Below are 105,903 nucleotides of genomic sequence, written 5' to 3' on the forward strand. Positions count from 1 at the left end.
GGGCGGCCCCCCCGAGCGTGGGGGTCGCCGGCGGGGGGGGGGGGGGGGGGTGGGGGGGGGGGGGGGGGCCCCGGCCCCCCCCCCCACCACTTTCCCGTTCCGTGCGCCGAGCCCTCAGCGCTTCGACAGCGAGTGCCCGTCGGGTTCCGGTGCCGGGGACGGGTCGGGCAGTGAGACGCCCGGGGGCAGGCCCTGCGCCGGTGGCCCGGCGGGCGGGGCGGGGGCCTCGGCCGCCTGCCGGGGCCGACGGGTCACGGCGAGCGCCCGGTCGTAGACGGCCATCAGCTCCTGGGCGCTGCGGTCGATGTCGTACCGCCGCACCACCGGCGGCACCGGCAGCCGGTCCACGCCGTCGCGCCGCAACTCCCGTAGGGCGGTGGCCAGTTCGTGCACGCCGGGGCTGACCCGGCGGGCGCCGGGGGCCTGGTCGGCGGGCAGGTCGTCGACGGCCGGACAGCTGCCGTAGAGGACGGGCAGCCCGGACGCCAGGGCCTCCAGCGCCGCCAGCCCGAACGCCTCGTCCGGGGACGGGGAGACGAAGACGTCGATGGCCGACAGCAGGCCGGGGATGTCCGGCCCGTCGCCGGCCGCCGGCCCGTCCGCGCCGCCGCGCGCGCCGAGCAGGTGGATCCGGTCGCCGGACCCGAACTGCCCGGCCATCCGCCCCAACATCTCCCGCTCCGGCCCGTCGCCGGCCACCATCAGGTGCACGCCGGGGAGCTGGGTGACCGCCCGGACCAGCACGTCGAACCGCTTGCCGGGCACCAGGCGGCCGGCGCCGCCGACCACGAACGCGTCGGGCGGCAGGCCGAGTCGGGCCCGGATCGCGGCCCGGGCGGCGGGGTCGTGGGCGAAGCGGTGCGCCTCGATGCCGTTGGGCACCACGTGGATCCGCGGCTCCGGGACGCCCCAGCGGCGCAGCCGGGCGGCGACGGTGTCGGAGACCGCGACGGTGGCCGAGCCCAGGCGCTCGGTGGCCCGGTACAGGGCGCGGACGCCGCGGGTCAGCCGCCGGCCCTCGATGACCGCGTCGCCCAACGAGTGCTCGGTGGCGACCACGGCGCGGACGCCGGCCAGCCGGGCGGCGATCCGGCCGTAGACGCAGGCCCGGTAGAGGTGGGTGTGGACGAGGTCGGGGCCGCTGGCGCGGATCAGGCCGACCAGACGGGGGAGCGCGGACAGGTCGCGGTGGCCGGTCATGCCGAGGTGGGTGACGGGGGTGCCGTCCGCCTCGATGGCCTCGGCGAGCGGGCCGGGGTTGGTCAGGGTGACGACCTCGCAGTGGGCGGGCAGCCGGCGCAGCAGCAGCCGCAACTGCTGCGCCGCGCCGCCCACTTCGAGGCCGGTGATGACGTGCAGGACTTTCACCGGATCCCTCCAGGGGTAGCGGCCGGGGTGGCCTGGTCGGCGGCCGGGTCGGCCGCGTCGGGGAGCAGCGGACGGCGGTGCGGCGGACAGGGGCGGCGGTCGATCGCCGCCCCCGTGGTCATCGGCCCTCCCTACGGAGCAGCCGCCGGGCCGCCGCCCGCAGCAGGATCCGCAGGTCCGCGCCCGGCGACCAGCCGTCGGCGTAGCGGGCGTCGAACCGCGCCCGGTCCTCGGCGCTGGCGCCCTCGCGCAGCCCGTGCACCTGCGCCAGGCCGGTGAGGCCGGGCGGCATCGCGGCGCCGCGGTCGGGGTGCCGGCGGGTCAACTCGGCGGCGCGCGAGGGCCGTTCGGGGAGCGGCCCGACCAGGCTCAACTCGCCGCGCACCACGTTGAACAGCTGTGGCAGCCCGTCCAACGAGGTGGCGCGCAACCACCGGCCGAGGCGGCCTGGCCGGGCCCCGGGGCGCGCGGTGCGCAGCCGCAGCAGCGCGAAGCGGCGCCCGTTCCGGCCGACGCGGTCCTGCCGGCACAGCACCCCGGGCCCGTCCACCAGCCGGACCGCCAGCGCGCAGCCGGCCAGCAGCGGCGCCGTCAACAGCAGTGCCGCGGAAGCCAGGACGAGGTCCAGCGCCCGTTTGGCCGGACCGCCGGGCCGGCGCCGGCCGGTGCGCAGCGGCCGGCAGGCGAACCCCCACAGGTGCTCGGTATCGGGTGCCGGCGGCTGCCCGTCGTGGCCCGCGGCGGCCCCGGCCAGCCAGACGGCCGCGCCCTGCCGCAGGAACCGGCGCAGCAGCGCCGCGGCGTACGGGTCGCTCTCCGGCGGCAGGAGGAACACCGCGTCGCGGACGGTGTGTCGGATGACCGCGCGGGTCAGCGCCTCGGACGAGCGGAGCAGCGGCACCACGGCGCCCGCCCCGGCCCCGTCGGGCGCGGCTGGCCCGGTGGGCACCACGCCCACCGGGCGCAGCCCGTATTCCGGGTGCGCCACCAGGGCCGCGGCCAGTTGCCGGGCGGTCGGCTCCGGGCCGACCAGCAGCGCCGACCGCGGCCGGCGCCGGGCGGCGGCGCGGCGCGCCCGGTACACCACGGCCCGTCCGGCCGCCGCCAGCACCGCGTGGAGGACCACCCCGGCGGGCAGCGCCACCGGGCCCAGGGCCCGCCCCGGTTGCAGCGCGGCCAGCGCCGCGGCCACCGCACACCAGCCGCCCGCGGCCCGCCCCAGCAGCGGCGCCAACTCCTCCAACGCGGCCGGGGCCGGGCCCGGGCGGAGGAGCCCGGCCCGCGCGGTGAGCAGCAGCAGGACCGGCACCAGCCCGGCGAGCAGCGCCGGATCCGCGCCCACGAGGAGGACCGCGCCACCGGCGGCCAGCGCATCGGCCGCGGCTAGCAGGACGGGGACGGCGCGCCGCGGCACGGCCCGCCCGCCCCGCGCCGCCGACACCGGGGCGGGCGCCGCACCTCGGCCCGTACGGACCGGGGCGGCGGGCCGCGGCAGCACCCCGGCCGGCGGCCTGGGGCCCCGCCCGGCGCGGGCCGGGGGAGTGTGCGCGCGCCCGGCCGTCATCGCCCGGCCCGCGCCGGGGTCAGGACGGGCGGCACGGCGAGCAGTTCCCGGTAGACGTTCAGCACCGCGCCCGCCGTCCGCTGCGCGTCATGGGCCATCCGTACGTGGTCCCGCAGCCGCTCGCCGAGCGTGCTCCGCCGTTCGGGATCGGCCAGCAGGGTGGTCAGGGCACCGGCCAGCGCCGCCGGGTCGTCGGGCGGCACCAGGCAGGCGTCGGCGGCGTCCGGCGGCAGGCACTCCCGGGCCCCGCCGACGTCGCTCAGCACCACGGGCCGGCCGCACGCCATCGCCTCCAACGGGGCCAGCGCCATCCCCTCCCAACGGGACGGCAACACCACCAGGTCCGCGGCCCGGTACCAGCAGACGGTGTTCTCGGCGGCGCCCGCGAACACCACCCCGGGCGGTGCGGTCCGCTCCAACGCCGCCCGGTCCGGCCCGTCGCCGACCAGCACCAGACGGGCGTCCGGTACCGCGGCGGTCACCTCGGGCCAGGCCCGCAACAGCGTCGACTGGCCCTTCTGCGGGCACAGCCGCGCCACGCACACCACCAGCGGCGCCTCGGCCGGCACGGCGTCGCTCAGCGCGGGCAGGGAGTCGCGCAGTTCCTGCCGGGCGTCGTCGTCCCCAGGGGAGAACCGCCGCAGGTCCACGCCGTTGGTGATCACCACCCACCGGCCCGCCAACCGGGCGGCCGCCCCGCGCGCCCGTTGGGCCTCGCTCGCGCACAGCACCCGATGGGTGAAGCGCACCACCCGCCGCTCCCGGGCCTCCCCGGCCCGCACGGTCAGCGCGCCGGCCGCCTCGAACGGCCAGCAGTGCGGCTGGTACACGGTCGGGAGCCGCCCGCGCACCGCCAACCGGACGGCGGCCCCGGCCCGCGCACCGTGGGCGTGGACGAGATGCGGGCGGGTGCGTCGGATCAGCCGGACCAGCCGCCGGGCCCCGGACAGTGCCGACCCGAAGCCGCCGGCCGGCCACAGCACCACCTCGGCGCCCGCGGTGGCGGCCGCCGCGTGCAGGGTGCCACCGGGCGGCGCGGCCACCACCACCCGTAGCCCGGCGGCCACCTGCGACCGCACCAGGCCGGCGACGACTTGGGCGAGCCCGCCGTCGACCGACCGGGACACATGCAGGACCGTGAGCCGCTCCTGGGGCGGCAGGTCTGGTGGCAACACGCGCACTGCTCCCCTGATTACCGAGCCGTCAGAACTTTCGCGGAAATTGCCGGCGCCTTCTCGCTCAGTGCCGCAGATCGGCCTGGACGAAGAGCGCGCCGAGCAAATAACCCGCCTTTCGGGTGGTGAAGCGGAATGCCAACCGGTCGCCCCCGGACCGGAGCGCCGGCGTCAGGTCGAAGACCCCGGAATCGAAACCTTCGGCGTTGCGGTAGGCGGGTGTACCGGGCCGCTTCCGGTCGAAATCCGAATGAGTCGAGTGCGCCGCCGCATTCGCCGGTTCGGCGGAATGTCGGAGCACGACTGGAGTAATGTGGCCGGCCCGGGCAGAGATTTCGCTCCCGCTTCCGGGCGTTCCGTGATACGCGACGACGCCGGCCCGTCCCCGGGCGTGCGCGGGAATGTGCAATCCGGCGAGTCGCACCGCGAACGCCCGGCGGTGCCCACCCAGCGCCTCGAATCCGTCCCACACCGCCAGCCGCCGCAACGGCTCCCGGCGGTTCTCGTACGCGACGATCAGCGCCCAGCCACCGCAGGCCCCGGCCCGTTCCCCCGCGCCCGGCCGGGCCGCCGTGTACGTGCCCGCGCCGCCCCGCCGCACCAGCGCGGTGACGTCCGCGGACGCCTGGTAGTCGTCGGCCCGAGGGGTGCTGCGCCGCCCGATCGGGTTGTCCGCGGGCACCTCCTGGTACCGGCCGCGGGGGCCGGCGAGCAGCACCCGGTGCCCGCTGGAGCGCAGGTCACCGCCCCAGTACAGCCGGGCGAAGCGCACCCGGGAGCCGGCCGGCAGCCGCAGCGCGGCGCGGCTGGAGCCGGCCGCACCCGGGGCGTCGTCGACGTGCGCGGCCCGGGGCCCAAAGCGGCCGGCCGCCGCGCACTCCCGCCGCCCGGCGCGGCCCGCGGGTCGGCGGCAGGTCACCCAGGAATTGGCGGCCCGAGCGATACCGCCGTGCCCGGTCGCATGGAAGCGCTCGGCGAAAGGAATTCGGGAGGATTCCCGCGGGGGCGGGGCGGCCACTGCCGAAGTCAGCGCGGCCGACAAAGCCAGGGCGGCGACCGCGCATACGGCGCCGCGCCCGGTGCGGTCCATCGACTTCCGCATGTCTTCTCTCCGACTTCAATCAGTCAAACAGGAGAGCACTCTGACAGAAATCATGCTGGAAATCGCGGCAGGCACGCCGCGCTGCCGTCCGGGTTTCCGATCAGCGGAATACCAGCCAGACAGCCTAATGAATCCGCTCAAGTGGTAACGGACGCATCCATAACCCATATTGTTCGTTGTGTCCGATGCCCCATTCGCGAACTGAAAGGAGAATGGGATGAAGCGGTTCGTCAAGACCGCCGCGATGGCCGCGGCCTCCTCAGCCCTGGTGCTGGGCGGCGCGGGTGTCGCAACCGCCAGCGGGGACGGTGGCCACCACGGGCGTGAGGGCCGGCACCACCACGGCCACCACGGCCGTGACTTCGGCCGCTACGACGAGGGTCGTCACCACGGCCGGCACGGCGCGTACGCGGCGGGCTTCGCCGCACACTCGCCGGGTCTCATCAGCGGCAACGTGATCCAGGTTCCGATCAACCTCCCGATCAACTTGTGCGGCAACAGCATCGACGTGATCGGGCTGCTGAACCCGGCCTTCGGGAACAAGTGCCTCAACAAGTGATCCGGCGCCGGTCCGGAGGGACATCGGACCGGCTTGGGTTCCTGGCATAACAGGGGTGGACCGCCCACGGCCCAGGCCGCTGGGTGGTCCACCACCCGGCCCCCCGCACAGCGCCTGACCAGCTAATTTGTCACTGTGGCGGCACGCCATACTGGTGGCATGGGAAGAACCAGGCGCGGGCGCGGCGGCCCGGAGTCCGTCACCGGCACGGTCGGCGGCGGCATCGCGGAACTGCGGCCCGACCGGGACCGGCCGCGCGGATGGACGCTGTTGATCGACGGCGCCCCGCAGTCCCATGTGGACCTCGACGACCCGGCGCATCTGGAATTCTCCTACCAGCGGCGGCTCGGCCACATCGCCGATCTGGCCGCCCCGACCGGTGCGCCGCTGCGCGTCGTCCATCTCGGCGGTGGCGCGCTGACACTGGCGCGGTACATCGCCGCGACCCGGCCCCGCTCCACCCAGCAGGTCGTGGAGATCGACACCCCGCTCGTCCAACTGGTCCGCGAGCGGCTCCCGTTGGAGAGCGGCTGGCGGATACGGGTGCGCGGCGCGGACGCCCGCGCCGGACTGGCCAAGATCCCGGACGGCTGGGCGGACCTGGTCATCGCGGACGTCTTCGCCGGGGCCCGCACGCCCGCGCATCTGACCAGCGGCGAATTCGTGGCGGAGGTGCGGCGGGCGCTTCGGCCCGGCGGGCTCTACGCGGCCAACCTCGCCGACGGGCCGCCGCTTTCGTTCCTGCGCGGGCAGATCGCCACCGTGCACACCGTCTTCCCCGAGTTGGCGCTGACCGCCGAGCCGGCCGTGCTGCGCGGCAGGCGGTTCGGCAACGCCGTGCTGCTCGCCGGGGACCTGCCGCTGCCGGTCGGGGAGTTGACCCGGCGGGCGGCCGGCGATCCGCACGCCGGGCGAGTCGAACACGGCCGGGCGCTGCTGGACTTCACCGGTGGCGCGGCGCCGGTCACCGATGCCACCGCGGTCGTCTCTCCGGCTCCGCCCGACGGCGCTTTTGCGTGAGGTGACCTGATGGGGCGTCAATGCTCCTGTTAGGTGGTGTGGTTGAGGGTTTCGACTACCGGTGGGTGGCCGTTCCAGGTGCAGATCACCGAGGTGTGGGAGCCGTTGCCGGTGAAGTCGACGCGGAGCCACTGGTCCTGCTTCCAGACCTGCATCTCCCAGCCCGGGTTGGGGGTCGCCGAGACCAACTCGGCGGAGTCGGTGCCCAGGGAGAGGACCACCCGGCCGCCGGGGGTGGCGTAGTTGTGGACCCGGCCGCCGGTGGCCGGGGGCGCGTTGGTGCCCGGGGTGTTCGCGGGGGTGGCGGTCGGGCTGCTGGCGGTGTGGGACGGGGCGACGGGCCGCGCCGGGCGGTCGTCGGAGGACGGGGTGGGGCTCGCGGAGGGCGAGGCGGACGGTCTGGGGCGGTGGGTGGAGGAGACCTGCGGCAGGGCCGAGGAGTCCACCTGGTCGGACAGGGGCAGCGCGCGCGGGGCGTCGTACGCCGTGCCGGACAGCACGGTGTGCACGCCGAACCACGACAGGGTGACCGCGGCGCCGGTCGCCAGCGTCCAGGCCGCCGCGTGAACCAGACCTCGTTGCATCTGCGTCATCTTGCCCCACCCGTAGGGCCGCTCGCAGCCCGTCCGGTACCGGGGGCAGCGGTGTCCGGTCGTCAACCTCGGGGCGGGAAACCCGCTCGTATGGCGTACGGTGCGGCCCATGGCACGAGTGCTCGTCGTCGAGGACGACCAGTTCGTACGCTCCGCGCTGATCCGGCACCTGACCGAGGCCGGGCACGCGGTGCGCAGCGTCGCAACCGCCCTGGAGGCGCTGCGCGAGGTCGCGCACGTCGGCTTCGACCTGGTCGTCCTCGACCTCGGGCTGCCCGATCTGGACGGTGGCGAGGCGCTGAAGATGCTGCGCGGCATCACCGACGTCCCGGTGATCATCGCCACCGCGCGGGACGACGAGGCCGAGATCGTCCGGCTGTTGAACGACGGCGCCGACGACTACCTCACCAAGCCGTTCTCGGTCGAGCACCTCTCGGCCCGGATGGCCGCCGTGTTGCGCAGGTCCCGAGGCGGCGGCCCCGGGGCGGAACCGCCCTCACGAGTGATCCGGGTCGGCGGGCTGGCCATCGATCCGCTGCGCCGCCAGGCCGAGTTGGACGGCACCGCGCTCGACCTGACCCGCCGCGAGTTCGACCTGCTGGCCTTCCTCGCCGAGCGCCCCGGCGTCGTCGTCCCCCGTAAGGAGCTGCTGGCCGAGGTGTGGCGGCAGTCCTACGGGGACGACCAGACCATCGACGTCCATCTGTCCTGGCTGCGCCGGAAGTTGGGGGAGACCGCCGCCCGGCCGCGGTACCTGCACACCCTGCGCGGCGTCGGCGTGAAGCTGGAGCCCCCGCGGTGAGGGGCGGCGCGCGGTGAGGTGGGCGCTGGTGAAGGTGGCCCTGGCGGTCACCACGATGGTCGTGGTCGCGTTCGCCGTCCCGTTGGGGCTGGTGGTCAAGGAGATGGCGTCCGACCGCGCCTACGGGGGCGCCGAGCGGCAGGCCGCCGCCCTCGGGCCGGTGCTCGCCATCACCACCGACCGCACCCAGCTCGAACGGGCCCTGGCCAGCGCCGAGACCGGTCCCGGCGAGCGGATCGGCATCCACGTACCGGCGGGCGCCCAGGGCGGCGGGCCGGCCGAGATCGGCGCCCGCCGGGCCGCCCCCGTCGACGTCGCCGCCGCGGTCCGGCTCGGCCGGGCCTCCATCGCCCAGGTGTCCGGCGGCACCGCGCTGCTCCAACCCACCGCGGTGGCCTCCGGCATCGCCGTCATCGAGGTCTACGTCCCCGACGCGGCGCTCACCAACGGGGTGGCCACCTCCTGGGCGATCCTGGCCGGCGTCGGCCTGGCGCTGGTGATCGGCTCGGTCGCGGTCGCCGACCGGCTCGGCACCAAGATGGTGCGCCCCGCCGAGCGACTGGCCGTCGCCGCCCACGACTTGGGGCGGGGCGACCTCGGCGTCCGGGTTCGGGAGGACGGACCGAAGGAGTTGCGCTCGGCGGCCAGCGCGTTCAACTCGATGGCCGACCAGGTCGTCCAACTGCTGGCCAACGAGCGGGAGTTGGCCGCCGACCTCTCGCACCGGCTGCGCACCCCGCTGACCGTGCTGCGGCTCAACGCCGCCTCGCTCGGCGACGGCCCGGCCGCCGAGCAGACCCGGGCCGCCGTCGAGCAGTTGGAGCACGAGGTCGACCAGATCATCCGCACCGCCCGCGCCCAACGGGAGCTCAGCGCCCAGGCCGCCGCGGCGGCTGGCTGTGACGCCGCCGAGGTGATCCGCGAACGGATGGACTTCTGGTCGGCGTTGGCCGAGGACGAGGGCCGCACCGTCCGGGTCGCCGGCGCGGACCGCCCGGTGCGGGTCCCGGCCGCCCGACCCGACCTCGCCGCGGCCCTGGACGCCATGCTCGGCAACGTCTTCCGGCACACACCCGAGGGCACCGCGTTCGCCGTCGACGTCCACAACGCCGACGACGCGGTGATCGTGCTGGTCTCCGACGCCGGTCCGGGCATCGCCGACCCGGCCGCCGCGCTGCGCCGCGGCCACGGGGGCGGCGGCGCGGGCTCCACCGGCCTGGGCCTGGACATCGTCCGCCGGCTCGCGGAGTCCACCGGCGGCGACGTGCGGATCGGCCGCTCGGTGCTCGGCGGCACCGAGGTCCGGGTCTGGCTGGCCCTGGGCGGGCGGCGCGCCGCCGGCACCCGGCGCGGGCGCCGGCTGCGCCGCCGGCTCGGCGCCCGCCGCCGACGGGGTGCCCGCACCGCGCCGGACGCCGGGGACCGCCGGCCTTAACCGCCCCCTTCGGCTTCCTTAACGCGGCCATAAGTCCCCCAACCGCCGTACCGAAACCGGCATTTGTCCGTTTCGTTGCCGCTAGCGTGCGGGACGCACCCCTAGGTGGTGCGCCCCCACCCCATGCGATGACAGGCAGGCACGCCATGAGTTCCTCGGCACACCGGCGCCGTACGAGCCGCACCACCAAGCTGATCGGGACCGCGGTGGCCGGCGCGCTGGCGGTCGGCGGCGGGATCGCGGTCGCCGGCTCCGCGCTGGCCACCAAGGCCCCGCAGCCCAACACCGCCGCCCGCGCCGGCTTCTCCCCGTACGTGGACACCTCCCTCTACCCCGCCTACGACCTGACCGGCACCGCCCAGAAGGCCGGGGTGAAGGAGTTCACCCTCGCCTTCCTCACCTCCGGCGGCGGCTGCGTCCCCAAGTGGGGCGGCTCGGGCGACCTCGGCGCGGACGCGGTGGCCAAGCAGATACCGGCGCTGCGCAAGGCCGGCGGCGACGTCCGGGTCTCCTTCGGCGGTGCCAACGGCACCGAACTGGCCGCCGCCTGCTCCTCCGCGTCCCAACTGGCCGCCGCCTACGGCAAGGCCCTCGACCAGTTCAAGCTCACCAAGGTCGACTTCGACATCGAGGGCGGTGCGCTGCCGAACGCGGCCGCCAACACCCGCCGGGCGCAAGCCATCGCCCAGCTCCAGAAGCAACACCCGGGCCTGGACGTCTCGTTCACCCTCCCGGTGATGCCCGAGGGCCTCACCCAGGACGGCGTGGACCTCCTCGCCGACGCCAAGAAGAACGGCGTCAAGATCTCCGCCGTCAACATCATGGCGATGGACTACGGCTCCTCCTACAGCGGCAACATGGGCACCTACGCCACCCGGGCCGCCACCGCCACCCAGGGCCAGTTGAAGAAGGCCCTCGGCCTGAGCGACGCGGACGCCTGGAAGGCCGTCGCCGTCACCCCGATGATCGGCGTCAACGACGTCCAGGGCGAGGTCTTCACGCTCGACGACGCGGCCGCCCTGGTGAAGTTCGCCAAGAGCAAGCACCTGTCCCGGCTGTCGATGTGGTCCGCCACCCGCGACAAGCCCTGCCCCGGTGGACCGTCCCACTCCGCCCAGCCGACCTGTAGCTCCATCGCCCAGGCCCCGCTGGCCTTCAGCAAGGCGTTCGCCGCCTACACCGGCTGACCCCCCACCGGTCCGGAGCCCCACCTCCCGGACCGCTCCTACGGCGGGGCGCGGCGGCCCCCACCCCCACCCGCTGCGCCCCGCCCCTTCTTACGTGCGGCAGACGGTCACCGGTCAGCCGCCGGCGCGCACCGCGGCCCGGAACGCGATCGGCGTGATCCCGGCCTGCCGTTGGAAGAACTTGCTGAAGTTGGTGGCGTCCGCGAAACCCAGCCGGTCCGCGATCCGCGCGGCCGGCTGGTCGCCGTGCGCCAACAGCCGCTTGGCCTCCAGCACCACCCGCCGGTCGATGAACTCCTTCGCCCCGACGCCGGCCGCCGACTCGGTGGCCCGGGAGAGCGTGCGGGGCGCATAGCCCAACGACCGGGCGTAGTCGGCGACCCGGCGGCTGCGGGTGAACCCCCGCTCCACCGCGTCCCGGAACCGCAGATACGTCTCGCCCGCCTCACACGTCCCGCCGTCCGGCCCGTCCGCCGACCCGTCGAGGTGCGCGGCCCGCAGCACCAGGACGGCCAACAGGTGCCGCAGCACGTCCAGATGCGCCTCCAGCGGCAGCCCGCCCAACGCCCCGAACTCGCGGTGCAGATGCCCCAGCGCCTCCTCCAGCGCGCGGGCGGCGGCGCCCTCGGGGTGTCGCACGGCGGGCCCGTACCAGTCCTCGATCCGGGCCGCGGTGGCGGTCGCCGGGTCCAGGAAATCGGACTCGAAGAGCACCAACCGCCCCTCCGCGCCCGTGAGATCGCCGAAGTGCTGCACCTGCCCGGGCCGCGACCACAGCAGGTCGCCGGGCGTGAGGAGGTGCTCCCGGAAGTCGACGGTGTGGACCAGTCGCCCGCGGTCCAGGGCCAGCAGGTGGTGGAAACCGGGCCGGTGCGGCGTCGACAGCCCGCAGGCGTCCGCGCGCCCGCGCAGCTCGGCGAGGGTCAGCACCTCCACCCCGGCCGGCCGCCCGACCGGAGCGGAGAACGGCACCTCGCGGATCGCCGCTGCATCCTCTCGGGGATCCTGTCGCTTTTTCACCATGACCCGTCGCCTCGCTACCCCGGAATCTCCCGTTCGTACCCCTAGCGTAGGAGACGTCAGCACTGCTGATGGCGGAAAACGGCAGCCACACCTCGGCGACCGGAACACCGCGGTCCGTAGGGCATCCTTCGCCCCCTCAATGAACCACTGGGAGAACCCACCATGTCCAAGATCGCTCTCTTCGGGGCCAACGGCACCATCGGCAGCCGCATCCTCGACGAGGCCCTGCGCCGCGGCCACCAGGTCACCGCGGTCGTCCGCGACCCCGCCAAGCTCACCAAGAGCGACCCCAACCTCACCGTGGTCACCGGCGACGTCCTCGACCCGGAGTCCGTCGCCGAGGTCGTCAAGGGCCAGGACGTGGTGGTCAGCGCGGTCGGCGGCGGCGACGGCCCGGGCCACATCGCCACCATCCGGCCCGCCGCGGAGGCGCTGGTCGCCGGGGTGCGGACGCTGGGCGGGGACGCGCCGCGGCTGCTCTCGGTCGGCGGCGCCGGCTCGCTCCGCAAGCCGGACGGCACCCAGGTCTGGGACGCCGCCGGCCTCCCGGTCTTCCTGCTCCAGATCATGCACGCACACGGCGACGCGCTGGACTTCTACCGCACCGTCTCCGACGTCCGTTGGACCAACCTCAGCCCGGCCGCCACCATCGAGCCCGGCGAGCGCACCGGCACCTACCGGACCGCCACCGACGACCTCGTCGTCGCCGAGGACGGCAGCAGCCGGATCTCCGCCGAGGACTACGCCGTTGCCCTCCTGGACGAGATCGAGGAGCCGCGCCACATCGGCGAGCGCTTCACCGTCGGCTACTGAGCATCCGTCCGGCGGCCCGTCGCCCTTGTGTGCGGCGGCACTTGACCCGGAAAACACCCGAGGCCCCCGATCCGAAGATCGGGGGCCTCGATGCTGGGGTGAGTAACGGGACTCGAACCCGCGACATCCTGGACCACAACCAGGTGCTCTACCAGCTGAGCTATACCCACCAAGACCGGTGCTGTGTGGTTCCTTTTCCCCACCGGCTGAGAAAAAGTGTACAGGCTCCGGAGGGGTGCTCGCTCCCAGGTTTCGTGTCCCCGGGAGCGAGCTGCGTCACTGCTTCGCCGACTCCGGTTCGGCGGACAGCTGGTGCTTGGCCGCGATGGCCTTCGCGGTCTCCGAGTCCGGCCCCGGTTGGGGCACGAACACGGCCTCCCGGTAGTAGCGCAACTCCGCGATGGATTCACGGATGTCGGCCAGCGCCCGGTGGTTGCCGTTCTTGTCCGGACTGTTGAAGTACGCCCGCGGGAACCAGCGCCGGGCCAGTTCCTTCACGGACGACACATCGACGATCCGGTAGTGCAGGTAGCTCTCCAGTGTGGGCATGTCGCGCAGCAGGAAGCCGCGGTCGGTCCCGACGGAGTTACCGCACAACGGCGCCTTCCCCGGCTCCGGCACATGCTGCTTGATGTACTCCAGCACCTGTGCCTCGGCCGCTTCCAGCGTCGTCCCGGAGTCCAGCTCGGCCAGCAGCCCGGAGGCGGTGTGCATCTGCCGCACCACCTCCGGCATGGTGGTCAGCGCCTCGGCCGGGGGACGGATCACCACATCCACCCCGTCACCCAGCACGTTCAGTTCCGAGTCGGTGACCAGGGCGGCCACCTCGATAAGCGCGTCACTCGCCAGCGAGAGTCCGGTCATCTCGCAGTCGATCCACACCATGCGATCGTTCATACGTCTCACCCTACGGGGCGCTCCCGCTGGCCGGGGAGCACGGGGCGAGCGGCCCCGCGGCCGACCGGGGTCTCCGGGAGACGTGCGGCATACCCCTCCGGCTGGGGCCGGCCCGCGTCGACCGCCTCGGCGGCCAACCCGTGCCCGCCCAGCGCGGCCGCGGAGAACCGCTCGGCCGCCAGCGCCGCCCGCTCGCGCTCCGGCGAACGGTCGGCCCGCTCCGGTCGCAGGGCGGGCTCCGGCGCGCCGTTCTGCGGTCGACGGGCGCGGTAGGCCGCCCGGTAGGCCGCGGGCGAGGCGCCGAGCTGCCGTCGGAAGTGGCCGCGCAGCGCGACCGGCGAGCGGAACCCGCAGCGGCCGGCGACCTCGTCCACCGAGTAGTCGGAGGTCTCCAGCAGCCGCTGGGCCTGGAGGACCCGTTGGGTGATCAGCCACTGGAGCGGTGCGCTGCCCGTGAGGGAGCGGAACCGCCGGTCGAAGGTGCGCCGGCTCATGTACGCGCGGGCGGCCAGCGTCTCCACGTCGAACTGCTCGTGGAGGTGCTCCAGCGCCCAGGCGACGACCTCGGCGAGCGGGTCGGCGCCGATCTCCTCTGGTAACGACCTGTCCAGGTAGCGCTGGTGCCCGAGGTCGGACGCGGTCCGCCGGGGCGGGACGACCAGGCGGCGGGCGAGCGCGTTGGCCGCGTCGGCGCCGTGGTCGGTGCGCACGATGTGCAGGCAGAGGTCGATGCCGGCGGCGGTACCCGCGGAGGTGAGCACGTCGCCGTCGTCGACGAACAGCTCGCGCGGGTCCACGTGGACGGACGGATAACGCTTGGCGAGCGTCGGCGCGTACATCCAGTGGGTGGTGGCCGGGCGGCCGTCGAGCAGTCCGGCCGCGGCGAGGACGAACGCCCCCGTGCACAGCCCGACGATCCTGGCCCCCTCCTCGTGCGCGCGGCGCAGTGCGTCGAGCGCCGCGGGCGGCGGGGCCTGGGTGATGGAGCGCCAGGCCGGCACGACGACCGTCCCGGCGCGGGAGATCGCCTCCAGCCCGTAGGGGGCGGAGAGTTCGAGCCCCCCGGTGGTGCGCAAAGGCGCATCTTCGCCAGCGCACACAAGTAGTCGGTACCTCGGAACACCGGCATCCTGTCGATCGATGCCGAAGACCGAGAGCGGAATAGAGCTCTCGAAAATGGGGCCGCCACTAAAGAGGAGCACCGCGACTATTTCGCGGCGTCGTCGGGCGGCGAGCTTGCGTGCGGCGTCTGGTACAGCAGCGGAGTCCTGGCTCATGGCACTTAAGCCCCCCTCGGTCGTCTCGCCCTCTCGGTCCTGCACAGTTCCCCCGCCGTCCCAACCAAGATCGAACCTACTGTGCCCCGTGAGGATGGAGCGCCAAGTTCACCACCCACTGGTATGTCGATATGGCAACTTGGCGCGAAGCATTCGATCACGAAGCGTTCCACTCGTCGGCCCTGCATGAAAAGTGCGCGTCTCGGCTCTGCCCGTTCGCAGTAGGGCACAACCATGCCCACCGGTCCTTTCCGCCCAGCTCACACCTGGGTTGAGGGGGGTCGGGGGCAAGGGTTCAGCCAGGGCTCGAAGTTGGCCGAAAACGGTCGTGCGCAGACTTGCGAACGCCTCAATCGACCGGCGTACGCCTTTCGTTGTGCCGTCCACCCCCTTGTGCTTCCGTCCCGTTACGCCCGCTTTTGTTCAGGGGGTGTTCTGCGCTCGTGGTACGTGCCACCGGCACACCAATCGTTCTCCCGTGGGGAGTCGGGGGAGAGGGTGCCCTTCTTTGTTCGGGACCTGGCGCGGGTGATCAAGGTGACGGGCGTCGGCGGCGACCCGAGGCGTCGCGTGGTCGCGTCGGAGCTCACCGGGTCGAGTGATCTCTTAGGCGGCGCCGGCGACATGGCGCTCAGCGCGGTCCGGCCACTACCGCACCGCCGTCGACGTCCACAAGGCGTCGCCGGGGTACGTACGGGGGCATGACGGGGCATTGCCATCCGCGCCACGCTCCGGCATGCTCCGGGGAACGCTTGCGGCCCCGGGCGCTCCTGGAGGGCGTCACCGGACCGTGTGCGTTCTGGGCAGTGGAGGAGTAGCGCCGTACTCTTGGGGTATCGGCTTGGGAAGACGATTCCTAGTCGTATCGTTCCTCTTTGAACTAAGGCGCCGGCTCCTCGACCGAGCCGCCCAGGTCAACTGCCGGATCAAGTCAATCGCCGTTCCCCGTTCGCCCCTCCGCAAGAGGACGTTCTCGCCGAGACACCCATGGCCGGTCACGAATCCCCCGAACCCGCGGACCGCAAGCAGGTCGCCGATCCGATGGCGGACCTCGAAGCAGCGGAACAGAAGCGCCACTCATGCGATCCCGCCTTCCAGCACGGCGTCGTGGTCGGCTTCGACGGCTCCATGTCGAGCGAACGCGCGTTGGCGTATGCAATCGGTATGGCCCGCCGCCACGGCTCCGGCCTGATCATCGTCCACGTCGCCAACCGGCTGCCGACGACGGTCTGGGCGGGCTGCGAGCCCCCGGTCTTCGTCGACGTCCCCGACCATCGCACCGAGGTGTTGGGGCTGGAGCTCGCCTGCGCCGACCACCTCGCCGAGGTCCCCTGGATCCTCGTCGAGCGCGGCGGCGACATCTGTCACGAGCTGGAGGAGGTCGGTCGGGAGTACGAGGCCGACGCGATCGTGGTCGGCTCGACCCACGGCATCGTCGGCCGGATCTTCGGCTCGGTCGCCGGCCGGCTCGCCCGCCGCGCACAGCGGCCGGTCATGGTCATCCCCTAAGGGCCCGCGAGGGTCGTTGGCGCGTGTGCCCCGATGCGCCCTCGTGCGCCCTGCGGTGGCGCGCGCTGGTGCGCGGGGTCAACTCCCTTGCACGCCCGACCAGTTGATCGATTCTCCTTCGTGCGTCCACAGTTGAGAGGGCGTCATGAGGATTGTGGGTAGCGGGCGTCCGGTTGCCGTCCGGAGGTTGGTTGTGCGCTTGTGACGGGTAGAAAACGGTCGCAACCGCGTGCTGCCGACCAGGAAGTGACGGATCCCGGGGCGGCGGCATCCCGCCGGCGTAATGGGCGACGCCGGCAAGGGGAGGCGCCGGCTCCGCGTGCGTATGGTGGCACGCATGCGGAGCCAGCGCCGTGTTGTGCGGCTAGGGCCCACCCGGCCCTGACCCATCGGGCAGGACCTAGGCCGCCGCTTTCGTGGACCGGGCAAGGTCCGGTCCACCAGTTGGTGTGGGTTACTCCACCGTCACGGACTTGGCGAGGTTGCGGGGCTTGTCGATGTCCCGGCCGAGGGCCAACGCGGTGTGGTAAGCGAGGAGTTGGAGCGGGATGCCCATCAGGATCGGGTCCAGCTCGGGCTCGTTCTTCGGCACCACGATGGTGTGGTCGGCCTTCTCCTGCTCGTCGTGCGCGACGGCGAGGATCCGGCCGCTGCGGGCCTTGATCTCCTCCAGCGCGGCGCGGTTCTTCTCCAGCAGGTCGTCGTCCGGCACGATCGCCACGGTCGGCATCGCCGGCTCGATGAGCGCCAGCGGGCCGTGCTTGAGCTCCGAGGCCGGGTACGCCTCGGCGTGGATGTACGAGACCTCCTTGAGCTTCAACGACGCCTCGCGGGCCACCGGGTAGCCGCGCACCCGGCCGATGAACATCATCGACTTGGCGTCCGCGTACAGCGCCGACAGCCGCTTGATCTCGTCCTCGCCCTTGAGGATCTCGTCGATCTGGCCGGGCAGCTTCCGCAGGCCCTCGATGATCCGCTTGCCGTCCGCGACCGACAGGTCCCGGATGCGGCCCAGGTGCAGGGCGAGCAGCGCGAACGAAACCACCATGTTGGTGAAGCACTTGGTGGAGACCACGCAGACCTCGGGGCCGGCGTGCACGTAGATGCCGCCGTCGGTCTCGCGGGCGATCGCCGAGCCGACCACGTTGACCAGGCCCAGCACCCGGGCGCCCTTGCGCTTGAGCTCCTGGACGGCGGCCAGCACGTCGTAGGTCTCACCGGACTGGGAGACCGCGACGTAGAGGGTGTCGGGGTCCACGACCGGGTTGCGGTAGCGGAACTCGGAGGCCGGCTCGGCGTCCGAGGGGATGCGGGCCAACTCCTCGATCATCTGGGCGCCGATCTGGCCGGCGTGGTACGAGGTGCCGCAGCCGAGGATCTTCACCCGGCGCACCCCGCGCGCCTCACGGGCGTCGAGGTTGAGGCCGCCGAGGTGGACGGTGGAGAAGCGGTCGTCGATCCGGCCGCGCAGCGCCCGGTCCACCGCCTCCGCCTGCTCGGAGATCTCCTTGTGCATGTAGGTGTCGTGGCCGCCCAGGTCGTAGGACTCGGCCGCGTACTCGACGGTCTCCGGCGTCGCCGTCGTCCGCGAGCCCTCGGTCGTGTAGGTGCGGTAGTCGTCGGCCTTGAGGGTGGCCATCTCGCCGTCGTCCAGGGTGACGACCTGGCGGGTGTGCGAGACCAGCGCGGCGACGTCGGAGGAGACGAACATCTCGTGCTCGCCGATGCCGAGGACGACCGGGGAGCCGTTGCGGGCGACCACGATGCGGTCGGCGAAGTCGGCGTGCAGGACGGCGATGCCGTAGGTGCCCTCGACGTGGCGGAGCGCCTCGCGGACCTTCTCCTCCAGGGTGGCGGCGGTGGAGCGGCCGACGAGGTGGGCGAGCACCTCGGTGTCGGTCTCGGAGGCGAAGGTCACGCCGTCGGCGGTCAGACGGGCGCGCAGGTCGGCGGCGTTGTCGATGATGCCGTTGTGGACGACGGCGACCTTGCCCTCGGCGTCGAGGTGCGGGTGGGCGTTCTCGTCGGTGGGGGCGCCGTGGGTGGCCCAACGGGTGTGCGCGATGCCGGTGGTGCCCGCGAACCGCTTCGGCAGCCGGGACTCCAGCTCGCGGACCCGGCCCTTGGCCTTGGCGGTCTTCAGGCCGCCGGCCTTGCCGGTGCCGCTCGCGTGGATGGCGATGCCGGCCGAGTCGTAACCGCGGTACTCCAGGCGCTGAAGGCCCTCAAGGAGCAGCGGCGCGACATCGCGCTTGCCGATGTATCCGACGATCCCGCACATACGGTGACCCTTCTCATTGGCGTTCGGTGGGTGCCCGGTCGTCTTCGACCCGTCCGGGGCTGTGGTCCGGTCGCGTCGCGGCCGTCAGCCGTAGACGAGGCGGCGTAGCTGGCGGAGCGAGAGCGGCGGTGGGGACACGGCGCGGTGCGGCAGCTCGTGGGAGATCCGCTCGAAGATCGCCTCGTTCCGCAGCCCCTGGGACTGCAGTTCGCGGTGTCTGCGGCGGACGAAGCCCTCCGTCGTCTCGTCGAAGTACGCCAGCACGTCCAGCACCACCCGGGCCGCCTCGCCGCGCTGGAGCGGCGTGCTGCGGACCAGGTGGTCGATGAGGTCCTCATGGGACGGACGGCGTTCGAGCACCCGTCGATATTGCGGGGCGCCGGAGAGAATCGCAAGAAATCTGCCCGTTATCGGGCAGGGAGTGTGGAACGTGCCCGGAAGTTGGTCTGCACCTTGACCGGCCCCCGCGCGCGCGGTACGCATGGTAGCCATCCGGTCGCTCCACGCCATGCAGAAACGTGCCGCCACAGAACGTGCCGCCGACGTAGCTCGCCGAAGGGACGTCCATGAGACGACCAAGACTGCTGATTCCGCTGTTGCTGGTCGCGGCGGCGGGTACGGCGACAGGCGCGTCCGCCGCCGCCCCCGCGCCGGGCGCACCGGCCGCCGCCACCCCGCTGGACCGGGTCGTCCCGGCGCCCGCCGCGGTCCGCCCGGGCGGCGCCGCGTTCACGCTCGGCAGCGGGACCCGCATCCGGGTGCCCGCGGGCTCCGGCGAGGCCCGGCGGATCGCCGGTTATCTGGCGGGGCTGCTGCGGCCGTCCACCGGCTTCCCGCTACCGGTCACCACCCGCGGCGGCGCGGACGGCATCGTCTTCCGGCTCGGCGGCCGGGACGCCCGCGGGCTGGGCGAGGAGGGGTACCGGCTCACCTCCGGCGGCCGCGCGGTCACCATCAGCGCCGCCCGCCCCGCCGGCCTCTTCCACGGCATGCAGACCCTGCGGCAACTGCTGCCGGCCGCCGTCGAGAAGCGCAGCCGGCAGCCGGGGCCCTGGCGGGTCGCCGGCGGCACCATCCTCGACACCCCGCGCTACGCCTACCGCGGCGCGATGCTGGACGTCTCCCGGCACTTCTTCACCGTCGAGCAGGTCAAGCGGTACATCGACCAGCTCGCCCAGTACAAGGTCAACAAGCTGCATCTGCACCTCTCCGACGACCAGGGGTGGCGGATCGCCATCGACTCCTGGCCGCGGCTGGCGCGTTACGGCGGCTCCACCCAGGTCGGCGGCGGTCGTGGCGGCCACTACAGCAAGGCCGACTATCGCGAGATCGTCCGCTACGCCGCCAGCCGCTATCTGACCGTGATCCCCGAGATCGACATGCCCGGCCACACCAACGCCGCGCTCGCCTCGTACGCCGACCTCAACTGCGACGGGAAGGCGCCGCCGCTCTACACCGGCACCAAGGTCGGCTTCAGCTCGCTGTGCGTCTCCAAGAAGCTCACCTACCAGTTCGTCGACGACGTCCTTCGCGAGCTCGCGGCGCTCACCCCCGGCCGCTATCTGCACATCGGCGGCGACGAGACGCACGCCACCAGTCACCCGGACTACGTCACCTTCATGGACACGGTGCAGCCGCTGGTCGCCAAGTACGGGAAGACCGTGGTGGGTTGGCACGAGCTGACCGGGGCGCACCCGGTCAAGGGCGCCATCGCCCAGTACTGGGGACGGGACAAGACGGGCGCGGCGGAGCGGCAGCGGGTCGTCGACGCGACCCAGCACGGCACCCGCCTCGTCCTGTCGCCCGCCGACCGCGCCTACCTCGACATGAAGTACGACAAGGACACCCCGCTGGGCCTGGAATGGGCCGGCTATGTGAGCGTCCGGCGCTCCTACGACTGGGACCCGGGCAGCTATCTGGCGGGGGTGCCGGCCGGTGCGGTGCTGGGCGTCGAGGCGCCGATGTGGGCGGAGACGCTGGGGAGTTCGGCGAACCTCGAATACCTGGCCTTCCCGCGGCTGGCCGGAATCGCGGAGCTGGGCTGGTCGCCGGCGCGGACGCACGACTGGGACGCGTACCGGGTGCGGTTGGCCGCCCAGGGGCCACGCTGGGACGCGCAGGGGATCGATTACTACCGGGCGCCGGAGGTGCCTTGGGTGGGGCGGTGAGGGGGCGCCCCGCGTGGCCGGGCCGGTAAGTGCCGGGCGGGGCCGACGCGTTGAGGCCGGGCGGCACCGGCGGCGCACGGTCTGACGGCCGCCCGCTCACGGCCGGTCCCACTCGCCGCGGCGGGCGACCACCGCGTACGACGCGAGGGCGTCCCCTTCGACGCGCTGCTGTTCCCGGCCGGCGGCGCCGTACAGCGGGCGCAGCAGCCACACCGGGCGGCGGGTGTTCGCGCCGGTGATGTCCGTGCACACCCACTTCGTGCCGGTCGTGTGCGCGACGACGAGGTCGCCGACTTCGGGGTGCGGGCTGCTCACCGTGGCGCTGCCTCGGTGAGCGCGGCCTCGATTTCGTCCTCGGACGCCGGGCGTAGTGCGCCTGGCTCGGCCTGCCATGCCGGTGCGGACCCGGTGAGCGGCACCACCAGGACGCAGACGCAGTCCAGGCAACTGGGCGGGTACGCCTCCGGGTCCGCCACTCTGCCGACGGCGTTGGCGATGATGTCGTAGACGGCGGTGCCTGGTGGGTAGGTGACGACGTTCTGCTTGTCCTGAACGGTGTGGTGTGTGGTCATCGCGGCCTCGGTTCGCTTGCAGGGGACGGGATGGGTGTCAGCCACCCGCGCACCATGGGGGAAGGCAGGCTCAACTCGATTGGCGCTGCCGTTCGTTGACGCCAGGACGACCGCGTGGGACGCATGTCGGTTTTGGTGAGCTCGGGCGGCTGACATCCAGCCAACCCCCTTACGCAGGGCGGAGTAAGGGGGCACAGTGAAGAGTCGGTTGAACCGGTTGAACGCACCTGGGATACGTGATGGCAAGACGATCGAGGACACCGAACACCGCGCTTGCGGCCTTGATGCAGGAAGGGCGCATCGAGAACGCGCAACTGGCGCGTACCGTCAACCGCCTCGGCCAAGAAGGCGGCCTGGCCCTCCACTACGACAAGTCCTCCGTCTCACACTGGCTGAAGGGCTCGAAGCCCAAGCCCGAAGTGCGGCCTGCGATTGTCGAGGCGCTGTGCCGGCTCCTTGGCCGGACGGTGAGTTCCGCGGAAGCCGGGCTGGGCGGGGTGGCGGAGGCGCTCCCTCAGCCGGACGCGGTATCCGGTTTGATGGAACTCGGGAAGGCAGACATGGATCCTTCGCGCCGTGCCGTCCTCAGCGCGGCTCTGTATTCCGCGACACTGATGGCTCCCGCCTACCAGGATGTCGTCGGTCGGTTGGAGAAGGCGGCTGCCGGGCGTACCACTCGTATCGGGATGGGCGACGTCACCACCGTGCGCGTCATGACGGAGAAGATCGCCGGCATCCTGGATGAACTCGGCGGCGGCCATGCTCGTCCGATGGCCGCTTCGTTCCTCGTGAACTCCGTCGAGCCCTGGTTGCGGGCGGCCGGCACTGTGGAGGCGCAGAAGGCGATGCGTTCGGCCGCGGCTGACCTGGTGTACCTCACCGGTTGGATGGCGATGTACGAACGACGCCAAGGGCTCGGGCAGCGGTACTACGTGAGCGCGCTCAAACTCGCCGGCGAAGGCGAGGATCACGTGACCTACTGCCGTACGCTCCGCGGAATGGCGCTGCAAGCGTCCCACCTCCGTCACGGTCCCAAGGCACTCGAACTCGCCGACGCCGCCGCCGAAGCGGCACCGGTGGCCGGCCCCCGGTTGGTCGCCTTCCTCCGAGGCCAACAGGCCCACGGAGCAGCCATGGTCAAGGACCGCAGGCAGGCGTTCCGGCGACTCCGCGAGACGGAACAGGCGCTGTCCCGGGCGGACGGACGCAACGAGGCCCTGGGTGGCTACGACCGCGCCGCCTACGAGTTCCACGTCGCCCACGTGCTGTGGGAACTCGGCGACCGCCCCGGCTCGATCAGGGCCCTGCGCCGCTCCACCCGAGTCCGGCCCCGCCACGAACGCCAAGGTCGGGTCCACGCCAACGGGCTCCTTGCGGCGCGCCTCATGGAGATGCGCCACGTCGAAGAAGCCTGCGAGGAGTGGGGCCACTTCTTGGACGACTACGCCACCGTCTCCAGCGCCCGAGGGGACGAGCACTTCGACACCCTCCGGAGCCGACTGCGTCCGTTCGGCAAGCTGCCCGTCGTCCAGGCGCTCTCCGGGCGGGTTCGGGAGGTGTCCCGCCTGAAGGCGGCGTAGTGGAGAGCGCTTGGGGTTGGACCTCGCTGGTGTCCTCGCCGATTTCCAGCCCCCCAAGGCCGTGCGGGAATTCGACCAACGCCTCCACGGCGTCTACCTGTAGGGAGCTCGGCGATGCGCGTGGGGATCACCGGTCACCGTGGACTCGGTCCGGACGTCGAACGGCGAGTGCGGTCCATGTTGGAAGCGGCCGTGAGCGCGTATGAGCCGGCGGAGCTCGTCGGGATCTCCTGTATCGCGGACGGGCCCGACGCCTGGTTCGCCGAGGCCGTGCTCCGGCACGGCGGGCGCCTTGAGGTGATCGTCCCGGCCGGTGAATACCGCGCCGGCCTCCCGGTGTGGCACCACGCCACCTACGACGCGCTGCTCGGTCGGGCCGCCGACGTCCACGCAACCGGGCTGACGATCTCCGACTCCGACGCGCACATGGCGGGCTCCGAAATCCTCGTCCGCCTCTCGGACGAAGTGCTGGCCGTCTGGGACGGGAAGCCGGCCCGCGGGTACGGCGGCACCGCCGACGTGGTCGCCTACGCCGAGCGGGCCGGCAGGCCGGTACGGGTCCTGTGGCCGGCGGGCGCCGCCCGCTGACCTCCCGGGCGGCACGTGCGCGCATCCTGCCCAGAGGGTTCGCCCACCGGGTGGGCGAACCTTGGAAGGGGCGTGCTCAAAACCCCAACTCCCGCGCGATCAGCATGCGTTGGACCTCGCTGGTGCCCTCGCCGATTTCCAGGATCTTGGCGTCGCGCCACATGCGGGCGACCGGGTACTCGTTCATGAAGCCGTAGCCGCCGTGGATCTGGGTGGCCTCGCGGGCGTTGTCCACCGCGATTTCGGAGGAGTAGAGCTTGGCGAGCGCGGCCTGCTTCTTGAAGGGCTCGCCGTGGACGAGGCGGGAGGCGGCGTCGCGCCAGGCCAGTCGGGAGGTGTGGGCGCGCATCTCCATGTCGGCCAGCTTGAACTGGATGGCCTGGTTGGCGCCGATGGGGCGGCCGAAGGCGTGCCGCTCCTTGGCGTACTTCACCGATTCGTCGACGCAGCCCTGGGCCAGGCCCGTCGCCAGGGCGGCGATGGCGATCCGGCCCTCGTCGAGGGTGCGCAGGAACTGGGCGTAGCCGCGGCCCTCCTCGCCGAGGAGGTTGGCGGCCGGCACGCGGACGTCGGAGAAGGAGAGTTCGCGGGTGTCGGAGGCGTTCCAGCCGACCTTGGAGTAGGGGGCGGCGACGGTGAAGCCGGGGGTGCCGGACGGCACGATGATCGCGGAGATGAGCGGGGAGCCGTCGGGCTTGCGGCCGGTGACCGCGGTGACGGTCACCAGGCCGGTGAGGTCCGTGCCGGAGTTGGTGATGAAGCACTTGCTGCCGTTGATGACCCAGTCGTCGCCTTCGCGGACGGCCGTGGTGCGGGTGGCGCCGGCGTCCGAGCCGCCGTCCGGTTCGGTGAGGCCGAAGGCGCCCAGCACCTCGCCGCTGCAGAGCTTCGGCAGCCAGGCGCGCTTCTGTTCCTCGGTGCCGAAGCGGTAGACCGGCATGGCGCCCAGCGAGACGCCGGCCTCCAGGGTGATGGCCACCGAGGAGTCGACCCGGGCCAGCTCCTCCAGGGCGATGCCGAGCGCCAGGTAGTCGCCGCCCATCCCGCCGTACTCCTCGGGGAACGGCAGGCCGAACAGGCCCATCTGCCCCATCTGGCGGACGATGTCGTAGGGGAAGGCGTGCTGCTCGTAGTACGCGCCGATCTCCGGGGCGACGACGTCATGCGCGAACGCCTCGACGGTGCGCCGGAGTTCCTCCAGCTCGTCGGGCAGGCGGTGGTCCAGGGACATGGTCACTCACTCCTTGTGGGAGAGGGCACGGACGGTGCGCGAGGGACTGGGGCGGCCCAGGACCCCGGCCAGCCAGGCGCTGGTCGCGGTGAGTCGCTCCAGGTCGACGCCGGTCTCGATGCCGAGGCCGTGCAACATCCACACGAGGTCTTCGGTGGCGAGGTTGCCGGTGGCGCTCTTGGCGTACGGGCAGCCGCCCAGGCCGCCCGCCGAGGCGTCGATGGTGGTGACGCCGTGCTGGAGCGCGGCGAAGGTGTTGGCGAGCGCCTGCCCGTAGGTGTCGTGGAAGTGGACGCCGAGTGCGGAGGTCGGCACGCCCGCCTCGTTGAGCGCCGCGAGCAGGTGCTGGACGTGGCCGGGGGTGGCCACGCCGATGGTGTCGCCGAGGCTCAACTCGTCGCAGCCCAGGTCGAACAGGGCCCGGCAGACCCGGACGACCTGGGCGATCGGGACCGCGCCCTCCCAGGGGTCGCCGAAGCACATCGAGAGGTAGCCGCGGACGTGCACCTTCTCGTCCCGGGCGCGGCGGACGACCGGGGCGAACATGGCCAGCGCCTCGTCGACGGTGCGGTTGAGGTTGGCCCTAGCGAACGACTCGGTGGCGCTGCCGAACACCGCGATCCGGCGGGCGCCCAGCGCCAGGGCCCGGGTCAGGCCCCGCTCGTTGGGCACCAGCACCGGCAGCCGCCGCGGGTCCAGGCCGTCCAGCAGCGGGAACAGCTGCTCGGCGTCGGCGAGTTGGGGCACCCACTTGGGGTGCACGAAGCTGGTGGCCTCGATCACCGGCAGCCCGGCGGCGGCCAGCTTGCGGATGAACTCGGCCTTGATCTCGGTGGGGACGACGGTCTGCTCGTTCTGGAGGCCGTCGCGGGGGCCGACCTCGTGGATCCGCACGCGGGTGGGCAGGCCCTCGGCGGCCACCTCCATCGGCAGCCCGGTGGCCGGGGTTGCGGTCGGCTCGGTCATGCCGTGGCCTCCTCGTCGGTGCGCGGGGCGGGGTCGTCCTGGGGTGTGGCGTCCTCGTGCGGGGCGACGACGGCCAGGACCTGGTCCATGGCGACCGTGCTGCCGGGGGTGACGTCCAGCTCGGTGACCGTCCCGGCGTGCGGGGCGGAGATCACGTGCTCCATCTTCATCGCCTCCACCACCAACAGGCCCTGGCCGGCGGCCACTTCGTCGCCGACCGCGACCTTGACGACGGTGACGGTGCCCGGCATCGGGGCGGCGAGGGTGTCCACGCCGTGCCCGCGGGCCGCCGCGCGCAGCGCCTCGGCCACCGGGTCGTGGTCGGTGACGTGCCAGGCGTCGCCGTCCCGGCCCAGCCAGTCGCCGCCGCGGTGGAAGGTGTGCCGGACGCCGTCGACGGTGACGGTGACCTCGTCCGCGGTGACCTCGTAGCGCTCGGGGGCGGTGCCGGGCCGGACGTCGTAGGCCACCGGGTCGTGGCCGGGGACGCGCAGCCAGTGGCGGACGGGGGCGGGCTCGCCGCCGAGTCGGAAGCCGGTGGGGGCGGCGAACGGGTCGCGCCAGCCGGCCTCGTCGGCGGCCGGCTCCAGGGCGGCCTGCCGGATCGCGGCGGCCGCCGCGTACACCTCGTCCGGCACCCCGTCGGCCACCAGGTCGGCCGCCACCCGCTCGACCAGGCCGGTGTCCAACTCGCCGGAGACCACGTCCGGGTGGGCCAGCAGCCGGCGCAGGAAGCCGGCGTTGGTGGGCACGCCGAGGGTGACGGTGGCGGCCAGCGCGGCCCGCAGCGTGCGCAGCGCGCCGGCCCGGTCGGGGCCGCGCGCGATGACCTTGGCGAGCATCGGGTCGTAGCGGCTGCCGACCTCGACGCCCTCGGTGAGGCCGGAGTCGGTGCGCACCTGCTCGCCGGTCGGCTCGCGCAGGGTCAGCACGGTGCCGCCGGTCGGCAGGAAGTCGCGGGACCCGCCTTTGATGGACAGGGTCTCGGCGCAGATCCGGGCCTCGATCGCGTGCCCGGTGAAGGTGACGTCGTCCTGGGTGTGCGGCAGGCGGGCGCCGGCGGCGATCCGCACCTGCCACGCGACGAGGTCGAGCGGGCCGGCGTCCGGGCCGAGGGAGACGGCGAGTTCGGTGACCGGGTGCTCCACCTGGAGGCGGGTGTTCATCTCCATGAAGCAGTAGCCGGCCGGGTCCTTGCCGGGGACGATGAACTCGACGGTGCCGGCGCCGCGGTAGCCGCAGGAGCGGGCCGCCTGGACGGCCGCCGCGCCCATCGCGGCCCGGGTCGCCTCGTCCAGCAGCGGCGAGGGCGCCTCCTCGATGATCTTCTGGTGGCGGCGCTGGAGGGAGCACTCGCGCTCGCCGAGGTGGAGGACGGTGCCGTGGCCGTCGGCCAGCACCTGGATCTCGATGTGCCGGGGCCGGTCGATCCACCGCTCCACCAGCAGGGTGTCGTCCCCGAAGGACGAGCGGGCCTCGCGGCGGGCGGCGGCGATCTCGTCGGCCAGGCGGGCCCCGTCCCGCACCAGGCGCATGCCCTTGCCGCCGCCGCCCGCGGACGGCTTGAGCAGCACCGGCATGCCGATCTCCCGGGCGGCGGCGGCCAGTTGGTCGTCGGTCAGGCCGCTGCCGGCGGAGCCGGGGACGACCGGGACGCCGGCGGCGCGGACCGTCTCCTTGGCCCGGATCTTGTCGCCCATCAGGTCGATGGCGTCCGCCGGCGGCCCGATGAAGACCAGTCCGGCGTCGGTGCAGGCGCGGGCGAAGGCGGCGTTCTCGGCGAGGAAGCCGTAGCCGGGGTGGACGGCCTGGGCGCCGGTGCGGGCGGCCGCGTCCAGCAGGCGCTCGATGGAGAGGTAGCTCTCCGCGGCCGGGGCCGGGCCGATCCGGACCGCGGTGTCGGCCTCGCGGACGTGCCGGGCGTCGGCGTCCGCGTCGCTGTAGACCGCGACGGAGCGGATGCCGAGGGCGCGCAGCGTCCGGATGACGCGGACCGCGATCTCCCCGCGGTTGGCGACCAGGACGGTGTCGAACAGGCCGTTCTCGAAGCTGGGCATAGGTCCTCTCACATCCGGAAGACGCCGAAGCCGGGGTCGCCCAGGGGGGCGTTGGCGCAGGCGGTCAGCGCCAGGCCGAGGACCTGGCGGGTCTCCAGTGGGTCGATGACCCCGTCGTCCCACAGTCGGGCGGTCGCGTAGTAGGCGTTGCCCTGGGTCTCGTACTGGGCGCGGATCGGGTCCTTGAAGGCGGTCTCGTCCTCGGCGCTCCACTCCTCGCCACGCGCCTCCAACTGGTCGCGCTTGACGGTGGCGAGGACGGAGGCGGCCTGTTCGCCGCCCATCACCGAGATCTTGGCGTTGGGCCACATCCACATCAGGCGGGGGGAGTAGGCCCGGCCGCACATCGAGTAGTTGCCCGCCCCGTAGGAGCCGCCGATGACGACGGTCAACTTGGGGACGCGGGTGCAGGCGACCGCGGTGACCATCTTCGCGCCGTGCTTGGCGATGCCGCCGGCCTCGTAGTCGCGGCCGACCATGAAGCCGGAGATGTTCTGGAGGAAGAGCAGCGGGATGCCGCGCTGGTCGCACAGCTCGATGAAGTGGGCGCCCTTCTGGGCGGATTCGGAGAACAGGATACCGTTGTTGGCGACGATGCCCACCGGATGGCCGTGGAGATGGGCGAAGCCGGTGACCAGGGTGGTGCCGTACTCGGCCTTGAACTCGGCGAAGCGGGAGCCGTCGACGATCCGGGCGATCACCTCGCGGACGTCGTAGGGGGTGCGGGAGTCCACCGGCACCGCGCCGTAGAGCCCGGCGGGGTCGACCTTGGGCTCCTCGACGGGCCGGACGGCCCAGGGCAGCGGCGGGCGGTCGCCGAGGGTGGCGACGATGGTGCGGACGATCCGCAGGGCGTGCGCGTCGTCCTCGGCGAGGTGGTCGGTGACGCCGGAGGTGCGGGAGTGCACCTCGCCGCCGCCCAACTCCTCGGCGGTGACGACCTCTCCGGTGGCGGCCTTCACCAGCGGCGGGCCGCCGAGGAAGATCGTGCCCTGGTTTCGCACGATCACCGCCTCGTCGCTCATCGCCGGGACGTAGGCGCCGCCAGCCGTGCAGGAGCCGAGGACCGCGGCGATCTGCGGGATGCCGGCGCCGGACATCCGCGCCTGGTTGTAGAAGATCCGCCCGAAGTGCTCGCGGTCGGGGAAGACTTCGTCCTGCATCGGCAGGAACGCGCCGCCGGAGTCGACCAGATACAGGCAGGGCAGGCGGTTCTCCAGCGCGACCTCCTGGGCGCGCAGGTGCTTCTTGACCGTCATCGGGTAGTACGTGCCGCCCTTGACGGTGGCGTCGTTGGCGACGATCACCGTCTCCCGGCCGCTGACCCGGCCGATGCCGGCGATCACCCCGGCGGCCGGGGCGGCCCCGTCGTACATCCCGTCCGCGGCCAGCGGCGCCAGCTCCAGGAACGGGGAGCCGGGGTCCAGCAGGGCGTCCACCCGGTCGCGGGGCAGCAGCTTGCCGCGGGCGGTGTGCCGGGCCCGGGCCTTCTCGCCGCCGCCCAGCCGGGCCGCGGCCAGCTTGGTGTGCAGTTGCCCGGCCAGTTCGCGGTGCGCGGCCTCGTTGGCCCGCCAGGCGTCGGACGCCGGGTCGGCGGTGCTGGCCAGCACCGGTGCCTGCTCGATGGCCTCCATCGCCATGGGCCCCCTCGCTTGGGTCGGCTGCCCGCCCGGTGCCGCGGGGGTTCTCCCGGGGCCGGGCGGGTTAATAGGCGTTAACCTCATCCCCTTCAGGTTAACGACCACTAACCCGGCTGTCTACAATCGACGTCATGAGCAACGCGCACGCCCCCGCCCCGACCAGCCGCCGCGAGCAGATCCTCAAGGAGGCCGCCCGCCTCTTCGCGGAGCGCGGCTTCCACGGCGTCGGCGTGGACGAGATAGGGGCGGCCGTGGGCATCTCGGGGCCCGGCCTCTACCGGCACTTCGCCGGCAAGGACGCGATGCTCGCCGAGCTCCTCGTCGGGATCAGCGAACGGCTGCTGGCCGGCGGGCGGATGCGGATCGAGGAGGGCGGCGAGACCCCCGCCGCGGTGCTCGACGCGCTGATCGACGGCCATATCGACTTCGCGCTCGACGACCGGCCCCTGATCACCCTGCACGACCGCGAGTTGGACCGGCTGCGGGAGGCCGACCGCAAGCGGGTGCGGCAGCTCCAGCGGCAGTACGTCGAGCTGTGGGTGGCGGTCGTGCGGCAGGTCCACCCCGAGTCGTCGGAGTCCGAGGTGCGGGCGGCGGTGCACGCGGTCTTCGGGCTGCTGAACTCCACCCCGCACCTGGGGCGGCCCGGTTCCCTCCCGGGCCGCACGGAGATGGCCCGGCTGCTGCACCGGCTGGCGCTGGGGGCGTTCGGGGCGGTGGACGGCGACGCCGGCCCGCTGCGCGGCTGAGCGGGGCGCCTTGGCCGGGTGTGTTCGCGCCGCTCGGCGGCGAGTTGGGGCCCCTTCTGTCCGCTCTGCCGGCTGCTCTTCCGCCTGCTGGACAACCCCTGGACAGTGAGGTGACCGCCGGGTAGCTTTCGGCTGAGCAAACGCTTAGCCGAGAGCATGGCGAGGGAGGCCCAGAGCATGCGTCGCACGGTGTTCAACGAGGACCACGAGGCGTTCCGCGCGACCATACGCGCCTTCATCGAGGCCGAGGTGGTGCCGGTCCACGACGACTGGTACGCGGCCGGCCAGGTCCCCCGCGACTTCTACTACAAGCTCGCCGAGCTGGGCATCTTCGGCATCCGCGTCCCCGAGGAGTACGGCGGCGCCGGCATCGACTCGCACAAGTTCGAGGCCGTGATGTACGAGGAGACCGCCCGCGCCGGCGTCTCCTTCGGCGGCTCCGGCGTCCACGTCCTGCTCGGCCTGCCCTACCTCCAGATGCTCGCCACCGAGGAGCAGAAGAAGCGCTACCTGCCCAAGTTCGTCTCCGGCGAGGAGATGTGGGCGCTGGCGATGACCGAGCCGGGCACCGGCTCCGACCTCGCCGGCATGAAGACCACCGCCAAGCTCTCCGCGGACGGCACCCACTACGTCCTCAACGGCGCCAAGACCTTCATCACCGGCGGCGTGCACGCCGACCGCGTCATCGTCTGCGCCCGCACCGCCGCCCCGCGCGAGGACGACCGTCGGTTCGGCATCTCCCTCTTCGCCGTGGACACGAAGTCCGAGGGCTACTCCGTCGGCCGCAAGCTCGACAAGCTCGGCCTGAAGGTCTCCGACACCGCCGAGTTGGCGTTCGTCGACGTCAAGGTGCCCGTCGAGGACCTGCTCGGCGAGGAGAACAAGGGCTTCTCCTACCTCGGTCGCAACCTCCCCTCCGAGCGCTGGGGCATCGCCTTCGGCGCCTACGCGCAGGCCAAGGCCGCCGTCCGGTTCGCCCAGAGTTACGTCCAGGAGCGGACCGTCTTCGGCAAGACCGTCGCCTCCTTCCAGAACACCAAGTTCGAACTGGCCGCCTGCCAGGCCGAGGTGGACGCCGCCGAGGCCGTCGCCGACCGCGCCCTGGAGGCCCTGGACGCCGGCGAGCTGACGGCGGCCGAGGCCGCCTCCGCCAAGCTCTTCTGCACCGAGGTCGCCCACCGCGTCATCGACCGCTGCCTTCAACTGCACGGCGGCTACGGCTTCATGAACGAGTACCCGATCGCCCGCCTCTACGCCGACAACCGCGTCAACCGCATCTACGGCGGCACCAGCGAGGTCATGAAGTCCATCATCGCCAAGTCCATGGGCCTGTAACGGCGTTACGGACCGGTACGCACGTGAACGACGCACTGCGGTCGCTGCTCGACCTGCTCGATCTGGAGCGGATCGAGCAGGACATCTTCCGCGGGTGGAGCCGGGCCTCGGTCGTGCCCCGGGTCTTCGGCGGCCAGGTCGCCGCGCAGGCCCTGGTCGCGGCCGGCCGCACGGTCCCGGCCGACCGTCCGCCCCACTCCCTGCACGCCTACTTCCTCCGGCCCGGCGACCCCGGCGCGCCCCTCGTCTACACCGTCGACCGGATCCGCGACGGCCGGTCCTTCACCACCCGCCGGGTCGTCGCCGTCCAGCACGGCCAGCCGATCTTCCACCTCACCGCGTCCTTCCACGGGGACGAGGAGGGGGCGGCGACGCTGGAGCACCAGGAACCGATGCCGGCGGCGCCCGACCCGCTGGAACTGCCCACCGCCGCCGAGCTGTTGCCCCGCCACGCCGAGCGCTACCTCTCGCCGGAGGTCGCCGAGCGGCTGCGTCAGGCCCGCGCCGCGATCGACCTGCGGTACGTCGACGAGCCGCCCTACGCCACCGTCGGCCGGCCGCGCGAACCCCGCTCCCAGGTCTGGTTCCGCACCCAGGGCAAGCTGGACGACGACGGCCCGATCCCCCGTCCGCTCCTCGACGTCTGCCTGGTCACCTACGTCTCCGACATGACGCTGCTGGACTCGGTGCTGTTGGCGCACGGGCGGGGTGGATGGGCGGTCGGCGACGTGGTCGGCGCGAGCCTCGACCATGCGATGTGGTTCCACCGGCCGGTGCGGGCCGATGAGTGGCTGCTCTACGACCAGGAGTCGCCGACTTCGCAGGGCGGTCGCGGACTTGGGCAGGGGCGCATCTTCGCTGCGGATGGGCAGTTGGTGGTGACGGTGATGCAGGAGGGGGTTGTGCGCGTGCCTCGGTGAGGGCTTCCCACGTTGGGGTGGGGGTGGGTTGGCTTTCCGCCGGACCCTGGCGGTTGGTGGTTGCTCGCCGTGGCGGCGGGGTGGTTTGTGGACGGCCGTCGATTTCGGCTGTCCCGCCGTGCTGCTCGCGGTGGCCTCGGCGTCCCGTCGTGGGTGGGGCCGGAGGGGCTGTCCCGGGGTACGTCCTCGGTGCGGGCGCCTCTGGTCAGTCAGATGAGGAATGCCCGGTTAGTTTGCTCCAGATCCTGCGGGCGCACCCCGGGACATCCCCTCCGGCCCGCGCCGTTGCCGGCTTTCCGACGGTGGGGCCGTACGTCGCGGGAACGCCCGGGTGGTGATGTCCCGTTGGCGGCCGTCCGTGGTGGGTGGGGTCAGACCAAGTCGGCTGCTGCGAGCAGGTAGTTGGTCAGCGGGTCGTAGTGGCGGGGGCTGAGGACGTGGTCGTCCAGGGGGATGGTGACCTGGAGGGTGCCCTCGGATTCGGCGAGGAAGAGGGCCGGGTCGTTGCAGTCGGCGAAGCCGATGGTGGGGATGGCGCGTTGGGCCGCGCAGCCCGCCCAGCCGTGGTCGGCCATGACCAGGTCGGGGTGGTCCGCGGGGGCCAGGGCGTCGAGGATGGCGGCCATCGGTTCGGGGGAGTGGGTGTGCCACAAGGTGGCGCCGCGCTCCAGCATTGCCACGTCGCCGAACTGGAAGACCATGCCGTCGTCGGCCTGGAGCCCGTCGGGGATCACCATGATCTCGCAGCCGTGGGTGCGCAGCGCCTGGGCCGTGGCCCGGTGGACGTCCAGCAGGCCGCCGGGGTGGCCGGTGGCGAACAGGATCCGCTGGCGGTCGGCGGCGGCCTTGCGCAGCACGGCGGCCGCGCGGTCCAGGGCGTCGACGGTCAGTTCGGGGTCGATGGTGTCCTGGCCCTGCCGGTGGTTCGGGTCGTCGCTGACGCCGCAGCGCTCCGCCATCACGGCCAGCACGTCCTGCTCGTCCGTCCAGCGGTCGCCCAGTTCCAGGCCGAACCAGTAGTGGCGGTCGCCGTTCGCGAGCCGGCGGTAGTGGAGGAGGTTGTTCTCGCGGGGGGTGGCGACCTCGCCCGCGATCCGGGTCCGTATGAGGTGGTCGACGAGTTCTACGCGCGAGGGGGCAGCAGCGGCTATCGGCATAGCGTCATTGTGCCCGGCCGGATTTCTGGGGGCGGGGCGTTCCGCGTGCCGGACGCGGGCGGGTGGACAGAATGTCGAACGGACGAGGGGTCGGGGCCGTAAATGTCCATGGAGCGGGGGTGTGGTGATCCCTAGCCTGACCTCCATGACCACCGCATCGAACGAGCCCGTGGGCCCCGTCGACTCCTCCCGTGTTCCGCGCTACGCAGGGCCCGCGACCTTCGCCCGGCTGCCCCGCCTCGACGAGGTCGGCGGCCGCACCGATGTCGCCGTCGTCGGTGTCCCCTTCGACACCGGCGTCTCCTACCGGCCGGGCGCCCGCTTCGGCGGCAACGCGATCCGCGAGGCGTCGCGGCTGCTGCGGCCGTACAACCCGGCGCAGGACGCCTCGCCGTTCGCGCTGGCGCAGGTCGCGGACGCCGGGGACATCGCGGCCAACCCGTTCAACATCAACGAGGCCGTGGAGACCATCGAGGCCGCCGCGGACGACCTGCTGGCCTCCGGTGCCCGGATGATGACGCTCGGTGGCGACCACACCATCGCGCTGCCGCTGCTGCGCTCGGTCGCCAAGAAGCACGGGCCGGTGGCGCTGCTGCACTTCGATGCGCACCTGGACACCTGGGACACCTACTTCGGCGCCGAGTACACCCACGGGACGCCGTTCCGCCGGGCCGTCGAGGAGGGCATCCTCGACACCTCCGCGCTCTCCCACGTCGGCACCCGCGGTCCGCTCTACGGCAAGAAGGACCTCACCGACGACGAGAAGATGGGCTTCGGCATCGTCACCTCCGCTGACGTCTACCGTCGCGGCGCCGACGAGGTCGCCGACCAGCTCCGCCAGCGCATCGGCGACCGCCCGCTCTACATCTCCATCGACATCGACTGCCTGGACCCGGCGCACGCCCCCGGCACCGGCACCCCCGAGGCCGGCGGCATGACCTCCCGCGAACTGCTGGAGATCCTGCGCGGGTTGGCCTCCTGCAACCTGGTCTCCGCCGACGTGGTGGAGGTCGCCCCCGCCTACGACCACGCCGAGATCACCGCGGTGGCCGCCTCGCACACCGCCTACGAGCTGACCACGATCATGTCCCGCCAGATCGCGGACGCGCGCGGCTGACGGAGCAGCACGGACGGTAGGCAACAGCTGCCGGTGGGCCAACGGGCCCGCCGGCAGCTGTCGTTGTGGCTGCGGCTACTCGTTGTGGAGGGGGTAGACCCACGCGCCGGCGTCGGAGCACTCCCAGTCGACGTCGAAGAGCGCGTCTTCGATGTGCTGGCGCAGCAGGTGGGCCTCGTCGCGGTTGTCGAGGCTCATCAGGATGCGGCGGCCGGAGACGAAGAGGGCGGCCATGGTGAGGAAGTTCTCCAGGTCGGTGGCGACCAGGGCGCCGTCCTCGGCGATGGTGTCGTCGGAGTAGCCGGGGCAGCGCAGGACGTGCCCGCTCGGGCCGTCGACGACGACGTCGCCGCCCATCCAGAGGCCGATCCGGTAGAACGGGCCGGTCTCGTCCGGCTCTTCGGGGAAGTCCTCCGGCCAGGAGACCTCGTCGAGGAAGTCGGGGGCAAAGGGTTCGAGGGCGATTCCCTGGTCCTCGAAGGCGGGGAGGCCGGTGTCGGTGAGGACGCGTCGGGCGGTGGGGTCGGTGAGGCCCTCGGGGAGTCGTTCGGGGGGTGTGGTGACGTAGGCGTCGGCGCCGAAGAGAACGGCGAGGTCCTGGGGGGAGGGGGCGGGGGCGTCGGCGGGGGTGGTCGGGCCGGTGGCCGTCAGATTGCCCAACGGCAGTTCGGTCCACGGCTGTTGGAGTGCGTCGACGTCCACGCCAGGCTGCGGCTGCACGGCGAAGAGGCCGCCGGGGCCGGCGATCACGACGGGGGCGGGGGTGCTGGCGTGTTCCGCTACCAGGTAGACGTAGAGCGGGCCTTCGAGGGCGTCGGCCCAGCCCTCGGCGTCGCCCACCGTGTCGCTGAGCGCGCGGACCGAGTCCGGCCCGGGGGTGGGGTGACCGTCGGTGGCCCATGTGAGGGCGGGGCGGGCGGTGGTGGGGAAGTCCTCGCCCGACGCCCAGGGGCCGGCGAGGAGTTCGCCGGAGGTCGGGTCCCAGAGGTGGGTGCCGTTGTCGCCGTCGGAGAGGACGGCCGGGCGGCCTTCCCAGCGGACGGGGTACAAGTCGTCGATCGGTCCGGGGTGGAGGTAGCTGGGGTGGTAGCCGCCCGGGGGGCGCCAGTGTGTCCAGAGGGTCTGCCAGGGCAGTCGGAGGCCCGAGCGGGCGATGCCGTCGGCGAGCGCGGTGTCGCCGCGGGCGGTCGCCATGAGGTGCAGCCAGGCCGCCCAGGTGGGTTGGGCGGGTCGGCCCAGGCCGTTCATCTGGAGGTGGACGGCGTCGGTGGCGGCGTTGTTGCCGGGGAGGGAGCCGTCGTGGGCGCAGTGTGCGGCGTCGATGAGGACGTCCGGCGGGAGCTGGGCGACGACGGTGCCGTCGGTGAGCAACGCGTCGAAGAGGCCGGCCTGCACGGCGTGCATGGCGAGGCCGTCGGCGGCGTAGCGGCCCAGGGGGCCGGCGGCGGTCCAGCCGTCGGGGTGGTGGAAGTCGGGGGCCTGCTGGCGTAGCCAGGTGACCAGGTGGCGGCCGATGGCAGCCGGGACTTCCGGGGCGTGCGCCCGGCGGATGGCGTCGGCGGTCCGCTCGTCGAGGAAGGAGACGTGGCCGTCGGCGTGGCGGAGGTGATCCGGGAACTGGTCGGCCAGGGCGGCCAGTTCGGCGTCGGTGGTGGGCGGGCCCCACCCGCTGGTGGGTGCGGGCAGACCCGCGGCGACGGCCGCCGTGATCAGCTCGCGCCATACGGGCAGCGGGACCCGCCGGGGCTCGGAGAAGGCGAGGGCCTGGAGGGGAAGGGGGAGGGTGCTCGGGTCGGCGGCGCCGTCCGTCGGATCGGGGGCGAGCGTGAGGGTGAGGCTCGACCGGGACGGCGTGTGGCGATCCGCCGGTACGACGACGACGGGGGTGACGCCGTCGGCCAGGGCCAGTACCTCGGCCAACCGCTGGGCCACCAAGGCGGGTTGGGCGGAACGGCGGGTGCCGCCGGCCGCCCCGGTGTGGCCGATGAGAATCAGGCGATCCTGATCCAGGTCCCGCAGCGCCTGGCGCCATGTGGTGCCGAAACGGGGCTGCGCCACACCGAACCCGTCGAGCAACTCGTCGAACAGCCCCTGGGCCGTCTTCCCGGTGGCGTCGAGCAGCACGCTGCCGGGGACCCGGCGGTGCACCTCCCGTAGGACGGCGTCGGCGGCCGGGGCGTCCCGCTCCACGGAGAGGTCGACCCGGCTCGCGTCGTCGCCGTGGTTCTCCCACCAGTCGAGGATGCGGGCGGTGGCCTGCTCGGGGGTGAGCGGCTGCTGTTCGGGGGGCAGTTCGGTCATGAGGAAGTCTTCCGCTCCGGAACGGCGTGCATCATCGACGCGGTCCAGATCTTGCCGACGGCCGCCAGATGGTGGTCCATCTCGGCATCGGCCGCCAGTTTCGGTCCAACGGGCAATTGTATCTTCTTGGCCTCCTTGTCAATCTCCTTCTCGATCTTCGCGAGCTCCTTCTCTCGCGCCTTGGTCTGCGCCGGTGTTTCGTTATCCTTCGGCGTCGTTGCTTCCTCGATCTTCTTCGCGTATTGGTTTTCGCGCAGCTCCTGGGCCTTCGCCTCTCTGTTCCTTTCCAGGCCCTCATGGTCAGCACGGTACGTGGTGTTGTAGTACACCGGCTTGTTCTTCATGTACTCGTGCTCCCGGAGCAACTTCGAACAATCAGCGTGTCCACTCTGGTTTTTGTTGAGGCCGCACGGTTCTCGCTCAGTGTAGAGGCTGGCGACCGTGTACTTCTCCCCGTCTTTCCGTTGTGAATTCTGTCGTTCCATCCAGTCCAGCAGATGCTTCTCGGAGTGCCGCGGGGTCACCCCAGGCAGGCTGGCGGGAACCGAGGAGTCGACTACGTAAGTGGTGTTGCCCTTGTGGTCGGTGACCTCGATCACCGCGTAGTTCTTCCCGGAGAAGTCCGGCTTGTGCGGTGAAACGGCCTTGATGATGCGCCCGACTTCCGGGTTGGTCGGCGTCGGCCTTGACTTTCTTCCGGTGAGCCGCTCGTGCAAGGTCGAGAGCTTGTCCTTGGTCGCCTGGTCGTCGCGGTACTTCGGCGGGAAATTCGCCTTGGCCTTCTCCCGCGCGGAGGCGCTCGCCGAACGGTCCATCTCCTTGGCCTTGTCCCCGTCCCTGGCGTTCGCGTAAGGCTCGGAGTCGTGCTGAGGGTTGTGGCCGACGCCCTGACTCTCGTGGTAATTGCCGCTCATACGGGCGAGGGTGGCGACGACGGTCATACGCTCGCCAGGGTTCATCTTCCGGAAGTCGGCGCCGAGTGCATGTTCCAACTCGCGCTGGGTGAACGCGGTCCTCGGGACGTCGTCCTTGAGGCTCATCTGCCGGAACCTGTCGCCGACATGATCCACGTCACTGCCGGTCGCCGGGTTGTGGCTCTGTTCGCTCGCGTCCTTCTGTGCCTTGAGGGCCTCGCGCTCCGCTTCGAGACGCTTGTGAGAGTCCTCAAGGAGCTTGTTCAGCTTCCCTTCTTCGGCCCACTTGTGCATCTGTTCGTGGACCGGGGCCAGGGGGATGCGGTGAACGGGCGACTCGTTGCGCAGGGCCGCCTGCGATGTGTCCGGCACGACGCCGAGATGCCGCTTGTCAGCGTCTTCCTTGTCCGGCAGGGGGTGTTGGTTGTCGTGTTGGCCCTGGTTTTGGCCCTGGTTTTGGTCGTGGTTTTCGTTGTTCTGCTTCGGGTGGTTGGTGTCGTGGTGGGACTCGGCGTCCGACATATGCGTGTCGCCGTCACCGTGGTGGTGCTCGTCTTGCTTGGTGCGCTTGGGCTCCGGGTGCTGGGGCTCCCAGTTCATGTCTTCCGTCGACCGCTCGCGCTTGAGGTGGCCCCGCTCGCCCGACTGCGGTTGGTGCGACGGGTCCATGCCCGGGTTCTTGGGCGGGGGCGTAGCGCCGTGCTGGTGCTCGGAGTTGGAGTGGGATTCAGGGGCCCCCGCCGGGTGGTGGCCGCCGCCGTGCTGCTGCTGGTTCGGGACGTGTTGCTGCGGCTGGTGTTGCGGGTGCGGTTGCTGTTGCTGAACGTGCGGCTGCTGCTGGTGGTGTTGCTGCTGCTGCGGGTACGGCTGGTGGTGTTGGGGCTGTTGGGCGTGCGGCTGTTGCGGGTGCGGTTGCTGCACGTGCGGTTGCTGCGGGTGCTGCACGTTGGGGTGCTGCGGATGCTGTTGCGGCTGCGGCTGGTGGTGCTGGTTTGGGCCCGGGGTGTGCTGCTGGGGGTAGGGCTGCTGGTGCGGGTGCTGCGGCTGGCCCTGGTGCGGCTGTTGGTACGGGTTGTGCTGCGGTTGCTGGCCCTGGTGCTGCTGGTACGGGTTCTGGGGGTGCTGCTGTTGGGGCTGTTGGTAGGGGTTGTGCTGTTGGTGCTGCTGCGGTTGCGGCTGGTGTTGGCCGTACTGCGGCTGCTGGTGGTGTTGTTGCTGCTGCGGGTACGGCTGGTTGTGCTGCGGCTGCTGGGCGTGCGGCTGCGGCTGCGGTTGTTGTGCGTGCGGCTGGGGCTGCTGGTACGGGTTGTGTTGCTGGTACGGGGTTTGGGGCTGGTGCTGCCCGTACTGCTGGTGTTGGCCGTACTGCTGTTGCTGCTGCCCGTGCTGCTGTTGTTGCTGGTGCTGGGGCTGTTGGCCGTACTGGGGGTGTTGTTGCTGTTGGGGGTGGGGCTGGTTTTGCTGGGTGTGCTGCTGCTGCTGTTGCTGCTGCTGGGCGTGCTGTTGCTGTTGTTGCTGGGGGTGGTGCTGTTGGCCCTGGCCCTGGCCCTGGCCCTGGTGTTGGGTGGCGGTGGGGTCGAAGGGCTGGCGGTTGCCGTCGAGGGTGAGGTGCCAGACGCCCTCGGCGTTGGTGTGGATCGGCTTGTGGCTGATCTCGCCCGTCTGGCTGTCGACCCACACGACCTTGCCGTTGTGGTTGACCGCGTTGAAGACGTGGGCGCCGCCGCCAGAGCCGTCCGCGTTCTTCGGCCACGTCACCAGGACCGCCGAGGCCGAGCCGTGGCCCGACTGCTGGAGCTCGTGGGCGATGTTGTTGTAGCTCTCGTGGGCGTTCTGGCCCGAGTGGCGGAAGTTGGTGCCGGCCCAATTCTGGATGTTGTTGGTGCCGTCGCGTTCACCGCTGGCGCGGTCCAGGTTGCCGTGCGCGTCGCTGTCGTAGGTGCGTACCGCCGAGACCTGGGGGTTGCCGTACCAGGACTCGATGAACGAACGGGTGCAGTCGGCACAGTTGTTGGAGCGGCCGGGGACGGTCGGGCCGCCGTCGTTCTGGTACTTGGCCCACGGCTGGAACGGGTCGGCGTGCACCTGCGGGGTGCCGTCCGGGTTCCGCGGGAAGTTGTGCTCCAGCGCCTGCTGGTCGTGCGGGAACGGTGAATACAGGCCGCCGGGGTGGTGGTTGAGGCTCGCCCGGACGTCGTTCAGGCTCGGCTTCGGGTGCGGCTGCTGTTCCTGCTGTTGGTGCTGGTTCTGATCCTGGGGGTGATGCGGCTGTTGCTGCTGCTGGTGGTGGTCCTGCGGCTGCTGCTGGTGTTGATTTGGGTGCTGTTGTTGCTGGTGCGGGGCTTGCTGTTGGTCGTGCGGCTGCTGGTGCTGGTTGGGGTGTTGTTGCTGAGGGTGGTGCTGGTTTCCCTGCTGGGGGTGCTGGCTCTGCGGGGTGGGCTGCTGAGGGTGCTGAGCCTGTTGCTGGTGTGGGGCGGGGTGTTGGTTCTGTTGGGGGTGCGGCTGCTGGTGGGGCTGCTGCGGTTGCGGCTGAGGCTGGTGGTGCTGGTTCTGGTTGTGGTTCTGGTGTTGCTGGGGGTGTTGGGGCTGGTGTTGGCCCTGGCCCTGGCCCTGGTGGTTTTGCGGGTGCTGTTGGGAGGTGGGGGAGTGTGGTTGCCCCTGGTGCTGCTGCTGGGAGGCGGAGTTGGGGCGGTGGTCCTCGGGGTGGGGCGTTTCCGGGTGCTTGGCGTCGGGGCGGTGGTCCGACTGCTCGGGGCGGTGCTCCGGCTGGTCGGGGTGGTGCTGCGACTGCTCGGGGCGGTGTTCGGGCTGGTGGTCCTGAGGACGTTGGGTGGGGTGGTCGTCCTTGGGGTGGTTGCCCTGCGCGTCCGGGTGCGGGGTGTTGGGGTGATCCGGCTTGGCTTCGTTGGCTTCCGGGTGCGGGGAATCCGGACGGGGCGATTCCGGGCGCGGTGAGTCCGGGTGCGGCTGCTTGGCTTCCGGGTGGTGCTGGTTGGCGTCCGGGTGCGGCTGCTGGGATTCCGGGTGCTGGTTGGGCTGGGGGTGCTTGGTGTCCGCGTGGGGCTGGTTCGCGTCCGCGTGGGGCTGGGGGGTGGGCCGGTTCGTGGTGGGCTCGGGGCGTTGCTGCCGGGAGCCGTCGTGGCCGGACTGGGAGCCGTCGGGGCGGCGGTTCGGGCCCTGCGCGGTGGGGGTGTTGGGGCGGGAGTTCTCCGGGCGCGGGGTGGTGGCCGAGCGTTCCGGGGAGCGCTGCTGGGGAACGTCGCGGGTCGGCTGGGAGCCGTCCGGGCGGCGGTTGGGCTGGCTGGGGCCGTCGGCCGTCGGGCGGGCGGACGAGGCGTGGGGAGCGCTCGCCCCCGACGCGCCGGAGCCGCCGCCGTGGTTGGGGACGGAGGTGGGCATGCCCATCATCGGGCCGGAGGTGGGCGCAGCGCCCTGCGACGGCTGGGGCGAACTGGTCGCGGAATTCGGGGTGTTGGGGCCGCCGGTCGCCGTGTCGGCGTGCTGGGTGGGGGGCGGCGCGGTCATGGTGTCGGCGGACTGGGTGCGCACGGTGGTGTCGTGCTCGTCGCCGACGTGGGGCATGGGGTCGCCCGGTGCGGGGTCGCGGTGCTGGGTGGGCTGATGACCCGTGGTGTGCTGGACGGGCGCGCCCTGGGAGGGCATGCCCATGTTCGGCATGGAGGGGCGGCTGCCCATGCCGGCTCCGCCGGAGGAGCTCGACGAGCCGGAGGAGCCCGAGGAGCCGGAGGAGTTGGACGAGTCCCCGTGGTTGTTGCTGTGGCCGCCGTTGCCGTTGCCGCTGCTGTTGTCGTGACTGTTGGCGTTGCCGCTGTCGTTGCCGGAACCGCCGTCGTGGGACGGGGGCGAGGTGGGGGTGGGGGACGGCGACGGTTCGGAGCCGGAGCCCTGGACGCCGTGCGAAGGCCCGTCGTGGGTGGGGGAGTTGGACGGGTGGTTGCCCTGTGCGTCCGGGGTGTGGTCGGGGGTGGGGTGGGTGTCGTTGGGGGCGACGTTGTGTGGGCTCGGGCTCTGGTCCGGGGTCGGGTGCGTGCTGACCGGGTCCGGGGTGGGGTGGTTGCCCTGTGCGTCCGGAGTGTGGTCGGGCGTGGGGTGGTTGCTGACCGGGTCCGGGGTGGGGTGGTTGCCCTGTGCGTCCGGAGTGTGGTCCGGCGTGGGGTGGTTGCTGACCGAGTCCGGCGTCGGGTGGTTGCCCTGTGCGTCTGGGGTGTGGTCCGGGGTCGGTTGGGTGCTGACCGGGTCCGGGTGTGCCGACTGGGGGGTGCTGTCCGGCGTGGGGTGGGTGTTGCCGGAGTCCGGGGTGGGGTGGGTGCTGACGCCGTCGGGGTGGCCGGAGTTCGGGTTGTGGCCCGAGTCGGCGGGGGAGCCACCGTGGCCGGATTCGGGCGTCGCGCCCGTGTCGGGGGTGTGGGCCCCGGAGTACGGGTCGTGGTTGCCGCCGCCCTGGAAGCCCTCGTCGAACGGGGTGCGGTGCGCCGCGTCCGGCAGGGGCTCGGGCGTGGGCCTGGTGTGGTCGCCACCGGAACCGGAGCCCGAACCGGAGCCAGATCCGGAACCGGAGTCAGGGCCGGTACCGGAGCCGGAGTTGTTGTGTTCGGGGGTGGTGGACGGGCTGTCGCCCGGGCGCGGGGCGTGGGACGGGTTGTCGGAGCCGGACCCCGAGCCGGAGCCGGTACCTGAGCCGCCGTGGTCACCCGTGCCGGAGCCGCCGCCCGAGCCGGAGTGCTCGCCGGAACCGGACCCGGCACCGGAACCCGATCCGGACCCCGCACCCGAGCCGCTCCCGCCGCCGGAACCGCCGTGCTCCCCGCCGCCGGACCCGGACCCCGAGCCGGAACCCGACCCGGCCCCCGAACCCGCACCGGATCCGGAGCCCGAACCGCCTTCCCCGCTGCCGCCGTGCTCCCCGCTGCCGCCGTGCTCCCCGCTGCCGCCGTGCTCGCCACTGCCGCCGTGCTCGCCGTCACCGCCGTGTTCGCCGCCGCGGCCGGCCGCGTGGTCCAGGCCGCTGCGGGCGTGCTGGCCGGCCTTGCCGCCCAGGGCGTCGCGGAAGTTGGTGCCGAGGTTCTCGCCGGTGTTCTTGATGGAGTCCGTGGCGGAGTCGGCGCCCGTCTTGAGGCTGCGGTTGACGTCGAACCCGTTCTGGGCGCCGAACGACATGTTGACGCCCTGGGCGATGGCGTCGGAGATCATGGCCTGGAGCGCGTCCATGGCCGGCTGCTTGACGGTGTTCACGATCGCCTCGACCAGGGCGTCGCGCGCTTCCTTGAGGATGCGACGGACGATGAGGCGAGTGGCTTGTGTGGCGCCGGCCGCTGCGACTTCGGATAGCCCGAAGGTGAACGGCGCGGCCGCCTGGGCCGCGATGATCTCCGCCGCGAGGATCGCCAACTGGGCGATCACCGCGACTTTCATCCCGACGATGATCACCGACCCGCCGTCCATCGCGACGGCTATCAACTCGGCCGCCTCACGCGCGTCGTTGAGGTAGCCGTTGCCGCCGTCGGAGAACTTCTCCCAGGTCTTGCTGAAGCCGTCGATGCTGTCGCCGCTGTTCGCCGACAGGACGTTGCCGGCGGCGGTGACGCCCTCCGACTGCAACTGCTCCACCGCGTTCGCGAACTCCCGCCACTGGCTGGCGGACTCGTTCATCTTGTCCTCGTCGCCCGTCGGCCAGTCGTAGCCGAGCATTTGGAGGACCCACTCCAGCCAATCCGGCAGCATCATTGACATTGGGAATCCCCCGTAGGACGGCGAAGCGGTGGGCGAGGTGCGGACGGCGTCCCGCGCTCCGCCGGGGGCGAAGTGCACGGGTGCCGTGGGCAGTTGGGCAGTTGGTGGTGGGGCGGTTCAGGGTGCGTGGCTACTCGGGCCGGTGAGCGGCGTCCCGCCGCCGTCCGCCACTCAGCGGGGCGGCTGGGGCGGACGGGACGGGTGCGCCCGGGTGGTGAGGCAGGGCGGGCGCGGTCGCGGACTCAGGCCTCGACGTTGGGGCGCTTGAGGGCGAAGATTTCCTTGCTCTCGGCTTCCTCGTTGGCGACGTGCTGCTGCATCAGGGCGTGGGTGAAGTCCTCGTTGCCCTCATGGTTGTTGGCCATGGTGTTCAACCCGCCGCCGATCTCCTGGAGTTTGGCGGCGAGATGGCCCATGGACTCGTACATGCCGTCGCGCAGGCCCTCGTAGACGACGCCGAACTTTGAGCCGATGTCGTCGTCGCCCCAGGGGGGCACGTCCTTGCCTTCGAGGTCGGTCAGGCCGTTCTTCAGCTTCTCGACGGCGTTTTGATAGCGCTCGCCGATGTTGGTGAAGGCGCTGCCGCCCGACTTCAGTGACGGTACGTCTGCTTGCAGACCGTCGCCGGCCATTGCCGTTCCCCCCGCTCAGAGCTCATTACATACCGTTGGGTCGTGGGTAAATTCTAGTCGCGCCGTTCAACTATCCATCAAGGCGCTTGTGTCACAGGGCCGTCACCGTTGAGTCGTTGTGCCGGCTGCATCCACGACCGTCATGTCACGCACAGATGCGTTGTGTCCGTTGTGTTCGTTGTGTCTGCGGCGCCGCCCGTCGTTGCCCGTCGTTCTCGCCGTGCCCGTTGTGTTCGTCGGGCCGTGTCCGCGTGCGGCGGTGACGGGTGGTCGGAGTCGGTCCTGCGCTGCGCCGTCACGCCGTTCCGGGGCGGTACCACTGGCGGTAGACCGCAATAGCCGATTCCGGGGGGAAGTTGGGCACAGTGGTCACATCGCCGTTGGCCTTGGTGATCACGATGTTGGTGCCACCGGGGTTGGCGGGCGGGGCGGTGGGGTCCTCCGGGGCGGGCCAGCCGGCGTGGATGAGGTAGCCCTCGGCGAATTCGTGCACGAAGAGGGAGATCGGACCGCCCGGCGAGCCGACCGGCGGGAAGTAGGCGCTGCCGATCTCCCGGGCGTGCTCGGCGGAGGTCGGGATCACCTTGGGCGGGGCGGCGCCGGGCTGTTGGCCGGGTACGGCGCTCGGCGGGTACGGCGGCGGCACGGGCGGCTGGCCGCCGGTGGCTCCCTCCGGGGCTCCCGCGTTGCCGCTCGCGTTGCCGCCGTGGCTGGCGCCCGCGCCGCCGGCCGGGGTGCCGGATGCGGAGTCCGTCATGGGGGTCCCTCCCGTGTTGCCTGGTTGGTCACGTCGACTGTCCTGACGTGGGGTCACACCGGGTCAAGGTCAAGTCAGGGCCCCGGCGCTGGATCCCCGGTCAACTTAGTCGACGCTCTGCGAGCGTACGTGGTTCACCTGCGCGGATGGTACGGGGGAGGGGTGGGGGCGATGGTGTGGGTGGGGAACGGGTGGGGTGTTATGGCGACTTGGGTGGATCGGTCGGTTCAGTGGCTTTATTCCCTTACTGTCGCTGGGTACCTCTGGTCATCTCTGGCCATCTCTGACTATCTCCGGCTACCTCTGGCGGCTTCTGGCTACATCTCTGTTTTCTGGCCGCCACTAGCCGCCTCTGGTCGTCTCTGTCGCTCCCGGCCGTCTCTGTTGTCCCTGGCCGTCCCTGGCCTTCTCCGGCTGCCTCTCTCTATTGGTTCCCGAGCGGTGTGTCCCCTCAGTGGGGGCGGTGGGTGTCCGAGGTGCGAGGGGCATCCGGGAGGTCCGTGGGTTCCTCCAGGGTGCGGAGGGCGAACCACAGCTCCATACGGGCGTCGGGGGCGTCCAGGTCGGTGTCCAGGAGGGTGGCGATGCGAGTGATGCGTTGGCGGACGGTGTTGCGGTGGATGCCCAGGGTGGTGGCCGTACGGTCCCAACTTCCGTGCAGGGCGAGCCAGTTGTGGAGGGTGGTGAGGAGGGGAGGGGAGTCGAGGAGGGGGGAGAGGAGGGACCGGGCGTGGTGCTGGGCATCCGTGGGGTCGATGAGGGTGCGGACGCCGGGCGGGCCGGCGGCGTGATGGCGTACGGCCCCGGTGCGGCGGGCGAGGGCGCGGCGGAGGGCGGTCGCGGCGTGCCGGTCGGCGGTAGGCAGTTCGGCCACCGGGACGGGGGCGCTGATGCCCAGCGTCCAACCGGGGAGGGTGGCTGGCACGCGGTCGGTGGACGCGTGGTCGGCCGGGGCGAGGGCGCGCAGGGCGCCGCCCGGGGACGGATCGGCGGCCACCAACGGGGTGTTGAGGGCGGCGGCCAGGGAGGCCGGTGTGCCGGGGGTATCCCGGCGGGGCGCGGCGTGGACGACGGTCCAGAGCTGCGGGCCGAGGAGCGGGGCGACGTCGGCCGGGCGGGCGCCGAGGAGGAGGTGGGTCAGCGCCGCGGTGAGTTCGGCTCCCGGTGGGCCGTTGGGGGAGTCGGCGCCGGTGCGGGTGGTGGCGGAGGGGCCGGTGATCAGGGAGAGGAGGACGGCGGCGACGCCGGCGATGGTGTGCGCGGGCGGGTCGTCGGGGCCGGTGGCGACCACAAGGGCGAGCCCCTGCCGACCGGCTGCCCGCTCCGCCGCCCCGCTCCCGCTCGTTGCGCCTTTCCCGTTGGCCGCCGCTTTCCTCTCGGTCGCTTTCCTCTCGGTCGCTTTCCTCTCGGTCGCTTTCCTCTCGGTCGTGCCGCTGTTGTTCGCCGCCCTGCTCCCCTTTGCCGTCCTGCTTCCGTCAGCCGCCTCGCTCCCGCTTACCGCCTCGCCCCCGTTTGTTGCCCCGCTCCCGTTTGCCGCTCCGCTTCCCTCGGCCGCCCCTCTCCTCTTCGGTGAACTCTGGCCGCCCGTAAGGCCGTAGGCGGTCAGGTGGGTGCCAGGGAGGGAGTCGGCGGCCGAGGCGGGGCCGTCGGTGGCGACCACGCCGGCCAGGCGGACGGCGGCGGCCCGGCAGGCGGCGGCGGGGCGCGCGCCGGCCGAGCCGTGTTCGGTGCCGTCGGGGGCGAGCAGCGCGGCCCAGCCGTGCGCGTGGCGGGCCAGTGCGCGCAGCACCGCGGCCGCCGGCTCCGGGCGGGCGGCGGCCGCGGCCAGGGCGCGCTGGGCCTCGCCGATCCGGGTCAGTTCGCGGTGCCGAGCCTCGGTGACGGCCTGCCAGACGGCGCTCTCCACGGCCGTGAACGGCGTCTCCTCCGGCACCTCGACGAGCGGTAGCCCGTGCCGTTCGCAGGCGTCCACCAGGGCGCGCGGGACGGTCCGGTGCACCGGCGCGATCCCGAAACCGAGGGCGGCGGCCCCGGCCGCGACCGTACGGGCGGCATAGCCGTCCAGGTAGGCGTCGAGGGCGTCGTCGTCCCCGGCTGACACCGCCTCGGCCAGGTGGACGCCGGCGGTCAACAGCAGTTCGCCGCCCAGGAGATACGGCACCGGGTCGGCCATCTCCGAGGTGTGCACCCAGTGGAGCGTCACGCCCTCGCGGGGGCCGGCCAGTTGGCGCAGACCCAGGTCCCTACGGGCCAGCAGGCTGGCCAGGGGGACCGGCGGGGTGGACGGCGGGGGGAGCGGGCGCGACATGTGCGGATCCTCCACGTAAGGGGCGTCGGAGTGGAGGAAACGTACACTTCAGCGTCGCCCGCGCGCCTCCTAGGGTCAACGCCCGAGACGGGATGCCCCACCGCCCCGCTCGTAGCTCCCCTCGTAACTCCCCTCCCTCACGTTCACTTGCTCAACAGGCGCAGCACCCCCCAGCACCCCCAGCACCCTCCATCTCCCCCCCCACCTCCCCATCCCCCTCCCCTCGGCGCAGCTGGCAGGCAGCTGGAAGGGACGGCCCATGGCTGTCGACTACGCGGTGATCGTTCTCTACCTGGCCGGCATGCTCGGCATGGGCTGGTGGGGCATGCGGCGCGCCACCTCCAAGAGCGACTTCCTGGTCGCCGGGCGCCGCCTCGGCCCCGCGATGTACTCCGGGACGATGGCCGCGATCGTGCTCGGCGGCGCCTCCACCATCGGTGGCGTCGGCCTCGGTTACCAGTACGGGTTGTCCGGGGCCTGGATGGTCTTCACCATCGGCCTCGGACTGTTGGCCCTGAGCATCTTCTTCTCGGCCCGGATCGCCCGGCTGAAGGTCTACACCGTCTCCGAGATGCTGGACCTGCGCTACGGCGGCGCCGCCGGAATCATCTCCGGCGTGGTCATGTGGGCGTACACCCTGATGCTCGCGGTGACCTCGACCCTCGCCTACGCGACCATCTTCGACGTCCTCTTCGGGCTGGACCGCACGCTGGCGATCGTCCTCGGCGGGGCGATCGTGGTGGCCTACTCGACGCTCGGCGGAATGTGGTCGATCACCCTGACCGACATGGTGCAGTTCGTCGTCAAGACGATCGGGGTGCTGCTGCTCCTGCTGCCGCTCGCCCTCATCAAGGCCGGCGGCTTCGCGGGGCTCGCGTCCCGGTTGCCGGCCGACTACTTCGCCCCGTTGGGCATCGGCGGCCGCACCGTCTTCACCTACGTGCTGATCTACTCCTTCGGGATGCTGATCGGGCAGGACATCTGGCAGCGGGTGTTCACCGCGCGCAGCGACCGGGTGGCCCGCCTGGGCGGCACCGCGGCCGGCACGTACTGCCTGGTGTACGCGCTCGCGGGGGCGGTCATCGGCACCGCCGCCAAGGTCCTCTACCCCCAACTCGGCAGCCCCGACGACGCGTTCGCGACGATCGTGAAGGACGCGCTGCCGGTGGGGGTGCGCGGGCTGGTGCTGGCGGCGGCGCTGTCGGCGGTGATGTCGACGTCGTCGGGGGCGCTGATCGCCTGCGCCACGGTGGCCAACAACGACATCTGGGCGCGGGTGAGGCGACTGCGGTCGCGCCACCGAGCCACTGCCGCCCCCGAAGCTCCCACCCCCTATGGAGCGCCCGGCTCCCGCAAAGCCACCCGCCTCCACCAAACCCCGCAACCCCACCAAACCCCGCAACCCCACGACGAGGTGCGCGGCAACCGGCTGTTCATCCTCCTCATGGGCGTCGCGGTGATCGTCATCGCGATCGCGCTGAACGATGTCGTCGAGGCGCTCACCCTCGCCTACAACCTCCTGGTGGGCGGGCTGTTGGTGCCGATCCTCGGCGGGCTGCTGTGGCGGCGCGGCAACGCGGCCGGGGCGCTGGCCGCGGTCGCGGTCGGCGGGCTGACCGTCGTCGGCCTGATGGTCGCGCTCGGGGTGCTCGCCAACGAGCCCATCTACTACGGGCTGATCGCCTCCCTCGTGGCCTACGTGGCGGTCAGCCTGGCCACCCGTCCCACGGACGCGGCAATCCTGGCGGCCTGGCGGGAACGGCTGAGCCCGCCGGCCACCGCGGTGTCGAGCACTCCGGGCCCGTCCGGCAACTGACCACACTGACCACAACGACACGGAGAGAGCCACCCCCATGAGCGCCACCCCGACCCCCGCCCCCACCCCCGCGGCCGTGCCGCCCCGTACGTCTCGTACGTCCCGTACGGGTGGCGACCTGGTCATCGAGTCGCTCACCGCGCTCGGCGCCGACACCGTCTTCGGGCTGCCCGGCCAGCACGCGCTCGGCCTGTTCGACGCGCTCCGGCGCGCGCCCGGCGTGCGGTACGTGGGGCTGCGGGTGGAGAACAACGCGGGCTTCGCCGCCGACGCCTATGCGCGATCCACCCGCGGGGTCGCGCCGCTGCTGGTCTCCACCGGGCCGGGCGCGCTGCTGACGCTGCCCGCGCTCCAGGAAGCGGCCGCCGGCTCGGCCGCCGTCCTGGCCGTCGGCAGCCAGGTGCCGGTGGCCGGGCTCGGCGGCGGCCGCCACGGCTATCTGCACGAACTCGCCGACCAGTCGGCCGCGTTCCGGCCCGTGGTCAAGTCCGTGCACACGGTGCGTACGGCGTCCCAGATCCCGTCCGCGGTGGTCGCGGCGTGGGAGTCGGCGCTGAGCGCCCCGCACGGGCCGGTGTGGCTGGAGATCCCGCAGGACGTCCTCCTGGCGCCGGTCGACGTCCCGGTGGTCGCCGAACTGACCGCCACCCCACGGGCGTTGGCACCGCGCCCGGAGGTGATCGCCGAGGCGGCCCGGCGGCTGGGCGCGGCCCGGCGGCCGGTGGTGTTGGCCGGCGGCGGGGTGGTGCGCGCCGGCGCGGAGGGCGAACTGCTGGCGCTGGCCGAGCGGTTGCGGGCGCCGGTGGCGACCACCTTCGGGGGCAAGGGTGCCTTCCCGTGGGAGCATCCGCTCTCCCTCCAGTCCTGGTTGGAGGACCGGTACACCACCGACTTCCTGGAGGAGGCGGACGTCCTGTTGGTGGTCGGTTCGGGGCTCGGCGAACTCTCCTCGAACTACCACACGTTCCGGCCGCGCGGCCGCGTCCTCCAGATCGAGGCGGACCTCGGGAAGCTGGAGTCCAACCACGCCGCGCTCGGCATCCACGCGGACGCCCGCGCGGCACTGACCGCACTGCTGACGGAGTTTCCGGAGTTTCCGGCGCTCCCGGAGCGGGGCCACGACCCGGAGCAACCCCAGGAGCCGAGCCCCGCCGAGTCGTCCCCCGTTTCCCCCACCCCCATTTCCCCGTCCCCCGTTTCCCCATCTCCCGAAGCCGCCGTCGCCGCGCTGTTGGACCGGGTGCGTGGCCGGCTGGACGGGCAGCGGCTCGACCTGGAGCGGGCGGCCCTCGCCGCGGTGCGCGCGGCGCTGCCCGACGACGCGGTGAGCTGCTGGGACATGACGATCCTGGCGTACTGGGCCTGGTCGGCCTTCGATCCGCGGCGGAGCAACGCGTTCCACTCCGCGCAGGGCGCCGGCGGCCTCGGCTACGGCTTCCCGGCGGCGCTGGGCGCGGCCCTCGCCACCCCGGACCGCCCGGTGTTGGCGGTCTCCGGCGACGGCGGCGCGATGTACTCGCTCGCCGAACTGGCCACCGCGCGCCAGTACGACCTCCCGGTGACCTGGCTCATCGTGGACGACGGCGGCTACGGCATCCTGCGGGAGTACATGACCGACGCGTTCGGCGCGACCGCGGCCGAGGCCACCGAGCTGACCCGGCCCGACTTCGTGGCGCTGGCGGAGTCGTTCGGCGTGCCGGCGGTCCGGACGGACCCGGAGCGGCTCGGCGCGGACCTCGCGGCGGCGCTGGCCGCCCCCGGCCCGTCGGTCGTCGTCCTGCCGGCCCGGCTGCGGATGTTCGCCCCCACGCACCTGCCGGACTGACGCCAAGGGGAGCTATCGGGCACCAGGCAACCGGGCACCAGGCAACCGGGCGCCGGGCTACCGGGCACGGGGCAACCGGGCACCACGCAACCGGGCACACGGCTTCGAAGGGAAAAGAAAAACCGGGCCCGGAGACGAGGTCTACCGGGCCCGGCGGGGTGATGGCGCCCTACGCCCCCACGCGCCCCTGCACCAGTTGGGAGAGCGCGGCGTGCACCTCGTTGACCGAGCGTTCCGGCTGGAACGACTGCCAGTCCAGCGCGGCGACCAGCACCATGCCCAACAGGGCGGAGGCGGTGAGCGGGACGTCGAGTTCGTCGCTCAACTCCCCGGTGCGCACGGCGTCCTGGAGGACCGACTCGACCACCGCCAGGGCGCGGCCCCGTACGGAGGTGAGGGTGGCACGCCAGGTGCGGTTGGTGCGCCAGAGTTCGGCGACGTAGAGCTGGGTGAGGGCGTGGTAGCCGGCGATGAAGTCCAGGCCGGCGCGGATCATCGCGTCGAGGGCGTCGACCCGGGTGCCGCCGTCGGCGACGGTGCGGTCGGCGGCGGTGCGCAGGGAGCCGGCGAGCAGATCGATGCCGTCCCGCAGGAGTTCCTCGTAGAGGACGTTCTTGCTGCTGAAGTTGTAGTAGACGGTGCCCTTGGCGACGCCGGCGCGGTCCGCGATCTCGTCGACGGTGGTGGCGGAGAAGCCCTGTTCGGCGATGAGGGTGACGGCGGCGTCGAAGAGCCGGCGCCGGGTCGAGGCACGACGGGAGGCCGCGGGGGCGACGCCGGTGACGGCGCCGCCCCCGTTCCCGGAGCGGGTGCTCACAGGCTGAGCTCCGGGTGCAGGTCCTTCATCCGGACCACCTGGCGGCTGCGGGCCGCGAGGGCGGTCAGGGCCAGCGCGCCGAGCGTGAACGCGGCGAGCACGATGCTGCCCTGCCAGACGATGGCCAGGTCGCCGCCGGTGATCAGCCGTCGCAGGCCGTCGACGACGTAACTCATCGGCAGGTAGGGGTGGATCCAAGAGAAGAAGCCCGGGCTGGTCTGCACCGGGTAGGTGCCGCCCGCCGAGGTCAGCTGGAGCATCAGGATGACCAGCGTCAACACCCGGCCCGCCGGACCGAAGAAGGCGCTCAGCAGCTGGATGACGGCGGTGAAGCAGGCCGTCGCCAGCATCAGGAAGCCGATGGTGGCGCCCGCGCGCTCCATCTCCAGGCCGAGGGCCCAGTGCAGCACGGCCATCAGGGCCAGCACCTGGACGACACCGATGGCGAACGCCGGCAGCCAGGAGCCGAGCGCGATCCGCCAGCCGGGCGCGCCCGCGGCCAACGCCCGCTTGCCCAGCGGCGCCAGCAGCATGTACGCGACCATCGCGCCGACCCAGAGGGACAGCGGGATGAAGTACGGGGCAAGGCCGGTGCCGTAGTTGGGCGCCTTGTGCATGGACTTGGCGGCCAGCTTGACCGGGTCGGACATCACGCCGGTGCGGTCGTCGCGGTCCTTCTTGTCGTAGTCCGGGATCTTGGCGACGCCGCTGTGCAGGCCGCTGGCCAGCTGGTTGGCGCCGTCCTTGAGCTGGTAGAGCCCACCGCTGAGCTTCTCGGCACCGTCGTGGGCGGTGCCGATGCCGTCGTGCAACTGACCGGCGCCGTTGGCGAGGTCACCGGCACCCTTGTGGAGCTGACCGGCACCGTTGGCGAGGTCGCCGGCGCCGTTGGCCAGGGCCCCGATGCCGTTCGCGAACTGGCCCGCGCCCGTGGCGACCTTGTGGGCGCCCGAGTTGAGCGTGTTGATCTGGCCGATGGCGGTGTCCGCACGGTCCGCGATGCCGGGCGCCTGTTGGGCGACCATCGTGGCGCCCTGGTGCAGCTCCTGCAGCTTGCTGTGCCACGTGGCGAAGTCGGTGTGCGCGATGGTGTCGTTGACCTTCTCGGCCAGGTCGGCACCGGCCGCGGAACCGTCCGCGATGCCCTTCAGCTTGGCGCAGTCGAGGTCGCCGGAGGAGGTCAGCCCGCCACAGCGCTCCCGGTAGAGGGCCGCGGCGTCATCGGCGTTCTTACGGGCCTTGGCCGCGCTCTTGGCGGAGTTGCCGGGCAGCTTGCTGAGGTCGTCGTCCAGCTTCTGGCTGAGGTCGGCGACGACCTGGGCCTTCTCGCCGATGTCCTTGCCGTGTTCCCGCAGGAAGGGCAGGTCCTTCTTGGCGATGCCCTGGACCTTGTCGGCGAGCTGCTGGGTGCCGTCGGCGATCTGGCCGGCGCCCTTGCTGAGCTCCTTGGCCTTGGCGGCAGCCTGGCTGGCGCCGTTGCTCAGGTCCCCCGCGCCCTTGCCGAGCTTGCCGGCGCCGTTGCTGAGGTCGCCGGCGCCCTTGTCCAGCTTGCCGGCGCCGTCGTTCAACTTGCCCAGACCGTCGGCGAGTTCGCCGGACTTCTGGCTGGCGGTGCCGAGCCCGTCATCCACCTTCCCCGCCCCATCGGCGGCCTTGGCGGTCTCGTCGTGCAGGTCCGAGAACGACACGAAGATCTTGTCGAAGAAGGCCCGGGTGGACTTCGACGACGTCTTGGCGCGGATCTCCGAGAACACCGTCTTGGAGATGGAGCCGACGATGTAGTTGTTGGCGTCGTTGGTGCGCACCTGGAGCGCGCCGGTCTGCGGGTCGTTGCCGCCGCTGGAGGCGATCTTCTGGCTGAAGTCCTTGGGGACGGTCAGCGAGAGGTAGTACTTGCCCTGCTCCAGGCCCTTGGCGGCGTCCTTGGAGCTGACCTCCTTCCAGTCGAACGTCTTGCTGTCCTTGACGTTCGACGCCAGGTCGGCGCCGGCGGTCAGCTTCTTGCCGTCGGAGGTGGCGCCCTGGTCCTCGTTGACCAGCGCGACCGGGATCTTGTCCAGTCGCGCGTACGGGTCCCAGAAGGAGCAGAGGTAGAGCGCTCCGTACAGCAGCGGGATCAGCATCAGGGCGACGAGGCCAAGGCGGGGGAGCTTGCCCCTGCCGAAGCGCCTGAGCTCAAGCGCGGCCAGTCTCGGCGAACGCATGCGCCGCTTCCTCCTCGTGGGTTTCGGGCTGGTGGGTCTCGGGGGTGGCGTCCGCGGCGGTCGATACGACCAGGGCGTCCGCCGGGGCGTCGGAGGCGACGGCGACCACGGTGGTGCCGGTCATCGCCACGTCCCGCAGCAACTGCCAGGCCGCGGCGCGCTCTTCGGACGACAGCTTCAGGTCGAGGTCGTCGACGGCCAGCAGGCGCGGCTGGTGCATCACCGCGAGCGCCACCGACAGGCGCAGCGCCTCCAGCCGCTCCAGGTCGCGGACGCAGGTCCGCAGCCCCTTGGGCAGGGTGTCCGGGTCGAGGCCGGCGGTCGCCAGCGCGGCGTCGACCAGGGCCCGGGTGGCCTCCTTGCGGCGGCGGCCCCACAGGGGCGTGCCGCGGTGGCCCAACAGGGCCTGTTCCTGGAGGTGTTCGGCGACGGTGAGGGCCGGTTCGAGGTCGGCGACGCCGGGCACGTGCGCCACCGCGGTGCGGCTGCGGACCGTCCCCATCCGCTTGGGCAGCGGGAAGCCGGCGACCGTGGCGGCGCCCGCGGTGAGCCGCATCCGTCCGGTGAGCGCGAGCAGCAGGCAGGTGCGGCCGGAGCCGGACGGTCCCTGCACGGCGATCAGCGACCCGGGGTCCGCGGTGATGTCGACGCCTCTGAAGGCCCACCCGCGTGGGCCCTTCACTCCGATTCCCCGGGCGTTGACGGCCGCCCCCTGACGGGTGGTCTCCACAACCCCTCCTTTTGATCTGACTGGTCAGTCTAAAAGTGTGCCGTACGGGGGCCCGCGTTGACCAATCGGGGGCGGCGCACGGCCGGAAATCGACGGCCACGGCCGGAAGTCGACGAATCCGCGGAGAAACGGGTGACGCGGGGACGGTCGGGCCATAGGGTGCGCAGACGTCGGTCAGAGCCGAGGCTGGGTCCGGGCGCAGACGCGGCCCGGGCGCGCGGGGACGGAGAGCCATGGACCACACGGAGCGGACGCCGCACCACGATCACGCCGCCGGACGCACGCCGCCGCCGGCCCGTAGCACCGGACGCCGCCCGCGCGGCCCGCTCGCCGCGCTGCTCGCCGGCGCACTGGTCGCGGCCCTCGCCCCCGCCGCCCCGGCCGTCGCCGCGGACGGCCCGCCGACGGCCGACCCGGCCCGACAGTCCTGCACCGCCCCCGGTTGGGCCGCCACCGCCACCTCCCCCGAAGCCACCGCCGACTACCACGCCTACGTCGGCAACGGCTACCTCGGCGGGCGGGTGCCGCCCAACGGGACGGGCTACGCCGCCCCCGGAGGCACCACCGGCTGGCCGCTCAAGACCCCCGAATACGACGGCGCGTTCGTCTCCGGCCTCTACGCCAAGGGCCCCGCCGACCTCAAGGGCCGCCAGGCCATCGCCGCGCTCCCCACCTGGAGCACCCTCGACGTCACCACCGGGGGCGCGCACGCCGAGACCTTCTCCTCGGCCACCGCCCCGGTCCGCCTCACCCACTACCGGCAGACCGTCTCGCTGCGCTGCGGCACCGTCCGCACCTCGCTGACCTGGACCGCCGCCGACGGCCGGGCCACCGACCTGGTCTACGACGTGCTCGCCGACCGGGCCGACCCGCACACCGCCGCGGTCCGGCTGCGGATGACGCCCCACTGGAGCGGCGAGGCGACCGTCACCGACACCCTGGACGGCCGCGGCGCCCGCCGGATGCACCCCGCGGGGCCGGCGCCGGGCGGGCGCGACGGCACCGTCGCGGTCGGCTTCCGCACCGACGGCACCGACACCGCGGGCGCCGTCGCCTCCACCCTCCGTGCCGGGCACGGCGTCCACGCCGGCCGGCCCCGCACCGAGCCGCGCGCCGGGACCGCCGGTGCAGCGACCACCGCCGAGGACCTCACCGCCCACCAGCGGCTGACCTTCCCGGTTCGGGGCAACCACACCTACGAGCTCACCAAGTACGTCGGCGTGGACACCGCGCTCACCTCCCGTACGCCCCGCACCGCCGCCGAGACCGCCTCCCGCCGGGCCGCCGACCGCGGATGGACCGCCCTGACCGCCCAACACCGCGCCGCCTGGCGGGCGTTGTGGCGCAGCGACATCGAGGTGACCGGGCAGCCCGCCCTCCAGTCCTGGATCCGCTCCGCCGAGTACGGCCTGCTGTCCGCCACCCGCCGCTCCAGCGCCAACAGCATCGGCCCCACCGGCCTGACCAGCGACAACTACGCCGGCGAGATCTTCTGGGACGCCGAGACCTGGATGTACCCGGGGTTGCTGGCCACCCACCCCGACCTCGCCCGCTCGATCGTCGACTACCGCTACCGCACCCGGGACGTCGCCCGCGCCAACGCCCGCCGCCTCGGCTACCGCGGCCTGTTCTACTCCTGGACCAGCGGCAGCACCGGCGACCTGTGGACCGAGTGCCACAGTTGGGACCCGCCGCACTGCAAGACCCAGAACCACCTCATGGGCGACATCTCGCTGGCCGCCTGGCAGTACTACCTCGCCACCAAGGACACCGCCTGGCTCAAGTCCCGCGGCTGGCCCGTCCTTTCGGGCATCGCCGACTTCTGGGCCTCCCGCGCCACCCGCAACACCGACGGCAGCTACTCGATCAAGAACGTCGCCGGCCCCGACGAGTACAGCAACGGCGTCAACGACGGGGTCTTCACCAATGCCGGCGCCGCCACCGCCCTGCGCCACGCCGCCCGCGCCGCCGCCCTCCTGGGCCGGCCGGTCCCCGCCGCCTGGAAGACCGTCGCCGACAAGCTGCGCATCCCCTACGACCCGGGCAAGAAGGTCTTCGAGCAGTACGCCGGCTACAAGGGGACGACCATAAAGCAGGCCGACACGGTCCTGCTGATGTATCCCCTGCAGTGGCCGATGACCCAGCAGCAGGCCGCGGCCACCCTCGACTACTACGCGGCCCGCACCGACCCCGACGGCCCGGCCATGACCGACTCGGTGCACGCCATCGACTCCGCCGCCCTGGGGGAGCCCGGCTGCGCCACGTACACCTATCTCCAGCGCGCCATCCGGCCGTTCGTCCGCGGCCCGTTCGCGGAGTTCTCCGAGGCCCGCGGCGCCAAGGCCGGCGCCGGCGACCCGCACGCCGGCCGCCCCGCCCAGGACTTCCTCACCGGCAAGGGCGGCTTCCTCCAGGTCTTCACCCACGGCCTGACCGGCCTGCGGATGGCCGAGGACCGGGTCCACCTGGACCCGCTGCTGCCGCCCCAACTGGCCGGCGGCGTCACCCTGCGCGGCCTGCACTGGCAGGGCCGCACCTTCGACGTCGCGCTCGGCGCCCACCACACCACCGTCACCCTGACCTCAGGCCCGGCCCTGCCGCTGGCCACCCCCGAGGGCGACAAGCTGGTCAGCCGCGGCGTCCCCGCCGTCCTCAAGACCCGCCGCCCCGACCTCACCCCGACCACCGACGCCGCCCGCTGCGCCACCGCCACCGCGACCTCCGAGGAGCCCGGTTCGTACGCCGCCGCCGCGGTCGACGGCAACGCCACCACCGCCTGGGTCCCGAACGCCGCCGACGGCACCCTCACCGTCGACCTCGGCCGCACCGTCACCGTCGGGCAGATCACCCCGCACTGGACCGCCACCCACCCCCGCTCCTACGTCGTCCAGGTCTCCCGGGACGGCACCCACTGGACCGGCACCGGCTACGCGGGCCGCAGCCCGGCCCGGTACGTCCGTATCGTGGTCCACGGCGACACCCGGCCCGGTCCCGGCGGCAAGCCCGCCCCGCACCCGGGCCTGACGGAGCTGGAGGTGACCCGGGCCCGCTGATCCGGACCCGGTGACCTGGGCCGGGGCATCCCGTAGGGGATCCCCGGCCCGCCCTGCGGGATGTCCCGGATTTCGCGCGTCGGATTATTACGGCGGGATGAAATCCCGGGCCCTCGGCGTTGGCCCGTGCGAACAGACGACGCACGGGAGGCATCGGGTGGCGGGGACGGACACGGCACACAAGGGTTGGGCTCGACGGCTGAGCCGGGACTGTTGGCGGTATCGCAAGGACGCCGTGCTGGCGCTCCTCGCCTCGCTCGCGGGGATGGCCGTCACCGCCCTCGTCCCGCTCATCCCGAAGCTGATCATCGACGACGTGATCGTGCGGCACGAGCGGTCCCTCGCCCCCTGGGCGACGCTCCTGATCGCCGCCGCCGTCGTGGTCTACGTCCTCACCTACCTCCGTCGCTTCTACGGCGGCCGGCTCGCCCTGGACGTCCAGCACGACCTGCGCACCCGCATGTTCGACGCGATAGCCCGGCTCGACGGGCGCCGGCAGGACGAGCTGAGCACCGGCCAGGTCGTGGGCCGCGCCACCAGCGACCTCCAGCTCATCCAGAGCCTGCTGTTCATGCTCCCGATGATGATCGGGAACGTCCTGCTCTTCGCCGTCTCCCTGGCCGTGATGGCAGTCCTCTCCCCGCTGCTGACCGTCGTCGCGCTGGCCGTCGCCCCGGCCCTGTGGTTCATCGCCCGGCGCAGCCGCGCCCGCCTCTTCCCCGCCACCTGGTACGCCCAGGGGCAGGCCGCCGCTGTCGCCACCGTCGTGGACGGCGCGGTCTCCGGAGTCCGGGTCGTCAAGGGCTTCGGCCAGGAGGACCAGGAGACCGGCAAGCTGCGCGCGGTCAGCCGCCGGCTGTTCGCCGCCCGGCTGCGCACCGTCCGCCTCAACTCCCGCTACACCCCCGCCCTCCAGTCCGTCCCCGCCCTCGGCCAGGTCGCGATGCTGGCGCTCGGCGGCTGGATGGCCACCCAGGGCCACATCACCCTCGGCACCTTCGTCGCCTTCTCCACCTACCTCGCGCAACTGGTCGGCCCGGTCCGGATGCTGGCGATGATGCTGACCGTCGCCCAGCAGGCCCGGGCCGGTGTGGAGCGGGTCTACGAGCTCATCGACACCGAGCCGACCATCACCGAGTGCCCGGACGCCCACGCACTGCCCGCCGACGCCCCGGCCACCGTGGTCTTCGACGAGGTGACCTTCGGCTACGGCCCCCACCACGACCCGTCCGCCCACGCCCCGTCCACCGCCGACGAGGACGGCCGGTCCGACGCAGGCGCCCGCGCCGATGCCGCGCCCGCGCCCCGCCCCGTCCTGGACGCCTTCTCGCTGCGCATCGACGCCGGCGAGACCGTCGCCGTCATCGGCACCTCCGGCAGCGGCAAGTCCACCGTCTCCCTGCTGCTGCCCCGCTTCTACGACGTCACGGCCGGCCGCATCCTGGTCGGCGGCCACGACGTCCGCGACCTCACCCTGGAGTCGTTGCGCGCCGCCATCGGCCTGGTCCCCGAGAGCAGCTTCCTGTTCTCCGACTCCATACGGGACAACATCGCCTACGGCCACCCCGAGGCCACCGACGAGCAGATCCGCGCCGCCGCCCGCGCCGCCCAGGCCGACGGCTTCATCAGCGAGCTGCCCCACGGCTACGACACCGAGGTCGGCGAGCAGGGCCTGACCCTCTCCGGCGGCCAGCGGCAGCGGATAGCGCTGGCCCGCGCCATCCTCACCGACCCCCGGCTGCTGGTCCTCGACGACGCCACCTCCGCCGTCGACGCCCGCGTCGAGCACGAGATCCACGAGGCGCTGCGCGGCGTCATGGCCGGCCGGACCACGCTGCTGATCGCCCACCGCGCCTCCACCCTCGCCCTCGCCGACCGGGTCGCGGTCCTCGACGGCGGCCGACTGGTCGACATCGGCACCCAGGAGGAGCTCACCGAGCGCTGCCCCCTCTACCGCCGACTGCTCACCGACCCCGAGGAGTTGGGCGGCGTCCCGCACGACCCGGCCGGCGCCGTGGCCGAAAGGGGTCTCCCCTGCTCGAACGGAGCTGAGAGCTTGGGGAACTTCGACGGCGAGTCCGCCGCGTCCGGCACCACCGCCCTGCTGGAGCCTGCCACCGACGCCCCCCGCCGCTTCCCCACCGAGGCCCTGGTCGACGGCGACCCGGAGGAGCCCGCCGCCGACCCCGCCGCCGCGGCCGCCACCGGCGGCATCACCCCCGAGCTGTGGGTCCGCCGCGAGCAGGAGGCCGAGGAGGGCGCCGCCGGCACCGCGCCCCGCGCGGCCACCACCGCCGCCGCCGGCCCCGGCATCGCCGCCGCCATGGCCGGCGCCCCCGCCACCCCCGAACTCCTCGCCCGGGTCGCCGCGTTGCCCCCGGCCACCGACACCCCCGACATCGACGAGGCCGCAGCCGTCCGCCCCGAGCGCTCCTACGGCCTGCGCCGCCTGCTGCACGGCTTCGGCAGGCCGCTGCTGCTGGCCCTCCTGCTGGTCGCCGTGGACGCCCTCGCCTCGCTGCTGCTGCCGGTCCTCATCCGGCAGGGCATCGACGACGGCGTCCGCCGCGGCGTCCTCGCCGGCGTGTGGACCGCCGCCGCCCTCGCCCTGGCCGTGGTCCTCGTCCAATGGGCCGCCCAGATCGGCGCCAACCGCATGACCGGCCGCACCGGCGAACGCGTGCTGTATTCCCTCCGGTTGAAGATCTTCGCCCAGCTCCAGCGCCTCGGCCTGGACTACTACGAGCGCGAGCTGACCGGCCGGATCATGACGCGGATGACCACCGACGTCGACGCCCTGTCCACGTTCCTCCAGACCGGCCTGGTCACCGCCGTCGTCTCGGTCCTCACCTTCCTCGGCATACTCGTCGCCCTGCTCGTCATCGACGTCCAGCTCGCCCTGGTCGTCTTCGTCACCCTCCCCCCGCTGATCCTCGGCACCTACGTCTTCCGCAAGCGCAGCGTCAAGGCGTACGAGCTCGCCCGCGAGCGGATCAGCACCGTCAACGGCGACCTCCAGGAGAACGTCGCCGGGCTGCGGATCGTCCAGGCGTTCCGCCGCGAGGGCCACGGAGCGCAGCGGTACGCCGGGCACAGCGACGCCTACCGCCGGGCCCGGGTGCGCGGCCAGTTCCTGATATCCGTCTACTTCCCCTTCGTCCAGCTGCTGTCGTCGGTGGCGTCCGCCCTGGTGCTGATCGTCGGCGCCGACCGGATCGCCGGGCACACCCTCAGCGCCGGCGCCCTGGTCGCCTACCTCCTCTACATCGACCTGTTCTTCGCCCCCGTCCAGCAGCTCTCCCAGGTCTTCGACGGCTACCAGCAGGCGTCCGTCTCGCTCGGCCGGATCCGCGAGCTCCTCGCCCAGCCCACCTCCACCCCGCCCGCCGCGGACCCCCGCCCGGTCCCCGCACTGCGCGGCGAGATCACCTTCGACGGCGTCCACTTCCACTACGGCGACCACGACGAGTTGGCCCTGGCCGGCGTCGACCTGACCATCCCCGCCGGCCAGACCGTCGCCTTCGTCGGCGAGACCGGCGCCGGCAAGTCCACCCTGGTCAAGCTGGTCGCCCGCTTCTACGACCCGACCTTGGGCGCGGTCCGCGTCGACGGCACCGACCTGCGCGAGCTGGACCTGACCGGCTACCGCCGCCGACTCGGCGTCGTCCCCCAGGAGTCCTACCTCTTCGCCGGCACGGTCCGCGACGCCATCGCCTACGGCCGCCCGGACGCCTCCGACGCCGAGGTGGAGGCCGCCGCCAGGGCCGTCGGCGCCCACGCCATGATCGCCACCCTCGACGGCGGCTACCTCCACGAGGTCGCCGAGCGCGGCCGCAACCTCTCCGCCGGCCAGCGCCAGCTCCTCGCCCTGGCCCGCGCCGAACTCACCGGCCCCGACATCCTGTTGCTCGACGAGGCCACCGCCGCCCTGGACCTGGCCACCGAGGCCGTCGTCAACCAGGCCACCGACCGGCTCTCCGCCCGCCGCGCCGACACCGGCTCCCGCACCACCCTGATCGTCGCCCACCGGCTCACCACCGCCGCCAGGGCCGACCGGGTGGTGGTCCTCGACCGCGGCCGGATCGCCGAGGACGGCACCCACGCCCAACTCCTCGCCCAAGGCGGCCGGTACGCACAGCTCTGGCGGACCTTCACCGGCGAGGAAGAGGCCCTACGGGTGTGAGCGCGGCGCGTAGGCGGGGGCTGGTGGCGCCCCGGATGCGCCGATAGGTTCGGCGCGACCTGACGTCACTCACGGGAGGGCCCATGCGCACGCGCAAGAGAGGGTTGCTGACGCTCGCCGCACTGATAGGCGCGGTGAGCGTCAGCGCACCGACCACCGCCGCCTCCGCCGCCGGCCGGGACGGCACCGACATCAAGGACCGCCTCCTGGCGATCCCCGGCATGCACCTCGTCGAGGAGCAGCCGGTCGACGGCTACCGCTACTTCGTCCTCACCTACACCCAGCCGATCGACCACCGGCACCCGGACCGGGGCACCTTCCAGCAACGGCTGACCGTGCTCCACAAGTCCGTGGACCGCCCCACGGTCTTCTACACCTCCGGCTACAACGTCAGCACCACACCGTCCCGCAGCGAACCCACCAAGATCATCGACGGTAACCAAGTCTCCCTGGAATACCGCTACTTCACCCCCTCCCGCCCGGTGCCCACCGACTGGAAGAAACTGGACATCAAGCAGGCCGCCACCGACCAGCACCGCATCTTCCAGGCCCTGCACGCCCTCTATCCCAAGAACTGGATCGCCACCGGCGGCAGCAAGGGCGGCATGACGGCCACCTACTACCGCCGCTTCTTCCCGCACGACATGAACGGCACCGTCGCCTACGTCGCCCCCAACAACACCGACCGCACCGACACCCGCCCCTACGACCGCTTCTTCGCCACCGTCGGCACCCCCGCCTGCCGCACCGCCGTCGGCAAGATCGAGCGCGAGGCGCTGCTCCGCCGCGACGAGATGGTGAACCGCTACGAGAAGTGGGCCGGCGACAACAAGCGCACCTTCCGCCTCATCGGCAACGCCGACCGGGCCTACGAAGTCCTCGTCACCGACCTGGTCTTCGGCTTCTGGCAGTACCAGCCGGCCAAGACCGCCTGCGCCGAGCTGCCGGCCCCCACCGCCTCCACCGACACCCTGTGGACCTGGATCGACAAGGTCGGCGGCTTCGACTCCTACACCGACCAGGGCCTTGAGAAGTACCAGCCGTACTACTACCAGGCCGGCACCCAGCTCGGTGAGCCCAAGTACCACTACCCCCACCTCCGCGGCCTGCTGCGCTACCCGGGCATCAACAACTCCCGCAGCTTCGTGCCCCGTTCAATCCCCATGCCCTTCGACCGGCGCGCGATGCCCGACGTCGACCGCTGGGTGCGGCAGCACGCCACCCGCATGATGTTCGTCAACGGGCAGTTCGACCCCTGGAGCGCCAAGCACTTCCAACTCGGCCGCGGCGCGCGGGACTCGTACCTCTACACCGTCCCCGGCGGCAACCACGGCTCCAACATCGCCCAGCTCAAGGACGCCGACCGCACCAAGGCCACCGCCTCGCTCCTCACCTGGGCCGGCCTGCCGGTGCCCGCGAGCGGCCGGGCCCTCGCCCAGGCCCCCTACAACGCCACCCTGGACCGACCGCAGCGCCACCAGGAGTTGACCCTGCGCCCGTAGGGCCACAGGCGCCTACGGGCCCGCCCGCGCACGGCCCGTAGACACCAGGGTGCGCTCCTCTCTTCCCGCCGTACGACGCGAAGAGAGGAGCGCGCGCACCCACCGCGCCTCGCTGCTGGGGCCTGTCCGATGGGGCAGGGGCGAGGGCCTATCCGACCCTGACCCTCGGACAGGCCCTAATACCGCAGCCCGTGCCCGATTTGATACAGCGCCCGGTGCGGCGCGTCCGCGCGCATTATCGGCACCGGCAGCCGGCCCGCCGGATCCCGCCGCCCGGCGATCACCCGGGCCGCCGCCCGCAGCTCCACGTCCGTCCACGAATAGCTCGCCAGCGCCGCCCGCACCCCGTCCAACACCGCGATGTCGTAGGGATTCCGGACCGCCAACTGCACCACCGGCTTCCCCGTCGCCAACAGCTCCGCGACCAGCACGCGCTGCGCCGACGACGCGGTGACGTCATACGTGGCCACCACCGCCGCATCCCGCTCGGCCAGCGCCGCCCGCGCCCGGGCGATCAGCTCCCGGGACGGCGCCGTCCCCGTGGACAGCGCGGTCGCCGCGAAGCCCAGCCCGGTCAACTCCCGGGCCAACACCTTCGTCGGCGGCCCGCCGGTGCCCGACGGCGCGTCCGGATCCGCCCCGGCCACCAGCAGCCGGCCGGTCCGCCGCCGGGACAGCGGCAGCAGCCCGCCGTCGTTGCGCAGCAGCGTGGTGGTGCGGTCCGCGATCCGGTCCGCGGCGGCCCGGTGCGCGCGCACCCCGACCACCTGGTCCACCTGCTGCCGCGAGGTGTACGGATCGGCGAACAGCCCCCGGCGCTCCTTCAGCAGCAGGATCCGCAGCAGCTTGGCGTCGACCTCCCGCTCGCTCAACTCCCCGTCGCGCAGCGCCCGGACGACCGCGCCGTGCGCGACGGACAGGTCCGGCGGGTTCAGCAACTGGTCCACGCCGGCCTTCAGCGCCAGCACCGGCACCCGGGCGTCCCCGTACTTCACCCGGACGCCCTGCATCCCCAGCGAGTCCGTCACCACCACCCCGTCGTAGCCGAGCCGCTGCCGCAGCACGCCGGTGACGATCGGATGGGACAGCGTCGCCGGATCGCCGCTGGGATCGAGGGCCGGCACCACGATGTGCGCGGTCATCAACGAGTCGATCCCGGCCGCGATCGCCGCCTTGAAGGGCGGCGCGTCCAGCCGCTCCCACTCCTGGGCGGAGTGGTGGATGTAGGGCAGCCCGACATGGCTGTCGGTGTCGGTGTCGCCGTGCCCGGGGAAGTGCTTGGCGCAGGCCGCCACCCCCGCGCCCTGGTAGCCGTGCACCTGGGCGGCGACCATACGGGCCACGGCCTGCGGATCGGCGCCGAAGGACCGCACGCCGATGATGGGGTTGGCGGGGTTGACGTTGACGTCGGCGTCCGGTGCGTAGTCCTGCCGGATGCCCATCGCCAGCAGCTCCTGCCCGGAGATCCGCCCCGCCTCCCGGGCGTGGTCGACGGACCTGGCGGCGCCCAGCGCCATCGCCCCGGGCAGCAGCGTCGCCGGCGCCCCGATCCTGGCCACTATGCCGTGCTCCTGGTCGGTCGAGATCAGCACCGGGACGGGGACGCGCTGGGTGGCGGCGGCCTTCTGGATGCCGTTGGAGAGCGCGGCGATCTGGTGCGGATCGCGGGTGTTGTGCGCCCAGCCGAAGTAGATGATGCCGCCGACGTGGTACTTGGCGATCAGCTCGGCGGCGTTGGCGACGCCGATCTCCTTGCGGTTGGCGGCGACGTCGGCCGGGTCGGGGTCGGTCGCGGAGTGCCCGTACACCCGCATCACGAAGAGCTGCCCGGCCTTCTCCTCCGGCGTCATCCGGGCGATGAGCCGACGCAACCGCTCACGGGTGGCGCGCGGGGCCGGTGGGGCGGGGGAGGGGGCGGCGTCCGCCGGGCCGGTGCCCAGGGCGGCGGCCGCGGCGGCAGCGGCGGCGGTGGTCAGGACGGTACGTCTGGAGTGCATCTGCGCTCCTTCCGGGGGGCTTCCTCGAACGCATGAAGGAAAGAGAACGTCCAAGGAGTCACGGATAACCGGAAAACCGGGACCGGTCAACGACGACGAGGGCCGGCGCCGCCCAGGGATTGCGGGCGGCGCGGGGGTGTGGTGGGGGCGCCCGCCGCACTCCCGCACGAACGCACCCTCGCACCCCCGCACGACGGCCGGCGAGCGGCTCGCGTGACCGTCCGTCAGACGCTGCCCTTCTGACCTCTTCCACCACCCCCGCCCCCGGCCGCGCCGCCGACCAGCCGCTTCAGAGAGGCCCGGCCCCCCGCCAACAGCCCCGACAGCTCCGCCGCCCCCGGATACCACCGCTTCTCGTACTCCCAACACAGCCATCCCCCGCTCTCCGGCCCGAGCGCCGCCACCACCTCCGCCAGCGGCAGCACCCCCGCCCCCAACGGAAGCGGCGTCAGATCCCGAGCCGACGCCACGTCCTTGACCTGCACATATCCCAGATGGCGGCCCAATGCGGCCCGGGTCGCGGCCGGCGCCTCCCCACCGAGCCAGCCGTGCAACACGTCCCACAGCGCCCCCACATGCGGATGGTCCACCGCCGCGAGGATCCGCGCCGCCGCCGCGCCGGTGCGGTGCGAGTCGTGGGTCTCCAACAGCACCCGCACCCCGCGCTCCGCGGCCAGCGGCGCCACCGCGGACAGCCGACGGACCGCGTCCGCCTCCGCCCGCTCCACCGGACGGCCCCCGCCCCCGGGGAAGACCCGGACGTACCCCGCCCCCAAGTCGGCCGCCAGATGCACCAGTTCGGCCAGCTCGTGCGCCAGCGCCGCCTCCGCCGCCGCATCGGCGCACTCCGCCGCGACCCTCGCGTACCCGGCGACGGCCAGCACCGCCACCCCCGCCGCCGCGAACCGCCCCCGCACCGCGGCCCGTTCGCGCGCCCGCAGCCCCAGGTGCACCGGCTCCTCGGGATGCGCCCGCAACTCCACCCCCTGATAGCCGCACGACACGGCCAACCGCACCACCTCGGCCACCGGCAACCCCGGCACCCCGAGCGTGGAGAACGCCGCCCGCACCCCCACCGGGCCGCCGCCCCCGTCCCTGCCGCCTCGCATACCGGCCTCCCACCGTCACAACTGCACGCGGATCAGCGCCTGTTACGCACCCTTGTTGGTGATCTGCTCCGCAGGCTAGCGTCCCTCACGACGCAGCCGCTCGTTATCCACAGGCACCCCTCGCCGACTGTCCACAGGCACTCCTCCGCGCACCCCCTGTCCCCACTCCGTCCCCGCCGCACGCGGGAGAGAGGCCGGGCCATGACACGCCGGACCGTACGCATCGCCATGAACGGCGTGACCGGGCGCATGGGCCACCACCAGCACCTGGTCCGCTCCCTCCTCGCCCTGCGCGACCAGGGCGGACTCCCCCTGGACGACGGCACGGTGCTCTGGCCGGAGCCGGTCCTGGTCGGCCGCTCCGCGCCGCGCGTGCGGGCGCTGGCCGACCGCCACGGCCTGGCCTGGAGCCGCGACCTCGACACCGTCCTGGCCGACGACAGCGTCGAGATCTACTTCGACGCCCAGATCACCGCCGCCCGCGAAGGGGCCGTGAAGAAGGCGATCGCCGCCGGAAAACACCTCTACGTGGAGAAGCCCACCGCCACCGGCCTCGCCGGCGCCGTGGAACTCGCCCGGCTCGCCCAGGAGGCCGGTGTCAAACACGGCGTCGTCCAGGACAAGCTGTTCCTCCCGGGGCTGCGCAAACTCCGCCGCCTGGTGGACGGCGGCTTCTTCGGACAAGTCCTGTCCGTACGCGGCGAGTTCGGCTACTGGGTCTTCGAGGGCGACTGGCAGGCGGCCCAGCGCCCCTCCTGGAACTACCGCGCCGCGGACGGCGGCGGGATCGCCGCCGACATGTTCCCGCACTGGGAGTACGTCCTGCACGAGCTGTTCGGGCCGGTCCGCGCCGTCCAGGCCCGGGTCGCCACCCACCTCCCGCGCCGCTGGGACGAGTCCGGCGCCCCATATGAGGCGACCGCGGACGACGCCGCCTACGCCCTCTTCGAGCTCGACGGCGGCACCCTCGCCCAGATCAACTCCTCCTGGGCGGTCCGGGTCCACCGCGACGAACTGCTGGAATTCCAGGTCGACGGCACCGAGGGCTCCGCCGTCGCCGGGCTGCGCCGCTGCCGCGTCCAACACCGCGCCACCACCCCCAAACCGGTCTGGAACCCCGACCTCCCGTCCACCGAACCGTTCCGCGACCAGTGGCAGGAGGTCCCCGACAACGCCGCGTTCGACAACGCCTTCAAGGCCCAATGGGAGCTCTTCCTGCGCCACGTGGTGGCCGACGCGCCCTGGCACTGGGACCTCTGGGCGGGCGCCCGCGGCGTCCAACTCGCCGAACTGGGCCTGCGCTCCTCGGCCGAGGGCCGCCGGCTCCCCGTACCGGAGCTGTCCCGTTGACCGGCCCGCCGACCGCGACCCCCAACGGGCGGCCCCCACAGCCGCGCTCCCGTACGGTCCTCGCCGCCGCCCACGTGGTCGCCGACCCCCGCGCCGACACCAACCCGGACGGCCCGGCCGCCCTCGACTGGGACGCCACCCTCGCCTTCCGCCACCACCTCTGGGCACACGGGCTGGGCGTGGCCGAGGCGATGGACACCGCACAGCGCGGCATGGGCCTGGACTGGCCCGGCGCCGCCGAGCTGATCCGCCGCTCGGCCGCCGAGGCCCGTACCGTCGGCGGCCGCCTCGCCTGCGGCACCGGCACCGACCAACTCCCGCCAAGCGGCGCCACGTTGGCGGACGTCCGAGCCGCCTACGAGGAGCAACTCGCCGTCGCCGAGGACGCCGGCGCCCAGCCCGTCCTGATGGCCTCCCGCCAACTCGCCGCCCTCGGGGCCGGCCCCGACACCTACCGCGACCTCTACGGGCACCTACTGCGCCAGACCACCCGTCCGGTGATCCTGCACTGGCTCGGCCCGATGTTCGACCCGGCGCTGGCCGGCTACTGGGGCAGCCCGCACCTCGACACCGCCACCGAGACCCTCCTCGACATCGTCGCCGACAACTCCCGCGCGGTGGACGGCGTCAAGGTCTCCCTCCTGGATACCGGCCGGGAGGTCGCGCTGCGCCGCCGGCTCCCCGAGGGCGTGCGCTGCTACACGGGCGACGACCTCCACTACCCGGAACTGATCGCCGGCGACGCCCACGGCTTCAGCGACGCCCTCCTGGGCGTCTTCGACCCGCTCGCCCCGTTGGCCGCCGCGGCCGTCCGCCACCTGGACGCCGGCGACCCGGCCACTTTCCGCGCCGTCCTGGACCCGACCGTCCCGTTGGCCCGCCACCTCTTCCAGCCACCCACCCGCTACTACAAGACCGGCGTGGTCCTGCTCGCCTGGCTGGCCGGACACCAGTCCCACTTCACCATGGTCGGCGGCCTCCAGTCCGCCCGCTCGCTCACCCACCTGCGCCGCGCCCACCAACTCGCCGCCGCGCTCGGCCTGTTCCCCGACCCGGACCTGGCCGCCACCAGAATGCGCGCCCTCCTGGCCGTCCACGGCATCGAGGAGCCGGTCACCCCATGACGGACCCCAACCCCTCCCGCGCCCGGCTCCTGAACCGCCTGAGCCTCAACCAGGAGACCCTGAGGCAGTGGTCGCTGCCCGAACTGGCCGACGGCTGCGCTCGCGCCGGCCTGCGGGCCGTCGGCCTGTGGCGCGCGCCGGTGCACGCCTACGGGGTGCGCGCCGCCGCCCGCCTCCTACGGGACGCCGGCCTCACCGTCAGCACCCTGTGCCGGGGCGGCTTCTTCACCGCCGAGGACCCCGCCGAGCGCGCGGCCGCCCTGGCGGACAACCGGGCCGCCATCGAGGAGGCCGCGACGCTCGGGACCAACACCCTGGTCCTGGTCTCCGGCGGCCTGCCACCCGGCAGCCGGGACCTCCCCGGCGCCCGCGAACGGGTCGCCGACGCCCTCGCCGAACTCGCCCCGTACGCCGCCGCGCACGGCGTACGACTGGCCCTGGAACCGCTGCACCCGATGTACGCGGCGGACCGCTGCGTGGTCTCCACCCTCGCCCAGGCCCTCGACCTGGCCGAACGCTTCCCCGCCGCCCAGGTGGGCGTCGCCGTGGACACCTACCACCTGTGGTGGGACGACACCCTCACCACCCAACTGGCCCGCGCGGGCGGGGAAGTAGCCAGGGGAGCGACCGGGGGAGTAGCCAGGGGAGCGACCGAGAGGGCGGCCAATCCAGAACGGCGGCCAGCGTCCCCACCTCCGCCCCCCTCCCGCATCGCCGCCTTCCAACTCGCCGACTGGATCACGCCACTTCCGGAGGGCGTCCTCCTGGGCCGCGGGCAGTTGGGCGACGGTTCGGTGGACCTGCGCTGGTTCCGCGAACGCGTCGACGCGACCGGCTACGAGGGCCCCATCGAGGTCGAGATCTTCAACCCGTCCCTGTGGTCCCGCAACGCCGCCGAAGTCCTCACGGAGATCATCACCCGCTTCACCCAGCACGTCACTTGACCTCCACAGGGCCCCGCCGGAACGTCCGTGCAGACTCGCCCCCGCCCCTCGCGCGCCGTGGCTGTATCCCCCCACCCCCGAACCCACCCCCGCCCCCTCCCCCGAAGGGGGAGAGGGGGAGGGGGCGGGGGAAGCGCCGGCCTCGTCCCTCCGGCCCCGCCCCGCCCCTCCCACACCCCGCCTCCCGCCCCCGCTGTCACCCCCCGGCGGTACCGTCGAGGCATGGTCAACGGAGCTGTGGTGGAGGGGGTCCTGGAGCGGATCACCTACGCGAACGAGGAGAACGGCTACACGGTCGCCCGCGTCGACACCGGCCGTGGTTCCGGCGAGCTGTTGACCGTCGTCGGGGCACTGTTGGGGGCGCAGCCGGGCGAGTCGCTCCGCCTGGAGGGCCGTTGGGGCTCCCACCCCCAGTACGGCAAGCAGTTCACGGTGGAGAACTACACCACCGTCCTGCCCGCCACCGTCCAGGGCATCCGCCGCTATCTGGGCTCGGGCCTCATCAAGGGCATCGGCCCCCGGATCGCCGACCGCATCACCGAGCACTTCGGCATCGACACCCTGGACGTGATCGAGGCCGACCCCGGGCGCCTGATCGAGGTGCCGGGCCTCGGCCCCAAGCGCACCAAGCTGATCGGCGCCGCCTGGGAGGAGCAGAAGGCCATCAAGGAGGTCATGGTCTTCCTCCAGGGCGTCGGCGTCTCCACCTCCATCGCCGTGCGGATCTACAAGAAGTACGGCGACGCATCGATCTCGGTGGTGAAGAACCAGCCCTACCGCCTGGCCGCCGACGTCTGGGGCATCGGCTTCCTGACCGCCGACAAGATCGCCCAGTCGGTGGGCATCCCGCACGACAGCCCGGATCGGGTCAAGTCCGGCCTCCAGTACGCCCTTTCGCAGTCCACGGACCAGGGCCACTGCTTCCTGCCCGAGGAGCAACTGATCGCGGACGCGGTGAAGTTGCTCCAGGTGGATACCGGCCTGGTCATCGACTGCCTGGCCGAGCTGGCCGAGGACCCGGAGGGCGTGGTCCGCGAGAAGGTGCCAGGACCGGACGGCGGTGAGTCGATCACCGCGGTGTATCTGGTGCCGTTCCACCGCGCCGAGATCTCCCTGGCCGGCCGGCTGTCCCGGTTGCTGCGCACCGACGACGACCGGATGCCCGCGTTCCAGGACGTGGACTGGGACAAGGCGTTGGCCTGGCTGTCGCGGCGTACGGGGGCGCAGTTGGCGCCGGAGCAGCGGGACGCGGTCCGGCTGGCGCTGACGAGCAAGGTCGCGGTGCTCACGGGTGGGCCGGGCTGCGGCAAGTCGTTCACGGTCCGCTCGGTGGTCGAGTTGGCCCGCGCCAAGCAGGCCACGGTGGTGCTCGCGGCCCCCACGGGCCGGGCGGCCAAGCGGTTGGCGGAGCTGACCGGCGCGGAGGCGTCCACCGTCCACCGCCTGTTGGAGCTCAAGCCGGGCGGGGACGCCGCCTACGACGCCGACCGCCCGTTGGACGCCGATCTGGTGGTGGTCGACGAGGCGTCGATGCTCGATCTGCTGCTGGCGAACAAGCTCGTCAAGGCGGTGCCACCGGGCGCCCATCTGCTGCTGGTCGGGGACGTGGACCAGCTCCCGTCGGTCGGCGCCGGCGAGGTGCTGCGCGACCTGCTCGCCGGGGAGGGGACCGCGCGTAGCGCGTCCGGCCACGGCGATGGTCGGGCGACGGGCGGGACTGTGCCGGCGGTCCGTCTGACCAGGATCTTCCGCCAGGCCCAGCAGTCCGGCGTGGTCACCAACGCGCACCGCATCAACTCCGGCGTCCCCCCGCTGACCAGCGGTCTTCCGGACTTCTTCCTGTTCCCCGAGGAGGACGCGGAGGAGGCGGCCCGGCTGACGGTCGACGTGGTGGCCCGCCGCATCCCGGCGAAGTTCGACCTCGATCCCCGTCGGGACGTCCAGGTGCTGGCCCCGATGCACCGCGGCCCGGCCGGCGCGGGCTCGCTCAACGGCCTGCTCCAGCAGGCGGTCACCCCGGCCCGCCCCGATCTGCCGGAGCGCCGTTTCGGCGGCCGCGTCTTCCGCGTCGGCGACAAGGTCACCCAGATCCGGAACAACTACGAGAAGGGCCGCAACGGCGTCTTCAACGGCACCGTGGGCGTGGTCACCGCCCTCGACACCGTCGAGCAGCAACTGACGGTCCTCACCGACGAGGACGAGGAGGTCCCCTACGACTTCGACGAACTGGACGAACTGGCCCACGCCTACGCGGTGACGATCCATCGCTCCCAGGGGAGCGAGTATCCGGCGGTGGTGATTCCAGTCACCACCAGCGCCTGGATGATGCTCCAGCGCAATCTGCTCTATACCGCCGTGACCCGGGCGAAGCGCCTGGTGGTGCTGGTCGGCTCCCGAAGGGCCCTCGGGCAGGCCGTGCGGACGGTATCCGCCGGTCGGAGGCACACCGCGCTCGCCCACCGGCTCGCCGGAGCGATCTGAGGTCTCCCCCCTTTCGTAATCGGGGCGAACGGGAGCAGGATGGACCCCAACGCGGCACTCAGTGCCGCGATGAGGCCCTATGGCCGACCCCGAGTGCACATCCAAGGTCCAAATGGGGGAAGGTATAGGCAGTCAGGGCACCTCGAAGAAGAGGCACAACGTCGGTGAGGGATGACGTGAGCGACAACTCTGTAGTACTGCGTTACGGGGACGGCGAATACAGCTACCCGGTCGTCGAGAGCACGGTCGGCGACAAGGGCTTCGACATCTCGAAGCTGCGCGCCCAGACCGGTCTGGTGACCCTGGATTCCGGTTACGGCAACACCGCGGCGTATAAATCCGCGGTCACCTATCTCGACGGTGAGAAGGGCATCCTGCGGTACCGCGGTTACCCGATCGAGCAGCTCGCGGAGCGCAGCACGTTCGTGGAGACCGCCTACCTCCTCATCAACGGTGAGCTGCCGACCGTCGACGAGCTGGCGACCTTCAAGCAGGACATCACGTACCACACCCTGCTCCACGAGGACGTCAAGCGCTTCTTCGACGGCTTCCCGCGGGACGCCCACCCGATGGCGATGCTGTCCTCGGTGGTCAGCGCGCTGTCGACGTTCTACCAGGACAGCCACAACCCGTTCGACGAGCAGCAGCGGTACATCTCCACGATTCGCCTGCTGGCCAAGCTGCCGACCATCGCGGCCTACGCGTACAAGAAGTCGGTCGGCCACCCGGTCGTCTACCCGAGCAACGACCTCGGCTACGTGGAGAACTTCCTGCGGATGACCTTCTCGGTCCCCGCCGCCGAGTACGAGCTGGACCCGGTCGTGGTCAGCGCGCTCGACAAGCTGCTGATCCTGCACGCGGACCACGAGCAGAACTGCTCGACGTCCACCGTGCGCCTGGTGGGCTCCTCGCAGGCGAACCTCTTCGCCTCGATCTCGGCCGGCATCAACGCCCTCTGGGGCCCGCTGCACGGCGGCGCCAACCAGTCGGTGCTGGAGATGCTGGAGGGCATCCGGGACGCCGGCGGCGACGTCGACACCTTCATCCGCAAGGTGAAGAACAAGGAAGACGGCGTGAAGCTCATGGGCTTCGGGCACCGCGTCTACAAGAACTTCGACCCCCGGGCGAAGATCATCAAGGCGGCGGCGCACGACGTCCTCTCGGCGCTGGGCAAGGAGGACGAGCTCCTCGACATCGCCCTGAAGCTGGAAGAGCACGCGCTGGCCGACGACTACTTCGTCGAGCGCAAGCTCTACCCGAACGTCGACTTCTACACCGGCCTGATCTACCGGGCGATGGGCTTCCCGACCGAGATGTTCACCGTGCTCTTCGCGCTCGGCCGGCTGCCCGGCTGGATCGCCCAGTGGCACGAGATGATCACGGAGCCCGGCTCCCGCATCGGCCGCCCGCGCCAGGTCTACACCGGCGTCGTCGAGCGCGACTTCGTGCCCGTCCAGGAGCGCTGAGTCCGGCCGCTGCGTAACGGCCGGACGAGGCCGGCCGTTACGCACTGGTGATCGATAATCGCGCAAACGCGATCGTGGCGCCCCTTCCGGCGCCGTGATGCGGGCGCACACATGCGAAAGCGCCCCGCCTCCGGATCCCCCCACGGGTCCAGAGTGCGGGGCGCTTCCCATGTCCCGGTGCGGATTCCCCCCACGGGATCCGGCCGGGCGTTTTGGGTTGCACCGCGCTCTGCCGGGACGCGCACATACGGGAGGGCCGCTCAAAGCTCCCCGGGCGCGTCGCCCCGGCCAACGCAGAGCCGAGACGGTCCCCCAAGACCGACACGGCTTTCGCAGTGCAAGCCCCGCCGGGGTGCTTGCACTTGCCCGGTTAGACTCGCGACCCCCCTCAATGGTTACGTTCCGAAGAGTGTGATCTGAGTCTCATGTCATATAGGGGCGAATCTGGTCAAGGGCTTCTTTTAGGAGATCAACGCCCGGAGGTATGGGTGTTGTGCCAGTTGTAAGGGTGATGTGAATTTTTGCGCCCTCGTCCTGACATTGTGACCGTTCGTCGCTGATCGTCCCGGTCTGCCGCGATTACCGTCGGTGTCCGATCTGGGGGCGATTTCGGCCCGCCGGAAGCGCGCACGCGCGAGGCGCAGGACGCCCCGCCGTGAACGGGTGCGTCCCGCGCCTCGTCGTCGTGGAGCGCCGCGGATTCGCCGCGGATCAGACCTGGCCCACGAGCTCGTAGCCGGCCTCGTCGACCGCCGCGCGCACCGCGGCCTCGTCCAGCGGCGCCTTCGACGTGACGGTCACCAGGCCGGACGCCGCGACCGCCTGCACCGCGCTCACCCCGGCGATCTCGCCGATCTCGGACGACACCGCACCCTCGCAGTGCCCGCAGGTCATGCCCGTGACCTTGTAGGTGCTGGTCACCGCGCCGACCTCGACGGCGGCGTCGCCGCCGGTCTGGCAGGAGCCGTCAGGGGTGCAGCAGGAGCTGTTCTCAGCCATGGGTCTCTCCTCGTGGTGCCGTGTGTGCCGACATGTGCCGGTGCGGGCCGATACGGCCGTTGCGCTCAGTGTGGTGCCCAAGTGGCGCGAGGGAACGCAGTGACGGTCGATGTCGGCTTCCCGACTTCCGTCACTGTATACCCCCTAGGGGTATGAATCCAGTCCCGGATCTCCCCACCCGCACGCGTTGCCGCCCGCCCCGCCGCGCGTCAGCCTGGGGATACGGACTCGGGGCGCGGATGGGAGGAGGCGGTCGGATGGACGGCACACTCGCCCTCTACGGCCTGCTGGCGCTCACCACCCTGCCGCCACTGGTCCCCAACTCCGCGCTCCTGGTCTCCGCCGGCGTCCTCGCCTCCGAAGGCCACGCGGTCCTCCCGCTCGTCCTCGCGATCGTCGCGGGCAGCGCGCTGCTCGGCGACATGCTGATGTACCTCGCCGCGCGCCGCTTCGGCGGCCCCGTCCGCGCCTGGCTGCTGCGCCGCCCACACCGCCGCGCCGCCCTCGAATGGACCGCCCGCCGCATCCGACGTCACGGCGTGCCCTTCGTCATCGCCGTGCGGTTCCTGCCCAGTGGACGGATCGCCGGCGCCCTGGCCTCCGGCGTACTGCGCTACCCGCCGCGCAGGTACCTGCTCGGCGCCGGCCTCGCCGAATCCCTCTGGGCGACCTACTCCGTCGGCCTCGGCTACCTCGGCACCGCCGCCGCCGGCAACCGCCTCTACGCCGCCGCCATCGGCATCGGCGCCTCCGCCCTCGTCGCCACCGCCGGCACCGCCGTCCAATGGCTGACCCGCCGTCGCGCCCTGCGCGCCCGGGCCGCTCGTCGAACTCCCGGCGAAACCGCGGGAGTCGACCCGCGATCCGCCCCGCAACCCGACCGCGAAGAGGGCGACGACCAGGCGTCATCCACCGCCGCCGTGTGATCGGACGTCGAGCGCGGCGTGACTGTCAGTGGTCGTCCGTACCGTTGGTGTCATGACGGAACGAGAAGTCGAAGCGACGGAACGAGAAGCGGAAACAAGCCAGGCCGGTGCAAGGGGAGTTGACGTGGGGGAAGCCGAAGTGCAGAAGGTGGCGAAAGGTGCGCAGGTGGGCGGGCCGCGCGTGCCGCGCACTCCGCCCGACGTGCGGATCGAGGCGTGGTCGACGGACGGCCTCGACCTGCTGCGCAAGGCCAACACCCCCGAGATGACACGGCACGTGGGTGGCCCCGAGACCGCGGACCAGCTCGCCCGGCGCCACCTCAGATACCTCGGCCACCTCGACGACGAGGAGCCCGGCCGGATGTACCGCATCATGCTCCTCCCGGAGGGCGAGCCCGTGGGCACGGTCGGCTTCTGGGAGAGTGAGTGGCGGGGAAAGCCCGTCTACGAGACGGGTTGGAGCGTGCTCCCCGACTTCCAGGGCCGTGGCATCGCCTCGGCCGCGGTGCACCAGGTCCTCGCCGCGGCCGCCGCCGAAGGCCGTCACCGCACCGTCCACGCCTTCCCCTCCGCGGCCAACGCCGCATCCAACGCGGTATGCCGCAAGGCCGGTTTCACCCTCATAGGGGCGTGCGATGTCGAATACCCCAAGGGGCATCTGATACGGGCCAACGAGTGGCGGGTGACGCTGCGGTAGTGCGGGGCGGTTCTCCAAGAGGCGCTCCGTCGGCCCCACTTGGCGACGCCGTCAGCATCTCGGCCTCCGCTTCTGCCTCTGCCTTCGCCTCAGCGCAGCAGGGCGAGGCTGGCGAGGGCCGTGAAGGCCAGCACCAGCCAGGTGAAGGCCCTCTGGTCGATGCGGTGCACCAGCGCTCGCCCGGCGAACGCACCGGCCACCACGGCGAGCGCCAACAGCCCGTCCAGCGCGAGCCCGTCCGCCGTGATCAGCCCCAGCCCCACGCTGAACGGCACCTTGACGAGATTGACGAGCAGGAAGAACCACGCACCGGTGCCCAGGAACCCGAGCATCGCGAAGCCCGAGGAGAGGAGGTACAGCGACATCGCCGGCCCGCCGGCGTTCGCGACCATGGTGGCAAACCCGGCCAGCAGCCCGAACACCGCCGTTCGCAGACGGTGTTGATGCTCCGGTGCGCCTAGGGCGGGGGTTGGTTGCCGCACGTCATGCACCGCCGCGCGGGAGCGGATCTGCTGCCACCCGTGGTGCAGCGCGACGGCGAGCAGCAGCCCGCCGATCGTGCGCCGCATGACGGTGTCGTCGGTCCACGCGATGAACGCCACACCCAGCAGCACCCCGGCCGCCACCGACGGCAGCAGCCGGAGCAGCACGGCCCGGTCGGCATGCCCGCGATAGGCACGGACGGCCAACACATCGCCCACGAGGAGCAGCGGAAGGAGGGCCCCGGTGGATTCCCTGGCCGGGAGCACGGAGGCGAAGAGCGCCACACTCAGCGTGCCCACGCCGCTGATGGCGGTCTTGGAGACCCCCACCAGCAGCGCGGCGACCACCAGCACGACGAACGGCACGACGCCCAGTTGCGCCACGGGGCCGACGGCCAACTGCTCGGTCACGAGGCCGACTACGGCACCGCTACCGGTCACGCGCCGGGCGCCGCCCCGCCGCCCGCGGCGGCCCGCACCTCCGCGACGGCCACCGGCTGACCGGTCCGCCGCGAGAGGTCGCACGCCTCCGCGACATACAGCGCCTCCAACGCCTCGGCGGGAGTGCAGGGGCTGGGCGCCCGACCCGCGGCCACCTCGACGAAGACGCCCAACTCGGTCACGTACGCGTCGTGGAACCGCTCCATGAACGTGGCGTACGGGGCCTCCGCCCGCTGCCAGGACAGCTTCGTCTCGGCGGACGGCATCGGCGCCCGGTCGTCCAGTCCGACGAACCGGGCGCCCTCGGAGCCGCAGACCTCCAGCCGGACGTCATGGCCCGCGCCGTTGTAGCGGGTCGCGGTGACCGTGGCCAGGGTGTCGTCGTCGAAGCGGAGCAGCGCGGCACAGGTGTCGACGTCATCGCCCTCGGCGAAGAAGTCCGCGCCCCGGTTGGCGCCTTGGGCGTAGACGGAGACCACCTCGCGGCCCGTCAGCCAGCGCATGATGTCGAAGTCGTGGATGCTGCAGTCGCGGAACAGCCCGCCGGAGGTCGGGATGAAGGCCGCCGGCGGCGGTGACTGGTCGCTGGTGCAGGCGCGCAGGGTGTGCAGCCAGCCCAGTTCACCGGAGCGCAGCGCCTCCCGGGCCGCGCGGTACCCGGCGTCGAACCGGCGCTGGAAGCCGATCTGTACGGGCACAGTGCCGGCCTCGGCGCGCGCCACGACGGCGAGGGTTCCCGGTACGTCCAGGGCCACCGGCTTCTCGCAGAACACCGGCACGCCGGCGTCCAGGGCCTGATGGATCAGCGTGGCGTGCGCACTGGTCGCGGCGGTGATCACCACGGCGTCCACTCCCGCCGCGTACATCGCCTCGATGCTGTCGGCGGCCGTCACGCCCAGGGTGTCCGCGAGCGCGGCGGCCCGCGCCGGGTCCGCGTCGGCGACCACGAGGTCGGTGACGCCGGGGACGTTCTGGAGGGTCGCGGCGTGGAACGCGCCGATGCGCCCGGTGCCGATCAGACCGATCTTCATGGGGGTCCCTTCGGGAGAGGGGGTGGGTGGGGAGCGAGGAGCCCACTGCTGGGGGGCTGGAGTAGGGGGACGCCTGGGCTGGCCGGGTCCCCGGCCGGGGCATGCGGCGGGGGAGGGAGAGATGTGGGAGAGATACCGGAGGTGTGCAGAAGGCGCGAGACGCAATTGGAACGGTCCAATCGGTGCGTCATCCGGCACCCTGCATGTCCGTATGTCTGGATGTCAACCCCCGTGCGATGGCGCACTGGTGGCGCCGTGGGGCGCTGAACGCGCAGGAATGGAGGGAGGGATGGGACTGCTTGGCTGTGCAGAAGAGGGGGCGGGCTGGCGTCAGCCGTCGGCCTGTACCGTCCCCACCCCGCGCCATCCCCATTGACGCTGACCTGGCCCGATGAAAGGATCCGCCATCATGGAACGGTCCAATGACTGAACGGTCCCATGGCTCGCTGGGCGAACCCGCCAAGCAGGCGTCCGGCGCAGATCGGCCCCCGACGATCCGCGGGGTCGCCGAGCGTGCCGGCGTCTCCAAGTCGCTGGTCTCGCTCGTTCTTCAGGGTTCGCCGCGGGTCAGCGAGGCCAAGCGGCGGGCCGTCCTGGACGCCATCGACGAGCTCGGCTACCGGCCCAACGCCGCCGCCCGCAGCCTGGTCGCCCGGCGCACCCACACCGTCGGCGTGCTGTTGAACGACATGCGCAACCCCTGGTTCGTGGACGTCCTCGACGGCCTCAACTCGCTGCTGCACGCGCACGGCCTGCGGATGTTGATGGCCGACGGGCGCCTGGACCGGCGTACGGACCAGGAGTTCGCCCGTACCTTCCAGGAACTCCGGGTCGACGGCCTGGTCGTCGTCGGCACGCTTCCGGACACCGAGGGGCTGGCCGAGGTCGCCGAGCGGCTGCCGACCGTCATCGCCGGCAACCACGAACCCCGGCTGCCGCGCGTCGACATCGTCGCCAACGACGACGAACGCGGCGCCCGCCTCGCCACCGAGCACCTCATCGGCCTTGGACACCGCCGGATCGCCCACATCGCCGGCCTGGGGCTGGTTGGCGCGTTGCGCCGGCGCGGTTTCGAGGCCGCGATGCGCGCTCACGGATTGGCCGCGCACGCCGTGGTGGCGGACGGTGACGGGACGGAGGAGGGCGGCTACCGCGCCGCCGTGCGCCTGCTCGGCCCGGCCCGCGACGGTCACCGCCCCACCGCCGTCTTCGCGTTCAACGACCTCTCCGGCATCGGCGCGCTGTCCGCCGCCGGGGAACTGGGCCTCGACGTCCCCGCCGACCTCTCCCTCGTCGGCTACGACAACACCTACCTCGCCCGCATCCGTCACCTCTGGCTCAACTCGGTCAACAACGCCAGTCACGAGGTCGGCCGCCGCGCCGCCCGCTGTCTGTTGGACCGGATGGCGCACCCCGATGCACCCGCCGACCACCAACTCGTCGTCCCTGAACTAGAGGTAAGGGGCTCGACGGCGCCGCCGGGGGAGGGTTGCGAAGCGTCGTAACGGGAAACGGGACGGGGGCGTGCGCGGTGACCACGGGCCAGGCCGGGCCGGGTTCGGGCCGGCGCCGGGCCGTGGCCACCGGCTCATGCGCCGCCTAGCGCCCGCGATGGCCCGGGCGTTGCGCCACCCAGGCTCTTACGGTGTCGGCGTACCAGTACGGTTTGCCGCCCTCCACCAAGTCGGGATCCGGCAGCAGGCCGTGCTTGCGGTAAGAGCGCACGGTATCCGTCTGCACCTGGATATGGGCGGCGATTTCCTTGTACGACCAGAGCCTTCGGTCAGTCATCTCTGCGCACCTCCTTGGCGCCCCCGCAGGATCGACCCGGCGAGCCGGCGAGGGCTGCGTACGGCGTGGTGATCACTCACCCTGCGCCCGGACAACGACGGTGAGTGACCGTCGGCGTGGGCCTGTTGAAGGGCTGTGACGAAAGACCTGCCCAACGGTGACAGCCGTGACGGGGCAGCGACACCCGTAACAGAGATGGGACAGACGCCTACATAGAGGATGATTCGCTGTCAGGTACCGTCCGCCGTGGGCGAGATATCCCCTGTGGGGTGGGGCGGCTTCGCTTCAACGCGCCTCTTCCTCGGGTGTGGCCGCCTCCTCGGGTGTGGCTGCTGCAGGCCGGCGGAGGAGCGGGGGATCACGAATACAGCGCGCGCCAGGTCTTCTTGTCGACCTTGCCGCTGACGGGGAGGCGGTGCCGGGACTGGAACTCCCGCACGGCGCTACGGGTCTTCGCGTCGAAGCGGCCGGTCAGGTCCCTCCAGCTCAGGTAGTGGCGGTTGGCCAGGAGACACTGCGCCTGCCTGACGCGGGCGCCGCGTTGACCGTAGGTGGTGAGTGCGTCCCCGTTGGCGAAGGCGCAGGCAACCAGGGCGACGTGGCGTGTGGGGGCGCCACCCTGCCCGGTCCGCGCGGCGACTGACGGCGGCTCGGCGGCGGACGCCGGGCCGGCCAACAGCCCTGCGGCCAGCAGCAGTCCCGCGATGGATGCACCGAGGCCCGTTCGTGTGGCTTTCACGGAGTCCATTGCTTCCCCCGTTGGATGCCTTGGACGCTTCGAAACCCTGGGATGCACCCGATGCGCTGGTATGGGGATTGCGCTGGCCGCCGCATCCGCCGCGGCCTCCGGCCTTCGCCTCTCCCCTCCCCTCCTCTCCTCTTTCTCCTTCCTGCTTCCTCTCCCTCGGCTCAGCCCCCGTCGGTACGGCCGTGGCTTCCGCTTCCGGCCGCTTCACCTGTCCTGCCACCGGTCGTTGACGGGACGGCCCCCTCGGCGGCGCGGCGCAGTTCGTGTTCCAGGTCCTCCAGCGCCAGCCCCTTCGTCTCCGGCGCGTACCGCTTGCAGAAGATGAACGACAGCACGCACATCGCGCTGAACAGCCAGAACGTGATCGCGGCGCCCACCGCGTCGAGCAACATCGGGAAGCACAGCGCCACCCCGAAGTTGACCAGCCACATCACGAACACCGCCGCGCCCATGGCGAGTCCGCGGACCTTCAGCGGGAACATCTCGGCGAGCAGAAGCCACACGCCCGTATTGAGCGTCGCCTGCATGAAGCCCATGTAGAGCACCATCAGCGCGAGGACCAGGTAGCTGACGGCGGTGGAGTGCGGCAGGTGGAACGCCGCCCCCAGGAGCGCCAGCGACACCGTCATCCCGGAGAGCCCCCAGAGGAGCATCGGGCGCCGGCCCACCCGGTCGATCAAGGACATACCGATCGCCGTGGCCACGACCGAGACGGCGCCGACCGCGATGGTGGCGGTGATCGCGGCGTTGGTGCCCAGGCCGGTCGTCGAAAGGATCTTGGGGGCGAAGTAGATGACCGCGTTGACCCCGGTGATCTGTTGGACGATCGCCAGCCCGATGCCGACCAGCAGCAACCGTCGCACCCAGGGGAGTTGCAGCTCCTGCCAGGCCCCGCGCTGGGCGTCGGCCTCCAGGTTGCGGGCGTGCTCGATGCGCTGGAGCTCGTCCGGGACGTCGTCGGCGGGCAGCGTACGGCGCAGCACCGCGGCAGCCTCGTCCTGCCGCCCCCGGCTGATGTACCAGCGCGGCGTATCGGGCAGGAAGAGGACGCCGAGGAACAGCGCCACAGCCGGCACCGCGGCCAGCCCCAACATCCAGCGCCACGCCTCCCAATGGGCCAGCACGGCATTGACGAGATACGCGAGCAACTGGCCGCTGACGATCATCAGGGAGTTGAACGAGACCAGCCGGCCGCGGATGTGTGCGGGCGCGATCTCGGAGAGGTAGAGCGGGGTGATGACGGAGGCGCTGCCCACCGCCAGGCCCAACACGAAGCGCGCGACCGTCATGAACGCCGTGGTCGGCGCCAACGCGACCGCCACCGCCCCGCCGATGAACACCGCGCCCGCCCACAACAGGGAGTTGCGCCGCCCCAGGGCGTCGGACATCCGGCCACCGGCCAACGAGCCGAACGCCGCACCTATCAGGAGCGCGCTGGTGATGACGCCCTCACTGAGGGATGTGAGGCCGAAGTGCTGCTCCATAAAGGGGAGCGCGCCGGACACCACCCCGGTGTCGTATCCGAACAGGGCACCGCCGAGCGCCGCGATCGCGGCAATGGCAACGATGAACCGCCGGGCATTACGGGCGGAGGCCGTGCCACTGTGCGAAGAGGGGGAGGTGGGGGAAGTGGGAGGGGGCGGGGAAGAGTTCGGCCCGGCGGTGGACGCGGACTGACTACTGCGAGCCACCATCCTCAACTCCAATTCGCCGTGACGTCATGCGCCGACAATGTCGCGGCGAGCGCCGTGCACACCGTCATCGCGGAAGTCGCGGAATTCGCCGAAGACGCCGATGGTGTTGACGACAATTCCCCGTAGGGCGTGCATGGACCGTGCGCAGTACACATGGTGCGGCCTTTCGTTGGTTGGCTTGATTGAGGGAACGCCGAGTTGAGTTGGAGAATGCCGGCCGACGCATTACCGGTCGACGCATACCGGATCCCCGAAGAGTCGAAGCGTCGAAGCGCCGGATCGACGAAATCGTCGGAACGCCGAAGCGTCGGATCGGTGAGGGGTCGGTCGCTGGGGGAAATCGATCGGTCGCCAGGTCACTAGGTCGTGAGGTCGCTGGAACGACGGGCGCCGGTGCCATTGAGGGCCGGGCGCTGATGTGACGTTACCGAGGTAACTCACGTAACCGGCTTCGTAGGCCGGCTGGTTGCCGCGCCACAAACGGGTACCGATCAGGCGCGGTAGACGGTGCTGCGATAAGCGGCACCGAGGGCCGAGGAGAGAGGGGAACAGGTCTTTCGAGCGGGCCTGAGAAACAGCCCCGAGGAACAGACCCGAGAAACAGACCCGAGAAACGGGTCATAGTCCGGGGCTGGACCGACAATGTCCGTCGCCAGCCACCGGAACAGCTCAGCTACGGGTGTTGCTCATGGGCACATTGCTTGCGATGGTTCTTACTTGCGATGGTTCGCCAGCTCATTGGCTCACCGATAGAGATCCGGACGCTCGATCAATTCGACGACGACCCGGTCCCCGGTGGCCTGCGCCAGGACTCCCGCCTCGCACACCGCGGCCGCCGCGTACCCGTCCCAACAACTCGGGCCCTCGACCTCGCCGCGCCGAGTGGCGTCCACCCAACGCTGCACCTGCCGGTCGTACGCGTCCTCGAAGCGCTCCACGAAGCCGGGGGTGATGGTGCCGCCCCAATGGCCCGCGGTGTTGACGAAGACGCCGTGGTCGTCGCCGATCCGCGCGGTGCCGTTCTCGCAGACCGCCTCGCAGTTGACCTGGTAGCCGAAACCACAGTTGACGAACAGTTCGGTGTCCACGACCTGGCCGCCGGCGGTCTCGAAGAGGATCAGCTGCGGGTCGCTGAGCCGCTCCGGCGCGTTGCCGGTGGGGGCCGGCCGCAGCACGCGGACGGCTGTGATCTCCTCGTCCAACAGCCAGCGGGTCACGTCGATCTCGTGCACCACCGAGTCGTTGATCATCATCGCGTTGGTGAAACCGGGCGGGGTGTCGGCGTTGCGGTGCTTGTTGTGCAGCATCAGCGGACGGCCGTATGTGCCCTTGTCCAGAAGGGACTTGAGGGTGCGGTACCCGGCGTCGTAGCGGCGCATGAAGCCGACCTGGACGCGCCGGTGGCCCAGCTTCTGCTCGGCCTCCAGGACCCGCAGGGCGGAGGCGGCGTCCGGCGTCAGCGGCTTCTCGCACAGCACCGGGAGGTCGCGCGCGAAGGCGTCGAGCAGCGTCGCTTCGTGGGCCGGGCCCGGCGAGGCGATCAGTACGGCGTCGACGCTGGGGTCGTCCATGGCCGCGGCCGGATCGGTGTACGCGGTGGCCCCGTCGATGCCCTCGGCCAACCGCGCGGCCCGATCGGCGTCGATGTCGGCCACTGCCGCAACCCTGGCCCCACTGATCACATCGTTGAGGCGACGCACATGGTCGGCCCCCATCCGCCCGGTCCCAATGACCGCCACGCCCAACGACCCACGCGAACCCTGCGAACCCATCTCACCCATCCCGTCTTCCACTTCGACGTTCTCCTTCCTCTACTTCCTCTACCGCTTCCTCTGCCGCGCAGCTCGATCCCGTTGGCCTTCGATCCCGTTGGTCTCGCCCGGTCTCGCCCGCGCCTCCAGATCTCGCCGTGTCCCAACTCCGGCTCATCCGCATCCCTGCCTCCGGGCCATCCGTTCCCTGACTCCGGGCCGTGTGCCCGACTCCGTGTTCCGTGACTCCGCGTTCCAAGCGGTCTCCGCATGGGCAGAACACCTCGGCATGGGCAGAACGCCTCGTCTCGGTACACCTCGCCGGCAACGCGCCTCACCAGTAACGCAAATCGCGGGAACGAATTACGCTCCGTAATCGTTGCCGGAGTATGAGGAGGCGGGCGCGAGGCAGTCGCAAGCGCACACCGGGCCTCAGGTGCAGCGCCACGCACGTAACTCGCGCATACGCAACACGCTCACACGCGGGCACACGGGAGGGCGCACAGGAACCAGGAAGGGGTGCGCATATGGGGAGTTGAGAGGTCAAGGCGCATGGGGTCGCGCTCAAGGCTCAGTCCCCAGCGTCCCCCGGCGTCCCCGGCTCAGGCCCCGCAGGACCGCAGGAAGCGGCGCGTCCGCTGGGCGATCGGGAGCGGCTGGTCGGGCGGGCAGGGGTACATGTCCTGCTCGACGATGGCGAAGAGGTCGACGCCCAACTCCTGGGCGGCCTCCAGGACGGGGGGCAGCGCCGGGACGCCGAGCGGCGGCTCGCACATCACGCCCTGCTGCACGGCCGGGCCGAACGGCGTGCCCTTGGCGACGACGTCGCTGAGGATGTCCGGGTCCACCTGCTTGAGGTGGAGGTACCCGATCCGCTCGCCGTAGGTGCGGATCAACTTGACGCTGTCGCCGCCGCAGTAGGCGTAGTGGCCGGTGTCCAGGCAGAGGTTGACCAGGTCGGAGTCGGTGGCGTCGAGGAAGCGCTCGACGTGCTCCTCGGTGTCGATGTGGGTGTCGGCGTGCGGGTGCACCACGATGTCCAGGCCGAACTCGTCGCGCACCTGCTTCGCCAGCCGTTCCGTGCCGGTGGTCAGGTGCTTCCACTGCTCGACGGTCAGCTCGGCGGGTTCGATCATTTCGGCGGTCTTGTCGTCACGCCAGAAGGAGGGGATGACGACGAGGTGCTTCGCGCCCATCGCCTGGGTGAGCGAGGCGACTTCGGAGACGTGGGCCCAGGTCTTGTCCCAGGTGGACGGGCCGTGGTGCATCGACGTGAAGATGGTGCCGGCCGAGACGGTGAGGCCGCGCCGGCCGGTCTCCTCGCGCAGGACGGCCGGGTCGGTGGGCAGGTAGCCGTACGGACCGAGCTCGATCCACTCGTAGCCGGCCTCGGCGACCTCGTCCAGGAAGCGCTGCCAGGGGACTTGCTGCTCGTCGTCGGGGAACCAGACGCCCCAGGAGTCGGGGGCGGAACCGATGCGGAGGCGGTCCAGAACGGACGAGGCGGCACGGGGTACGGACATGCTGCGGCTCTCCTCTCGCCGGTCGGCGGTGACCGGGAGGCGCTGAGGTGGGTTGTGGGGCACAGCCTCTCTGCCGCCCTGGGGAGTGTCAAGACTTCGTCCTGACATAAGGACTTAAGGACTTTGAGGGTGAGGGGTGGGGGAGGGGGTGGTGGGGTGCGCGCCTGGTGTGGGTGTGGAGGTGGGGGTGGGGGTGCAGCGGTGTGTGAGGTGTCTGTCTGGGTGGGGGAGTTCAGGGCGGGAGGGGGCTGGAGTGGTGTGGGGTGTTGTGCGGCGTTGTGGGGTGGAGTTGAGGCTGGAGGGGAGTGGTTGACGTCATAATGTAAGGACAAAGTGTTGACAGGGTTTGTTGGTGGCGGTTAGACCTTTGGTCGGAACTGGAACCGGCGGGGAGAGCCGGTTCCGATCGACCGACTCGACCCGCCGCTGCGCCGGCCTCCCCGGGCTCTCGATTGCGCTCTTGAGTACGTGAGTTGTGCTCTTGAGGGCTTGAAGGCTTGGGCAAGGGGACCTCCGCCGTCGCACCGGGCGACCCGAAGGGGCGTCTATGACCGAGCCGCACGACCTGATCACCATGGGGCGCATCGGGGTGGACATCTACCCGTTGCAGACCGGGGTTTCGCTCGCCCAGGTGGAGACGTTCGGGAAGTTCCTCGGCGGGTCCGCCACCAACGTGGCCGTGGCCGCCGCCCGGTTGGGGCGTCGTAGCGCCGTCATCAGCCGTACCGGGCGCGACCCGTTCGGGGAGTACATCCACCAGGCGCTGCGCGGCTTCGGCGTCGACGACCGTTGGGTGACCCCGGTGGCGGGCCTCCCCACCCCCGTGACGTTCTGCGAGATCTTCCCGCCGGACGACTTCCCGCTCTACTTCTACCGCCGCCCCAAGGCCCCCGACCTGGTCATCCACCCCGAGGAGTTGGACCTGGAGGCGATCTCCGCGGCCCGGATCTTCTGGATCACCGGTACCGGGCTGTGCGAGGAGCCGAGCCGCGGCGCCACGTTGGCCGCGCTGGAGGCGCGTGCCCAGAGGGGCGGCGGTACCACGGTCTTCGACCTGGACTGGCGGCCGATGTTCTGGGGTGGGGAGGGCGGCGCCTCCGGGGACGGCGGGGCGTCCGGTGCCGCGGCCATGGCCGCCGCCAGGCCGTACTACGAGGCGGCGTTGCAGCACGCCACCGTCGCCGTCGGCAACGTCGACGAGGCCGAGGTCGCCACCGGTCTCAGGGATCCGAAGGCGTGCGCCGAGGCACTGTTGGAGAGGGGCGTGGAGCTGGCCGTCATCAAGCAGGGCCCCAAGGGGGTGCTCGCCGTCCACCGGGATGGGCGGAGCGCCGAGGTGCCGCCCACCCCCGTCGAGGTCGTCAACGGGCTCGGCGCCGGAGACTCGTTCGGCGGAGCGCTGTGCCACGGGCTGTTGGCCGGCTGGGAGTTGGAGCCGATGATGCGCTACGCCAATGCCGCCGGGGCGATCGTCGCCTCCCGGTTGGCGTGCTCGTCCGCGATGCCGACGGCCGTGGAGGTCGAGGAGTTTCTGGCGGGGAGGTGAGCGGCACCTCGCGGTAGACCGAGTCATCGCGACGCGGCCGAGCGACCCGTAGAGCCCCGTAGTGGCTTGTAGCGGAGCACGACGACTCGAAACGGGGCGAGGCTGGCTCGCCCCGTGCTCCCGAAGGGTCCTTGCGCTCCTGAAGGGGCCTTCCCTCCCCCTCCCTGCCACTGTTCCACCCCCACCCCCGTCCTCAAGAAGGTGAGTTGAGCCTTGACCCCTCGGATCAGTGACCTCCCGGGGCTGCGCGCCCGGCACCCCGAAGCCGTCGCGGAGGCCGCCGCCCGCCGTACCCGTCGCCCGTTGCTCGGCGACAACGGCCGGCTGATGATCGTGGCCGCCGACCATCCGGCCCGGGGCGCGCTCGCCGCCGGTGACCGCCAACTGGCCATGGCCAACCGCGTCGACCTCCTGGAGCGCCTGGTTCTCGCGCTGTCCCGGCCGGGCGTCGACGGGGTGCTGGCCACCGCCGACATCCTGGAGGACCTGCTGCTGCTCGGTGCCCTCGAAGGCAAGGTCGTCATGGGCTCCATGAACCGGGGCGGCATCGCGGGCGCCTCCTTCGAGATGGACGACCGGTTCACCGGCCACCGCCCCCAGGACATCGCCCGGCTCCGTTTCGACGCGGGCAAGCTCCTGCTGCGCATCGACTACGACGACCCCGGCTCGCTGACCACACTGGAGGCCACGGCCCGCGCCATCGACGCGATGGCGGAACGCGAACTGCCCACGTTCGTCGAGCCGTTCCTCTCCCGCCGGGTCGACGGTGCGGTCCGCAACGACCTCAGTCCGGAGGCCGTCACCCGTTCCGTTGCCATCGCCTCCGGCCTCGGCGGGACGTCCGCGTACACCTGGTTGAAGCTTCCGGTGACCGACGATCCCGAGGCGATGGCCCGGGTCTGCGAGACCTCGACCCTGCCCACCGTGCTCCTCGGCGGCAACGTCGGCGGCACCGTGCGGGATCAGGAAGCCGCCTACGAGAAGTGGCGCAAGGCGCTCCGGTTGCCGACCGTGCACGGGCTCGTCGTCGGCCGCTCGCTGCTCTACCCGGCGGACGGTGATGTGGCGGCCGCGGTCGACACGGCCGTGGGGTTGCTCTAGAACCGCAGCTCGTGGCCGCGTTGCAGCGCCGCCGCGTCGCCGTCAGCGTCACTGTCAGTGGTGAGTAGGAGACTTGTCGTCATGAATGCTGAGTTCGCAAAGACCGCAGATAACCCCGAGACCACCCCCTCCGCCGAGCCCCCCGCCACCGAGTTCCACATCGCGGCCGGCCATGGCGCCGCCGGGCCCTACGCCCTCGACGTCTCGCCCGAGAAGGCCGGTTGGGGGTACTCCTCGCTGCGGATCCTCGAACTGCCGTCGGGCGGCGAGCACTCCTTCGCCACCGGTGACAGCGAGTGGATCGTGCTGCCGCTCTCCGGTGGCTGCACGGTCCGGACGGACGGGCCCGAGGGGGTGAGTTTCGAACTGGCCGGACGGGAGGGCGTGTTCAGTGGTGTGACGGACTTCGCCTACGTGCCGCGGGACGCGCAGGTCCACATCAGAAGCGGGACCGGCGGGCGGTTCGCGCTCACCGGGGCGCGTTGCGAGCGTCGGCTGCCGGCCCGGTACGGCGCTGCGTCCGAGGTGCCCGTGGAGTTGCGGGGGACCGGCGCCTGTTCCCGACAGGTCAACAACTTCGGCGCGGCCGGGGTGTTCGAGTGCGACCGGTTGATCGCGGTGGAGGTGCTCACCCCGGGTGGCAACTGGTCGTCGTATCCGCCGCACAAGCACGACGAGTGTCGCCCCGGGGAGGAGTCCGAGCTGGAGGAGATCTACTACTTCGAGATCGCGGCCGCCCACGGGACGGACGGCCTGGGCTACCAGCGGGTGACGCCGTCCGGGCACGGGCGCGGTACGGAGGTCCTCGCCGAAGTCCGTACGGGCGATGCGGTGTTGATCCCGGATGGCTGGCACGGCCCGTCGATCGCCGCCCCCGGCCACCACATGTACTACCTCAATGTCATGGCCGGTCCGGGCGAGGAGCGCGCGTGGTTGATCTGCGACCACCCGGACCACGGCTGGATCCGCACGACGTGGCCGGAGCAGCCGGTCGACCCCCGACTCCCTCTGTACGCAGCACCGGCCCCGGCAGGAGACCCGCGATGACCGCGCCGACCAACCCCCCGACGAAGCAGTCGAGCCACCCCACCACTCCCGTCAGCCCCACCACCGACACCCCCGCGCACCCGTCCGCCCCGCGCACGCGCCGGCTGACCGTGGCCCAGGCCCTGGTCGAGTTCCTGGCGCACCAGTACACCGAGCGGGACGGCCGCCGGCATCGGTTGATCGCGGCCTGTTGGGGCATCTTCGGGCACGGCAACGTGGCCGGGATCGGGCAGGCGTTGCTGGAGTCCGGCAGTGCCGCGCCCCAGGGGGAGGCGGTCGGCGGGCCGCCGAGACTGCCGTATCTCCAGGGGCGGAACGAACAGGCCATGGTGCACGCGGCGGTGGGGTACGCGCGGCAGTGCGACCGGCTGTCGGCGCAGGCGGTGACGACGTCCATCGGGCCCGGTGCCACCAACCTCGTCACCGGTGCCGCGCTCGCCACCGTCAACCGCCTCCCGGTGCTGCTGCTGCCCGGCGACGTGTTCGCCACCCGGCCCGCCGACCCGGTGCTCCAGCAGCTCGAAGTCCCCACCGCGGGCGATGTGTCGGTGAACGACGCGCTGCGCCCGGTCTCCCGGTATTTCGACCGGGTCACCCGTCCCGAGGCGCTGATCCCGGCCGCCCTCCAGGCGATGCGGGTGCTCGCCGACCCGGTGGAGACCGGTGCCGTCACCCTCGCCCTGCCGCAGGACGTGCAGGCCGAGGCGTACGACTGGCCGGCGGAGTTCTTCGCCGACCGGGTGTGGTGGGTTCCCCGCCCGGCGCCGGACGCCGATGCGTTGGCGGAGGCGGTGCGGGCCGTGCGGGCGGCCCGTCGGCCGCTGATCGTCGCGGGCGGCGGGGTGCACCACAGCGAGGCGGAGGAGGCGTTGCGGGAGTTCGTCGAGGCGACGGGCATCCCGGTGGCGTCCACCCAGGCGGGCAAGGGCTCGTTGGCCTTCGATCACCCGGCGGACGTCGGCGGCATCGGCCACACCGGCACCGCCACCGCCGACGGGCTGGCCCGGCGGGCCGATCTGGTCCTCGGCGTCGGCACCCGCTACACCGACTTCACCACCGCCTCCGCCACCCTCTTCGCCGAGCCGGGGGTCCGCTTCGTCAACCTCAACATCGCCTCCTTCGACTCCCACAAGCTGGGCGCCCTGGCCCTGGTCGCCGACGCCCGCGCCGGGCTGGCGGCGCTCCGGGAGGCCCTGGACGGCCACCGGGTCGACGCCGCCTACGAGGCCGAGTACGCCGCGACCAAGGCGGAGTGGGAGCGGCGGGTGGACGCCGCCTATGCGGCCGACGACCCGGCCGCGCGGCCCTCGCAGACGCAGGTGCTCGGGGCGCTCGACGAGCTCGTCGACGAGACCGACATCGTCCTCAACGCGGCCGGTTCCCTCCCCGGTGACCTGCACAAACTCTGGCGCGCCCGGTCCCGCAGGCAGTACCACCTCGAATACGGCTACTCCTGCATGGGCTATGAGATCCCGGCCGCGATCGGGGTGAAGATGGCCGCCCCGGACCGCCCGGTGTGGGCGCTCGTCGGCGACGGTACATACCTGATGAACCCCACCGAAATCGTCACCGCGGTCCAGGAGGGCATCCCCTTCACCCTCGTCCTCGTCCAGAACCACGGCTACGCCTCCATCGGCGGTCTCTCCCAGGAGACCGGCGGCGAGCGCTTCGGCACCGACTACCGCTTCCGCGCCACGGACGGCACGTACACCGGCGAGCCGCTGCCCGTGGACCTCGCCGCCAACGCCGCCTCCCTGGGGATGCGGGTGTTGCGTGCCTCGACGGTCGCCGAGCTGCGCATCGCCCTCGCCGAGGCCCGTGGCGCAAAAACACCCACATGTGTCTATGTGGAGACGCAAACATCTGACACAGTGCCGGGCGCGCCGCCCGCCCAGGCCTGGTGGGATGTACCCGTTGCCGAGACCGCGACGCGTCCGGCGGCGGTCGCCGCCCGCAAGGCGTACGACGAGCGCGCCGCCGCGCGCCGCCGCCACCTCTGACATCCGCATCGCCGCACCGTACGGAAAGGCCCCTCGCATGAAGACCATCAACCACTGGATCGGCGGGAAGCCCGTGGAGGGCGTCTCCGGCAACTTCGGGCCGGTCTACAACCCGGCCACCGGCGCCCAGGAGAAGCAGGTCGCCTTCGCCTCCGTCGAGGAGGTGGACGCCGCCGTCCGCACCGCCAAGGAGGCGTACCGCACCTGGCGCGACAGCTCGTTGACCAAGCGCACCTCGGTGCTCTTCAAGTACCGCGAGCTGGTCGATGCGCACCGCGAGGAGCTGGCCCGGCTGATCACCGCCGAGCACGGCAAGGTGCATTCCGACGCGCTGGGCGAGGTCGCCCGCGGCCTGGAGATCATCGAACTGGCCTGTGGCATCCCGGAGAAGCTCAAGGGCGAGCTGTCCACCCAGGTGTCGACGCGGGTGGACGTGGCCGCGATCCGCCAGTCGCTGGGCGTGGTCGCCGGCATCACGCCGTTCAACTTCCCGGCCATGGTGCCGATGTGGATGTTCCCGCTCGCCATCGCCTGCGGCAACGCCTTCGTGCTGAAGCCGAGCGAGAAGGTCCCCAGCGCCGCGTTCAAGCTGGCCGAGCTGGCCGCCGAGGCGGGCCTGCCCGACGGCGTGCTGAACGTCGTCAACGGCGACAAGGTGGCCGTCGACGCCCTGCTTACGCACCCGGACGTGGCCGCGGTGTCCTTCGTGGGCTCCACCCCCATCGCGCGCTACATCCACACCACCGGCACCGCCAACGGCAAGCGCGTCCAGGCCCTGGGCGGCGCCAAGAACCACATGCTGGTCCTCCCGGACGCCGACCTGGAGCTGGCCGCCGACGCCGCGATCAACGCCGCGTACGGTTCGGCCGGTGAGCGCTGCATGGCGATCTCCGTGGTCGTCGCGGTCGGCGGCACCGCCGACCCGCTGATCGGCAAGATCAAGGAGCGCGCCGACCGGCTGCGCATCGGCCCCGGCGACGACCCGGCCTCCGAGATGGGCCCGTTGATCACCAAGGCGCACCGCGACAAGGTCGCCTCGTACGTCAACGGCGCCGCCGCGCAGGGCGCCGACGTCGTCCTCGACGGCACCGGTTACACCGTCGAGGGCCACGAGGACGGCCACTGGATCGGCGTCTCGCTGCTGGACAACGTCACGCCCGAGATGGACGCCTACCGCGACGAGATCTTCGGCCCGGTGCTCTCGGTCGTCCGCGTCGAGACGTACGAGCAGGCCATCGAGCTGATGAACAGCTCCCCGTGGGGCAACGGCACCGCGATCTTCACCCGGGACGGCGGCGCGGCCCGCCGCTTCCAACTGGAGGTCGAGGCCGGCATGGTCGGGGTGAACGTGCCGATCCCGGTGCCGGTGGGCTACCACTCCTTCGGCGGCTGGAAGGACTCGCTCTTCGGTGACCACCACATCTACGGCAACGACGGCGTGCACTTCTACACCCGCGGCAAGGTCGTCACCACCCGCTGGCCCGACCCGTCCGACGGCGGCATCAACTTGGGCTTCCCGAGCAACCACTGACGCCCGCCCACGTTCCGGGCCGACGGGGCGCCTCCTGGCGGGCGCCTCGTCCCGGCGCCCTGCCGGCCGCCGCCGGCAGGGCACCCGCGGGTCCGCGCTGCGCCCGGCCGTCACCCCCGGCGGCCGGGCGGTGGCGGACCGTGGCCCGGGGGGAGACCGCGGTCAACTCCGTTGCTACGGTGACGGGTCGCCTGCGCGCGTAGGCGGTGCGGTATCGAGACGACGGGGGACGACATGGCACGAGGGATGGCGCTGGCCAAGGGCGCGCGGATCACCGGAGGCATTCTCTGCCTGCTGTTCTTCCTGTGGACGGCGTGCTGGTTCGTGGTCGACATAGGGGAGTTCGGCATCGTCGGCGTCTGGGACGGCTGGACCAGTGCGCACGGGCCGGGCCCCAACGAGGTCACCAGTCCCGTCCAGTTGGGTTTCTGCCTGCTCCAGCTGACCGCCGCCGTCGCGGCGTTCGCCGGCCGTCGCTCGGCCGGCGGGCTGCTGGCCGTGGCCACCACCGCCACGTTCGCCACCGCCCTCCAGGCACTGGTGAGCGTCGGCAGCCACACCGACGACGACCGCTGGTTCCGCAGCGCCAAGGCCGGCACCGCGACCTTCGACGGGGTCTTCCTCTCCAGCCTGGCGCTGTTCCTGCTGACGCTGGTCGCCGGCGTGGTGCTGCTGGCCGGTATGCGGTCCTGGCCGCGCCCGGCGCCCAGTGGCCCGCCGGCCCGGCCGGCCGCGGCCGCCGGGGTGCTCGGCGGGCTGATCCTCGGCTTGATGGCGCTGGGCTATGTCGGCTGGCAGGTCTACATGCTGGTCCAGGGTGGCGGCGTGTCCTTCCAGATGCTCTATCTGGGCAAGGGCGTGCTGTCCACCCTGCTGTCGCTGGCGCCCGGTTGGTACGCGGTGGTGTTCTTCCTGCTGACCGCGATCGTCGGGATCAACTGCCTGGTCCGCGGCTGCGCGGCCCGCGGCCTCTCCTTCGGCCTGGCCATCGCGCTGCTGCCGAACGCCGTGCTGACGGTCATCGAGGGCATCGGCACCGGCACCCTGTTCAAGATCAGCGACGTGTTGCCGGGCATGAACATCATCGGCGACGCCCAGTTGGCGCTCGACCTGTTCGGTTCGCTGGTGCTGGTGGCGCTGATGGCCCGCGGCGAGCCGGTCGCGCCGACCTGGCAACAGCCCGCCCCGGCGCCCGCGTTCGCCGCCCCCGGTTTCGTCCCGGGCCCCGTCGGGCCGCCGCCGGTCGGTTGGCAGCAGCCGGGCCCGCCGCCCATGCCCCCGGTCGGCGGCCCGCCCATGCCGCCCGGCAACGGGCAGCCCCCGCACGGCGGTTACGGCCCGCCGCAGTACTGAGCCGCGAGTCGACGCTGCCCCGCCCGCCCCGGCGGGCCCGTACGACGGACGCGGTACGGGCCCTGGGCGGTCTACTGCGGTGGGAGGGCGCCCGGTTCGGCCCGCGGGACGGGGCGGTTGTCAGTGCCGGTACCTAGGATTCAGTCATGGATCTCCGACTGCGCGGCCGCCGGCTCTACGCCATCGTGGGCGCGCTCGCGCTCCTCGTAGGAGGCGGCACCTGGGCGGCCGCCGCCTCGGACGCGCCGCCTGCCGTGCACCGCGAGGACCGCGTCCTGGCGATGCCCGCGGCGTCCGGCGGCCGGGCGACGGTGCGGATCGACACCTCCTTCTTCACCGCGGGCGGCAGCGCCGGGCGGCGCCCCGCGGTCCTGCTCGCCCACGGCTTCGGCGGCAGCAAGGCCGATGTCCGGCCCGAGGCCGAGCAGTTGGCCCGCAAGGGCTATGCGGTGCTGACGTGGTCGGCGCGCGGCTTCGGCAGGTCCACCGGTGCGATCGGGCTGAACGACCCGGCCGCCGAGGTCGCCGACGTCAGCCGGCTGATCGACTGGCTCGCCAAGCGCCCCGAGGTGCGGCTCGACAAGCCCGGCGACCCACGGGTGGGCATCGCCGGGGCCTCGTACGGCGGCGCGGTCGCGCTGCTGGCCGCCGGGCACGATCCACGGGTCGACGCCATCGCCCCACAGATCACCTACTGGAATCTCGCCGACGCCCTCTTCCCGGGCGGGGTGTTCAAGAAGCTGTGGGCCGGAATCTTCTTCACCACCGGATCGGCCGGCTCGCCCACCGGCACCCCGGGCGGCGCCCCCGGCCCCTCCACCACCTCCGGCGGCTGCGGCCGCTTCCAGCCCGCCCTGTGCGCGATGTACCAACGGGTCGCGGTCAGCGGGAAGCCGGACGCCGCGGCCCGCGCACTCCTCGCGGCCCGCAGCCCGTCCGCCGTCGCCGACCGCATCAAGGTGCCCGCCCTCCTCATGCAGGGCCAGACCGATTCGCTCTTCCCGCTCGGCCAGGCCGACGCCATGGCACGGACACTTGGCCACAACGGCGCCCCCGTAGCCGTCGACTGGATCGCCGGCGGGCACGACGGCGGCGACCGGGAGACCGCCCGGCTCACCGCGCGCACCGCGGCGTGGTTCGACCGCTACCTCAAGGGCGACGAACACGCCGCCACCGGCCCGGCGTTCCGGGTCAGCCGCAGCGGCGCGGTGGACACCACCGCCGGCACCGTCCGGCTGCGCGGTGCCAGCGCCGACCGCTATCCGGGCCTGGACCACGACCCCCGCCGCCTGGCCCTGACCGGCCGTGAGCAGCGCTTCGCCAACCCGGCCGGCGCCGCACCGCCCGCGATCTCCGCCGTCCCCGGCGCCGGCGCCCTCGGCAACCTCTCCTCCCTGGGCGCCGGCGGCCTCTCCCTGGACTTCCCCGGCCAGTACGCCCACTTCGACTCCGCCCCGCTGCGCACCCCCGTCCACCTCACCGGCAGCCCCACCGCCACCGTCCGCATCCGCTCCACCTCCCCGGACGCGGTGGTCTTCGCCAAGCTCTACGACGTCGCCCCCGACGGCCGCCGCCAGCTGCTGCCGTCCCAACTGGTCACGCCCTACCGCATCGAGGGCGCCCGGGACGGCCGCACGGTGCGACTCCAACTGCCCGCCGTCGACCACGACTTCGCCACCGGGCACCGACTCCGCCTGGTCCTGGCCGCCACCGACCTGGGCTACGCCACCCCGGCCCAGCCCGCCACCTACACCGCCTCCCTGGCCTCCGGCGAGCTCGACGTGCCCACCGTGCCGGAGCTGCGCAGCGCCGCCGCCCCGCTGCCCACCTGGACGTGGATACTGCCCGCGGCCGCCGCGGTCGTCGCCGGAGCGCTGCTGCTCACCGCCCGCCGGCGGACCGCGGCGCCCGCCCCCGACCCAGCCCTGGCCGACGTCCCGCTCCAGATCACCGGCCTGACCAAGCGCTACGCCAAGTCCGCGGAGCGGTACGCCGTACGCGACCTGACCTTCCGCGTCGAACGCGGCCAGGTACTGGGCCTGTTGGGGCCCAACGGCGCGGGCAAGACCACCACCCTGCGGATGCTGATGGGTCTGATCCGCCCCGACGGCGGCGAGGTCCGGGTGTTCGGGCGGGCGATCCGACCGGGCGCGCCGGTGCTGTCCCGGGTCGGCGCCTTCGTCGAGGGACCCGGCTTCCTGCCGCACCTGTCCGGCCGCGCCAACCTCGACCTCTACTGGCGGGCGACGGGCCGCCCGGCGGCCGACGCGCACACCGAGGAGGCGCTGGAGATCGCCGGGTTGGGCGCCGCCCTGGACCGCGCGGTCCGCACCTACTCGCAGGGCATGCGGCAGCGCCTCGCCCTCGCCCAGGCCATGCTCGGCCTGCCGGACCTGCTGATCCTCGACGAGCCGACCAACGGCCTGGACCCGCCGCAGATCCGCGAGATGCGCGAGGTGATGATCCGTTACGCCGCGGCCGGGCGCACCGTCATCGTCTCCAGCCACCTGCTGTCCGAGGTCGAGCAGAGCTGCACCCACCTGGTCGTGATGGACCGCGGCCAACTGGTGCAGGCCGGGCCGGTCGGCGACATCGTGGGCGCCGGCGACACCGTGCTGATCGGCGTCGGCGCCGCCGCGCCGCTGCCGGACGCGGTGGTGGAGAAGGTTGGCGCGTTGCCCGGCGTGGTCTCGGCGGCCCGCGCCGACGAGGGCCTGCTGGTCCGGCTCGCCGAACGGGACGGCGTCCCCAGGCTGTTGGCCGAGCTGGTGCGACTGGAGGTCCCGATACATCGCGTCGGCCCCCAGGGCCGCCTGGAGGACGCCTTCCTCACCCTGATCCAAGGAGACCGACGATGACCGCGACGACCCCGGTGGCGGCGCCCGGCTACCGCGCCCGGCGCACCCTCCCGCTGCGCGTCGAGGCCCGCCGCCAACTGCTGCGCCGCCGCACCCTGGTGATCGCCGCGGTCCTGACGCTGCTGCCGTTCGTCCTCGTCGTGGCGTTCGCGATCGGCGGCGACCCCAGCGCCCGCAGCAGCGGCCGGATCAGCCTGATGGCCACCGCCACCGCCTCCGGCGCCAACTTCACCGCCACCGCGCTGTTCGTCTCCGCCGGCTTCCTGCTGGTGGTGCCGGTCGCGCTGTTCTGCGGGGACACCGTCGCCTCGGAGGCGAGCTGGTCCTCGCTGCGTTATCTGTTGGCCGCGCCGGTGCCGCGGGCCCGGTTGCTGCTGAGCAAGCTGACGGTGGGGCTGGCGTTCAGCGCCGCCGCGATGCTGCTGCTGCCACTGGTCGCGCTGGCGGTCGGCACCGCCGCGTACGGCTGGGGGCCGCTGCAACTCCCCAGCGGGGGCACCCTCCCTCCGGGCGAGGCCGTGGCGCGGCTGGCGGTGGTGACGGGCTATGTCTTCGTCGGCCAACTGGTCACCGCGGCGCTGGCGTTCTGGCTGTCCACGGTGACCGACGCCCCGCTCGGCGCGGTCGGCGGCGCCGTCGGCCTGACCATCGTCGGCAACGTCCTCGACCAGGTCACCGCGCTCGGCGGCTGGCGCGATGCGCTGCCGGCGCACTGGCAGTTCTCCTGGGTGGACGCCCTCCAGCCCCAGTTGGAGTGGTCCGGCATGCTCCAGGGCGCCTCGGTCTCGGTGTCCTATGCGCTGGTACTGATAGCCCTGGCCTTCCGCGGCTTCGCCCGTAAGGACGTGGTGTCGTAGAGCGGGCCGGGCCCACACAAAAGACGGCCGCGGCGGACACGTTGCCCGCCGCGACCGTCCCGAGACCACTTCGCGCTCAGCCGGTCGGCCCCTGCATGTGGGCGCTGACCCACTGCATCGTGCCCATGCCCAGGCCCTGGACGTAGGTGGCGCCGCTGTGCGTGCCGTTCGGCACGATCTGCAGCCGCGTTTTCACCGGCCCGCGGCCGTACTGGGCGATGAATTTGTGCACCTTCGGCAGCACGGTGTTCTCCCGGGAACCGTCCTGGAAGGCCAGGTAGACATCCGGTCCGCCGCGGGCGATCAGCCGGTGCGCCAGCACCTCGGGGTTGTTCTCCCGCATCGCCGACAGGTGGCCCCGCCACAGCGGCGAGTCCGGCACGATGTCCGGCCCGTTGGGGATCGCGACCTTGAAGTCCTTGGGGTTTTGCAGCACGTTCTTCAGCGCCGAGAAGCCGCCCGACGAAGAGCCCATGATGCACCAGGCGTTGCGGGTCTTCAGGGTGCGGAAGTTCTCCCGGACGAGGTCGGGGACGTCCTTGCTCAACCAGGTGCCGATCTTCGGCTGGCCCGGGATGTCGCTGCCGTCGTAGTACTGCTTGTCGTTGGGGTTGAGCACCGGCATCACCACGATGAAGGGCAGGCTCTTGCCGGCCTTCGACCAGGAGGCGAGGCTCTCCTCCAGCTTGAGGTCGGAGCCGATCCAGTAGTTGACCGGGTAACCGTAGGCGCCGGGCAGCGCCTCCATGACTGGGAAGCCCTTGTTCGCGTTCTTCTTCTCGTAGTACTCCGGCGGCGCCCAGACCCATACCTTCCCCGTGAAGCCGGATTTCTTCCCGTGGTAGTTGGTCACGGCTATGGGGGTGTTCCCGCCGGCTCCGCCGACCTTGCTGGTCTCCTGGAAGCTGATCGGGTGGGTGGGCATCTGCACCAGCGAGTTCTTGCTGGTCGGTGCGGTCTGCATCGCGGCGCCCGTCTTGGGGCCGCTGAAGCGGACGGGGGTGTTCTGGGAGTCGCTCGTGCCGCAGCCTGCCGCGGTGCCGATGACGGTCAGGGCGATCAACGCGACCACCGGTTTGAAAAGGGTTTTGCGCACGGGACCTTCTCCTTGGCGAACGGGCCGGGAGACGTCCCGACCGGCCAGCAAGAGGGGACGGGGCCGGGACAGGTTTCCCTCCGGGCGTGTCTGCTTGCTCGCACCGCCCGTGCCCGAAGTCCCCACCCCACTCTGACCTGTGGTGTTTACGCTCACCGGAGATCGGGTTTACCGTGATTTTCCCGGTGGGGGCGCGCCGCTGGCGCCAGATGGCCCCCCTGCGCGGCTCGTCCGCCGCATCCGATACCCCGCCGCGCGCAGGCCCGTTCGCGCGCCGGTGACCCGCCGCCCCGACCGCCGGCACACGCCCCCGGCGCACCCCGGGTCCGACACCCCGTCACCCCAGCTCCCGGCCCGTATCCTCTCGCTATGACCTGGTCGCGCGCGCTGAGGGACGCCGCCCGCTCCGGGCTGAGCATCGAGCGGGCCAAGCTCACCCCCCTGATCGCGGTCCGCGGCACGGTCGGCGTGGCCGTCGTCATCGGCCTGTGCCTCTGGCGCGGCAGTCCGGCCCTCGCGGTCTCCTCGGCCTTCGGCGCCTTCGCCTCCGGCATCGTCACCTTCCAACGCAGCATGCGCCCCCGCCCCGTCCTGGCGCTGGCCGTCGCCGGCGCACTGGCGGTCTCCACCTTCCTCGGCTACCTCGCCGCCGCCCATGTCGTCGCGTTCGTCGCGCTGCTCATCGGCTGGACGTTCCTGGCGGGCATGGCCTGGGCGATCGGCCCGGTCTCCGGGCTCGCCGGCACCCAGACCGTGGCGATCATGCTGATCACCGTCACCCTCCCGACGTCCGTCGTCGGCGCCCTGGAACACGCCGCGCTGATCGCCTTCGGCGGCCTCGTCCAGGCCGCCCTGATCGTCCTGTTCCCGGTGCGCCCCTGGGGCATCCAGCGCGACGCCCTCGCCGACGCGTTGGCCGCCGAGGCCGACTACGCCCGCCGGCTGCGGCACGACCCGGTCGCCCCCTTCGACCCCGCGCCCCTGATGGACGCCCGCCTCGCCTCCGCCGTGACGCCCCGCCAGGCCCGCCGCCGCCCCGTCCAACTGCACGGCCCACGCGGCCTCGCCGAACGCGTCCGCCCGGTCCTCGCCTCCCTGGCCGACCCGGTCGTCGGCGCCCCCTTCGAAGGCCCCGAACGCGACCGCGTCCGGGACCTGTTGGGCGCCGCCGCCACCGTCCTGGACGCCGTCGCGCACGCCGTACGCCACGCCAAGCCGGTGCGGCTGCCCCCGGAAGCGATGGCCACCCTCGAAGTCCCGTCCACCGGGCCGATGCTCACCGGCCCGGCCCGCCGCGCCGCCTACCGCCTGATCTCCCTCCTCGCCGACGCCGTCGAGCTCACCGACGAGCCCGTCGAGGCCACCCGCCCCACCACCGCGGCCGAGCGCGGCCACCTGCTGCGCCCCAGCGTCCCCAAGCTGGTGCCGGTGGCCCTGCGCGCCCTGCGCCGCGAGGCCCGCTGGTCCTCACGGATCTTCCGACACGCACTGCGGGTCGCCGCGGTCGCCGCCGTCGGCTATCTCCTGGGCAGCGCCCTCCACTTCGGCCACGGCTACTGGGCGCCGCTCGCCTCCGTCATGGTGATGCGCCCCGACTTCGCGCAGACCTACTCCCGCGGCGTCGCCCGCTTCGCCGGCACCCTCGTCGGCGTGGCCATCGCCGGCGCCCTGATGGCGCTGGCCCACCCCGGCGTCTACACCAGCGCCGCGCTCGCCCTGCTCTGCGTGTTCCTGATGTACCTGCTGATGCGCACGGGCTTCTCGGTCACCTCGGCCTGCGTCGCCGCCTACGTCGTCTTCCTGCTGGGCATCGCCGGCGCCGGCTGGGAGCAGACCGTCGAGGAACGCATCGTGCTCACCCTCATCGGCGGGGTGCTGGCGATGCTCTCCTACGCGCTCTTCCCCGCCTGGGAGACGCCCCGGCTCCGCGACCGCCTCGCCGACTGGCTCGCCGCCAACGGCCGCTACGCCCTGGCCGTCTTCGACGCCCACGCCCGGCCCGCCGAGCGCCGCCCCCGCCAGGTCCGCGAGGCCCTGCTGGACGGCCGCGCGGCCCGCGCCGCCTGGGAGGTCACCGAGGCCCGCGCCGAGAAGGAGCCGGTCCGCCACCACGGCCTCTCGCTGCACGCGGCCCGCGACGCCAACGCCGCGCTCGCCACCATGGGCCGGGTCACGATGATCCTGGAGGCCCATCCGCCCGAGAAGGACGCCCAACCCTCGCCCGGCGCCGCCGCGTTCACCGCCGCGCTCCGCCCCGCCCTGGACCGCGCCGCCCAGGCCGTCCGCGACGGCGACCCCCTGGACTGGAGCGCGCCGCGCGCCGCCTGGGAACAGTGGCGCGCCGAGGAGGCCCACCAGGGCCTGCCCGTCAACGTCGCCGAACTCCTCCTCGACGCCCTCGACGACCTCGCCGAGGCGCTGCCGCCCGACCCCTGAGCCCACCGTCCCGCATCCCGGGATTTTGCCGGCCCATCGGCCCCCGCAGGAACCATTCAGCACCCCCAGTAGTCTAGATAATTGCCCGCAATTCCCGTCATTGGTCGGCCAATGACGGCCTCTGCGGCGCAATGTCCTCCCGAGAGAGAGCAAGCGAACTCCCCATGGCGTCCAGCACTTCGTCCGGCACGTACGACATAGGCATCGACCTCGGCACGGCCAACACCCTCGTCTACGCCCGCGGCAAAGGCGTGGTGCTGAACGAGCCGTCCGTGGTCGCCGTCAACGCCACCGGCGACGTCGTCGCCGTCGGCCTGGAAGCCAAACGCACCATCGGCCGCACGCCCTCCGGGATCACCGCGATGCGCCCCCTAAGGGAAGGCGTCATCGCCGACTTCGACGCCGCCGAGCAGATGCTCCGCGCCCTGATGAAGAAGGCCCTGCCCAGTCGCCGCTTCTCGCGCCCCCGCGTCGTCATCTGCGTCCCCTCCGGGATCACGGGGGTGGAACGGCGCGCCGTCATCGACTCCGCCCGCGGCGCCGGCGCCCGCGAGGTGCACCTGATCGAGGAGCCGATGGCTGCCGCGATCGGCGCCGGCCTCCCGGTGGCCGAGCCGGTCGGCTGCATGGTCGTCGACATCGGCGGCGGCACCACGGAGGTCGCCGTCGTCTCCATGGGCGGCCTGGTCACCGCCCAGTCCGTACGGGTCGCCGGCGACGCCATGGACACCGCGATCGCCACGTACATCAAGAAGGAACACGGCCTGGCCATCGGCGAACGCACCGCCGAGGACATCAAGATCGCCATCGGCTCGGCCACCTGGGAACCGGACCCGACCGACTCCGACCTCCTCCGCTCCCTCACCCGCGTCACCACGACCGCCGGCGACACCGACTCCGACGGGGACGCCGAGGCGGATGCCACCACCCACCCCCACAAGTCCCCCCTCCCCGCCTCCTACACCCTCCGCGGCCGCGACCACCTCAGCGGACTGCCCCGGCTCCTGGAGGTCACCGCCGAGGAGATCCGCACCGCCCTCGCCGAACCGGTCGAGTCCATCGTCCGCGCCGTCCACCGCACCCTCGACGAGTGCCCGCCGGAGCTCTCCGGCGACATCATCGAACGCGGCATCGCCCTCACCGGCGGCGGCGCCCTCCTCCACGGCCTGGACCGCCGCCTCCGCCAGGAGATGGGCGTCCCCGTCATGGTCGCCGACGACCCCCTGGACTGCGTCGTCAACGGCACCGCCAAGTGCGTCGACGAATTCGCCACCCTGCACGGCATCCTGACGGGTGCGAAGGAACAGCCCCGCCGGGCGGTGCGGCTGTAACGCGGCCCCCTTCCCTCGCGCTTCCCTCGCGTTGTCGGCCTCTCGCCCCACTGGGCACCGGACGCCGACAACGCGAGGAAGAAGTGACCTAAGAAGGAATGCGAGGAAGCCCGCGCGCGGGAACGCTCCCGCCTCCGGCCCCGGGCCTCAGCCCTACCGCCCGCGCCCCATGTAGGCCGCCAGCCCGTCCAGAATCCGCTCCAGCCCGAACTCCCCGGCCTGATCCGAGGATTCGCCCCCCGCCACGTCCGCGACCGCCGCCGCCAACGCCGGGAACCGCTCGGACCGCCCGACGAGCAACTCGTTCAGCGCCGCGCTCATCACCGCCTCCGGCCCCTTCGCCCGCGCGCTGCCCACCCCCATCGACGTCGACATCGACGCCGACACCTGTGCGATCGCCCGGATGTGCCCGCTCACCACCACGACGGCGTCCAACTGCTCACCGCCCGTCAACCCGGTGCCGGACAGCGCCGCCAACGCCCGCTCCGTCCAGCCCAGTTCATGCGGGCCCAGTACCCGCGGCCCCACCATGGCGGTCAGCAGCCACGGATGCCGGTGGTAGACCGCAGCCAGCCGCTCCGCCCACTCCCGCAGGGCCCCCCGCCAGTCGCCGGTCGCGGCGCCCGCCAGCTCCGGCGGTTCCCCCATCGCCGTGTCGATCATCAGCGCGACCAGCTCCGACTTGCCCGGCACATACCGGTAGAGCGACATCTTCGTGAAGTCCAACTCCGCCGCCACGCGCTGCATGGAGACCGCGCCGAGCCCGCCGGCGTCGGCGAGCCCGATGGCCGTCCGCGTGATGCGCTCCAGACTCAGCGCCGGCTTGGGCCCCCGACTGGGCCTACCGCGCCCGCCCCACAACAGCTCCACGCTGCCCGCCTGCTCCCCGAACACACTGCTCTTCCCGTCTCCAGCCACCCCCGCATCCTAAAACTGTGTCCGGGGTATACATATCCGCGTCCGCCGGATACAGTTAACTCACACGCGCCGCCGAACCACCGCACCACCAACTCCACGCCACGGCGCACCAACACCGGGGGACCCCTATGTCCAACTCCGATTTCTCCCACGCCAACGCCGCAACGCCCGCGACGACGCCCCTGACGACCCCGCCGCCCGCCCGCTCCGTGTTGATCTCCGGCGCCAGCATCGCCGGCCCGGCGCTCGCCTACTGGCTCGCCCGCTACGGCTACCGCCCCACCGTGGTCGAGCTCGCCCCCACCCTCCGGGGCGGCGGCTTCGCGGTCGACTTCCGCGGCGAGGCCCATCTGACGGTGCTCCAGCGCATGGGCCTCCTCGACAAGCTCAAGCAACACCGCACCGCCGGCACCCCGATGACCTTCATAGACGCCCAAGGCCATCAAGTAGCCGCCCTACCCCCCGAGTTCGCCGCCGGCGACATAGAAATCCTCCGCTCCGACCTCTCCCAGCTCCTCTACGCCCACAGCCAGACGCACACCCTGCCCACCCCCACCGAGTACCTCTTCGGCGACTCGATCACCTCCCTCACCGAAACCGCCGACGGCGTCCACGTCACCTTCGAGCGCGCCGCGCCCCGCACCTTCGACCTGGTCATCGGCGCCGACGGCCTGCACTCCACCGTCCGCCGACTCGCCTTCGGCCCCGAGTCCCAATTCGTCAGCCACCTCGGCTACTACGTCGCCGGCTGGGACCTCCCCGCGAGCGCGGCCCCGGACCTCGCAGCCCGCGCCGTCGGCTACAACGAGCCGGGCCGCCTGGTAACGGTCGGCCGCGTCCCCCGCCGCGCCACCGAAGCGTCCTACAACGGCGAGACCTTCTGCGTCTTCGCCTCCGACCAACTGACCTACGACCGCCGCGACGCGCTCGCCCAACGCAAGGCCATCGCCCAGGCATACGACGGCGCCGGCTGGCGCACCCCCGAACTCATCGAAACCCTCTGGAACACCGACACCCTCTACTTCGACTCCATAAGCCGCGTCGACGTACCCACCTGGTCCACGGGACGCATAGCCCTCCTCGGCGACGCCGCCTACGGCGCCACCGTCGGCGGCATGGGCACCGGCTCGGCGCTCGTCGGCGCCTACGTCCTCGCCGGCGAACTGGCTCTAGCCGCCGGCGACCACCACCGCGCCTTCGCCCGCTACGAACAGCAACTCCGCCCCTACGTCACCCGCTGCCAAGAAGGCGGCCGCACCACCGGCACCTTCCTGGCCCCACCCACCCAAGACGCCCTCACCACCCGCAACGCCACCCTCAACAACCCCACCGCCCTCACCACCATGCTCCAAGCCGCCCACCAAACCTCCGCCGCCATCGATCTCCCCAACTACCCCACCCTCCTCACCGCCACCCCTCACCCCTAACAACAAAAGCCCCTCCCAAGAAGAGCCCGTCGAGGAGCACCCTTAGCCGCTCCTGCTGCAACGGCCGTTGCAGCAGGAGCGGCCAGCAGCGAACCGTCAGTGGAGCGAGAAGCCAGCACCCACCCTCACCGGCGACTCGATGACCCAGCGGCCCGCGCCAGCGCCATCCATCCATGGACGCACCCCCAGGTCGTTCCGCACCCGCAGGGTCATGTAGAGTCTTCGAGTTGCCACGGAGCCGACAGGCCCCACGGCAGCCACTACGCCGCACATCAGCGGCACCTCACTACTGCACGACTCCTCAACGGGATTGAATTCCGCATGTCGAAATTCATTCCGGGCGTCTGATTAGGCGTCACCGAGGAATTCC

At 72.2% G+C, this 105,903-nt stretch carries 75 protein-coding genes, 1 tRNA gene and 1 pseudogene; 38 read left to right on the plus strand and 39 right to left on the minus strand.

What is annotated here, in order from left to right:
* Window positions 1-114 precede the first annotated feature (114 nt).
* The 5 genes from ACFVFQ_RS16255 to ACFVFQ_RS16275 all read right to left on the minus strand — a co-directional run bounded on the left by ACFVFQ_RS16255 (window position 115) and on the right by ACFVFQ_RS16275 (window position 5,209).
* Complete coding sequence (locus tag ACFVFQ_RS16255) at window positions 115-1,368, minus strand: glycosyltransferase (RefSeq protein WP_383415413.1); 1,254 nt, start codon at window positions 1,366-1,368, stop codon at window positions 115-117.
* Window positions 1,365-1,490 (minus strand): hypothetical protein, encoded by a 126-nt coding sequence (locus ACFVFQ_RS16260; protein ID WP_383415416.1) that lies wholly within the window; start codon window positions 1,488-1,490, stop codon window positions 1,365-1,367. Before ACFVFQ_RS16260 ends, ACFVFQ_RS16255 begins: the two co-directional genes overlap by 4 nt.
* Complete coding sequence (locus ACFVFQ_RS16265; RefSeq protein ID WP_383415419.1) at window positions 1,487-2,932, minus strand: sugar transferase; 1,446 nt, start codon at window positions 2,930-2,932, stop codon at window positions 1,487-1,489. Before ACFVFQ_RS16265 ends, ACFVFQ_RS16260 begins: the two co-directional genes overlap by 4 nt.
* Window positions 2,929-4,107: a glycosyltransferase family 4 protein gene (locus tag ACFVFQ_RS16270; RefSeq protein WP_383415422.1), complete on the minus strand. Its 1,179-nt coding sequence runs from the start codon at window positions 4,105-4,107 to the stop codon at window positions 2,929-2,931. Before ACFVFQ_RS16270 ends, ACFVFQ_RS16265 begins: the two co-directional genes overlap by 4 nt.
* A gap of 64 nt (window positions 4,108-4,171) precedes the next feature.
* On the minus strand, window positions 4,172-5,209 hold the full coding sequence (locus ACFVFQ_RS16275; RefSeq protein WP_383415425.1) for a hypothetical protein: 1,038 nt from the start codon (window positions 5,207-5,209) through the stop codon (window positions 4,172-4,174).
* A gap of 217 nt (window positions 5,210-5,426) precedes the next feature.
* On the opposite strand from ACFVFQ_RS16275, the gene ACFVFQ_RS16280 reads away from it, so the two are divergent.
* Window positions 5,427-5,768, plus strand: coding sequence for a chaplin (locus ACFVFQ_RS16280; RefSeq protein ID WP_383415428.1), 342 nt, complete (start codon window positions 5,427-5,429; stop codon window positions 5,766-5,768).
* Between the two features lie 159 nt (window positions 5,769-5,927).
* Entirely contained in the window at window positions 5,928-6,788 is an 861-nt protein-coding gene (locus ACFVFQ_RS16285) for a spermidine synthase (protein ID WP_383415431.1), read from the plus strand.
* Window positions 6,789-6,817: 29 nt separating this feature from the next.
* Here the strand turns inward: ACFVFQ_RS16285 and ACFVFQ_RS16290 are convergent, their stop codons facing one another.
* Window positions 6,818-7,372, minus strand: coding sequence for a hypothetical protein (locus ACFVFQ_RS16290; RefSeq protein ID WP_383415433.1), 555 nt, complete (start codon window positions 7,370-7,372; stop codon window positions 6,818-6,820).
* 118 nt (window positions 7,373-7,490) lie between these two features.
* Between ACFVFQ_RS16290 and ACFVFQ_RS16295 the strand changes: the two genes are divergently transcribed.
* From ACFVFQ_RS16295 to ACFVFQ_RS16305, 3 genes and pseudogenes are all read left to right on the plus strand, one after another.
* A complete protein-coding gene (locus tag ACFVFQ_RS16295) occupies window positions 7,491-8,183 on the plus strand; it encodes a response regulator transcription factor (RefSeq protein ID WP_383415436.1) in 693 nt (230 codons plus the stop codon).
* Between the two features lie 13 nt (window positions 8,184-8,196).
* Entirely contained in the window at window positions 8,197-9,618 is a 1,422-nt protein-coding gene (locus tag ACFVFQ_RS16300) for an ATP-binding protein (RefSeq protein WP_383415439.1), read from the plus strand.
* A 284-nt stretch (window positions 9,619-9,902) separates the two neighbouring features.
* A pseudogene (locus tag ACFVFQ_RS16305) lies at window positions 9,903-10,805 on the plus strand (chitinase); the annotation flags it as partial.
* A gap of 114 nt (window positions 10,806-10,919) precedes the next feature.
* Here ACFVFQ_RS16305 and ACFVFQ_RS16310 read toward each other — a convergent pair.
* Window positions 10,920-11,828, minus strand: a complete 909-nt coding sequence (locus tag ACFVFQ_RS16310) for a helix-turn-helix domain-containing protein (protein ID WP_383415442.1) — start codon at window positions 11,826-11,828, stop codon at window positions 10,920-10,922.
* A gap of 162 nt (window positions 11,829-11,990) precedes the next feature.
* Here ACFVFQ_RS16310 and ACFVFQ_RS16315 point away from each other — a divergent pair, with 162 nt between their 5' ends.
* Complete coding sequence (locus ACFVFQ_RS16315; protein WP_383415445.1) at window positions 11,991-12,641, plus strand: NAD(P)-dependent oxidoreductase; 651 nt, start codon at window positions 11,991-11,993, stop codon at window positions 12,639-12,641.
* 94 nt (window positions 12,642-12,735) lie between these two features.
* On the opposite strand, the gene ACFVFQ_RS16320 is transcribed toward ACFVFQ_RS16315, so the two are convergent.
* From ACFVFQ_RS16320 to ACFVFQ_RS16330, 3 genes are all read right to left on the minus strand, one after another.
* A tRNA-His gene (locus tag ACFVFQ_RS16320) sits at window positions 12,736-12,811 on the minus strand.
* Window positions 12,812-12,917: 106 nt separating this feature from the next.
* Window positions 12,918-13,538, minus strand: coding sequence for an oligoribonuclease (gene orn / locus ACFVFQ_RS16325; RefSeq protein WP_383415448.1), 621 nt, complete (start codon window positions 13,536-13,538; stop codon window positions 12,918-12,920).
* A 5-nt stretch (window positions 13,539-13,543) separates the two neighbouring features.
* Window positions 13,544-14,815, minus strand: coding sequence for a helix-turn-helix domain-containing protein (locus ACFVFQ_RS16330; RefSeq protein ID WP_383415451.1), 1,272 nt, complete (start codon window positions 14,813-14,815; stop codon window positions 13,544-13,546).
* Window positions 14,816-15,802: 987 nt separating this feature from the next.
* On the opposite strand from ACFVFQ_RS16330, the gene ACFVFQ_RS16335 reads away from it, so the two are divergent.
* A complete protein-coding gene (locus ACFVFQ_RS16335; RefSeq protein ID WP_383415453.1) occupies window positions 15,803-16,324 on the plus strand; it encodes a universal stress protein in 522 nt (173 codons plus the stop codon).
* 454 nt (window positions 16,325-16,778) lie between these two features.
* On the opposite strand, the gene glmS is transcribed toward ACFVFQ_RS16335, so the two are convergent.
* Both glmS and ACFVFQ_RS16345 read right to left on the minus strand, forming a co-directional pair.
* A complete protein-coding gene (gene glmS, locus ACFVFQ_RS16340) occupies window positions 16,779-18,605 on the minus strand; it encodes a glutamine--fructose-6-phosphate transaminase (isomerizing) (protein WP_383415457.1) in 1,827 nt (608 codons plus the stop codon).
* An 84-nt stretch (window positions 18,606-18,689) separates the two neighbouring features.
* Window positions 18,690-18,965 carry a hypothetical protein gene (locus ACFVFQ_RS16345; protein ID WP_274915591.1) on the minus strand — a complete coding sequence of 92 codons (276 nt, stop codon included), beginning with the start codon at window positions 18,963-18,965 and terminating at the stop codon, window positions 18,690-18,692.
* 206 nt (window positions 18,966-19,171) lie between these two features.
* On the opposite strand from ACFVFQ_RS16345, the gene ACFVFQ_RS16350 reads away from it, so the two are divergent.
* Window positions 19,172-20,773 (plus strand): beta-N-acetylhexosaminidase, encoded by a 1,602-nt coding sequence (locus ACFVFQ_RS16350; protein ID WP_383415462.1) that lies wholly within the window; start codon window positions 19,172-19,174, stop codon window positions 20,771-20,773.
* A gap of 96 nt (window positions 20,774-20,869) precedes the next feature.
* Here ACFVFQ_RS16350 and ACFVFQ_RS16355 read toward each other — a convergent pair whose 3' ends face one another.
* Complete coding sequence (locus ACFVFQ_RS16355) at window positions 20,870-21,088, minus strand: hypothetical protein (protein ID WP_383415465.1); 219 nt, start codon at window positions 21,086-21,088, stop codon at window positions 20,870-20,872.
* Window positions 21,085-21,390 (minus strand): hypothetical protein, encoded by a 306-nt coding sequence (locus ACFVFQ_RS16360; RefSeq protein WP_383415468.1) that lies wholly within the window; start codon window positions 21,388-21,390, stop codon window positions 21,085-21,087. The genes ACFVFQ_RS16355 and ACFVFQ_RS16360 overlap by 4 nt, the downstream gene beginning before the upstream one ends.
* 239 nt (window positions 21,391-21,629) lie before the next feature.
* Here ACFVFQ_RS16360 and ACFVFQ_RS16365 point away from each other — a divergent pair, with 239 nt between their 5' ends.
* Window positions 21,630-22,925: a hypothetical protein gene (locus tag ACFVFQ_RS16365; protein ID WP_383415645.1), complete on the plus strand. Its 1,296-nt coding sequence runs from the start codon at window positions 21,630-21,632 to the stop codon at window positions 22,923-22,925.
* A 114-nt stretch (window positions 22,926-23,039) separates the two neighbouring features.
* Window positions 23,040-23,513, plus strand: a complete 474-nt coding sequence (locus ACFVFQ_RS16370) for a hypothetical protein (RefSeq protein WP_383415471.1) — start codon at window positions 23,040-23,042, stop codon at window positions 23,511-23,513.
* A gap of 76 nt (window positions 23,514-23,589) precedes the next feature.
* Here ACFVFQ_RS16370 and ACFVFQ_RS16375 read toward each other — a convergent pair whose 3' ends face one another.
* The 4 genes from ACFVFQ_RS16375 to ACFVFQ_RS16390 are packed head-to-tail and all read right to left on the minus strand — an operon-like array spanning window position 23,590 to window position 29,392.
* On the minus strand, window positions 23,590-24,744 hold the full coding sequence (locus ACFVFQ_RS16375; protein ID WP_383415474.1) for an acyl-CoA dehydrogenase family protein: 1,155 nt from the start codon (window positions 24,742-24,744) through the stop codon (window positions 23,590-23,592).
* A gap of 6 nt (window positions 24,745-24,750) precedes the next feature.
* Window positions 24,751-25,710 (minus strand): hydroxymethylglutaryl-CoA lyase, encoded by a 960-nt coding sequence (locus ACFVFQ_RS16380; protein ID WP_383415476.1) that lies wholly within the window; start codon window positions 25,708-25,710, stop codon window positions 24,751-24,753.
* Window positions 25,707-27,767, minus strand: a complete 2,061-nt coding sequence (locus ACFVFQ_RS16385; RefSeq protein ID WP_383415479.1) for a biotin carboxylase N-terminal domain-containing protein — start codon at window positions 27,765-27,767, stop codon at window positions 25,707-25,709. The genes ACFVFQ_RS16380 and ACFVFQ_RS16385 overlap by 4 nt, the downstream gene beginning before the upstream one ends.
* Before the next feature lie 8 nt (window positions 27,768-27,775).
* Window positions 27,776-29,392: a carboxyl transferase domain-containing protein gene (locus ACFVFQ_RS16390; RefSeq protein WP_383415648.1), complete on the minus strand. Its 1,617-nt coding sequence runs from the start codon at window positions 29,390-29,392 to the stop codon at window positions 27,776-27,778.
* 146 nt (window positions 29,393-29,538) lie between these two features.
* Here ACFVFQ_RS16390 and ACFVFQ_RS16395 point away from each other — a divergent pair, with 146 nt between their 5' ends.
* The 3 genes from ACFVFQ_RS16395 (at window position 29,539) to ACFVFQ_RS16405 (ending at window position 32,411) form a co-directional block, all read left to right on the plus strand.
* Window positions 29,539-30,156 carry a TetR/AcrR family transcriptional regulator gene (locus ACFVFQ_RS16395; protein WP_383415483.1) on the plus strand — a complete coding sequence of 206 codons (618 nt, stop codon included), beginning with the start codon at window positions 29,539-29,541 and terminating at the stop codon, window positions 30,154-30,156.
* Between the two features lie 177 nt (window positions 30,157-30,333).
* The gene (locus tag ACFVFQ_RS16400; protein ID WP_383415486.1) at window positions 30,334-31,491 is read left to right on the plus strand and encodes an acyl-CoA dehydrogenase family protein; all 1,158 of its coding nucleotides are present in this window, start codon (window positions 30,334-30,336) and stop codon (window positions 31,489-31,491) included.
* Between the two features lie 23 nt (window positions 31,492-31,514).
* The gene (locus ACFVFQ_RS16405) at window positions 31,515-32,411 is read left to right on the plus strand and encodes an acyl-CoA thioesterase (protein WP_383415489.1); all 897 of its coding nucleotides are present in this window, start codon (window positions 31,515-31,517) and stop codon (window positions 32,409-32,411) included.
* 371 nt (window positions 32,412-32,782) lie between these two features.
* Here ACFVFQ_RS16405 and ACFVFQ_RS16410 read toward each other — a convergent pair whose 3' ends face one another.
* Window positions 32,783-33,568 carry a phosphatase gene (locus ACFVFQ_RS16410; RefSeq protein ID WP_383415490.1) on the minus strand — a complete coding sequence of 262 codons (786 nt, stop codon included), beginning with the start codon at window positions 33,566-33,568 and terminating at the stop codon, window positions 32,783-32,785.
* 145 nt (window positions 33,569-33,713) lie between these two features.
* On the opposite strand from ACFVFQ_RS16410, the gene speB reads away from it, so the two are divergent.
* The gene (speB, locus tag ACFVFQ_RS16415; RefSeq protein WP_383415493.1) at window positions 33,714-34,685 is read left to right on the plus strand and encodes an agmatinase; all 972 of its coding nucleotides are present in this window, start codon (window positions 33,714-33,716) and stop codon (window positions 34,683-34,685) included.
* Between the two features lie 75 nt (window positions 34,686-34,760).
* Here the strand turns inward: speB and ACFVFQ_RS16420 are convergent, their stop codons facing one another.
* From ACFVFQ_RS16420 to ACFVFQ_RS16440, 5 genes are all read right to left on the minus strand, one after another.
* Window positions 34,761-36,986: an SUKH-4 family immunity protein gene (locus tag ACFVFQ_RS16420; RefSeq protein ID WP_383415496.1), complete on the minus strand. Its 2,226-nt coding sequence runs from the start codon at window positions 36,984-36,986 to the stop codon at window positions 34,761-34,763.
* On the minus strand, window positions 36,983-43,651 hold the full coding sequence (locus tag ACFVFQ_RS16425) for a toxin glutamine deamidase domain-containing protein (RefSeq protein WP_383415501.1): 6,669 nt from the start codon (window positions 43,649-43,651) through the stop codon (window positions 36,983-36,985). Before ACFVFQ_RS16425 ends, ACFVFQ_RS16420 begins: the two co-directional genes overlap by 4 nt.
* A gap of 242 nt (window positions 43,652-43,893) precedes the next feature.
* Entirely contained in the window at window positions 43,894-44,283 is a 390-nt protein-coding gene (locus ACFVFQ_RS16430) for a hypothetical protein (RefSeq protein ID WP_383415505.1), read from the minus strand.
* Window positions 44,284-44,578: 295 nt separating this feature from the next.
* Window positions 44,579-45,040 (minus strand): hypothetical protein, encoded by a 462-nt coding sequence (locus ACFVFQ_RS16435; RefSeq protein ID WP_383415508.1) that lies wholly within the window; start codon window positions 45,038-45,040, stop codon window positions 44,579-44,581.
* A gap of 451 nt (window positions 45,041-45,491) precedes the next feature.
* Window positions 45,492-47,348, minus strand: a complete 1,857-nt coding sequence (locus ACFVFQ_RS16440; RefSeq protein ID WP_383415511.1) for a PucR family transcriptional regulator ligand-binding domain-containing protein — start codon at window positions 47,346-47,348, stop codon at window positions 45,492-45,494.
* 259 nt (window positions 47,349-47,607) lie between these two features.
* On the opposite strand from ACFVFQ_RS16440, the gene ACFVFQ_RS16445 reads away from it, so the two are divergent.
* A complete protein-coding gene (locus ACFVFQ_RS16445) occupies window positions 47,608-49,164 on the plus strand; it encodes a sodium:solute symporter (protein WP_383415514.1) in 1,557 nt (518 codons plus the stop codon).
* Window positions 49,165-49,201: 37 nt separating this feature from the next.
* Window positions 49,202-50,989, plus strand: a complete 1,788-nt coding sequence (locus ACFVFQ_RS16450; RefSeq protein ID WP_383415517.1) for a thiamine pyrophosphate-binding protein — start codon at window positions 49,202-49,204, stop codon at window positions 50,987-50,989.
* 169 nt (window positions 50,990-51,158) lie between these two features.
* On the opposite strand, the gene ACFVFQ_RS16455 is transcribed toward ACFVFQ_RS16450, so the two are convergent.
* The 3 genes from ACFVFQ_RS16455 to ACFVFQ_RS16465 are packed head-to-tail and all read right to left on the minus strand — an operon-like array spanning window position 51,159 to window position 54,740.
* Window positions 51,159-51,806 carry a TetR/AcrR family transcriptional regulator gene (locus ACFVFQ_RS16455; protein ID WP_383415520.1) on the minus strand — a complete coding sequence of 216 codons (648 nt, stop codon included), beginning with the start codon at window positions 51,804-51,806 and terminating at the stop codon, window positions 51,159-51,161.
* Complete coding sequence (locus ACFVFQ_RS16460; RefSeq protein WP_383415523.1) at window positions 51,803-54,010, minus strand: YhgE/Pip family protein; 2,208 nt, start codon at window positions 54,008-54,010, stop codon at window positions 51,803-51,805. The genes ACFVFQ_RS16455 and ACFVFQ_RS16460 overlap by 4 nt, the downstream gene beginning before the upstream one ends.
* Window positions 53,982-54,740: an ATP-binding cassette domain-containing protein gene (locus ACFVFQ_RS16465; protein WP_383415526.1), complete on the minus strand. Its 759-nt coding sequence runs from the start codon at window positions 54,738-54,740 to the stop codon at window positions 53,982-53,984. Before ACFVFQ_RS16465 ends, ACFVFQ_RS16460 begins: the two co-directional genes overlap by 29 nt.
* 233 nt (window positions 54,741-54,973) lie before the next feature.
* On the opposite strand from ACFVFQ_RS16465, the gene ACFVFQ_RS16470 reads away from it, so the two are divergent.
* The 3 genes from ACFVFQ_RS16470 (at window position 54,974) to ACFVFQ_RS16480 (ending at window position 63,478) form a co-directional block, all read left to right on the plus strand.
* Window positions 54,974-57,793 (plus strand): discoidin domain-containing protein, encoded by a 2,820-nt coding sequence (locus ACFVFQ_RS16470; RefSeq protein WP_383415529.1) that lies wholly within the window; start codon window positions 54,974-54,976, stop codon window positions 57,791-57,793.
* Window positions 57,794-57,950: 157 nt separating this feature from the next.
* Window positions 57,951-61,976, plus strand: a complete 4,026-nt coding sequence (locus ACFVFQ_RS16475; protein WP_383415532.1) for an ABC transporter ATP-binding protein — start codon at window positions 57,951-57,953, stop codon at window positions 61,974-61,976.
* 83 nt (window positions 61,977-62,059) lie between these two features.
* A complete protein-coding gene (locus ACFVFQ_RS16480) occupies window positions 62,060-63,478 on the plus strand; it encodes a S28 family serine protease (RefSeq protein ID WP_383415535.1) in 1,419 nt (472 codons plus the stop codon).
* Window positions 63,479-63,654: 176 nt separating this feature from the next.
* On the opposite strand, the gene ACFVFQ_RS16485 is transcribed toward ACFVFQ_RS16480, so the two are convergent.
* Window positions 63,655-65,475, minus strand: coding sequence for a glycoside hydrolase family 3 protein (locus ACFVFQ_RS16485; protein ID WP_383415538.1), 1,821 nt, complete (start codon window positions 65,473-65,475; stop codon window positions 63,655-63,657).
* 224 nt (window positions 65,476-65,699) lie between these two features.
* Window positions 65,700-66,545: a sugar phosphate isomerase/epimerase family protein gene (locus ACFVFQ_RS16490; RefSeq protein ID WP_383415651.1), complete on the minus strand. Its 846-nt coding sequence runs from the start codon at window positions 66,543-66,545 to the stop codon at window positions 65,700-65,702.
* Window positions 66,546-66,785: 240 nt separating this feature from the next.
* Between ACFVFQ_RS16490 and ACFVFQ_RS16495 the strand changes: the two genes are divergently transcribed.
* From ACFVFQ_RS16495 to ACFVFQ_RS16515, 5 genes are all read left to right on the plus strand, one after another.
* Window positions 66,786-67,934 carry a Gfo/Idh/MocA family protein gene (locus ACFVFQ_RS16495; protein ID WP_383415540.1) on the plus strand — a complete coding sequence of 383 codons (1,149 nt, stop codon included), beginning with the start codon at window positions 66,786-66,788 and terminating at the stop codon, window positions 67,932-67,934.
* Window positions 67,931-69,058, plus strand: coding sequence for a dihydrodipicolinate synthase family protein (locus ACFVFQ_RS16500; protein ID WP_383415543.1), 1,128 nt, complete (start codon window positions 67,931-67,933; stop codon window positions 69,056-69,058). The genes ACFVFQ_RS16495 and ACFVFQ_RS16500 overlap by 4 nt, the downstream gene beginning before the upstream one ends.
* Window positions 69,055-70,002, plus strand: coding sequence for a sugar phosphate isomerase/epimerase family protein (locus tag ACFVFQ_RS16505; RefSeq protein WP_383415546.1), 948 nt, complete (start codon window positions 69,055-69,057; stop codon window positions 70,000-70,002). The genes ACFVFQ_RS16500 and ACFVFQ_RS16505 overlap by 4 nt, the downstream gene beginning before the upstream one ends.
* Before the next feature lie 222 nt (window positions 70,003-70,224).
* The gene (locus ACFVFQ_RS16510) at window positions 70,225-72,483 is read left to right on the plus strand and encodes an ATP-dependent RecD-like DNA helicase (RefSeq protein WP_383415549.1); all 2,259 of its coding nucleotides are present in this window, start codon (window positions 70,225-70,227) and stop codon (window positions 72,481-72,483) included.
* Between the two features lie 176 nt (window positions 72,484-72,659).
* Window positions 72,660-73,949: a citrate synthase gene (locus tag ACFVFQ_RS16515; protein ID WP_376566471.1), complete on the plus strand. Its 1,290-nt coding sequence runs from the start codon at window positions 72,660-72,662 to the stop codon at window positions 73,947-73,949.
* Window positions 73,950-74,660: 711 nt separating this feature from the next.
* Here ACFVFQ_RS16515 and ACFVFQ_RS16520 read toward each other — a convergent pair.
* A complete protein-coding gene (locus ACFVFQ_RS16520) occupies window positions 74,661-74,948 on the minus strand; it encodes a heavy-metal-associated domain-containing protein (RefSeq protein ID WP_383415553.1) in 288 nt (95 codons plus the stop codon).
* A gap of 257 nt (window positions 74,949-75,205) precedes the next feature.
* Here ACFVFQ_RS16520 and ACFVFQ_RS16525 point away from each other — a divergent pair, with 257 nt between their 5' ends.
* The gene (locus tag ACFVFQ_RS16525) at window positions 75,206-75,874 is read left to right on the plus strand and encodes a DedA family protein (protein WP_383415556.1); all 669 of its coding nucleotides are present in this window, start codon (window positions 75,206-75,208) and stop codon (window positions 75,872-75,874) included.
* 202 nt (window positions 75,875-76,076) lie between these two features.
* The gene (locus ACFVFQ_RS16530; protein ID WP_383415653.1) at window positions 76,077-76,571 is read left to right on the plus strand and encodes a GNAT family N-acetyltransferase; all 495 of its coding nucleotides are present in this window, start codon (window positions 76,077-76,079) and stop codon (window positions 76,569-76,571) included.
* Window positions 76,572-76,660: 89 nt separating this feature from the next.
* Here ACFVFQ_RS16530 and ACFVFQ_RS16535 read toward each other — a convergent pair whose 3' ends face one another.
* Window positions 76,661-77,464 carry a sulfite exporter TauE/SafE family protein gene (locus ACFVFQ_RS16535; protein ID WP_383415559.1) on the minus strand — a complete coding sequence of 268 codons (804 nt, stop codon included), beginning with the start codon at window positions 77,462-77,464 and terminating at the stop codon, window positions 76,661-76,663.
* A 26-nt stretch (window positions 77,465-77,490) separates the two neighbouring features.
* Window positions 77,491-78,525, minus strand: coding sequence for a Gfo/Idh/MocA family oxidoreductase (locus ACFVFQ_RS16540; protein ID WP_383415566.1), 1,035 nt, complete (start codon window positions 78,523-78,525; stop codon window positions 77,491-77,493).
* A 422-nt stretch (window positions 78,526-78,947) separates the two neighbouring features.
* On the opposite strand from ACFVFQ_RS16540, the gene ACFVFQ_RS16545 reads away from it, so the two are divergent.
* Window positions 78,948-80,030 carry a LacI family DNA-binding transcriptional regulator gene (locus ACFVFQ_RS16545; protein ID WP_383415569.1) on the plus strand — a complete coding sequence of 361 codons (1,083 nt, stop codon included), beginning with the start codon at window positions 78,948-78,950 and terminating at the stop codon, window positions 80,028-80,030.
* A gap of 94 nt (window positions 80,031-80,124) precedes the next feature.
* On the opposite strand, the gene ACFVFQ_RS16550 is transcribed toward ACFVFQ_RS16545, so the two are convergent.
* From ACFVFQ_RS16550 to ACFVFQ_RS16570, 5 genes are all read right to left on the minus strand, one after another.
* Window positions 80,125-80,316, minus strand: coding sequence for a MerR family transcriptional regulator (locus ACFVFQ_RS16550; protein WP_383415572.1), 192 nt, complete (start codon window positions 80,314-80,316; stop codon window positions 80,125-80,127).
* Window positions 80,317-80,674: 358 nt separating this feature from the next.
* A complete protein-coding gene (locus ACFVFQ_RS16555; protein WP_383415575.1) occupies window positions 80,675-81,064 on the minus strand; it encodes a peptidoglycan-binding domain-containing protein in 390 nt (129 codons plus the stop codon).
* 161 nt (window positions 81,065-81,225) lie between these two features.
* On the minus strand, window positions 81,226-82,758 hold the full coding sequence (locus ACFVFQ_RS16560) for a sugar porter family MFS transporter (RefSeq protein WP_383415578.1): 1,533 nt from the start codon (window positions 82,756-82,758) through the stop codon (window positions 81,226-81,228).
* 743 nt (window positions 82,759-83,501) lie between these two features.
* A complete protein-coding gene (locus ACFVFQ_RS16565) occupies window positions 83,502-84,530 on the minus strand; it encodes a Gfo/Idh/MocA family protein (protein ID WP_383415655.1) in 1,029 nt (342 codons plus the stop codon).
* Between the two features lie 581 nt (window positions 84,531-85,111).
* Complete coding sequence (locus tag ACFVFQ_RS16570) at window positions 85,112-86,032, minus strand: sugar phosphate isomerase/epimerase family protein (protein WP_383415581.1); 921 nt, start codon at window positions 86,030-86,032, stop codon at window positions 85,112-85,114.
* Between the two features lie 547 nt (window positions 86,033-86,579).
* On the opposite strand from ACFVFQ_RS16570, the gene iolC reads away from it, so the two are divergent.
* From iolC to ACFVFQ_RS16610, 8 genes are all read left to right on the plus strand, one after another.
* A complete protein-coding gene (gene iolC, locus ACFVFQ_RS16575) occupies window positions 86,580-87,578 on the plus strand; it encodes a 5-dehydro-2-deoxygluconokinase (RefSeq protein WP_383415584.1) in 999 nt (332 codons plus the stop codon).
* A 213-nt stretch (window positions 87,579-87,791) separates the two neighbouring features.
* Window positions 87,792-88,679, plus strand: coding sequence for a deoxyribose-phosphate aldolase (locus tag ACFVFQ_RS16580; RefSeq protein WP_383415587.1), 888 nt, complete (start codon window positions 87,792-87,794; stop codon window positions 88,677-88,679).
* 81 nt (window positions 88,680-88,760) lie between these two features.
* The gene (gene iolB / locus ACFVFQ_RS16585; RefSeq protein ID WP_383415590.1) at window positions 88,761-89,726 is read left to right on the plus strand and encodes a 5-deoxy-glucuronate isomerase; all 966 of its coding nucleotides are present in this window, start codon (window positions 88,761-88,763) and stop codon (window positions 89,724-89,726) included.
* Window positions 89,723-91,726: a 3D-(3,5/4)-trihydroxycyclohexane-1,2-dione acylhydrolase (decyclizing) gene (iolD, locus tag ACFVFQ_RS16590; RefSeq protein WP_383415593.1), complete on the plus strand. Its 2,004-nt coding sequence runs from the start codon at window positions 89,723-89,725 to the stop codon at window positions 91,724-91,726. Before iolB ends, iolD begins: the two co-directional genes overlap by 4 nt.
* Window positions 91,727-91,763: 37 nt before the next feature.
* Entirely contained in the window at window positions 91,764-93,257 is a 1,494-nt protein-coding gene (locus ACFVFQ_RS16595) for a CoA-acylating methylmalonate-semialdehyde dehydrogenase (RefSeq protein WP_383415596.1), read from the plus strand.
* Between the two features lie 234 nt (window positions 93,258-93,491).
* Window positions 93,492-94,610, plus strand: coding sequence for a hypothetical protein (locus tag ACFVFQ_RS16600; protein WP_383415599.1), 1,119 nt, complete (start codon window positions 93,492-93,494; stop codon window positions 94,608-94,610).
* Window positions 94,611-94,756: 146 nt separating this feature from the next.
* Window positions 94,757-97,468 (plus strand): alpha/beta fold hydrolase, encoded by a 2,712-nt coding sequence (locus tag ACFVFQ_RS16605; protein ID WP_383415602.1) that lies wholly within the window; start codon window positions 94,757-94,759, stop codon window positions 97,466-97,468.
* The gene (locus tag ACFVFQ_RS16610; RefSeq protein ID WP_383415605.1) at window positions 97,465-98,325 is read left to right on the plus strand and encodes an ABC transporter permease; all 861 of its coding nucleotides are present in this window, start codon (window positions 97,465-97,467) and stop codon (window positions 98,323-98,325) included. Before ACFVFQ_RS16605 ends, ACFVFQ_RS16610 begins: the two co-directional genes overlap by 4 nt.
* Before the next feature lie 76 nt (window positions 98,326-98,401).
* On the opposite strand, the gene ACFVFQ_RS16615 is transcribed toward ACFVFQ_RS16610, so the two are convergent.
* Entirely contained in the window at window positions 98,402-99,421 is a 1,020-nt protein-coding gene (locus tag ACFVFQ_RS16615) for an alpha/beta hydrolase (RefSeq protein ID WP_383415612.1), read from the minus strand.
* 369 nt (window positions 99,422-99,790) lie between these two features.
* Here ACFVFQ_RS16615 and ACFVFQ_RS16620 point away from each other — a divergent pair, with 369 nt between their 5' ends.
* Both ACFVFQ_RS16620 and ACFVFQ_RS16625 read left to right on the plus strand, forming a co-directional pair.
* Window positions 99,791-101,857 carry an FUSC family protein gene (locus ACFVFQ_RS16620; protein ID WP_383415615.1) on the plus strand — a complete coding sequence of 689 codons (2,067 nt, stop codon included), beginning with the start codon at window positions 99,791-99,793 and terminating at the stop codon, window positions 101,855-101,857.
* Window positions 101,858-102,021: 164 nt separating this feature from the next.
* Window positions 102,022-103,188, plus strand: a complete 1,167-nt coding sequence (locus ACFVFQ_RS16625; protein ID WP_383415619.1) for a rod shape-determining protein — start codon at window positions 102,022-102,024, stop codon at window positions 103,186-103,188.
* Window positions 103,189-103,341: 153 nt separating this feature from the next.
* Here ACFVFQ_RS16625 and ACFVFQ_RS16630 read toward each other — a convergent pair whose 3' ends face one another.
* A complete protein-coding gene (locus ACFVFQ_RS16630) occupies window positions 103,342-104,106 on the minus strand; it encodes a TetR/AcrR family transcriptional regulator (protein ID WP_383415622.1) in 765 nt (254 codons plus the stop codon).
* A gap of 128 nt (window positions 104,107-104,234) precedes the next feature.
* On the opposite strand from ACFVFQ_RS16630, the gene ACFVFQ_RS16635 reads away from it, so the two are divergent.
* Window positions 104,235-105,533, plus strand: a complete 1,299-nt coding sequence (locus tag ACFVFQ_RS16635; RefSeq protein ID WP_383415625.1) for an FAD-dependent monooxygenase — start codon at window positions 104,235-104,237, stop codon at window positions 105,531-105,533.
* Window positions 105,534-105,903: the final 370 nt, after the last annotated feature.

Origin of the sequence: Streptomyces sp. NPDC057743 (assembly GCF_042798755.1) — a bacterium.
In the GTDB taxonomy this organism is placed as follows: domain Bacteria; phylum Actinomycetota; class Actinomycetes; order Streptomycetales; family Streptomycetaceae; genus Streptomyces.

Excerpts from the sequence above, each read along its gene's own strand:
- ACFVFQ_RS16460 (WP_383415523.1), bottom strand. The coding sequence starts at position 54,010 with ATGCGTTCGCCGAGACTGGCCGCGCTTGAGCTCAGGCGCTTCGGCAGG.
- ACFVFQ_RS16265 (WP_383415419.1), bottom strand. The coding sequence starts at position 2,932 with ATGACGGCCGGGCGCGCGCACACTCCCCCGGCCCGCGCCGGGCGGGGC.
- ACFVFQ_RS16365 (WP_383415645.1), top strand. The coding sequence starts at position 21,630 with ATGCAGGAAGGGCGCATCGAGAACGCGCAACTGGCGCGTACCGTCAAC.
- iolD (WP_383415593.1), top strand. The coding sequence starts at position 89,723 with ATGACCGCGCCGACCAACCCCCCGACGAAGCAGTCGAGCCACCCCACC.
- ACFVFQ_RS16620 (WP_383415615.1), top strand. The coding sequence starts at position 99,791 with ATGACCTGGTCGCGCGCGCTGAGGGACGCCGCCCGCTCCGGGCTGAGC.
- ACFVFQ_RS16610 (WP_383415605.1), top strand. The coding sequence starts at position 97,465 with ATGACCGCGACGACCCCGGTGGCGGCGCCCGGCTACCGCGCCCGGCGC.
- ACFVFQ_RS16510 (WP_383415549.1), top strand. The coding sequence starts at position 70,225 with ATGGTCAACGGAGCTGTGGTGGAGGGGGTCCTGGAGCGGATCACCTAC.
- ACFVFQ_RS16330 (WP_383415451.1), bottom strand. The coding sequence starts at position 14,815 with ATGAGCCAGGACTCCGCTGCTGTACCAGACGCCGCACGCAAGCTCGCC.
- ACFVFQ_RS16560 (WP_383415578.1), bottom strand. The coding sequence starts at position 82,758 with ATGGTGGCTCGCAGTAGTCAGTCCGCGTCCACCGCCGGGCCGAACTCT.
- ACFVFQ_RS16625 (WP_383415619.1), top strand. The coding sequence starts at position 102,022 with ATGGCGTCCAGCACTTCGTCCGGCACGTACGACATAGGCATCGACCTC.
- ACFVFQ_RS16525 (WP_383415556.1), top strand. The coding sequence starts at position 75,206 with ATGGACGGCACACTCGCCCTCTACGGCCTGCTGGCGCTCACCACCCTG.
- ACFVFQ_RS16395 (WP_383415483.1), top strand. The coding sequence starts at position 29,539 with ATGAGCAACGCGCACGCCCCCGCCCCGACCAGCCGCCGCGAGCAGATC.
- ACFVFQ_RS16600 (WP_383415599.1), top strand. The coding sequence starts at position 93,492 with ATGGCACGAGGGATGGCGCTGGCCAAGGGCGCGCGGATCACCGGAGGC.
- ACFVFQ_RS16505 (WP_383415546.1), top strand. The coding sequence starts at position 69,055 with ATGACGGACCCCAACCCCTCCCGCGCCCGGCTCCTGAACCGCCTGAGC.
- ACFVFQ_RS16435 (WP_383415508.1), bottom strand. The coding sequence starts at position 45,040 with ATGACGGACTCCGCATCCGGCACCCCGGCCGGCGGCGCGGGCGCCAGC.
- iolB (WP_383415590.1), top strand. The coding sequence starts at position 88,761 with ATGAATGCTGAGTTCGCAAAGACCGCAGATAACCCCGAGACCACCCCC.
- ACFVFQ_RS16275 (WP_383415425.1), bottom strand. The coding sequence starts at position 5,209 with ATGCGGAAGTCGATGGACCGCACCGGGCGCGGCGCCGTATGCGCGGTC.
- ACFVFQ_RS16550 (WP_383415572.1), bottom strand. The coding sequence starts at position 80,316 with ATGACTGACCGAAGGCTCTGGTCGTACAAGGAAATCGCCGCCCATATC.
- ACFVFQ_RS16565 (WP_383415655.1), bottom strand. The coding sequence starts at position 84,530 with ATGGGTTCGCAGGGTTCGCGTGGGTCGTTGGGCGTGGCGGTCATTGGG.
- orn (WP_383415448.1), bottom strand. The coding sequence starts at position 13,538 with ATGAACGATCGCATGGTGTGGATCGACTGCGAGATGACCGGACTCTCG.
- ACFVFQ_RS16260 (WP_383415416.1), bottom strand. The coding sequence starts at position 1,490 with ATGACCACGGGGGCGGCGATCGACCGCCGCCCCTGTCCGCCGCACCGC.
- ACFVFQ_RS16335 (WP_383415453.1), top strand. The coding sequence starts at position 15,803 with ATGGCCGGTCACGAATCCCCCGAACCCGCGGACCGCAAGCAGGTCGCC.
- ACFVFQ_RS16420 (WP_383415496.1), bottom strand. The coding sequence starts at position 36,986 with ATGACCGAACTGCCCCCCGAACAGCAGCCGCTCACCCCCGAGCAGGCC.
- ACFVFQ_RS16635 (WP_383415625.1), top strand. The coding sequence starts at position 104,235 with ATGTCCAACTCCGATTTCTCCCACGCCAACGCCGCAACGCCCGCGACG.
- ACFVFQ_RS16445 (WP_383415514.1), top strand. The coding sequence starts at position 47,608 with ATGGCTGTCGACTACGCGGTGATCGTTCTCTACCTGGCCGGCATGCTC.
- ACFVFQ_RS16540 (WP_383415566.1), bottom strand. The coding sequence starts at position 78,525 with ATGAAGATCGGTCTGATCGGCACCGGGCGCATCGGCGCGTTCCACGCC.
- ACFVFQ_RS16410 (WP_383415490.1), bottom strand. The coding sequence starts at position 33,568 with ATGCCGATAGCCGCTGCTGCCCCCTCGCGCGTAGAACTCGTCGACCAC.
- ACFVFQ_RS16285 (WP_383415431.1), top strand. The coding sequence starts at position 5,928 with ATGGGAAGAACCAGGCGCGGGCGCGGCGGCCCGGAGTCCGTCACCGGC.
- ACFVFQ_RS16350 (WP_383415462.1), top strand. The coding sequence starts at position 19,172 with ATGAGACGACCAAGACTGCTGATTCCGCTGTTGCTGGTCGCGGCGGCG.
- ACFVFQ_RS16380 (WP_383415476.1), bottom strand. The coding sequence starts at position 25,710 with ATGACCGAGCCGACCGCAACCCCGGCCACCGGGCTGCCGATGGAGGTG.
- ACFVFQ_RS16450 (WP_383415517.1), top strand. The coding sequence starts at position 49,202 with ATGAGCGCCACCCCGACCCCCGCCCCCACCCCCGCGGCCGTGCCGCCC.
- ACFVFQ_RS16385 (WP_383415479.1), bottom strand. The coding sequence starts at position 27,767 with ATGCCCAGCTTCGAGAACGGCCTGTTCGACACCGTCCTGGTCGCCAAC.
- ACFVFQ_RS16595 (WP_383415596.1), top strand. The coding sequence starts at position 91,764 with ATGAAGACCATCAACCACTGGATCGGCGGGAAGCCCGTGGAGGGCGTC.
- ACFVFQ_RS16425 (WP_383415501.1), bottom strand. The coding sequence starts at position 43,651 with ATGTCAATGATGCTGCCGGATTGGCTGGAGTGGGTCCTCCAAATGCTC.
- ACFVFQ_RS16480 (WP_383415535.1), top strand. The coding sequence starts at position 62,060 with ATGCGCACGCGCAAGAGAGGGTTGCTGACGCTCGCCGCACTGATAGGC.
- ACFVFQ_RS16290 (WP_383415433.1), bottom strand. The coding sequence starts at position 7,372 with ATGCAACGAGGTCTGGTTCACGCGGCGGCCTGGACGCTGGCGACCGGC.
- glmS (WP_383415457.1), bottom strand. The coding sequence starts at position 18,605 with ATGTGCGGGATCGTCGGATACATCGGCAAGCGCGATGTCGCGCCGCTG.
- ACFVFQ_RS16315 (WP_383415445.1), top strand. The coding sequence starts at position 11,991 with ATGTCCAAGATCGCTCTCTTCGGGGCCAACGGCACCATCGGCAGCCGC.
- ACFVFQ_RS16295 (WP_383415436.1), top strand. The coding sequence starts at position 7,491 with ATGGCACGAGTGCTCGTCGTCGAGGACGACCAGTTCGTACGCTCCGCG.
- ACFVFQ_RS16570 (WP_383415581.1), bottom strand. The coding sequence starts at position 86,032 with ATGTCCGTACCCCGTGCCGCCTCGTCCGTTCTGGACCGCCTCCGCATC.
- ACFVFQ_RS16400 (WP_383415486.1), top strand. The coding sequence starts at position 30,334 with ATGCGTCGCACGGTGTTCAACGAGGACCACGAGGCGTTCCGCGCGACC.
- ACFVFQ_RS16310 (WP_383415442.1), bottom strand. The coding sequence starts at position 11,828 with ATGGTGAAAAAGCGACAGGATCCCCGAGAGGATGCAGCGGCGATCCGC.
- ACFVFQ_RS16430 (WP_383415505.1), bottom strand. The coding sequence starts at position 44,283 with ATGGCCGGCGACGGTCTGCAAGCAGACGTACCGTCACTGAAGTCGGGC.
- ACFVFQ_RS16375 (WP_383415474.1), bottom strand. The coding sequence starts at position 24,744 with ATGTCCCTGGACCACCGCCTGCCCGACGAGCTGGAGGAACTCCGGCGC.
- ACFVFQ_RS16440 (WP_383415511.1), bottom strand. The coding sequence starts at position 47,348 with ATGTCGCGCCCGCTCCCCCCGCCGTCCACCCCGCCGGTCCCCCTGGCC.
- ACFVFQ_RS16470 (WP_383415529.1), top strand. The coding sequence starts at position 54,974 with ATGGACCACACGGAGCGGACGCCGCACCACGATCACGCCGCCGGACGC.
- speB (WP_383415493.1), top strand. The coding sequence starts at position 33,714 with ATGACCACCGCATCGAACGAGCCCGTGGGCCCCGTCGACTCCTCCCGT.
- ACFVFQ_RS16545 (WP_383415569.1), top strand. The coding sequence starts at position 78,948 with ATGACTGAACGGTCCCATGGCTCGCTGGGCGAACCCGCCAAGCAGGCG.
- ACFVFQ_RS16520 (WP_383415553.1), bottom strand. The coding sequence starts at position 74,948 with ATGGCTGAGAACAGCTCCTGCTGCACCCCTGACGGCTCCTGCCAGACC.
- ACFVFQ_RS16555 (WP_383415575.1), bottom strand. The coding sequence starts at position 81,064 with ATGGACTCCGTGAAAGCCACACGAACGGGCCTCGGTGCATCCATCGCG.
- ACFVFQ_RS16495 (WP_383415540.1), top strand. The coding sequence starts at position 66,786 with ATGACACGCCGGACCGTACGCATCGCCATGAACGGCGTGACCGGGCGC.
- ACFVFQ_RS16370 (WP_383415471.1), top strand. The coding sequence starts at position 23,040 with ATGCGCGTGGGGATCACCGGTCACCGTGGACTCGGTCCGGACGTCGAA.
- ACFVFQ_RS16605 (WP_383415602.1), top strand. The coding sequence starts at position 94,757 with ATGGATCTCCGACTGCGCGGCCGCCGGCTCTACGCCATCGTGGGCGCG.
- ACFVFQ_RS16280 (WP_383415428.1), top strand. The coding sequence starts at position 5,427 with ATGAAGCGGTTCGTCAAGACCGCCGCGATGGCCGCGGCCTCCTCAGCC.
- ACFVFQ_RS16485 (WP_383415538.1), bottom strand. The coding sequence starts at position 65,475 with ATGCACTCCAGACGTACCGTCCTGACCACCGCCGCCGCTGCCGCCGCG.
- iolC (WP_383415584.1), top strand. The coding sequence starts at position 86,580 with ATGACCGAGCCGCACGACCTGATCACCATGGGGCGCATCGGGGTGGAC.